The organism is Pseudomonas sp. FG6 (assembly GCF_057809015.1).
Map to the genome: position 1 here is coordinate 1 of NZ_JBMDJD010000013.1, position 111,185 is coordinate 111,185.

Sequence of the window (111,185 nt, forward strand, 5' to 3'; positions counted from 1 at the left end):
GCCGAGCTGGTCCAGGTTTCCGGGAAGTACATCGTTCACCGTTTCCTTGACCCGCTGTGTCTTTCCTTCCGGCCAGAAGCCTGGGCGCGCGATGTCCGGGTCTTGCTGGTAAACCGCCCAATCCTGCAGGTGCATGTACAGGCTGTAGACGGTCAAGCTGGGTGGGGTGTCCGGGCTGCCTTCGATCTTCGGCGGCTGCAATCGATGGCGCACGAGCACAAAGTTGCGGGAGAAGGGTTTGTTCACACGCAGCTTGTTGATCTGATAGGCCGTGGTAGGTGCGTGTCGGTCGATGCGGTAGGCGACCACCTCGCCGTCGGCCAGACAATGCACGCTGGACTGATCCAGTACCCCGGCGGTGCCCATGTCGAAATGCACGCCGCCATGCCAGAGGCCGTTACGCCCCAACGGGTAATAACCTGCTACTGCGTTGGAGAGTTGAGTCAGTTGCAGCAGTGGATGACTCGTGTCCTTGAAGGGGTGGCTCCAGTTTCTCACCGGGGGCAATGCGCCGCGCTCGGGGTCGAGGGGCGAAGAGCGGTGGAGGGGCCTGGTATCGGGCGTCGGCCAGATCGGGGCGTCAGCCTCAGGTTGTGCATCCCGGTGATTGTCGCGACGTTCAAAAAGCCGAAGAAGTGAATTGAGCATGACGTGATTGGCCTTTGGTTTCGGAAAGGAATCAGCCGGAGAAGTCCGTAAACCCTGAGGACTTGAGGTCATTCTAGGTCCGTGACTTGCGCCATCGCGCACGTGATCGGCTCTTCCAAAGGCAGCCAGCGTGAATTAATTCAAAGAGTCATTCCATCCTGCTACGGACACTTTCAGTCCAACCGGAGAAATTTGGGAAGCGTCTTACAGATATCTTTCAGAATCCGCTAAGAACATCTCACATAGACGAGATGTTCTCCTATGAAAAATGAGTGCAAGGAAACAATGCGCGTTTATATCGGGCAGGCGCCGGCTAAAACTTGCACACGCAAAAAAGGCCGTCGAGACGGCCAAAACCCTTTGGTGCACAGTAAATTTGCCCCCTGTGGGAGCGAGCTTGATCGCGATAGCGGCGGATCAGCGGATATTGAAGTCGACTGACACACCGCTATCGCGAGCAGGCTCGCTCCCACAGGTCCAGGCTCAGGTCTTGCGTCAGCGATTGGGCTGCGGCGTCAGGCGCAGGTACGGTTTCACCGCGCGGTAGCCCTTGGGAAAACGCTGCTTGAGTTCTGCTTCATCCTTGAGCGACGGCACGATCACCACGTCCTCACCGTCCTGCCAGTTGGCCGGGGTGGCGACTTTGTAGTTGTCGGTCAGTTGCAAGGAATCGATCACCCGCAGGATCTCGTGGAAATTGCGCCCCGTGCTGGCCGGGTAGGTAATGGTCAGGCGAACCTTCTTGTTCGGGTCGATCACGAACAGTGAGCGCACGGTCAAGGTATCGCTGGCATTGGGGTGGATCAGGTCGTACAGGTCGGACACCTTGCGGTCGGCGTCGGCCAGGATCGGAAAATTGACCACGGTGTCCTGGGTCTCGTTGATGTCCTCGATCCATTTGTGGTGCGAGTCCACCGGGTCTACCGAGAGGGCAATGGCCTTGACCCCACGCTTGGCGAATTCATCCTTGAGCTTGGCGGTGAAACCCAGCTCGGTGGTGCACACGGGGGTGAAATCCGCCGGATGGGAAAACAGCACGCCCCAGCTGTCGCCGAGCCATTCATGGAAGCGAATCTTGCCGGCGCTGGAATCCTGTTCGAAATCGGGGGCGATGTCGCCAAGTCTGAGGCTCATGGTGCGGCTCCTGGATGAGGTTGTTGTGAGCCCAACTGTGCACCGCTTTCGATTGCTTTAAAAAGAATATATATCCATTTATTTAGATCATTAGTGAATATAAAAAACTGTTCACTGGCACCCTTTCGCATACCGGCACACCATCGCCGGCGAGGTTCGAGAAGGCCTCGAGTTGCTGCAAGAGGAGAAACTTCGGGAAGGGCTACAGGGGTGGGCCTGACTCGAAAACGCAAAAGCCCCGCCCGGCGCAATGCCGGGCGGGGCTTTTTTTGTTTTGTATTCGCACTACGAAATTATTGAGGTGATTTCAGGCCAAGCGGCTAGGATAGGCAGCATGAACACTCAAGCTTTGTTGGCCCATCTGCAAAACCATCTCCCTGGACTGCTGGCCGTTTACCTGTTCGGTAGTCATGCCCAGGGCACCGCCGGACCTGACAGTGATGTCGATATGGCGGTGCTCGTACCCGGCCAGGTCGACCCGGTGTCGTTATGGCAGCTTTCAGGTGATTTGGCGGATATCGCTGGCAGTCCGGTGGATCTGATCGACCTCCGCGCAGCAACGACCGTCATGCAATATCAAGTCGTGACTCGAGGCCAGAGGCTCTGGGCCCGCGACGTACAAGCGGGGTTGTTCGAAAGCTTTATCCTCAGCGAAAAAACCGCCTTCGACGAAGCTCGGGCAGGCTTGCTCAAGGACATTCAAGAAAAAGGCTTCGTGTATGGCCGATGACATACTGATCAACAAAGCAGCCAGTATCGAGCGTTGCGTCGCCAGGGTGCGGGAAGAGTACGAGAAGGATCCCGCTACCTTCGCCACCGACTTCACCCGCCAGGATTCAGCCATCCTGAATATCCAGCGTGCCTGTGAAGCGGCACTGGACATGGGGCAGCATTTGATTCGCCGTGAACGACTGGGAGTTCCCCAAAGTGCCCGGGATGTGTTCGAGGTGCTTTTTCAAAGTGGCTGGGTGACGCAAGACCTGGTGAAAAACCTGAAGAACATGGTGGGTTTCAGGAATATCGCCGTGCATGACTACCAAGCCCTGCAACTGCCGATCATGGTCGCCATCATCACCCGGCACCTGGGCGATTTTCTGGCGTTCAGCGCGTTCATCCTGCGTAGGGACGCGACGCACTCCACGCCACAGCGCTGAATTGACTGACAAAAAAAGCCCCGCCCGGCGCAATGCCGGGCGGGGCTTTTTTACGCGACTACGTCTTACATGAAGTTGTAAGTGTAGTTGAAGATCAGGCGGGTCTGATCCTGGCTGTCGCCAGCACCGCTGCTGCGGTAGGTACCCTGACGCAGGGTGGTGCCGAAGCCTTTCAAAGCACCTTGCTGGATCACGTAATCCACGCGCATGTCGCGTTCCCACTCGGAGTAATCGCTTGCGCCGTTGGTGGTCTTGACGTCATCACCACGCAGGTAGGCAACCGAGGCCTTCAGGCCTGGAACGCCCAGGGACGCGAAGTCGTAGGAGTACTGACCGAAGGTGGTGTTTTCACCGGCACGGACAAAGCCGTTGATCATGCTGTCGGTGAACAGGTAGAAGCTCGAACCGCCCGCGCCTTCGTTACGACCGTTGTCATTCACCAGGCTGCCCTGGTTCAGGTAGACAAAGCCGCCATCGTCGCCAACTTGTTGGTGACCCAACAGGAATGCGCTGCCGCCCAGGGTGTACGTGAACATGGCGCTCCAGGTCTTGTTATCGACCTCGCCCGGGTTCTTGGCATAGCCACCGTTGTTGTTGAAACGATAGCCGGCATCGCCGTTACGGCCATCCGAGCTGCTGTCGAAGTAGCGCAGGTCGGTCTTGAACGACTGGCCTTCGCTGATCGGGAAAACGTGTACCGCGCCCAGGAAGTGCTGCTTGTAATAATCTTGCAGGTTGGCGTAGTAGTACTGCAGGGTCAGGTCCTTGGTGACTTTCCAGTCAGCACCGCCGTAACGGAACTGGTTGCTGTCTTCAGAACCACCGTTGACGCCCAGGCCAGTGCTGTTGCTCGACGCACGGCCTGTGGCGTGTTCCAGCTGACCAGCGTTGAAAGTGACGTTATCGATTTCCTTGGAAGTGACGGTGCCACCTTCAAAGGTTTGCGGCAGCAGACGGCCATCACTGGCGACCAGGATCGGCAAGTTAGGCGCCAGGGCACCACCCAAGTGGGCTTCGGTCTTGGAGAAAAGCGCCTTCACGTTGCCAGACAGGCGGCTCCAGTTATGCACGGCCGAACCGTCTGTGTCGCTTGGAACGAAGGAGTTGCTATCCGGGTGGTGGCCTTTACCGCCATCCAGGTGAATACCCACCAGCGCCTGGGCATCGATACCAAAACCAACGACGCCTTGGGTGAAGCCGGACTTGTAGTCGAACTTCAAGCCAGTAGCCGTTTCGCGCTGGTCCGATTTACCGGTTTCACGGTTATCGTTATCGAAATAAAGGGTACGGGAACTGACAGACGCCTTGCTGTCTTCGATAAAACCGGCGGCGCCTGCTTGCTGCGCCAAAACCCCAACGGCCACAGCAATGGCCAAGGTGGACTTCTTCATGCTTAGCTCCTCTCGTTTTCTAATTCTTGTGTGTCTCTGGTTCCAGATCGAACGCCCGGAATCCGCGGATGCGCGATTAGCGCCAGACCGTGACTGACAAGTCAATCGTAACCATTTATGACTACGACGAAGGTCTAACCCCTCTACACCGCACCGGAGAATAATCGATTCTTTTTAATTCGAAAAAGAATTGTTTCATCGCTTTTCAGCTGTTTCGGACATATGGCGGCTATCACGGTGGCATCATCCCGCGAAAAGGCATATCGGCCAACCTCGGGATTTAATGAATATGGATTGCTCAATCCTTTCCGAGCAGTCGCCAGATGGCAGCGAACTGCGCCAATTTGTCGCGATTAACAACAGAACCGCCGACACGTGCTGCGATCTTGATTGATTGCGAGACAAGGGCTCATTGTCTGAAATCAAGAAGGCTTCAGCCGGTCGGCTTGTTCCGATAGACGGCGCCCCTCAGCGTGGGGCCTACAGGGCTTTCTCGAAAATCTTCGAATTGCGCTGATAGTTGTAAAGCGACGCCCGTGCCGCTGGCAGACGCTCCACGCTGCTTGGCTCAAAGCCCCGCTCGCGGAACCAGTGAGCGGTGCGCGTGGTGAGCACGAACAGGGTTTTGAGCCCTTGGGCTCGGGCGCGGGTTTCAATCCGCTCCAGCAGCTCATCGCCGCGTCCACCGTGACGGTATTCCGGGTTAACCGCCAGGCAGGCCAGTTCACCAGCGTCCGAATCGGCGATCTGGTAGAGGGCGGCACAGGCGATGATCATCCCTTCGCGCTCGACCACACTGAACTGTTCGATCTCGCGCTCCAGCACTTCGCGCGAACGTCGTACCAGGATCCCCTGCTCCTCCAACGGACTGATCAGGTCCAACAGGCCGCCCACGTCCTCGATGGCCGCTTCGCGCACCACTTCGAATTGCTCCTGGGCCACCAGCGTGCCGTTGCCATCGCGGGTGAACAACTCGGCCAGCAACGCACCGTCTTCGACATAGCTGACGATATGGCTGCGGGCCACGCCGCCGCGACAGGCCTGCGCCGCTGCATCCAGCAGCTCGGCCTGGTAGTCGCTGCCCAGGCGTTGCATGTGGGCGGGAACCTGTTGCGGGCGCAACTCGCGCACCAGGCGCCCGTCTTCACCGATCAACCCGGGTTCGGCACCGAACAGCAGCAATTTGTCGGCCGCCAGGTCGATGGCCGCGCGGGTGGCGACGTCTTCGCAGGCGAGGTTGAAGATTTCCCCGGTGGGCGAATAGCCCAACGGCGACAACAGCACGATGGAGCGCTCGTCCAGCAGGCGATTGATACCCTTGCGATCGACCCGGCGAACTTCACCGGTGTGGTGGTAATCCACGCCTTCGAGCACGCCGATGGGGCGTGCGGTGACCAGGTTGCCGCTGGCGACCCGCAGCCGCGAGCCCTGCATGGGCGACGATGCCATGTCCATGGACAGACGCGCCTCAATGGCGATGCGCAACTGGCCGACCGCGTCGATCACGCATTCCAGCGTCGCGGCATCGGTGATGCGCATGCCACGGTGGTAATGAGGCGTCAGGCCCCGCGCTGCGAGGCGGGTCTCGATCTGCGGGCGCGAACCGTGGACCAGCACCAGGCGCACGCCGAGGCTGTGCAAAAGCACAAGGTCATGGACGATGTTGCCGAAATTGGGGTGTTCCACCCCGTCGCCAGGCAGCATGACGATGAAAGTGCAATCGCGGTGGGCGTTGATGTAGGGCGAAGCGTGACGAAGCCAATTGACGTATTCGGGCATGAACCTGGGCCTGTAATAAATAGCAGCCGAAAAAAGACGAGACAGAACGCACAGCTGGCTGGTGGTTATCGTCGGAACAGGCTTGGCGACACGCGTGCTCTCCTCATGGATACGGGCCCGGATGGGCGCAATTTAACCGGCCGTGGCCGGGGCCAGGCAGTAATGGCCGATCAACTGCCGCAGCAGTTGCACGGTAGGCTGCAAACGTGACATTTCAAGGTATTCCCCCGGTTGGTGCGCGCAGGCGATGTCGCCGGGGCCCAGCACCAGGGTTTCGCAACCAAGGCGCTGAAGATAAGGCGCTTCGGTGCCGAACGCCACTGCTTCGGCACGATAACCGGTCAGTCGTTCGGCCACTCGGACCAGTTCGGCGTCCTCGGCCTGCTCAAACGGCGGCACTTCGGGGAACAGCGGCGCATAGTCGATCTTGACCTGGTGCCGCTCGGCGATGGGCGCAAGCTTCTGCCGGATCGCCGCCCGCAGCACCTGCGGGTCCATGCCCGGCAAGGGCCGCAGGTCGAACTCCATGGAGCACTGGCCGCAGATCCGGTTGGGGTTGTCACCGCCATGGATACAGCCGAAGTTCAGGGTCGGTTGCGGCACAGTGAACTGCGGGTTACGGAATTCACGCTGCCATTGCAGGCGCAGGCCGCGCAGCTCGCCCATGGCGTCATGCATGGCTTCGAGGGCGCTGTGGCCCAGGCTCGGGTCGGAGGAATGACCGCTGCGCCCGAGGATGTCGATGCGCTCCATCATCACCCCTTTGTGCAAGCGAATCGGCCGCAGGCCGGTCGGCTCGCCGATCACCGCGGCACGCCCCAGGGGGCGCCCCGCCTCCGCCAGCGCCCGGGCACCGGACATCGAGCTTTCTTCGTCGCAGGTGGCGAGGATCAGCAACGGTTGCTTGAACGGTTGGTCCAGCAACGGCTTGACCGCTTCGATGGCCAGGGCGAAAAACCCTTTCATGTCACAGCTGCCCAGGCCGACCCAGCGGCCGTCGACCTCGGTGAGCTTCAGTGGATCGGTCTGCCACAACGCGCCGTCGAACGGCACCGTGTCGCTGTGCCCGGCCAGCACCAGGCCGCCGGGGCCACTGCCGAAGCTGGCCAGCAGATTGAATTTGCCTGGGCTCACCGGCTGGATATCGCAAGAGAACCCCAGCTCAGAGAGCCAGCCGGCCAACAGCTCGATCACGGCGCTGTTGGACTGGTCCAGCCCGGGCTGGGTGCAACTGACCGAAGGGGCGGCGATCAGGGCAGCGAATTGGTCTTTCATGGACGGCAAAGGCATCGCTGACTCCGGCTTACAGATTGGTACTCATCATAGAACCATCCGCAGGAAGGAATAAACCGTTGCGGCGCGCGTCCTGTACACTGCACGGCCTTGGCAGCCCCACCTCCCCCCGGCTGCGCACCCGATCCCTGGATTTTCCGGCCATGCAGAAAGAAACCGAAATCAAACTCCGCGTCAGCCGCGAGACCCTGGCAGCCTTGCGCGAGCATCCGCTGCTGAAAAAACGCCTCAAGGGCGGCTGGGAACGTCGTGAACTGATGAACCAGTACTTCGACACCCCCGAGCGGGACCTGGCCCGGGCCAAGGTCGCCCTGCGCCTGCGCCGCGACGGCGAAGAAGTGATCCAGACCCTCAAGACCCGCGGCCAGAGCATCGCCGGCCTGTCCGAGCGCAACGAATACGATTGGCACCTGCCCAAGGCCAAGCTCGATGTGAAGAAGCTCGACGGCGAATGCTGGCCCGAGACACTGGCCGAACTGGACAAGAAAACCCTCAAGGCCATCTTCACCACCGATTTCGTCCGCGAGCGCGCTGAAATCGCTTGGGGCCGCGGCAAAGCCAAGGTGGTCATCGAAGCCGCTCTGGACCTGGGCCACGTCGTCGTGGGCAAGCAGAAGGAAGAGATCTGCGAGCTGGAGCTGGAGTTGCGCGAAGGCGAACCCGCCGCCTTGCTGGAACTGGCCGCCGAACTGGCCGAAACCCTGCCCCTGATGCCCTGCGACATCAGCAAGGCCGAGCGCGGCTATCGCCTGCATGACGCCGCCAGCTATGCCCTGAGCCTGCCAGCCCCGCAGCTGAACGCCGAAATGCCGCTGGACGAAGCCTTCGCCGCACTGGGCTGGCACTTGCTCGGCAGCAGCCAGCGCCTGGCCGAGCAATACCGCTTCAACGGCCACTGGCGCCTGTTGCAGGACTGGGTGGAGAGCCTCGTCGAACTGCGCGCCCTGCTGAGCAGCCTCGGCCAGGCCGCACCGCGTCAATCGACCCATGACCTGCGGGTGGCCCTCGACGCGTTGCTGGAAGATTGGCGCCCGCTGGTCCAGGCCGGCCTGGACGACGAAGACGTGCGCAAGGCAGCACCGGAGCAATTCCTCGAAGAGCTGCAGGACCCGCGCTGGGGCCAGTTCTCCCTGAGTGCCTCCCGCTGGCTGCTGGCTCGCAGCTGGGCCGTCGACCGCAACACCCGCGGCAATCGCCAGGGCGCGGCACAACTGGGCAACTGGCTGCCCCACCTGCTCAGCGAGGAAGCCTCGTCCCTGCAACTGCAACGCTACCAGCAGCAACCGGAAGACCTGGCCGAACAACTGCCCCGCATCGAACGGATCCAGGCCTGGATGCACCACGCCCGCCAAGTGCTGGACATCCCGGAAATGGACCGCCTGTACGGTGAGTTGAACAAACTGGCGCAACTGGCCAACCAACCGATCACCGACGAAGCCCTGGAGGCGCGCAAGCAACAGGCGATCGCGGTGTACCAGAATCGGGCCTGGAAGATCTTGTTGCGTCTGTAATACCGCCATCGCGAGCAGGCTCGCTCCCACAGGTGATCTTCAGCGGACACAACATCTGTGTACAACGCTGAACCCATGTGGGAGCGAGCCTGCTCCGGGCGGCGATCCGACGATGAGGCCAGCCAAAACGCCGCAAAAACAAGCTTCAGCGCACCACCGGCAAACTCGTCGTCGACTTGATCTCCGACAACGCCACGATCGAGTTCACTTCCTGGATCCCCGGCACCATCGACAGCTTTTCGAAAAAGAATCGCTCATACGCCTCGATGTCCGCCGTGACGATGCGCAACAGAAAATCCACCGCCCCCATCAGCACATAGCATTCCAGCACCTCGGGAAAGCCACGGATCGCCTCGGTGAACTCGGTGAAGTTCGAGCGCCCGTGGGCGTTGAGCTTGATCTCGGCAAAAATCTGCGTGTTGAGGCCAATCTTCTTGCGATCCAGCAGGGTCACCTGGCCACGGATGATCCCCTCCTCCTTCATCCGCTGGATCCGCCGCCAGCACGGCGACTGGGACAAACCCACCTGTTCGGCGATCTGCGCACTGGACAGCGAAGCATCCTCTTGGAGCAGGGCCAGTATCTTGCGGTCGTAGCCATCCAACTCAGCGTGCATAAATAAACCCATTTTTAGCTAATACAAGAATCATACGATGCGCACATTTCTTGAAAGCACTCATCTTAGATAAGAAATACCCCGCACCCCATGTAAATATTTCTCCCGTGTCCAAGGAGATCCAACATGCCCCCACTTGAAGCCGTCGCACCCGCGCCCCGCGCCGATGTCTGGCACCTGCACAATGTTCATTGCCGCGCGTACTACCAACTTTTGGCCGAAGCCGAGCCGGACCTGCTGTGCCGGGCGCTGAACCTGTTTGCCTTGCAGGGCCTGACACCGCGGCAGGTCCAGGTCGAACGCCGCGACGATCTGCTGTCGATGACGGTGCTCATGGAGGGGCTGAGCTGGCACCGTGCCCAGGTCATTGCGGAAAAACTTCGTAACCTGATCAGCGTGCATTCGGTGGACCTGCAGGACGCTGATTGCCCGCAGGCCGAGCCAGTCCAAGCGATGGGCTGAGCCGTGAGCGCAAGAATTCGAAACGCATTGGTCGGGTAGTGGCCCAACGGTCCACGAGGTCGGGGCTATCCTTTTGCAGACGAGCAGGACGCCGAAGCGTCTGTATCGCGGCTTTGCTGCAATTGCCCAATAGGAAGACCCGCATGTCCACCAAACACGCCACTCAGGATCGCTGGCTGGACCTCAATGATCTGCTGCGCCAACTGGTCGCCCAAGGCTTCATCTGCCAGGACTCCGCCGAGACCGCGCTCAATGCCCGCCGGCGCCACAGTGCCAGCGCCCAGTTGCATCCGCTGGAGTTCATCGCCAACCAGCATCTGGATGATCTGAGCCGTCCCGGCAAGCACCTCGACCTGGAAAGCCTGACCCTGTGGCTGTCCCACCAGGCCGGCCAGTCCTACATGCGCATCGACCCGCTGAAGATCAACGTGGCGGCCGTCACGCCCTTGATGTCCTATGCCTTCGCCCAGCGCCACAAGATCCTCGCCGTGGCGGTCGATCGTGACGCCGTCACCGTGGCCAGCGCCCAGCCTTATGTCAGCAGTTGGGAAGAGGACCTGACCCACGTGCTCAAGCTCCCGGTCCGGCGCGTGGTCGCCAATCCGGTGGATATCCAGCGCCTGAGCGTGGAGTTCTATCGCCTGGCCAAATCGGTCAGCGGCGCCACGGTGAGCGACCAGCCGTCGAGCAACCTGGGCAACTTCGAGCAACTGCTCAACCTGGGTGCCAGCGACCAGGAGCCGGACGCCAACGACGCGCACATCGTCAATATCGTCGACTGGCTGTTCCAGTACGCGTTCCAGCAGCGCGCCAGCGATATCCACATCGAGCCACGCCGCGACCAGGGCACCGTACGGTTTCGCATCGACGGGGTGCTGCACACCGTCTATCAGTTCCCGCCGCAGGTGACGATGGCGATCATCAGCCGCCTCAAGACCCTGGGCCGAATGAACGTCGCGGAAAAACGCAAACCCCAGGATGGCCGGGTCAAGACCAAGACCCCGGACGGCGGGGAAGTGGAATTGCGCCTGTCGACCTTGCCGACGGCGTTCGGCGAAAAGATGGTGATGCGGATCTTCGACCCGGAAGTGCTGCTCAAGGATTTCGACCAGCTCGGCTTCTCCGCCGACGACCTGCGCCGCTGGCAGGACATGACGCGCCAGCCCAACGGCATCATCCTGGTGACCGGGCCCACCGGTTCGGGCAAGACCACCACCCTCTACACCACCCTCAAGAAGCTGGCGACGCCGGAGGTCAACCTCTGCACCATCGAAGACCCGATTGAAATGGTCGAGGCGTCCTTCAACCAGATGCAGGTCCAGCACAACATCGAACTGAACTTCGCCGCCGGTGTGCGGGCCCTGATGCGACAAGACCCGGACATCATCATGATCGGCGAGATCCGCGACCTGGAAACCGCTGAAATGGCGATCCAGGCCGCGCTCACCGGGCACCTCGTGCTCTCGACGCTGCACACCAACGATGCGCCGAGCGCCATCAGCCGCCTGCTGGAACTCGGCGTGCCCCATTACCTGATCAAGGCCACGGTATTGGGCGTCATGGCACAGCGTCTGGTGCGCACGCTGTGTCCTCATTGCAAGACGCCGCTGCCCTTGGACGAGGACGACTGGCAAACCCTGACACGTCCCTGGCAGGCCCCGCTGCCGGGCAATGCCCAACAGGCGGTCGGTTGCCTGGAATGCCGCGACACCGGTTATCGCGGCCGCGCCGGGGTTTACGAAATCATGCAACTGACCGACGGCGTCAAGGCGCTGATACATCCTGACACCGACCTGTTGGCGGTGCGTCGTCAGGCCTTCAAGGAAGGCATGCGCAGCCTGCGATTGTCCGGCGCGCAAAAAGTGGCAGCAGGCCTGACGACTGTCGAGGAGGTGCTGCGGGTAACCCCCCAAAGCGAACAAAAATGAGGCAGGCGACGCATGACCGGACCGTCACGGAACTGAATCGGGACGCAGGTAATCCAAACTGATAGTTAACCCAGTGGAGTCACCTATCATGCGTCTCAAACTTGCTGTCGCGACCCTAGCCCTGCTTTCTTTGCCTGTGGGCTCGGCCATGGCCGACACGTTTTGGCGTAACGTCATCTCTTCCGGTGCAACCACCGGCTCTACCTACCTGACCTTCAAGGACCACAAGCTGATCGTCGCCGCCCAGGACGACGCCGGCAGCTTCGTCGCCAGTGACGGCACTATCCGTGGCCCCTATCTGGAGGCCGCGATGCAGAAAGTCCGCGCCGACAACCCAGGCCTGCAGGCCACCGACATGGAACTGGCCAACGCGATCCTGGCAAAAAACGCCGTCGCCCAGGACTGATTCCCGGCCCATGAAAAATGCCGCTCGATTGAGCGGCATTTTTTTGCCCGGCGATTTGCAACCCTTCACTCACTTTGTGGGAGCGGCTGGTATTTACTCGCCAATAGCCTCTGCGTAGCCCGCTGCATCCAGCAGCTTGGCCAGGTCCGCATCGGCATTGGCAGGCTTGACCTTGAAGATCCACGCTTCGTAAGGTTCGTTGTTCAGCGCTTCCGGCTCGGAGGCCAGGTCTTCGTTGACTTCGACCACTTCACCCGCCACTGGCGAGTAAATGTCCGATGCCGCCTTCACCGACTCAACCACACCCGCTGTATCACCGGCCGCAAAAACCTTGCCGATTTCCGGCAGCTCGACAAACACCACGTCACCCAGTGCTTCCTGGGCATGGTCGGAGATCCCCACCACGATCAAACCGCCTTCCTTTCGCGCCCATTCATGGCTTTCGGCAAAACGCAACTCGACAGGGATGTTGCTCATATTCTGTGTCCTCAAATGAAAGTTTCAGCAGCCAGCGGCCTGCCGCAAAGAGTTAGATCAGGGTTTTGCCATGGCGGACGAAGGTCGGCTTGACCACCCGTACCGGGTACCACTTGCCACGAATTTCTACCTCGGCACGGTCGGCGGTGGCCATCGGAACACGTGCCAGGGCGATCGACTTGCTAAGCGTAGGAGAAAAACTACCACTGGTGATCTCCCCTTCGCCAACATCGGCGATACGGACCACCTGATGGGCGCGCAGAACGCCACGCTCCTCCAGCACCAGCCCGACCAGTTTGTATTGCACGCCCTTCGCCAACTCGGCTTCCAGCGCGCTGCGCCCGATGAACTGGCGGCTCGCCGGTTCCCAGGCGATGCTCCAGGCCATGTTCGAGGCCAGCGGCGAAACATCCTGGTGAATATCGCGGCCGTAGAGGTTCATGCCGGCCTCCAGGCGCAAGGTGTCGCGGGCGCCGAGGCCGATGGGAGAAATGCCGGCGCCCACCAGGTCGTTGAAGAAACTCGGGGCTTCGTGGGCAGGCAGGACAATCTCCAATCCATCCTCACCGGTGTAGCCAGTGCGGGCGATGAACCAGTCGCCGTCGGCACGACCTTCGAAAGGCTTGAGTTGCTGGATCAACTGGCTGCGCGATTGCGTCACCAGCTCGGCAATCTTGTGGCGGGCATGGGGCCCCTGGATCGCCAGCATCGCCAGTTCGGAACGCTCATGCAGTTGCACGTCGTACCCGGCGAGCTGGGCTTGCATCCAGGCCAGGTCCTGATCGCGGGTCGAAGCATTGAAGACCAGTCGGTAGCCGTCCTCGACGCGGTAGACGATCATGTCGTCGACGATGCCGCCGCGCTCGTTGAGCATGGCGCTGTACAGGGCGCGCCCTGCGTCTTGCAAGCGATCGACGTCATTGGCCAGCAGGCGTTGCAGCCAGGCCTTGGCCTGGGAACCGGCGATATCGATCACGGTCATGTGGGATACGTCGAACACGCCGCAGTCGCGCCGCACCTGATGGTGTTCTTCGACTTGCGAGCCGTAATGCAAAGGCATATCCCAACCGCCAAAATCGACCATCTTCGCGCCGAGGGCGAGATGAAGGTCATACAGAGGCGTGCGCTGTCCCATGGGTTTCTCCTTCCGGGCTTGGCGAAGGTGCTCAGGGCATCGCACAGCAATGACACCTGTCGCACAGATGGTTTTTCAGCTGCTCTCGACTGCCCGGTCCTACAATCGGACCGCACCGAATGCCGCGCATTGTAGCCGCATGATGTAGGACTGACACCTAGCTGTTTCGATGGGCCGAGCGTCGTATCAATCCGATGACCGGCAACAACCCTACCAGCACCAGGGTCAACGCCGGCAGGGCGGCGCGGGCCCATTCGCCTTCGCTGGTCATCTCGAAAATCCGCACCGCCAGCGTGTCCCAGCCGAACGGACGCATCAGCAAGGTCGCGGGCATTTCCTTGAGGACATCGACGAACACCAGCAGTGCCGCGCTCAAGGTGCCGGGCAGCAGCAACGGCAGATACACTTTGAAAAAAAGTCGCGGCCCACTGACCCCGAGACTGCGCGCAGCTTCGGGCAGCGACGGGCGAATCCGCCCCAGGCTGCTTTCCAACGGGCCGTAGGCCACGGCCAGGAAACGCACCAGATAGGCCAGCAACAGCGCCGACAGGCTGCCCAGCAACAACGGCTTGCCGGCGCCGCCCAGCCAGGTCGACAGCGGGATGACCAGTTCGCGATCCAGGTAACTGAATGCAAGCATGATCGACACCGCCAGCACCGAGCCGGGCAGGGCATAGCCCAGGTTAGCCAGGCCGACGCCGGCCCGGATCGGGCGGGTCGGCGCCAATCGCCGGGCGAACGCCAGCAGCAAGGCGACGCACACCGTGACCAACGCCGCCAGGCCACCCAGGTACAGGGTGTGAAGGATCAATCCGGCATAACGCTCGTCCAGGTCGAAACGACCGCGCTGCCAGAACCACACCACCAGTTGCAAGACCGGAATGACGAACGCGCAGGCAAACACCAGGAAACACCAGCTACTGGCCGCCATGGCCTTGAAGCCACGCAAGGTGTACAGCGCCTTGACCCGGGGTCGCTCGTTACTGGCCCGATGGGCACCGCGGGCGCGGCGCTCGCCGTAGAGCACCAGCATGACCGCCAGCAACAACAGGCTGGCCAGTTGGGCAGCGCTGGAGAGACTGAAGAAGCCGTACCAGGTCTTGTAGATGGCGGTGGTGAAGGTGTCGAAGTTGAACACCGACACCGCGCCGAAATCCGCCAGGGTTTCCATCAGCGCCAGCGCCACACCCGCACCGATGGCCGGCCGGGCCATCGGCAGCGCCACGCGCCAGAACGCCTGCCACGGCGATTGCCCGAGCACCCGGGCCGCTTCCATCAGGCCTTTGCCCTGGGCCAGGAACGCACTGCGCGCCAGCAGATAGACATAGGGGTAGAAAACCAGCACCAGCACCAGGATCACGCCACCGGTGGAACGGACCCGCGGCAGCCGCAGGCCCGTGCCCAACCACTCGCGCAGCAGCGTCTGCACGGGGCCGGCAAAATCCAGCAGGCCAACGAAGACAAACGCCAGCACGTAGGCTGGGATCGCAAACGGCAGCATCAACGCCCAGTCGAGCCAACGGCGCCCGGGAAACTCGCACAAGCTGGTCAGCCAGGCGAGGCTCACGCCCAGCAGCGTCACCCCAACCCCAACCCCCAGGATCAGCGTCAGGGTGTTGCCCAACAGACGCGGCATCTGGGTGTCCCACAGGTGGGACCAGATCTGCTGGTCGATCGTCTGCCAGGACAGCAGCAGGACACTCAGGGGCAGCAACACCAGCGCGGCGATGGCGAAGACCAAGGGGTACCAGCGGCGTTGGACGGGGTGGGCCAAGGGAAGCTCTCGTTTGAAGGGGTGTGCCCAGGCTATGAGTGCACAAATGTCATGGCTGGCAAAACTGCTTCTGTGGCGAGGGAGCTTGCTCCCGCTGGGCTACGAAGTAGCCCCAAAATTCGGGATCATTACTCATCAGGTCGATTCCGGCAGGTCTTCCGGGAGGGCTTCGCCCTCCAGCGGGAGCAAGCTCCCTCGCCACAAGTCATCAGTGCACTGAGGGATTTATCTCAATTCCAGCCCGCGCGGTCCATCATGCGAATGGCTTCGGCCTGGCGTTTGCCGGCAACTTCCACCGGCAAGGTATCGGCCTTGAACTTGCCCCAGGCCGCCACTTCCTTGGACGGTTCCACTTTAGGGTTGGCCGGGAATTCCTGGTTCACGTCGGCGAAGATGCTTTGCGCCTCCGGCGTGGTCATCCACTCCACCAGTTTCTTCGCGGCTTCCGGGTGCGGTGCATGTTTGGTCAAGCCGATGCCCGAAAGGTTGATGTGCACGCCACGGTCAGCCTGGTTCGGCCAGAACAGCTTCACCTTCAGGTCCGGCTTCTGCTGGTGCAGGCGTCCATAGTAGTAGGTATTGACGATACCGACGTCGCATTGCCCGGCGTTGATCGCCTCAAGCAGGGCGGTGTCGTCGGAGAACACGTCGGTGGACAGGTTCCTGACCCAGCCCTTGAGGATCTCCTCGGTTTTTTCCGCGCCGTGGGTCTCGATCAAGGTGGCGGTCAGCGACTGGTTGTAGACCTTCTTCGAGGTCCGCAGGCACAGGCGGCCTTCCCATTGCTCGCCCGCCAACGCTTCGTAGGTGCTCAGTTCGTCGGGTTTGACCCGGTCGGTGGAATAGGCAATGGTCCGCGCCCGCAGGCTCAGGCCGGTCCAGGCGTGGGAAGATGCGCGGTATTGCGAAGGAATGTTGGCGTCGATTACCGGCGAGGTGAACGGCTGGAGGATGCCCATCTGCTCGGCCTGCCAGAGGTTGCCGGCATCGACGGTGAGCAGCAGGTCGGCGGTGGCGTTCTCGCCTTCGGCCTTGATCCGCTGCATCAACGGCGCTTCCTTGTCGGTGATGAACTTCACCGGGACGCCCGTCTTCCGGGTGTAGACATCGAAGACCGGTTTGATCAACTCGTCGATCCGCGAGGAGTAGACCACCACCTCATCGGCAGCCTGGGCGGCAGTGGCGCCGATCAGGGTCAGGGCGAGGGCGGACAGGAGGCGCTTGGGTGCCGACATGGGAGCGTTCTCTCGGAAATGAAGTGCGCAAATGATAAGGACTCACATTTGGCATCTCAATCGAACAGTGGATGGACACATTTCCAAATGTTGCGACCTTGAAATGTGCAGCGCTTTTGCGTCCGCTATCGCGGGCAAGCCTTGCTCCCACAAAAGCCAGCCCAACATTCATCTGTGGGAGCAAGGCTTGCCCGCGATGAGGCCTGTGTTCCATAAGACCCGCCCAGGAAAAAACCTAGGCCTTGGCCAAATCCGGCAAATCCCCAATCAACCCCAGCGCCTCGCGCACGAACAGCGCCTTGGCCTCGGGCATGTGGTCCACCAGTTTCAACCCGGTGTTGCGCAACCAGCGCACCGGCAAGGGATCGGCCTGGAACAGCCGCTCGAAACCTTCCATCGCCGCCATCAGCGCCAGGTTGTGAGGCATTCGCCGCCGCTCGTAGCGACTCAGCACCTTGACGTCCGCCAGCCGCTCGCCACGTCCGGCCGCCCGCAACAACACTTCGGCCAGCACGGCGGCGTCAAGAAAGCCCAGGTTCACCCCCTGCCCGGCCAATGGGTGGATGGTATGGGCCGCATCGCCGATGAGCGCCAGCCCTTCGGCCACGTAGCGCTTGGCATGACGCTGGCGCAACGGCACGCACAGGCGCGGGTCGGCACTCAGCACCGTGCCGAGCCGGCCTTCGAAGGCCCGCTCCAGCTCACTGCAGAATTGAACGTCATCGAGCGCCATCAAGCGCTGCGCTTCGCCGGGTGTGGTCGACCAGACGATCGAGCACCAGTCGTGCTCGCCGTCTCGCTCCAAGGGCAAGAAGGCCAGCGGGCCGTTGTCGGTAAAACGCTGCCAAGCCGTCATCCGATGCGGCAGAGCACCGCGCACGCTGGTGACGATGGCGTGGTGCAGGTAATCCCATTCGCGAGTGGCGACACCGGTCAGGCGGCGCACGGCCGAGTTCGCACCGTCGGCGGCGATCACCAGCGGTGCACGCAGGGTGCGGCCATCGGCCAGGGTCAGCAGCCAGTCGTCACCGGAGCGGCGCATCTGTTCCAACCGGGCATTGGCCAGCAGGCCCAGGTCGCAGTCGTGCAGCCGATCCAGCAAAGCATCCTGCACGACCCGGTTTTCGACGATATGCCCCAACACTTCGGCATGCAGGCTGGCGGCGGAGAAATGGATCTGCCCGGTACCGCTGCCGTCCCAGACGTGCATGTCGGTGTACGGGCTGGCGCGCCGGGCGGTGATGCCGTCCCAGACGCCCAGGCGCTCGAGAATCCGCTGGCTCGCCGCCGACAAGGCACTGACCCGAGGCTCGAACGCCGCCTGGGGGTCGAAGGGTTTGACGCTCATCGGGCTGCCATCGAGCAGCAGCACTTGCAAGCCGCTGCCCTGCAAGGCCAGCGCCAGGGCGCTGCCAACCATACCGGCGCCGACAATCAGCAGATCTGCACGCAATTCCATGCTTCAAGCCTGTTTTGCGGGCGACATGAGCCGCCCATGAAAAGAATGATTAGTCCCACACATCGGGCCGAGTCCCCAGGCCCATGGCCTGACGGGCGAACCAGCGCTTGGCCGGCGGCAACAGGTCCAGGCCCAGCAGGCCGAGGTTACGGCCCACGGACACCAATGGCAGGCTGCTGCTGAACAGGCGCGTGACCTGATCGGAGAAACCCACGGTCAGGGTCTGGTCCAGGCGCTGGCGCTCACGATAGGCCTGCAACACCGCAAAGTCGCCCGGCGCGGTGTCGCTGTCGAGCAAGGCATCGGCCAAGGCCTGGGCGTCGCGCAGCGACAGGTTGAACCCCTGCCCGGCAATCGGGTGCAGGCTATGAGCGGCGTTGCCCAGGATGGCCAGGTGTGGCCGCACCTGTTCTTCGGCCTCCACCAACGCCAACGGGTAAAGGTGTCGCGCACCCACTTGCTTCAGGGTGCCCAGGCGATAGCCGAACACGCCCTGCAGTTCGCTGAGGAAGCTGCGCTCGTCGAGGGCCGCCAGCCGTTGCGCGTCCATGCCCTGACGGGTCCAGACCAGTGCACAGCGATTTTCCGGCAGCGGCAGCAAGGCCATCGGACCGTCATCGGTGAAGCGCTCGAAGGCCATGCCGTTGTGGGCTTCGCTGGGGGTGATATTGGCGATCAGGGCGCTCTGGTCATAAGGGCGGTTGCGCACACCGACGCCCAACTGCTCGCGCAAGTTGGAACGGCCGCCGTCGGCCAGCACGGCGAGGTCGCACGCAACAGTGGTCTCGTCGTCAAGGGTCAGGCGATAGCCGTCGACCAGGGGCTCCATCCGGGTGACTTGCGCCGGGCAGTGCCAACTCACCACGTCTTTGTCGAGACCTTGCCACAGGCACTGGCCGAGCCAGGCGTTCTCCACCACGTAGCCCAAGGCCGGCACACCTTCTTCCATGGCCGACAACCGCGCCGTGGAAAACCGCCCGCGATCGGACACGTGGATCTGCTTGATCGGTTCGGCGCGCGGGGAAATCGCCTGCCAGAGCTCCAGGCGCTGATAGATCTGCCGGGCCCCATAGGACAATGCCGAGGAGCGGGCATCGTAGCTTGGCTGCCAGGCATCGCCGGGGGCGAAGGGTTCGATCAGCAGAATCTTCCAGCCACGGGCCTTGGCGCCGGCCTGCAGGGCCAGGGCCAGACTCGCGCCCACCAGGCCACCGCCGACGATCGCCACATTGACCCGGCTCATGCTGCGCTAGCCCGTGCGGCGGCCATCAGGGCCTCGATTTCGGCGACCGTTTTCGGCACGCCGCGGGTCAGGATTTCACAACCGGTCTTGGTTACTACCACGTCATCCTCGATGCGCACGCCAATGCCGCGCCATTTCTTCGCCACGTTGCGATTGTTCGGGCTGATGTAGATGCCCGGTTCCACCGTCAGCGTCATGCCCACTTCGAGCACTCGCCATTCGCCACCGACCCGGTACTCGCCCACATCGTGCACGTCCAGGCCCAGCCAGTGGCCGGCGCGGTGCATATAGAACGCCCGGTGGGCCTCACTGGCGATCAACTCGTCCACCTCGCCTTCGAGCAAGCCCAGGCGCACCAGCCCCTCGGTGATGACCCGGACCGTCGCTTCATGCGCCTGGTTCCAGTGTTTGTTCGGCGCAATCTCCGCGAATGCCGCTTCCTGGGCCGCCAGCACCACTTCATAGATCGCCTTCTGCTCGGGCGAAAACTTGCCGTTGACCGGCCAGGTACGCGTGATATCGCTGGCGTAACAGTCGATTTCACAACCGGCGTCGATCAGCACCAGGTCACCGTCCTTGAGCAGCGCGTCGTTCTGTTGATAGTGCAGGATGCAGCTGTTGTTCCCTGCCGCGACGATCGAGCCATAGGCCGGCATCTTCGCCCCGCCCTTGCGGAACTCATAATCCAGCTCGGCTTCCAGGCTGTATTCGTACAGCCCGGGGCGCGCCGCCTGCATCGCCCGGATATGCGCCTGGGCCGAAATCCGCGCCGCTTCGCGCATCACCTTCACTTCCGCGGCTGATTTATACAGGCGCATGTCGTGCAGCAGGTGATCCAGGGCAACGAATTCGTTCGGCGGCTGGGCGCCGAGGTGGGCCTTGGAGCGAATCACATTGATCCACTCCATCAGGTGTCGGTCAAATTCCGGGTTGCTGCCCATGGCCGAATACACCCGGTCGCGGCCTTCGATCAGACCCGGCAGGATGTCGTCGATGTCGGTGATGGGAAACGCGTCGTCGGCGCCGTAGTCACCGATCGCCCCTTCCTGGCCGGCCCGCAGGCCGTCCCACAACTCCCGTTCGGCGTTGCGCTCGCGGCAGAAGAGGATGTATTGGCCATGGGCGCGGCCCGGCATGAGCACCAGCACGGCTTGCGGTTCGGGAAAACCGCTGAGGTACTGGAAGTCACTGTCCTGGCGATAGACGTGCTCGACGTCGCGGTTGCGGATCGCAACGGCGGCGGCGGGCAGGATTGCAATGCTGTTGGGTTCCATCTGCGCCATCAAGGCCTTGCGGCGACGACTGTATTCCGATTTCGGGATATGAATCATGGGCAGACGGTGTTCCCTCTAGAATTAATGCAAAGACGGCTTGGCAGCCGCAGCATCGGTTTTCTTGGTCTCGGAGAACAACAGCAACGGCGCGACGCGCAGGTATTCCATCACCTCCATGTAGTCGCTTTCACCGTCTTCGGATTCTTCCAGGGCATCCTGGACCTGGGAGATCGCCGCCAGGTCCTGCAACACTTCGTTGGCCTCGGCGCTCAGCGCATAGGCGCGGCGGGTCAGGCCGAAGCCGGCGAGGAAGCCCTGGCACCACTGGCCCAGCGCAACGGCGCGTTCGGCCAAGGGGGCATCGTCGGTGGGCAGCAGCAGGACGACGGTCATGTCGTCGCTGGTCAGCTCGCCCTTGACCATTTCCTGCAGGCCGATGAGGGCATTGCGGACGTTGTCCGCCGGTTCGCCTTCCAGCAGCTCGGCGGCGTCGGCCAGCCAACCGTCGGCATCGAAGCCGGCACCGGCGCAACTGCGGCCGAGCAGCAAGCCATGCAATTCGGCAGGCGAGACGGGGTGGCCGCTGGTGCTCAGCAGGGTGGCGAAGGCTTGGTACGGGGAATTCTGAATGGGCATGGGCAGCTAGGCGCCAGACGGCGCTATGTCTAGAATGGAGGCCTTGTATCCTACATCGACAGACTCGCCAAGACCATAAAGGCCGTGCGACCCACATCCCTCCATCAGACACAATCTTCAGTGGACACAATGGAAGACACCGACCTGCAAGCGCTGATGGCCAGACTCGAATTGCTAATTGACCGGGTCGAGCAACTTAAGAGCCAAAACAGACTCCTATTAGCTCAGGAAAAAACCTGGCGCGAGGAACGCGCGCACCTCATTGAAAAAAACGAAATCGCCCGGCGTAAGGTCGAATCGATGATTTCGCGCCTCAAGGCCCTGGAGCAAGACTCATGAGTTCAAGCAATAGCGTTACCGTGCAGATCCTCGACAAAGAGTATTCGATCATCTGTCCCCAGGAAGAGCGCAGCAACCTGGTGAGTGCCGCCCGCTACCTGGATGGCAAGATGCGCGAGATCCGCAGCAGCGGCAAGGTCATCGGCGCCGACCGGATCGCCGTCATGGCCGCCTTGAACATTACCCACGACCTGCTGCATCGCCAGGATACGCCGGACCTGCAGGTCAGCGGTTCGACCCGTGAACAGGTGCGCGACCTGCTGGAACGGGTGGATTTGGTGCTGGCCACCGATCCGGACGTCAGCAAGGGCTGATTCGCGAGACAGCCTGGGGTATACTGGCGCCACTCCCTGGGGTGCTTGCCAGTTGGTGATGTCCCTGAGCCGATACGCACAACCACGGGGGTTGCACGTTGGGGCCGGTGTGCATGTCCACTTGACGGAAAGCCTTAACGCCCCCTGCAACTTCCACCTTGAACTCTCGGGTTCAAGGGCTAAGCCGACAGCGGTTCATCCGGGGAGCCTGGATTTTCAGACAATGCCAGTCATCTAGACTGGCATTGTTGTGTCTGGCCCAGGCATTTTCCGGCCAGGCCATTTGCGGTTACGCTGTAAAGCCATAGGCCACTTCGAAGCCCGGACATGAGCGACCCTGCGCTGCTGCCCCGCCCGCAACTGCGACGCCTGCTGCGCCAGGCCCGTCGCGCCCTCACACCCGCCCAGCAACGCGATGCCGCCCGCGGGCTCTATCGGCAACTGGCCCAGCACCCATTGTTTCGCCGGGCACGCCACATCGCCCTGTACCTGCCCAACGATGGCGAGATCGACCCGCGCCTGTTGCTGCGCGCCGCCCAGCGTCGGGGCAAGGCCACCTATCTGCCGGTGCTCAGTCCCTGGCCGCAGACCAAGATGGTTTTCCAGCGCATCCGCCCCGGCGAAAAACTGCAGCCCAATCGGTTTCGCATCCTCGAACCCCGGATGAACATCGCCCGCCAACGCAAGGTCTGGACGCTGGACCTGGTGTTGTTGCCACTGGTAGGTTTTGACGATGTCGGCGGCCGACTGGGCATGGGCGGCGGCTTCTATGATCGAAGCCTGGCGTACCTGGCGCGACGCAAGCAGTGGCGCAAGCCAACATTGCTGGGCCTGGCGCATGAGTGTCAGAAGGTCGAGCGCTTGGCGCAAGCAAGCTGGGACGTGCCACTGCAAGGAACGGTCAGTGACCGGCAATGGTACATCGCGCAATAGCGCCGCTCGGCAACTTTTCGTACAAACCCTAGGCGGCAGCTGGAAGACGGTTCAGCGTTTAAGCGACGGCGCGGGTTGGGTGACGTCCACAGGTGTTTCGGTCTTGCTGGCCCATAAGCTCTGGGCGTAACCCGTGGTCACGACACCCAGGCCAAACAGAATGACCAAGATCCACAACAAATCCGGTTTGCGTTTCATCGATTGCCCCCCTCAAGGCATATCCCACACGATGACAGCAGCGGTTTTCTTATTTGGCCGTGCAGCAGCGTCAAGCTTGGAAGGCCGGCATTTTGCGGCAACCTGAACCGACACGCAAACGCTGGCGTCAACCGACTGTCGGTTTGTCATAAAATCGCTGAACTTTTTTTTCGGCATCGCCCTGGAGTAGAAAACATGGCCTATTGGCTGATGAAATCCGAGCCCGACGAGCTGTCCATCCAAGCCCTGGAAAAACTCGGCCAGGCTCGCTGGGATGGAGTGCGCAACTACCAGGCGCGCAATTTCCTGCGGACCATGGCGGTGGGTGATTCATTTTTCTTCTACCACTCCAGTTGCCCGGAGCCGGGCATCGCCGGCATCGGCAACATCATCCAGGCGGCGTATCCCGATCCCACGGCCCTAGACCCGGACAGCCATTATTTCGACCCCAAGGCCAGCCCGGACAAAAACCCCTGGACCGCGATCGACGTGGCCCATGTCGAGACCTTTGCCCGCGTACTGAAGCTCGACTTTCTCAAGCAACAGAGCGCCCTGGCCGAGATGCCGCTGGTGCAGAAAGGCTCGCGGCTGTCGGTGATGCCAGTGACGCCAGCACAATGGGCAACGGTGATTGCATTGCGCTGATCGTTCAAGAGTTGATGGACATCAAGCCGGGTCTATCAGCGATCCTGCAGACTCCCACGCTACCGCAGCAGGATGCCGTACATGTCCACGAACCCGCGTACTTCTCGTTTCTTTGCCTTTGCGTTGCTGACCGTGCTGCTGGCCGCCGGCGGCTTCGGCTACTGGAAATCCCGGCATGATCGCCTGCCGGAAGGCCTGAGCATGGGCAATGGCCGCCTGGAGGCGACCGAAGTCCAGATCGCCAGCAAGACACCAGGGCGCCTGGCCGAAGTCCAGGTTCACGAGGGCGACACGGTCACCAAAGGCCAATTACTGGCGCGCATGGACACCCGCACACTGGAGGCCCAACGCAGCCAGGCGCAAGCCGAAGTGATCCGGGCCCGGGAGAACCTCGCCGCCAACGAGGCCAACGTGCAGCTGCGCCAGAGCGAACAACTGCTCGCCCACCAGGAACTCAAGCGAACCCAGGAGCTGTTCAAGCGTGGCTATGCCAGCGGCCAGGCCATCGACCAGCAACAAGCTCGCATGGACACCGCGAATGCGGCGCTCAATGCCGCCCGGGCCCAGGTGTCGGCCGCAACCGCCGCGATCGGCGCGACCCAGGCCCAGGTCGCACAACTGACCAGCGAAATAGACGACAGCAGTTTGCGTGCCCCCATCGACGGAGTGATCCAACTGCGCCTGGCCGAACCGGGAGAAGTGCTGGGCGCGGGCGGCCGGGTGCTGTTGATGATCGACCCGAACGACCAATACATGAACCTGTACCTGCCGGCATCCGTGGTCGGGAAACTGGCCGTGGGCGACGAAGCGCGCCTACTGCTCGACGCCTTGCCCGAACGACCGTTGCCGGCAAGGGTCAGTTTTGTCGCCGCCAAGTCCCAGTTCACCCCCAAGGAAGTCGAAACCCGCGATGAGCGCCAGAAGCTGGTGTTTCGGGTCAAGCTCCACCTGACCCGCCCCGGCGAAGTCCCGCAGGCAAAACCCGGCATGCCCGGCGCCGGCTATGTCCGCACCGCCCCCGTCGACTGGCCGGCCAATCTGCAATGAGCTCGCTCAGCGAACCAGCGCTGCAAGCCTCGGGACTGAAGCACCGCTACGGCGCCTACAGCGCCTTGAGCGATATCAGCTTCAACCTGCCCGCCGGTACACGCTGCGGCCTGATCGGTCCCGATGGAGCAGGCAAATCGAGCCTGCTGGGGCTGATCGCCGGGGTCAAGAAACTCCAGGGAGGCCAACTGCAGGTGCTGGGTGCGTCGATCGAGAACCGACGGCATCGCAAAACCCTCTATCGACGCATTGCGTTCATGCCCCAAGGACTGGGCGGCAATCTTTATCCTGATTTGTCGATACGCGAGAACATCGGTTTTTTCGGCACGCTGTTCGGGCTATCGAAGAAAGAGTGCGAGCAGCGCATGGGCCAATTGTTGCTGGCCACCGACCTGCAGCGCTTTGCCGATCGTCCGGCCGGCAAGCTGTCCGGGGGCATGAAGCAGAAACTCGGCCTGTGTTGCGCGTTGATCCACGAGCCGGACCTGCTGATCCTCGACGAGCCCACCACGGGTGTCGACCCGTTGTCCCGCCGACGCTTTTGGGAGCTGATCGAAGACGTCCGCCGCCAACGTCCGCAACTGACCTTGCTGGTTGCCACCGCGTACATGGAAGAGGCCGAGCAGTTCGAGCATTGCTTGATGCTCGACGGGGGTCGCTTGATTGCCCAGGGGCTGAGCACCGAGCTGGCGGCCGTCACGCCCGACGGCAAGCTCGACTCGGCCTTCACTCACTTCCAGGGCGGCAACGCTCGCGACACCGGGCCACTGGTCATTCCTCCCAGGGCCGACGACAACACCGAAGTGGCTATCCAGGCCCGGGACCTCACCTTGCGGTTCGGTGATTTCACGGCGGTCGACAAGGTCAGTTTCGCCATCGGTCGCGGCGAGATCTTCGGCTTCCTGGGCTCCAACGGTTGCGGCAAGACCACCACCATGAAAGTGCTGACCGGGCTGATACCCGCCAGCGAAGGCGACGCCCGGCTGTTGGGCAACCCGGTCGACGCCAAGGACCTTGCCACCCGCAAACGGGTGGGCTTCATGTCCCAGAGTTTTTCACTGTACGGCGAATTGAGCGTGCGCCAGAACCTGGACCTGCACGCCCGGCTGTTCGACCTGCCGCCGGCCGACAGCCGCCCACGTATCGAGGAGTTGATCCAGCGCTTCAACCTCCAGGCGCTGGCCGACCAACCTTCCGGTGCACTGCCCCTGGGCCTGCGCCAGCGTCTGTCCCTGGCGGTGGCGGTGCTGCATCGTCCGGAAGTGCTGATCCTCGATGAGCCGACCTCCGGCGTCGACCCGGCGGCGCGCGACGACTTCTGGCGACTGCTGATCGAGTTGTCCCGCGAACAGGGCGTGACCATTTTCCTTTCCACCCATTTCATGAACGAAGCCCAGCGTTGCGACCGGATTTCGCTGATGCACGCCGGCAAAGTCCTGGCCTGCGACACGCCGGCGGCCTTGCAGGCCCGGTTCAATGGCCAGACCCTGGAAGCCGCGTTCGTCACGTGCCTGGAACAAGCCCAGGGCGAGACACAACAAGACACCGCCCCCGTGACCCTGGACAGCGCCACCGCCCTGCAAGACCGCTCGGGCCTGCGTCTTGGCCGGTTGCTGGCGGTCGCGAGCCGGGAAGGCAAGGAACTGTTGCGCGACAAGGTGCGGCTGGGGTTCGCCTTGCTCGGCGCCTTGTTCATGATGATCATTTTTGGCTACGGCATTTCACTGGACGTGGAAAAACTGGCGTTTGCCGTGTTTGACCAGGATCAGAGCCCGCAAAGCCGTGCCTATCTGGAAGCGTTTCGCGGCTCGCGTTATTTCGAAGAGCAACCAACTATTCGCAATGCCGGCGAACTGCACCGACGCCTGCAACGTTCGGAAATCAAATTGGCGCTGGAGATCCCGCCCGGTTTCGGCCGTGACCTGTTTGCCGGTCGACAACCCACGGTCGGCGCCTGGCTGGACGGCGGCATGCCGTTTCGCGCCGAGACCAGTCGCAATTACGTCGAGGCGGTACACCAGGCCAACCTCGAACAACTGGCCGAACAGAGCAGTACGGCGCAAAACCCACCCGCCTCGGCCAAGCTGGAAACCCGATTCCGCTACAACCAGGATGTAGTCAGCGTCAACGCCATCGGCCCGGGGGTGATGGCCCTGATCCTCGCGTTCATCCCGGCCATGTTGACGGCCCTGGGCATCGTGCGGGAAAAGGAGCTGGGCTCCATCACCAACTTCTACGCCACGCCCCTGACTCGCCTGGAATTCCTGCTCGGCAAGCAAGTGCCCTACCTGGCGGTCAGCCTGATCAACCTCGCGCTGTTGACGGCGATGAACCGCTGGCTGTTCGGCGTGCCGTTCAAGGGCAGCGGTCTCACGCTGGCATTCGGCGGCCTGCTCTACGTACTGGCGACCACCAGCATGGGCCTGTTGATCTCGGCGTTCACCCGCACCCAGATCGCCGCGATCCTCGGCACGATGATCCTGACCAGCCTGCCGACCATCCAGTTCTCCGGGCTGATCGTGCCCCGCTCCTCCCTGGGCGGTGCGGCGTCGGTGATGGGCCAGTTGTTTCCCGCCGGGTACTTTCTGGACATCGCCGTCGGAACCTTCACCAAGGCCCTCGACCTGCGCCAGCTGTGGCCGCAATGCCTGGCGTTGTCGGGCTTTTTCCTCGGGTTCACCGGGCTCAGCCTGCTCATGCTCAAGAAACAGGAGGCCTGATGCACGCGCTCTCACATATCTGGCGCCTTGGCCTCAAGGAACTGACCAGCCTGCGGTACGACTCGGTGCTGCTGCTGTTCCTGTGCTACGCGTTCACAGTGGCGATCTACATGCCGGCGGCCGGTTCGGTGATCGGTGTCCACAACGCCAGCGTGGCGATGGTGGATGAAGACCACAGCCACCTCTCGCGCCAACTGGCGCAGTCCCTGCTGCCGCCCGAATTCCAGCCGCCCATGGCGCTGCCCTATGGCGAGCTGGACAAGGTCATGGACAGTGGGCGCTACACCTTTGTCATCAACGTGCCCGCCAACTTCCAGGCCGACCTGCTGGCCGGGCGCGAGCCGGCGCTGCAACTGAACGTCGATGCCACGGCCATGAGCCAGGCGTTCATGGGCGCCGGCTACATCGGGCGGATTTTCCAACGGGAGCTGATGGCCTACGGCGGCCAGGCCGGGGCCGTCGACAAAACGCCCATACAGTTGAGCACCCGCGCGCTGTTCAATACCAACCTGGAGGGCGGCTGGTTCCTGGCCGTGATCCAGATCGTCAATAACATCACCATCCTGGCGATTATCCTGACGGGCACCGCGCTGCTGCGCGAGCGCGAGCATGGCACCCTCGATCACTTGCTGGTGTTGCCACTGACGGCGCTGGAAATCATGTTGGCGAAAATCTGGAGCAACATGCTGGTGGTGGTGTTGTGCACCTGGATGTCGCTGCAAATCATCGTCAAGGCAGCCCTGGGTGTGCCGCTCGCAGGTTCCATGGTGCTGTTTCTGCTGGTGACGGCACTCTATCTGTTCGCCAGCACCGCACTGGGAATATTCCTGGCGACGCTCGCCCGCTCGACGCCACAATTCGGCTTGCTGGCGATCCCGGTGATCATCCCGATGCTGTTACTGTCGGGCGGCAGTACACCGCTGGACAGCATGCCGCAATGGCTGCAATGGGTGATGCAGGGGTCGCCGTCGACCCACTTCGTCAGCCTCAGCGCGGCCATCCTGTTCCGTGACGCAGGCGTGGGCGTGGTATGGCCGGACCTGCTGGCGCTGGCCGCGATCGGGTTGGTGTTCTTCGCCATCGCCCTGGGGCGATTTCGCAAAAGCCTGGCGTCTTGACCCCACGAGCAACAGTCCCGGGCCGTTGCCGCTGGCCGGCACTGCCCGGGACTGTGGTCCAACCGGGTTATTGAATGATCAGGTTGTTGAACAACAGATCATCCACCATTGGTTTGCCGGTCTCGTCATTCATCACCTGCTGAGTCTGCTTCAACGCTTCCTGGCGCAGCTTTTCCTTGGCTTCCAGATTGTTCATCGTCTCGGTGGTCTGCTGGGTGAACAGCGCCACCAGCTGGTTGCGGATCAAGGGTTCATTGGCCTTCACCGCCGCCGCCGCGGCATCGCCAGTGACGCGCAGGGCCACGTCGGCCTTGAAGACCTTCAGCTTCGCCGTGCCATCGAGGCCATAATTGCCGACGAACGGCGGGCTGAGGGTGATGTAACTGACCTTCGGCGCCTCACCTTCCTTCGCTTCCTTGGTCTCTTGGGCCATCGCTGCCACGGGCAACGACAGGGCCAGCATCAACATGATCCACGCTTTCACATTCCACTCCTCATCCGGTTTGCGGCCCAGCATACCGTCCCGCCGCTCCAGCACAAGCTTATGGCCGGCTATCAGGGCGGGGCATGCTCGTTGACCCGTTGACTCTCACACCTACACTTATCGGCCATCCCTCCCAAAGGAATAGCCCAGATGAAAGCCGTGCTGTGCAAAGAATTCGGCCCTGCCGAATCGCTGGTGCTGGAAGACGTCGCCAGCCCCATCGTAAAAAAGAACGAAGTGCTGCTGGACGTGCACGCCGCCGGGGTGAATTTCCCTGACACGCTGATCATCGAGGGCAAATATCAATTCAAGCCGCCCTTCCCGTTTTCCCCGGGTGGCGAGGCGGCCGGGGTCGTCAGTGCGGTGGGAGAAAAGGTCGGTCATCTCAAGGTCGGTGACCGAGTCATGGCGCTGACCGGCTGGGGCAGCTTCGCCGAACAGGTGGCGGTGCCAGGCTACAACGTGCTGCCCATCCCCTCCTCGATGGACTTCGACACTGCCGCAGCCTTCAGCATGACCTACGGCACCTCGATGCACGCGCTCAAGCAAAGGGCCCAACTGCAACCTGGCGAAACGTTGCTGGTACTCGGCGCATCCGGTGGCGTCGGCCTGGCGGCGGTGGAGATCGGCAAGGCCATGGGGGCCCGGGTGATCGCTGCCGCCAGCAGCGCAGAAAAACTCGCCGTGGCGAAGGCGGCCGGTGCCGACGAACTGATCAACTACCACGAAACCAGCCTCAAGGACGAAATCAAACGCCTCACCGACGGCCAAGGCGCCGACGTGATCTACGATCCGGTGGGCGGCGACCTGTTCGACCAGGCCATCCGCGCCATCGCCTGGAACGGCCGGCTGCTGGTGGTCGGCTTTGCCAGCGGGCGCATCCCCGAACTGCCGGTGAACCTGGCCCTGCTCAAGGGCGCCGCCGTGGTCGGCGTATTCTGGGGTTCGTTCGCCCAACGCCAACCGCAGGACAATGCCGCCAACTTCCAGCAGCTGTTCGGCTGGTTCGCCGAAGGCAAGCTCAAGCCGCTGGTATCGCAGACCTACCCACTGAGCAACGCCGCCCAGGCGATCAATGATCTGGGCCAGCGCAAGGCGGTGGGGAAAGTGGTGGTAAAGGTGCGTTAAGGCTTCAGGACAGTCCGGTTGCCCGAGGCACCGGACCGCCTAGAGCAACTCACGAACCTCCCGCGGCAGCATCCGTACATACCGCGACGCCGGAAAACTCCCGCAACGCTGCACGATCCACGGCAGCTCCCGGTTGAAACGAGCGATCAAGGCCAGCCGTTCGGCATCCGGCAATTGCCGGGCGAAAAACACGTTGGACAGGTAGCTGCGGGTGTAGTCGAACGGAAACAGATCCTGCAGCCAGAGCTGGTTCCTCGCATGCGCGTTGATGTCCGAGCATTTCCAGGTCTTGATCCATTTATTGGCATCGAGCGGCGTGGTATCCAGGCGGAACTCGAACGGTGCCACCGCATGCGCCTGAGCCGGGTGCTCGTCGTCCACCGTCCATGGCCTGAAGCGCCACCGGCTCACGGCCTCACGCGCGGATTCGGCTAGCCCGGGATGGTCACTCTGCATGATCACGACCTCATCGACCCGACCGTCGGCATGCACCGTGAAGCCCACCCTTACCACACCCATGACCCCCGTTCGGTACAGGGCCGTCGGGTATTGCGGCTTGGGGTTGTTCTCAGGCACCAACAACACATCCGTCGCCCAGCTCGCCCCGGACAAACCCAACAACAGCATCACGACGCACCGCCTCATACCCACCCCCTTCTCCTGAAAACCCGACCTGACAGAAGCGTGAAGCGTAGAGGTCAGGCCCCATGGGATAAATGGCGAGGCTTCCCATTTACGTGAAGGACGTTTCCCACTGTTGAGCGGCATAACGGTAGGCGGCAAGTGCGAAAAGACCTGGCAAGACGATTCCTACAACGTCCTCGGCGCATATCTGAGGGAAGCGTTCACTTGAGAACATTTTTGTCGGTGATTTTTCTCTTTTTGGCGTGAATTTAACGATGCTATTTTCGGTAACGAAACTGTAACATTCGCATTTGCAGTCATAACAAGAACCTGGAGCCCTTGAATGTTTGCTTTCTTTCGTCCTGCCGCCCATCAGGCGTCCCTGCCTGAAGAAAAAATAGACAGCACCTACCGACGCCTGCGCTGGCAGATCTTCGCCGGGATTTTCTTTGGCTACGCCGGCTATTACCTGCTGCGCAAGAACTTCTCCCTGGCCATGCCGTACCTCATCGACGAGGGCTACACCCGGGGTCAGCTGGGCCTGGCCATGTCGGCCATCGCCATCGCCTACGGGCTCTCGAAGTTCCTGATGGGCCTGGTGTCCGATCGCTCCAATCCACGCTACTTCCTGCCCTTCGGCTTGCTGGTATCGGCAGGCGTGATGTTCATTTTCGGTTTCGCACCTTGGGCAACGTCCAGCGTCACCATGATGTTCATCCTGCTGTTCATCAACGGTTGGGCCCAAGGCATGGGCTGGCCGCCAAGTGGACGGACCATGGTGCACTGGTGGTCGCAGAAGGAGCGTGGCGGCGTGGTGTCGGTGTGGAACGTGGCGCACAACGTCGGTGGCGGCCTGATTGGCCCGCTGTTCCTGTTGGGCATGGGGTGGTTCAACGATTGGCACGCGGCGTTCTATGTCCCGGCCGCCGTGGCCTTGCTGGTCGCACTGTTTGCCTTCGCGACCATGCGCGACACGCCGCAATCGGTGGGCCTGCCGCCCATCGAGAAATACAAGAATGACTACCCCGATGGCTACGACGCCAGCCACGAGGAGGAATTCAGCACCCGGGAAATCTTCGTCAAATACGTGCTGCGCAACAAAATGCTCTGGTACATCGCCATGGCCAACGTGTTCGTCTATCTGCTGCGCTACGGCGTGCTGGACTGGGCACCGACCTACCTCAAGGAGGCCAAGGGCTTCACGGTGGACAAAAGCTCCTGGGCGTACTTCTTCTACGAGTGGGCCGGCATTCCCGGCACGCTGCTGTGCGGCTGGATGTCGGACAAGATCTTCCGTGGCAACCGTGGCCTGACGGGCATGGTGTTCATGGCGCTGGTGACCGTCGCGACGCTGGTGTACTGGCTCAATCCGGCCGGCAATCCGACGGTCGACATGATCGCCCTGGTGTCCATCGGCTTCCTGATCTACGGCCCGGTGATGCTGATCGGCCTGCAAGCGCTGGAGCTGGCGCCGAAGAAAGCCGCCGGCACCGCAGCAGGCTTCACCGGCCTGTTCGGTTACCTCGGCGGCTCGGTCGCGGCCAGTGCCGCCATGGGCTACACCGTTGACCATTTTGGCTGGGACGGGGGTTTTGTGTTGCTGGTGGGTGCCTGCCTGCTGGCGATGGCGTGCCTCGCGCCCACCCTATGGCACAAGCAAGCAGCCAGTCAGGGCCGCGAGGCGATGGCCTGATCCAGGGTTGATTTGCAGCGCTTGAACCGCGCCTCCAGATTACGGTCTGGCATGGCGTGGTTGCGCAGGGCGTGGATGGTCTGCTCGACGTAGTCGCGAGTAGTGCCATAGCGCCCACAGGCACTTTCGAGCACTTGGCTCAGCACATGGTCCGGCAAGTTGCCGGCGTAGCTGGGCAGGTGCCGCTCCAATACGAAACCCAGGGCTTGTACGCGGCTGCCGTCCTCGAGACGACAGCTGAGCCAGTGCGGGCGGTAGGACGGCACCGGCATTTCGCGCTGCCACAGGGCCAACAGCGAGCCCTCGAGATTCTCTTGCGGCAATCGATAAGCGAAACCGCTGCACGAACCGCCGCGATCCAGTCCGAACACCAACCCCGGCAGCTCCGGAGTACCGCGGTGCTCGTGTGACCACAGGTACAAGCCGCGGTGGTAACCATGGACCCGTCCCCGTACCCGCTCCACTGCGGTGCATTCGGGTCGCCAGATCAATGAGCCGTAGGCGAACAACCAGACCGGGCCGCCCTGGTGGAGGCTCATGGTCAATTGCATCGAGGCGAGCAACTGCTCACGGCTCAGTGGCGCCCCCAGTTCGAGGCGTGGCGGGTACAGGGCACAGGTCAGGGCGGTTTCGATAGCGGTCATGGCCGGTAGCGGTTGGCTCCTCGCGGGTCAACGGTAAGGGATCGTCATGGGGTTGACGTTCGTGGGATCAAGGCAAGTTAAATGCCATCACGCACCTATATACGTTATCGGTATCTCGCCTCGGGGCTAAATATCGAAACGAAATATATGAAGTTATATCGATGGGAAAGGTGGCCTCTATCTTGTGGCGAGGGGATTTATCCCCTCGCCACAAGAGCGCGGCTCAAGAGCGCGGCGCGTACGCAAACACGTCGGCGCGCATTTGGTGGGCGTCCATCCCGGCCTCCACCAAGGCATCGAGCGTGGCGTAGATCATGGCCGGTGAGCCGCTGGCGTAGACGTGCACGCCAGACAGATCGCGGATGTCCTCGCACACCGCCTCGTGGAGCATCCCGCAGCGCCCTTCCCAGCCACGCAGGTCGCTGACGACTTTGTGCAAGGACAGGTTCGGCAGCTTCTTCCACTCATCCCAGTGTTCGATTTCATAGAAGTCTTCCGGCCGCCGCACGCCCCAATACAGGTGGACCGGGTGCTTGAAACCCTCCGCGCGGCAATGCTCGATCAGGCTGTGCATTTGCGCCATGCCCGTCCCGGCCGCGATCAGCACCAGCGGACCGTCCGGCAACTCGGACAGGTGCGTGTCGCCAAACGGCATCTCGATGCGCGCATGGGGGTTGCGCCGCAGTTGCTCCAGCAGCTTCTGCGCACTGTTTTCGCGCGCCAGCACATGCAGTTGCAGATCGCGCCCGGAATGTGGCGCCGAAGCCAGGGAGAATGCCGATTTATCGCCATTCTCACGCTCGATCATCAGGTACTGTCCGGCGTGATAGCGCGGCGGCTTGCCCGCCGGCGCACGCAGGCGCACCCGCCAGACATCGCCACCCACTTCGACGCACTCGGTCACCTGGCAGGCCAGGCTACGCACCGGCAACTCGCCCGGCGACAGCACGCCATCCCACAACACCACGCAGTCCTCCAACGGCTCGGCGATGCAGGTGAAGATCTCGCCGTGATCGCGCACCTCGCCAGCCTGCTTCACGCGGCCTTCCACCAGCAACGCGCCACAGACATGGCAGTTGCCGTTGCGGCAGCTTTGCGGGCATTCATAGCCCAGGCGCCGCGCGCCATCGAGAATCCGCTCGGCGGGCTGTATGTCCAGCACCGCCCCGGAAGGCTGCAGGGTTACACGCATCAATCTATTCCTAATTGATTCCAGATAGCATCGATCCGTTGGGTAACGGCCTCATCCTTGACGATAACCCGGCCCCACTCGCGGCTGGTTTCACCGGGCCATTTATGCGTGGCATCGAGCCCCATCTTCGACCCCAGGCCGGACACCGGCGAGGCGAAGTCGAGGTAATCGATCGGCGTGTTGTCGATCATCACCGTGTCGCGCTTGGGGTCCATGCGCGTGGTGATGGCCCAGATCACATCGTTCCAGTCCCGCGCATTGATATCGTCGTCAGTGACGATAACGAACTTGGTGTACATGAACTGTCGCAAAAACGACCAGACACCGAGCATCACCCGCTTGGCATGCCCCGGATACGACTTCTTCATGGTTACCACGGCCATGCGATACGAACAGCCTTCCGGCGGCAGGTAGAAGTCGGTGATCTCGGGAAACTGTTTTTGCAGGATTGGCACGAACACTTCGTTCAGCGCCACACCCAGGATGGCCGGCTCATCCGGTGGACGACCGGTGTAGGTGCTGTGGTAGATCGGCTTGACCCGATGGGTGATGCGCTCGACGGTGAACACCGGGAAACTGTCGACTTCGTTGTAATAGCCGGTGTGATCGCCGTACGGACCTTCATCGGCCATTTCGCCTGGATGAATCACGCCTTCGAGGATGATCTCGGCGGTGGCCGGCACTTGCAGGTCGTTGCCGCGGCACTTCACCAGTTCGGTGCGGTTGCCCCGCAGCAAGCCGGCGAAGGCGTACTCGGACAGGCTGTCCGGTACCGGCGTGACGGCACCGAGGATGGTGGCCGGGTCCGCGCCCAGGGCCACGGACACCGGGAACGGTTTGCCGGGATGTTTTTCACACCACTCGCGGTAATCCAGCGCGCCGCCGCGATGACTCAGCCAACGCATGATGACTTTGTTGCGACCGATCACCTGCTGGCGGTAGATGCCCAGGTTCTGGCGGTCCTTGTTCGGGCCTTTGGTGACGGTCAGGCCCCAAGTGATCAGCGGCCCCACGTCGCCCGGCCAGCAGGTCTGCACCGGAAGCATCGCCAGATCGACATCGTCGCCCTCGATCACCACTTCCTGGCAGACCGCATCCTTGACGACCTTGGGCGCCATGGCAATGATCTTGCGGAAGATCGGCAGCTTGGACCACGCGTCCTTCAGGCCTTTCGGCGGCTCGGGCTCCTTGAGAAACGCCAGCAGCTTGCCGATCTCGCGCAGTTCGCTGACCGCCTCGGCGCCCATACCCAAGGCCACGCGCTCCGGCGTGCCGAACAGGTTGCCGAGCACCGGAATGTCATAACCCGTCGGGTTTTCGAACAACAGCGCCGGGCCTTTGGCCCGCAGGGTACGGTCGCAGACCTCGGTCATTTCCAGTACGGGAGACACCGCCACCTGGATGCGCTTGAGTTCGCCGCGCTGTTCCAGACCGCTGATAAAGTCGCGCAAATCGCGATACTGCATGCAAAAGCCTCATGGTGGCCGTGGCGTTCGGGGGCCCGAGTTTAACGCCGCCCGTCCAGAATAGTGAATGCACAGATAGCAAAAAGCCGGGTTTCCCCGGCTATTGCTGGCCTGTCCTGGTCGATTTACTTGCGCTTCATCGACAGGAAGAACTCATCGTTGGTCTTGGTCGTCTTCAGTTTGTCGACCAGGAACTCGATGGCTGCCACTTCATCCATCGGATGCAGCAGCTTGCGCAGGATCCACATGCGCTGCAACTCGTCGTCGGCGGTCAGCAACTCTTCGCGGCGGGTGCCGGAACGGTTGATGTTGATGGCCGGGAATACACGCTTCTCGGCGATGCGGCGGTCCAGCGGCAGTTCCATGTTGCCGGTGCCCTTGAACTCTTCGTAGATCACTTCATCCATCTTCGAGCCGGTTTCAACCAGCGCGGTGGCGATGATGGTCAGCGAGCCGCCTTCTTCGATGTTGCGCGCAGCACCGAAGAAGCGCTTGGGTTTTTCCAGCGCGTGGGCATCGACACCACCGGTCAGTACCTTGCCGGAGCTCGGGATCACGGTGTTGTAGGCACGAGCCAGACGGGTGATGGAGTCCAGCAGGATCACCACGTCTTTCTTGTGCTCGACCAGGCGCTTGGCCTTCTCGATCACCATTTCGGCGACCTGTACGTGACGGGTCGGCGGCTCGTCGAACGTCGAGGCGACCACTTCGCCGCGCACGGTGCGCTGCATCTCGGTCACTTCTTCCGGACGCTCGTCGATCAGCAGCACGATCAGGTGAACTTCAGGGTTGTTACGGGCGATGTTGGCCGCGATGTTCTGCAGCATGATCGTCTTGCCCGCTTTCGGCGGCGCCACGATCAGGCCACGCTGACCCTTGCCGATCGGTGCGCACAGGTCGATGACACGACCGGTGAGGTCTTCGGTGGAACCGTTGCCGGCTTCCATCTTCATGCGCACGGTCGGGAACAGCGGGGTCAGGTTTTCGAAAAGAATCTTGTTCTTCGCGTTTTCCGGACGATCGAAGTTGATCGTATCGACCTTGAGCAGCGCGAAGTAACGCTCGCCTTCCTTCGGAGGACGGATCTTGCCCACGATGGTGTCACCGGTGCGCAAGTTGAAACGACGGATCTGGCTCGGCGAGACGTAGATATCGTCTGGGCCGGCGAGATAGGAAGCGTCTGCGGAGCGAAGAAAGCCGAAGCCGTCCTGGAGAATCTCCAGCACGCCATCACCGGAGATTTCCTCGCCGCTTTTCGCGTGCTTCTTGAGCAGAGAGAAAATCACGTCCTGCTTGCGCGAACGGGCCATATTTTCTATGCCCATCTGTTCGGCCAATTCGAGCAGTTCGGTAATCGGCTTTTGCTTGAGTTCAGTCAGATTCATATAGGAATGACGTAATCATTTATGGAGGGGGGGAAATTAAGCTTTTGGCTTAATGAGGCCGCGCCGCGGAGAAGGCGACAGGATCGCGTACTTGTTCGAAAGGAGTGCGTCGGCGACGGCTTGCAGGGGGCAATGGAGAAACCAGTGCGGGGCCGAATGTAACACCTGGGTTTGCGAGCGTCTAGCCCCGAATAACGAAAAAGCCCCGCGATTTGCGGGGCTTTTTCAGCAGCATTCGGCGCTTAGATGTTGGCGTCGAGGAAAGCCGCCAGTTGCGACTTCGACAGCGCGCCAACCTTGGTGGCCTCGATGTTGCCGTTCTTGAACAGCATCAGGGTCGGGATACCACGCACGCCGTGCTTGGCCGGAGTCTCCTGGTTTTCGTCGATGTTCAGCTTGGCAATGGTCAGCTTGCCTTTGTAAGTCTCGGCAATCTCGTCCAGGACCGGAGCGATCATTTTGCAAGGACCGCACCACTCAGCCCAGTAGTCGACCAGCACTGCGCCTTCGGCCTTGAGTACGTCAGTTTCGAAGCTAGCGTCGCTAACGTGTTTGATCAGATCGCTGCTCATGGAAATCTCCGGGTTTGTCAGCAAAAAAACGTGGCCCATCATAGCTGCCCTTCCCCGCTTCAGGAAGCCGCAGTTGATTGAGTCTCGCTATGACGCTGCTTGTATTTGGGTATGGCCAGCCTCAAGCAGCAGCAGGGGCAACGAAGGAAATCCCGGTACGCAACGCGGCGTTACGTACATGTTCCTGCATGGCTTTTTGTGCGGCGCCCGAGGCGCGACGGGCCAGGGCACGGAGGATTTTGCGGTGCTCGTGCCAGGTTTCCATCGCCCGCTCCGCCCTGATGAACGGTAGCTTCTGGCTTTCCAGGAAGAGGTCGGCGCTGGCGGTGAGGATGCTCAGCATGGCCTGGTTGCCGCTGGCCAGCAGGATGCGCCGGTGGAAATCGAAATCCAGCCGCGCCGCCGCGTCGAAATCCCCGGCCTTCAACTCCCGGCGCATGGCCTCGACGTTATCTTGCAGGGTGTCGAGCTCGTCGGCACTCAAGGTGACCGCCGCCAACCCCGCCGCGAACCCCTCCAGGGCGTAGCGCAACTGGAAGATGTCTTCGGGCGAGGCCTGGGCGGCGAACGGCCAGGCCGGTGCCGCCTCGCGGTGCGGCGCCGGCGTCGACGATTGCACGAAGACACCCTTGCCCGGCTGCACGCTGATCATGCCCAAGGCGCTCAGCGATGAAAGCGCCTCGCGCAACGACGCCCGGCTCACACCCAACTGCAACGCCAGGTCCCGTTGCGACGGCAGCGCATCCCCCGGCCCGAAGCCTTCGTCGGCGATCAGTTTGCGGATGGCTTGCAACGCCACTTCGGGAACGGCACGAGCGATGGAATTCATGGTTTTTCAGAGGAACCGAGCCAGTGAGCGGCTAGTTGTAAAGCTATTCGCCGCGCCGGGCAAGTCGTGCCCCAGCAGGGCCCGGCGCACATTCTCGACGCCCGATAACGGTGCGAAACGAGATGCAACTGTTCAGACCAGTAAGACCTCGCCTCGCCAGTAAAACCGTGGCCTTGGCTCGGGTAAAACCGCTTTGGCATGGCCTGTGCTCTGTCCGAACGCAGAAATCACATCACCGATTGCGGAGATTCGCCATGATCCAGCGTTGCAGCGCCCTGCTCACTGCCTTGTTCGCCAGCCTGATGCTCTGTCAACTGCCCGCCCACGCCGATGGCCTGGACGACGTGGTCAAGCGTGGCACCCTCAAGGTCGCGGTGCCCCAGGACTTCCCACCGTTCGGCTCGGTAGGCCCGGACATGAAACCCCGTGGCCTGGACATCGACACGGCAAAACTTTTGGCCGACCAGCTCAAGGTCAAGCTCGAACTGACGCCCGTCAACAGCACCAACCGCATTCCGTTCCTGACCACCGGCAAGGTCGACCTGGTGATTTCCAGCCTGGGCAAGAACCCGGAGCGCGAAAAAGTCATCGACTTCTCCAGCGCCTACGCGCCGTTCTACCTGGCCGTATTCGGCCCGCCTGAAGCGCCCATCAACGGCCTGAATGACCTCAAGGGCAAGACCATCAGCGTCACCCGTGGCGCCATCGAAGACATCGAGCTGACCAAGGTCGCCCCCGAAGGCACCACCATCAAGCGCTTCGAAGACAACAACTCGACCATCGCCGCCTACCTGGCCGGCCAGGTGGACCTGATCGCCAGCGGCAACGTGGTCATGGTCGCCATCAGCGAACGCAACCCCAAGCGTGTCCCGGCCCTGAAAGTGAAACTCAAGGACTCTCCGGTGTACGTGGGCGTGAACAAGAACGAGCCGGCGCTGCTGGACAAGGTCAACCAGATCCTGGCCACCGCCAAGACCGATGGCAGCTTGGAGAAAAATAGCCAGACCTGGCTCAAGCAGCCGCTGCCGGCCGATCTTTGACCGTCGCTTGAGAGGCTGAGCATGGCTTATCAGTTCGATTTCCTGCCGGTGGTGCAAAACACCGAGCTGCTGGTGCGCGGCGCGCTGTTTACCCTGGAACTGACGGCCATCGGCGCGTTGTTCGGGGTCGGCCTGGGCATCGTCGGCGCCGTGGTGCGGGCGTGGAACATCCGCCCGTTCGCGGCGATCTTCGGTGTCTATGTGGAGTTGATCCGCAACACGCCGTTCCTGGTGCAACTGTTCTTCATCTTTTTCGGCCTGCCGTCCCTGGGCGTGCAGATTTCCGAATGGCAGGCGGCCGTCCTGGCGATGGTGATCAATCTGGGGGCTTATTCCACCGAGATTATCCGCGCCGGCATCCAGGCCATCCCGCGGGGCCAACTGGAAGCGGCTGCCGCCCTGGCGATGAGCCGCTTCGAAGCCTTCCGCCACGTGGTGTTGCTGCCCGCACTGGGCAAGGTCTGGCCGGCCCTGAGCAGCCAGATCATCATTGTCATGCTCGGCTCGGCGGTCTGCTCGCAGATCGCCACCGAAGAGCTGAGCTTCGCCGCCAACTTCATTCAGTCGCGCAACTTCCGAGCCTTTGAAACCTATGCGCTGACCACGTTGATCTACCTGTGCATGGCGCTGTTGATCCGTCAGTTCCTGAACTGGATGGGCCGACGGTGCCTGTATCGGAGCAGCAGGAGCCACCCATGAGCGACTTCACTTTCTGGGACGTGGTGCGCAACCTGCTCACCGGCCTGCAATGGACGCTGGCGTTGTCGCTGGTGGCCTTTATCGGCGGCGGCTTGATCGGCCTGCTGGTGCTGGTGCTGCGCATCTCCAGAAACGCCCTGCCCCAACACATCGCACGCACCTACATCGAGTTGTTCCAGGGCACGCCGCTGTTGATGCAGCTGTTCCTGGTGTTTTTTGGCGTGGCCCTGGCCGGCGTGGAGATTTCGCCGTGGATGGCTGCGGCGATTGCCCTGATCCTGTTTACCAGCGCCTACCTGGCGGAGATCTGGCGCGGTTGCGTCGAAGCGATCCCCAACGGCCAGTGGGAAGCCAGCGCCAGCCTGGCGCTCAACCCACTGGAACAGCTGCGCTACGTGATCCTGCCCCAGGCCCTGCGCATCGCCGTGGCGCCGACCGTGGGCTTTTCGGTGCAAGTGGTCAAGGGCACCGCCGTGACCTCGATCATCGGCTTTACCGAACTGACCAAGACCGGCGGCATGCTCGCCAACGCCACGTTCGAGCCGTTCATGGTGTACGGCCTGGTGGCCCTCGGCTATTTCCTCCTTTGTTACCCCTTGTCCCTCAGCGCGCGCTACCTGGAAAGGAGACTGCATGCCTCTGCTTAGAATTTCCGCCCTGCATAAATACTATGGCGATCACCACGTGCTCAAAGGCATCGACCTGAGCATCGAAGAGGGCCAGGTGGTGGCGATCATCGGCCGCAGCGGTTCGGGCAAGTCCACCTTGCTGCGCACCCTCAACGGCCTGGAGTCGATCAACGATGGCGTGATCGAAGTGGACGGCGAATACCTCGACGCTGCCCGCGCCGACCTGCGCAGCCTGCGCCAGAAAGTCGGGATGGTGTTCCAGCAGTTCAATCTGTTCCCGCACCTGACCGTTGGCGAAAACGTGATGCTCGCGCCACAAGTCGTACAGAAAGTGCCCAAGGCCAAGGCGGCCGAACGGGCGCGCCAAATGCTGGAACGGGTCGGGCTGGGCGAGAAATTCGATGCGTTCCCGGACCGTCTGTCCGGTGGCCAGCAGCAGCGAGTGGCGATTGCCCGCGCCCTGGCGATGTCGCCAAAAGTGCTGTTGTGCGACGAAATCACCTCGGCCCTGGACCCGGAACTGGTCAACGAAGTGCTCAGCGTGGTGCGGCAACTGGCTAAAGAAGGCATGACGCTGATTATGGTCACCCACGAAATGCGGTTCGCCCGGGAAGTGGGCGACAAACTGGTGTTCATGCACCAGGGCAAGGTGCACGAGGTGGGAGATCCCAAGGTGTTGTTCGCCAATCCGCAGACCGCGGAACTGGCGAATTTTATCGGGACGGTCGAGCCCGCCTGACTGTCAGTGAACACTTCTGTGGAAAACCAAGCCGACATTGCTCTGGCTCAAGGGTTTGGTTCAGGCGCGTTGGCGTATGCGGTTGATCGTGGCAGGATGGCAAGGTTATCGACCGAGACTTTTTGACCATGCCGCTATCTCAAGCCAAGAATCTGTCCCTGATCGCTGCCATAGACCTGGGCTCCAACAGCTTCCACATGGTCGTCGCCAAAGCCCAGAACGGGGAGATCCGCATTCTTGAGCGGCTCGGTGAAAAGGTCCAGTTGGCCGCCGGCATCGACGAAGCCCGCCAGCTGAGCGAGGAATCCATCCAGCGCGGGCTCGACTGCCTCAAGCGCTTCGCCCAACTGATCAACGGCATGCCCCTGGGCGCGGTGCGGATCGTCGGCACCAACGCCCTGCGCGAGGCGCGCAACCGTGGCGAGTTCATCCACCGCGCCGAGGAGATCCTTGGCCATCCGGTGGAAGTCATCTCCGGCCGTGAAGAAGCCCGCCTGATCTACCTGGGCGTCTCCCATACCCTGGCCGACACCCCGGGCAAGCGCCTGGTGGCGGACATCGGCGGGGGCAGCACCGAATTCATCATCGGCCAACGCTTCGAACCGCTGCTGCGCGAAAGCCTGCAAATGGGCTGCGTCAGCTACACCCAACGCTATTTCCGCGACGGCAAGATCACCCCGGCCCGCTACGCCCAGGCGTACACGGCGGCGCGCCTGGAAATCATGAGCATCGAACACGCCCTGCACCGCCTGACCTGGGACGAAGCCATCGGCTCCTCGGGCACCATCCGTGCCATCGGCCTGGCCCTCAAGGCCGGCGGCCATGGCAACGGCGAGGTCAACGCCGAAGGCCTGGCGTGGCTCAAGCGCCGGGTGTTCAAGTTGGGCGACGCGGACAAGATCGATTTCGAAGGCATCAAACCCGACCGCCGGGCGATTTTCCCGGCGGGCCTGGCGATCCTCGAAGCGATTTTCGATGCCTTGGAACTGCAACGCATGGACCACTGCGAGGGTGCCCTGCGCGAAGGCGTGCTCTACGACCTGCTGGGACGCCATCATCACGAAGACGTGCGCGAGCGCACCCTGGGCTCACTCATGGAGCGTTACCACGTCGACCAGGAGCAGGCCGTGCGCGTCGAGCGCAAGGCGCTGCATGCCTTCGACCAGGTGGCCGACGATTGGGACCTCAATGACGGCGTCTGGCGCGAACTGCTCAGTTGGGCCGCCAAGGTGCATGAAGTGGGCCTGGACATCGCCCACTATCACTACCACAAGCACGGTGCCTATCTGATCGAGCACTCCGACCTGGCGGGCTTCTCCCGGGAAGACCAGCAGATGCTCGCACTGTTGGTGCGTGGGCACCGACGCAACATTCCCAAGGATAAATTTGCCGAATTCGGCGATGACGGCATCAAGCTGATTCGCCTGTGCGTGCTACTGCGCTTTGCGATCCTGTTCCACCACATCCGCGGCACCCAGCAAATGCCGCAAGTGGCCCTGCACGCCAACGGCGACCAACTGGATGTGATATTCCCCGAGGACTGGCTGGAAGAGAACCAGCTGACCCAGGCCGACTTCGCCCAGGAAGCGGAATGGCTGACCCGGGTCGGGATCGTGCTGAACATTCACTGATTGCTACTGCAATCCCTTGTGGCGAGGGAGCTTGCTCCCGCTGGAGGGCGAAGCCCTCCCAAGATTTTGGGCCGCTGCGCGACCCAGCGGGAGCAAGCTCCCTCGCCACAAAAGCGAAGCCTGCCCCCTACCCTTCAAGCGTTTAGTTAACTGCCAACACCGGACTGCTCAAGCGCTCCAGCAAGGCCGCCTGGGCGCTGCGCGGGTTCTGGTTGCCGGTCGGGGTGTTACGGATATAGCGACCGTCCGATTGCAGGGTCCAGCTGTGGGTGTTGTCGGTCAGGTAGCTTTCCAGCTCCTTCTTGACCCGCAGGATCAGCTTCTTGCCTTCCACCGGGAAACAGGTCTCGACACGCTTGTCGAGGTTGCGCTCCATCCAGTCGGCGCTGGACAGGAACATCTGCTCCTCGCCGCCGTTGAGGAAGTAGAACACCCGCGTATGCTCCAGGAAGCGCCCGATGATCGAGCGCACGTGGATGTTGTGGGACACCCCCGCGATGCCCGGCCGCAGGCAGCACATGCCGCGCACCACCAGGTCGATGCGCACGCCCGACTGGCTGGCCTTGTACAGCGCGCGGATGATCTTCGGGTCGGTCAGCGAGTTGAACTTGGCAATGATGTGCGCCGGCTTGCCGTCCAGGGCGAACTGCGTTTCCCGGGCGATCATGTCGAGCATGCCCTTTTTCAGGGTGAACGGCGCGTGCAGCAGCTTCTTCATGCGCAGGGTCTTGCCCATGCCGATCAACTGGCTGAACAGCTTGCCCACGTCTTCGCACAACGCGTCGTCGGAGGTCAGCAGGCTGTAGTCGGTGTACAAGCGGGCGTTGGCGGCGTGGTAGTTACCCGTGCCCAAGTGGGCATAGCGCACAATCTCCCCGGCTTCGCGCCGTAGGATCAGCATCATCTTGGCGTGGGTCTTGAAGCCGACCACGCCGTAGATCACCACCGCACCGGCCGCTTGCAGGCGACTGGCCAGTTGCAGGTTGGATTCCTCGTCGAAGCGCGCGCGCAATTCGATCACCGCGGTGACTTCCTTGCCGTTGCGCGCCGCATCCACCAAGGCGTCGACGATTTCCGAGTTGGCGCCACTGCGGTACAGGGTCTGGCGCACCGCCAGAACGTGAGGGTCCTTGGCGGCCTGGCGCAACAGGTCGACCACGGGGGTGAACGACTCGAACGGGTGCAACAACAGGATGTCCTGCTTGCTCACCACGTTGAAAATGTTCTCGCTGTTCTGCAGCAGCTTGGGGATCTGCGGGGTGAACGGCGAATATTGCAGCTCCGGGTGACTGTCCAGGCCGGTGATGCTGAACAACCGGGTCAGGTTGACCGGACCATTGACCTGATACAGCTCGGTCTCGTGCAGGTTGAACTGCTTGAGCAGGTAGTCGGACAAGTGCTTCGGACAGGTGTCGGCCACTTCCAGGCGCACCGCATCGCCGTAGCGACGGGAGAACAGCTCGCCGCGCAAGGCACGGGCCAGGTCCTCGACGTCCTCGGTGTCCACCGACAGGTCGGCGTTGCGGGTCAGGCGGAACTGATAGCAGCCCTTCACCTTCATGCCCTGGAACAGATCATCGGCGTGGGCGTGGATCATCGACGACAGGAACACATAGTTGTCGCCTGGGCCGCCGACATCTTCCGGCACGCGGATGACCCGTGGCAGCAGGCGTGGTGCCGGAATGATCGCCAAGCCGGAGTCGCGGCCGAACGCATCGATACCTTCGAGCTCGACGATGAAGTTCAGGCTTTTGTTGACCAGCAGCGGGAACGGGTGCGTCGGGTCGAGGCCGATCGGGGTGATGATCGGGGCGATTTCGTCGCGGAAGTAACGGCGCACCCAGGTCTTGATCTTGGTGTTCCAGTTGCGGCGACGGATGAAGCGGACCTGGTGCTTCTCCAGCTCCGGCAACAGGATGTCGTTGAGGATGGCGTACTGGCGATCCACCTGGCCGTGGACCAGCTCGCTGATACGCGCCAGGGCCTGGTGCGGTTGCAGACCGTCAGCGCCGGCCTGTTCACGGGCGAAGGTGATTTGCTTCTTCAGGCCGGCGACGCGGATCTCGAAGAACTCGTCCAGGTTGCTGGAAAAGATCAGCAGGAACTTCAGGCGTTCGAGCAGCGGGTAGGACTCGTCCAGCGCCTGCTCCAATACGCGGATATTGAACTGCAGTTGCGACAGCTCACGATGGATATACAGGCTGCTGTCATCCAGGCTGGGGATGACGATCGCCGGGACCGGGGCGGGCTCGACGGCCACCGCCGGGGCGGGCGCCAGTTCCGGCGGCGTCTCGGCGATCTGCTCGACCACGGGTTGGGCGTCTTTTACAGCAACTTCAGAAAGTCCTTCGGTATTCATCGCAAGTTCCTGGCAGGCTATTTCTGCTCGCGTAACAATTGGGCGGCGCGCACGGCAAAGTATGTCAGGATGCCATCAGCTCCTGCGCGTTTGAAAGCGGTCAATGATTCGAGAATGACGCCTTCGCCCAACCAGCCGTTCTGGATCGCCGCCATGTGCATGGCGTACTCACCGCTGACCTGGTAAACGAAGGTCGGCACCTTGAATGCGTCTTTGACCCGGTAAAGGATGTCGAGGTAAGGCATGCCCGGCTTGACCATGACCATGTCTGCCCCTTCTGACAGATCAGCCGCCACTTCGTGCAGGGCTTCGTGGCCGTTGGCCGGGTCCATCTGATAGGAGGCCTTGTTGGCCTTGCCCAGGTTCAGGGCCGAACCGACCGCATCGCGGAACGGGCCGTAGTAGGCGCTGGCGTACTTGGCCGAATAGGCCATGATCCGCACGTTGACGTGACCGGCCACCTCGAGGGCTTCGCGAATCGCCTGGATACGTCCGTCCATCATGTCCGACGGTGCCACCACCTGGGCCCCGGCCTCGGCGTGGGACAACGCCTGGCGTACCAGCGCATCGACGGTGATGTCGTTCTGCACATAGCCGTCCTCGTCGAGGATGCCATCCTGGCCATGGGTCGTGAACGGGTCCAGGGCAACATCGGTGATCACCCCCAGCTCCGGAAAGCGGGCGCGCAGGGCGCGGGTGGCGCGCTGAGCGATGCCTTCCGGGTTCCAGGCTTCGGCGGCGTCCAGGGACTTGAGGGCCAGCGGTGTGACGGGAAACAGCGCAAGCGCCGGGATCCCCAACTCGACCCACTTGGCGGCTTCCTCCAGCAACAGGTCGATGGTCAGGCGCTCTACCCCAGGCATCGAGGCCACGGCCTCGCGACGGTTCTCCCCGTCCAGCACGAACACCGGCAGGATCAGATCGCTGGTGGTCAGCACGTTTTCACGCACCAGCCGACGCGAGAACTCATCGCGGCGATTGCGACGCAGGCGAGTGGCAGGGAACAGACGATTGGCGGGGGTAAAGCTCACGGCAGACTCCTGAGCCCGCGCGGACGGGCGAGCGTGACAGTTATAAGCGGTCATTATGACCAAAGCATTACAGAAGTGTTGCGCCGGGGTCGCAATGTTCGGCTGCACCCTGTGACTTGTCGTCGCAGTTATTGTCGTTGCAGGGGTTGTTCACGTCGAGACACATTTCGATACTTTCCTGAATGTGCCTGAAGGGTTAGGCTGCGCGTTCATTTCGCCAGCACCCAGACAATGCTCCAACAATTTCTAAATGACTTCGGCTACCTGGCCCTGTTCATCGGCACGTTCTTCGAAGGCGAAACCATCCTCGTGCTCGCAGGCTTCCTGGCGTTCCGTGGCTACATGGACATCAACCTGGTGGTGGTCGTGGCGTTCTGCGGCAGCTACGCGGGGGACCAGCTGTGGTACTTCCTGGGCCGCAAGCACGGGCGCAAGCTGCTGGCGCGCAGGCCGCGCTGGCAACTGATGGGTGATCGCGCCCTGGAACACATTCGCAAGCATCCGGACATCTGGGTCCTGAGCTTTCGCTTCGTCTACGGCCTGCGCACGGTGATGCCGGTGGCGATCGGCCTTTCCGGCTATCCGCCGGGCCGCTACCTCTTGCTCAACGGCCTCGGCGCGGCCGTCTGGGCGACGGCGCTGGCTGCCGCCGCCTATCATTTCGGCGCCGCGCTCGAAACCATCCTGCCCAGCATCAAGAAGTATGAATTGTGGGTGCTCGGCAGCCTGCTGGTACTGGGTTTTGGCCTCTGGCTGCGCCGCCGCCTCAAGAACGCGCGGCTGGCCAGGAAAGTCCTCGAAGCCGAGCGCCTGGAACAAACCCGGTCAGGCGAACCTACGGCGCCAACCGAGTAAACCCGCTGCCGCTGAACGGGCGGTAGCCGACAATCCGGCCCTGGCTACGGGGCCGGCCCGCCACGTCCAATCCACGGCTCGTTGACGTTCGCTTCCTGGAACGCACCGGACAGCCGCTCCCAAAGAATGAACACCCCGCCCCGGTTGCGATCCATCTAGAAAGCGTTGCGCTCCATGCGAAGAGGGTTTTGCGCAGGGGTGGGCACGATGATGGGAGATCGGGTGCAACCGCCCGCCAGCCCTATGGCAACGAATGACAAATTAGTGGACATTTAACGCCATGAATCTGGAGAAAAGCCCATGAGCAAAAAAATTGCAGTGATCCTTTCCGGCTGTGGCGTATACGACGGCGCGGAGATCCACGAAAGCGTGATCACCTTGCTGCGCCTGGACCAACGCGGAGCGCAGGTCCAATGCTTTGCGCCGGACATTGCCCAGATGCACGTGATCAATCACCTGACTGGCGAACCCATGCCCGAGAGCCGCAACGTGTTAGTGGAGTCGGCACGGATCGCCCGGGGCAACGTGAAGGACTTGCGCGACGCCAGGGCCGAGGATTTCGACGCATTGATCATCCCGGGTGGTTTCGGCTCGGCGAAAAACCTGTCCAACTTTGCCGTCGAAGGGGCTGGCTGCAGCGTCCAGCCAGAAGTCCTGGCGCTGGCCGAAGCCTTTGCCGAGGCGGGCAAACCGGTGGGCCTGATCTGCATTTCACCGGCCCTGGCGGCGAAAATCTATGGTCCCGGGGTCATCTGCACCATCGGCCACGATGCCGACACGGCGGCGGCGGTGACCAAAATGGGGGGTACCCACGAAGATTGCGCCGTCACCGACATCGTCGAAGACACCGCGCGCAAACTGGTCAGCACTCCGGCCTACATGTTGGCGCAGAACATCAGCGAAGCGGCCTCGGGCATCAACAAGTTGGTGGACCGGGTCTTGGAGCTGACACACGAGAACGACGCCTGACGCCCTTTGCTCCCACAGAGAGTGATCACTGTGGGAGCAAAACTTGCCCGCGAAGATGAGCGCAGCGAAGGCCGCGCTTCAGGACACCTGGACCCGACGCTTCTCCGCCACCCAACTGCGCCCGTACAGCACCACGATCGCCAGGATCGCCAGCACTTGAGCGGTCAACGAATAGGCATCGGCATGGATGCCCAGCCAGTCGAAATCAAAGAACGCCACCGGACGAGTGCCGAAGATCCCGGCTTCCTGCAACGCCTTCACGCCATGACCGGCGAAGACCACCGACAGCGCACACAGCAACGCAGCGTTGATGCTGAAGAACAGCGCCAGCGGTAGCTTCGCCGAGCCGCGCAGGATCACCCAGGCCAACCCCACCAGCAACACCAGCGCCGACGCGCCGCCCGCCAGCACGGCGTTGTGTCCGGCTGGGCCTGCCTGCAACCACAGGGTCTCGTAGAACAGGATCACTTCGAACAATTCACGGTAAACCGAGAAAAACGCCAAGATCGCGAAACCAAAACGACCACCGCCACCCACCAGGCTGCTCTTGATGTAGTCCTGCCAGGCCGCCGCGTGGCGCCGGTCATGCATCCAGACGCCCAGCCACAGCACCATCACACTGGCAAACAACGCGGTCGCGCCTTCCAGCAGCTCACGCTGGGCGCCGCTGACATCGATCACGTAGGCCGCCAGCCCCCACGTTGCCAGGCCGGCCAACAGCGCCAGGCCCCAACCGACGTTGACGCTGCGCGCCGCCGACTGCTGGCCGGTGTTACGCAGGAAAGCCAGGATCGCCGCCAGCACCAGAATCGCTTCCAGCCCTTCACGCAACAGGATCAGCAGGCCAGAGATGTAGCTCAGCGACCAACTCAAGCCGTCACCGCCCAGCAGGCCGGCAGACGCCTTCAACTTGGCCTTGGCCGCGTCCAGGCGTTGCTCGGCCTGCTCCACCGGCAAGCCGTCCTGCAAGGACTGACGGTAGGCCATCAGGGCCTTCTCGGTGTCCTTGCGTACATTGGCGTCGACGTTATCCAGCGAACTTTCCACCAGCTCGAAGCCTTCCAGGTACGCGGCGACCGACAGGTCATAGGCTTGGTCGTGGTCACCGGCACGGTACGCCGCGATGCTCTTGTCCAGGGTTGCCGCGGTGTAGTCGAGCAATTGCCCCGGGCCGCGCTGCACTTGTGGCGGCTGGGCACGCTGGGCGCGGAAGGTCGCCGCCGCTGCGGGCCCTTGCGCGGCCAGGACCTCGGCCGGTGTCTGGCGAGCCAGGTCGGCCAGGTTGAACACCTGCTCACTCTTGGCGGCGGCCGGGTCGGCGCTGAAGCTGGCAATGTAGGTCGCCAGGTCCCAGCGTTGACGGTCGTCGAGCTGGTCGGCGAAGGCCGGCATGTCGGTGCCTTCAATGCCCATGCCCAGGGTGTTGTAGATCGCGTAGAGGCTCAGGCGATCGACACGCTGGCCGTCCCGCAGGTTGGCGGGCGGTGGCTCCAGGCCGACACCGGCCGGACCATCGCCGGCACCGGTGGCGCCGTGGCAAACCGAGCAATTCTGGGCATACAGCGGTGCACCACGAGTAGGGTCCGGGGTGATGACCGGCGCCTGGCTGACCTCATAGGCCACCGCCAACTTGGCCCCCAGTTGGCGAGCCAGACGGGAAACATCGCCGCCCTCCTGGCGCTGGGTGATGGCACTGCGCAAGGTCGCGATGCCTTGAACCAGCTCGGCCTTCTCTGGCTTGGCCGGCAGCTCGGCGATCAGGCCTTCCAACACCTGGGTGAATTCCAACTGCTCGCGGTATTCAGAGTCGTCGATGACCTTGCCCGCCTCGACCGTTGGCGGGTAGTCCGCCCCGATGTAATCCAACATGTGCAGCGCTTGGGGAGCGCCCTGAACGGTGTCGGCCAGCAACGGCGTACTGCACAGCGCGAACAGCGGCAGTGCAAGCCAGGCCAGGAAACGAAACGGGGCAGTCATGAATGACTCTCAATTGGTAATAAGAAGTAACACATTGTTCACTCCCAATGAGTTTGGCTCAAGAGCCGATGTGCATTAACAACGTTTTTTCATCGGATTTTCACGCTTTGGAGGTGATGTCACAAAAAAGGCATTTGGCGATTAAAAAGCCATTACATAGCCAACGGCCATGTTTATAATCGCGCCGCCTTCTTATTATCCAATGGCATAAAAGCTCCTCCGGTTATGAGGAACTGACAGCGTTGCGGCGCTTGTCCGTGGGATCGCTCCAGCCCGACCCGCACACCCAGGCTGCTATCAGGGAAGAAATGTTCATGGCATCCCGCGCCGTTTTCTCGGTCGCCCTCGGGGCGATCACCTTGCTGTCCGGCTGTTCGGTATTTCGCAATTACGACAGCGAACTGGCCCAGACCAACCAGCAACTGGCCTCCGGCAACGTCGATGCGGCATTGACCCTGTTGGAAAAGAACAATTCCAGCCAAGACAAAGACCTGCTCTATTTCTTCGAGAAAGGTGAGTTGTTGCGCGCCAAGGGCGATCTGTCCGGCAGCCAGGCAGCCTGGACCAGCGCCGACCAGCAAGTGGCCCGCTGGGAAGACACCGTCAAGCTCGACACCGCCAAGTACCTCGCCCAATTCGGCAGCTTCCTGGTCAATGACAAAGTCCGGCGCTATGAAGGCTACGACTACGAGAAGGTCATGCTGACCACGCAGATGGCCTTGAACCTGCTGGCGGTGAACGACTTCGACGGCGCGCGGACGCAGATCAAGAAGACTCACGAGCGCGAAGCGGTGATTGCCGACCTGCGAGACAAGGAATACCTCAAGCGCGAGGAGGAAGCCGAGAAACAAGGCATCCAGACGCAGTACAAGGACCTCAAGGGCTACCCGGTGGCCAGCCTCGACGCGCCGGAAGTGGTCAGCCTCAAAAACGGTTACCAGAGCGCGTTCAGCCATTACCTGGCCGGCTTCGTCTATGAAGCCCTGGGCGAAAAAGACCTCGCTGCGCCGGGTTATCGCAAGGCCGCCGAACTGCGCCCCAACACCCCACTGCTGGAACAGGCCCTGCTCAACCTCGACAAGCCTGCTGCCAAAGACGACGACAGCGACATCCTGATCGTGGTGCAGAGCGGCCTGGCTCCTTCCCGGGACTCGATCCGCATTCCGCTGCCCTTGCCCATCAGCGGCAACCTGGTGATCACGCCTCTGTCGTTCCCGGTGATCAAGCCTGACACCTCCACCGTTGCCTTCGCCCAGATCGGCGTCGACGGTCGCCAACTGGACCTCACGGCGCTCAACAGCACCACCGCCATGTCCCGCCGCGCCCTGCGCGACGATATGCCGGGCATCATCCTGCGCACGACCGTGCGCGCCATCACCCGTGGCGTGGCACAAAAGCAGATCAACGACACCAACCCCCTGGCCGGCCTGGCCGTGGGCATTACCTCGGCCGTGCTCGAAGGCGCCGACACCCGGACCTGGCGCACCCTGCCGGATTACACCCAAGTGGTACGCCTGCGCCTGAAGAAAGGCGAACACCAGGTAACGCTGCCAAACGCGGTAGGCGGCTCAGTGGTCAAGGTCAACGTCGACCAGCGTTACCAGGTCATCAGCCTGCGGGCCGTGGGCAACCAGGTCTTCGCCAGTGGCGTGGCCGCCCATGTGATCCCAAGCGCCAACCCAACCGCTGTCGCCAGCCTCAAGCAACCTTAAGAACGGAGTCTTTGTTCGTATGCGTTTAAAACTGATCGCCGTCGGCGCCCTGGCCTTGCTGGCCGGTTGCGCCACCCCGCCACCTCCGGAGCCGGGCAGCGCCGCCAGCAAAGTCGTGGCGATGGGCAAGACAAAGAACATCGTGGTCGGCGCCATGCGCGTGGCCCGGGAAAACGGCTACATGACCGTCAATGTGCAGTTGAGCAATACCAGCTTCAACAACAAGACCATGTATTACCGCTTCGCCTGGCTGGGGCCGGAAGGCTTCCCGATCGCCGAGCCGGAAACCTGGAAAAGCCTGACGCTGTATGGCGAACAGACCAGCTTCCTGCCCGCCATCGCACCGACGCCCAAGGCCGTGGATTTCCGTTTGGAAATCAATACGCCCTGAGCCTGATCCCGATCAGCAAGCCTTTGGCCTGAAGCCTGTGGTGAGTCGTGGGAGCAAAGCTTGCTCCCACACTCCCTCACACCACCCTTTATGCAGCAATTTGAGAGCACCCGCATGTTCCTACGCATTTCCTCCCTCGCCCTCGCCGCCCTGCTGGTCAGCGGCTGCGCCAACAACTCCCCGGTGCTGGGCAACAAGAACATTAGCTACGGCGACACCAAGGCCGTGGAAACCGTGACCAACGAGTTCGGCTCCACCGACCTGCAAATGATCGCCGAGTCCATGACCCGCTCCCTGGCCCAGTCCGGCATCCTGCAAGGCCGCCCGGTGGTCCAGGTCTACGACGTGAAGAACAAGACCAGCGAATACATCGACACCCGCGAGATCACCACCAGCATCAAGACCCAGCTGATGAAGACCGGCGCGGCCCGCTTCGCCAGCGACAACACCGCCATGGACAGCCAGGTCGACCAGCTCAAGCTGCAGAACCAGAGCGGCCTGTACAAGAAAAGCACCGTGGCCAAGACCGGCAACATGATCGCCGCCAAGTACCGCCTCGAGGGCTCCATCAGCTCGATCGTCAAGCGCAGCAGCGACTACAAGGACGTCTTCTACAAATTCAGCCTGCAATTGATCGACGTTGAAAGCGGCCTGGCCGAGTGGATGGACGAAAAAGAAATCCGCAAGACCACGGAGCGTTAAGCCATGCGCACATGGATAGGCATCATGGCCCTGGCCTGCGCGTTCGGCGCGCAGGCGGCCCCGAAAGTCGCCGTCACTGACTTGGCGTACCAACAGCAGGTGGAGGAATACATCCACACCGTTTCGGCCCAGAACAACTTCCAGGCGAACGGCTACAGTGCCAGCGCCTCGTCGAGCTACGATGAGATGGAAGCCACCAACAGCTACATCGAGCAGGGCGAGCTGCGCAAGTTCACCGGCGACATCAAGGGTGAGATCCTGCGCAGCGGGATGTTCCAGCTGGTGCAGGGCACGCCCTACACCGCGTCCTCCAAGGGTGACGTATACGATGTGATCAAACGCATCAAGGCCGGGAACTTCAAGGGTGCCGACTACGTGCTGTTCGGCACCGTGTCGGACATCGACTTCACCCGCGACATCAACGAGTTGTCCAACACCGACAGCTACTCGGCGGTGCTGGCGCTGACCCTGGTGGCGGATTTCAGCCTGATCAACACCAAGACGTTTGAAGTCACCTCAGCCTTCACCGCCATGGGCGAAGGCCAGGACACCAAGCTGATGAACCACCGGGACGTGCACATCAGCCTCAACCGCCCACGGGTGGTGCGTGAAGTGTCCAAGGCCTTGGGCGAAGACGTGGCGCGACAACTGAGCGAACAGCTCGGCGGCCCGAGCTACGAACAACCTCGTGAACCCGTGCAACGCAACAACCTGCCACGGGACACGGCGCCGGTGATCTTGCGTTGATCCACTGAGCGAATGCGCTGCGGCCAGGAGATCCTGTGGGAGCAAGGCTTGCCCGCGATATAGGCGACTCGATTTCTGAGAGACCCCATCGCCTTCATCGCGGGCAAGCCTTGCTCCCACAAGTGCCCCACCACAAGTGGTTTGCCTAGACGGCTGCCCTGCGGATCGTCGCGAGCAAACCCGCCGCCCCCATGAACAACCCGGCAAAGGTGCGGTTCATCCGCCGCTGCTGTTTCGGGGTGCGCAACAGGCGCAGCACTTTCGACGCCAATCCGGTGTAGCCGGCCATGACGATCAGGTCGACGCAGATCATGGTCGCGCCCAGGATCAGGTACTGCTTGATCAACGGAGCATGGGGGTCGATGAACTGCGGCAGCACCGCCAGCATGAACACCAGCGCCTTGGGGTTGCTGATGTTGACCAGGAAGCCGCGAAATATCAGCGCCAGGGGCTTGCCGATCGGCCGCACGGTCGCGTCATCGCTGAGCTCACCGGGGATGGCTTGCCACTGCTTGATGCCCAGGTAGACCAGGTAGGCCACGCCGAACCACTTGATCGCATAGAACGCGGTGGCCGAGGCCGCGAGGATCGCCCCCACACCAGCGGCAACAATCACGATTTGCAGCACCAGGCCCAACTGCAGGCCCAAGGCATTCCAGTAGCCGCGCCAGAAACCATATCGCAGACCGCTGGACATCGATGCGATGGCACCGGCACCCGGCGAAAGGCTGATCACCCAGCACGCAGCGAAAAACGCCAGCCACGTCTCCAGCAACATCGCACACCTCGGCTCAGATTCGTCGAAACGACTAAGCTAATGTGCCGCCAGGCCGTTGACCAACGTTTTTTTGCACAAACACTTGAGCCCGTATGAACACCGTGGCGAGGGAGCTTGCTCCCGCTGGGCTGCGTAGCAGTCCTTTATTCGACGAAACCGCCCACCGGAAAGGTCTCGCTGCCGCGCCAGCGCCGAACCGAGCGCTGGAAGAACAGGCTGTTGGGCACTTGCACCATCGAACTGCCGGTGCCGAGCTCCTCGGGTTCGATCAGCGTGGTGTAGAGCAGGTTGATCGCGACCACTTTTCCCTTGATGCCGGGCTTGTCGGTGGCTTCCACCAACTCGACCACATCACCCAGGCGAAACGGCCCGACGGTATAAATCAGAACGGCGCACAGCAGGTTGGAGAGCACGCTCCAGATGGCGAAGAACGCCACCGCAGCCACTGCGACGAACCCCGAGACAGCGGTCCACAGCACCGTGGCCGAGACACCCAGGCGTTCGAGCACCACCAGCACCGCACTGCCCATGATCAGCCAGCGCAATACGCCACGCAGGATGATCACCAGTTGCGGTGGGAACGGGTAACGCTCGCCCAGGCCCGTGAGGGCCCGCGCCACGAAACGCTGCGCGAAATAGCCGATCAGCAGGATCAGCAGCACTTGCACGCCGAGCCAGATCGGCTCGATCCACAGGATCGGTACCGGCAACGTCAACGCCTCCATCAGGACAGCGCCTCCAGCTCCGCTTGCAGGGTTTCCAGCAATTCCAGGGCTTGCATCCACGCCTCCTCGAGCTCCGCTTCCCGAACCTTGAGCCTGGCCTGCTCGGCCAGCAGATCGCGCAACTCATCCTTGCGCGCTGCCTCGTAGAGACCACTGTCGCCCAGGCTGGTTTCGATTTTCTGCAACTTTTCGTGCAGCTTGCTCAGTTCGGCTTCGAGTTTATCGGCCTCGCGCTTATGCGGTGCCAACTGCTGACGCAGGGCCGCGGCGGCCTGGCGCTGGGCTTTCTTGTCGGTCTTGTCCGGATTGACCGGGGTGCTGCTGACAGGCGCATTGCGCTGGCGATATTCCACCAGCCAACGGGCGTAGTCTTCCAGATCACCGTCGAACTCCTCGACCTTGCCGTCGGCCACCAGGAAGAAGTTATCCGTGGTGCTCTTGAGCAGATGCCGATCGTGGGAGACCACCAGCACCGCGCCACTGAATTCCTGCAAGGCCATGGTCAGGGCCAGGCGCATTTCCAGGTCCAGGTGGTTGGTCGGTTCGTCGAGCAGCAGCAGGTTCGGCCGGCCCCAGGCGATCAGCGCCAGCGCCAGGCGCGCCTTCTCGCCACCGGAGAAATTCAGCACCGGCTCGTCGATGCGCGCCCCACGGAAATCGAAACCACCGAGGAAATCGCGCAGGGTCTGCTCGCGCTCGGTCGGGGCCAGGCGTTGCAGGTGCAGCAACGGGCTGGCCTTGGAATCCAGCGAATCGAGCTGATGCTGGGCGAAGTAACCGACGACCGTGTTTTCGCCGCGGGTCAGACGACCGGCCAACGGTTGCAGCTCGCCGGAAAGGTTCTTGATCAGGGTCGACTTGCCTGCGCCGTTGGGACCCAGCAGGCCGATCCGTGCGCCAGGCGTCAGTTGCAGCTTCACCTTTTCCAGCACGGCCTTTTCGCCGTAGCCCAGGCGCGCGTCGGACAGGTCGATCAGCGGGCTGGAGATCTTGGTGGATTCGCGAAAGACAAAATCAAACGGCGAATCGACGTGGGCCGCGGACAGCTCTTCCATCCGCTCCAGCGCCTTGATCCGGCTCTGGGCCTGGCGCGCCTTGGTGGCCTGGGCCTTGAAGCGGGCGATGTAGCTTTCCATGTGCGCACGCTGCGCCTGCTGCTTCTCGTAGGCCTGCTGTTGCTGGGCCAGGCGTTCGGCGCGGGCACGCTCGAAGGCGCTGTAGCCGCCGCGGTACAAGGTGAGCTTGCGCTGGTCGACATGGGCGACGTGGTCCACCACGGCGTCGAGGAAATCCCGGTCGTGGGAAATCAGCAGCAGCGTGCCCGGATAACTCTTGAGCCAGTCTTCAAGCCAGATGATGGCGTCGAGGTCCAAGTGGTTGGTCGGTTCGTCGAGCAGCAACAGGTCCGAAGGGCACATCAAGGCCTGCGCCAGGTTCAGGCGCATCCGCCAGCCACCGGAAAAATCGCCGACCTGGCGGTCCATCTGTTCATTGGTGAAGCCCAGGCCGGCGAGCAATTTGCGCGCCCGCGCATCGGCGGTGTAGCCATCGGCACTGTCGAGCTCGGCGTGCAGACGCGCCTGGGCTGCGCCGTCATGGGCCGCCTCGGCCGCCGCCAGGTCGCGCTGGACCTGGCGCAGGCGCAAGTCGCCATCGAGCACATAGTCCACCGCCAGGCGCTCAAGCGTGTCGACCTCCTGGCGCATGTGGGCGATGCGCCAGTCGGCCGGCAGCGAGCAATCGCCCGAGTCCGGGTGCAGCTCACCGCGCAGCAAGGCGAACAGGCTGGATTTGCCGGCACCGTTGGCACCGATGAGGCCAGCTTTGTGGCCGGCGTGCAGGGTCAGCTCGGCGTCTTCTAGCAGACGTTGCGGGCCACGCTGTAAAGTCAGGTTCTGAAGTCGGATCATAATGGCGGCGGAGTCTACCAGCTTCGCTCGCAACTGGCGCGAGTAGCACGATGGCCCCTGACCTGTGGAGTTTTTCCCTTGAGCTCTATGCCAAACCTGGCGTGGAACCGGCCTGCCTGGCCTTGCAGGCGACTGGCGAGAGTATCTGCCTGTTACTTTGCGGCCTGTGGCTGGAGCAACGCGGCGTGGCCTGCAATGAACACCGGATGAAACAGCTTAGACAAGTGGCCAAACCCTGGGATTCAGAGGTCGTCCAGCCATTGCGCAGGCTGCGCAACCAATGGAAAACCCGCGCCCTTGACGACGCGCCACTCAAGCATCTGCGCGAGCAGGTCAAGCAACTGGAGCTGGAGGCCGAACGGCAATTGCTGGAACGTTTGGAGGCTGCGGCAAAGGACTGGCCTGGCGGGCAAAAGAAAACAGCGCAATGGCTGTCGGGGCTGGCGGAGAATGCCGGCCCGGCGAACCACGACGCGCTGCTTCAGCTGCGCGTCGCGGTGTCCAGCACTTAAGAGGCGCTGGTTGGGGTGCTGCTTGGCGCAACGGAGGCGGACGGGCTGGATGCCGACGCCGGCGTGCTGGCCGCTGGAGCAGGCGCTGCCGTCGCTGCCGGGGCCGATGCAGCAGGCTTGGCTGCCGATGCCGTTGCAGGTTTGGCGGCTGGCTTTTTCACCGCAGGCTTGGTCGCGGGCTTGGCAGCCGTCGACTTCGCGGCAGCTGGCTTGGCCGCAGCAGGTTTGGCGGCGGGTTTCGCAGCGACCTTGGCAGTGGCTGGCTTGGCGGCGGCTTTCACGGCAGGTTTGGCTGCTGCAGCTTTGGTCGCGGCAGGTTTTGCAGCGGACTTGGCAGCCGGTTTGACCGCAGCGGTCTTCGTTGCAGCGGGTTTTGCGGCGGCGGTTTTGGCCGCAGGCTTGGCCACCGCTTTTGCAGCAGGCTTGGCAGCAGCCGGTTTAGCGGCCGGCGTTTTTGCCACTGGCTTGGCGGCCGCTTTGACAGCCGGTTTTTTGGCCGCAGGTTTTGCAGCGCTGGCCGCGACCGGTTTGGCAGCAGGTTTGCTCGGTGCCTTAGTCACTGGCTTGGCAGCTACTTTGGCCGGTGTTTTTGCAGCAGCAGGTTTAGCCGCAGGTTTCTTGGCCGATACAGCGGCAGGCTTGGCAGCACGAAGACTCAAGGCCTTGCCCGCAGCTTCTTGAACGCGACCTACGCCTTGAGCCAGCTTCAGGCTTTCCTGGGCATCGCGCTTGAGTTGCAGGATGTAGGCGCGGGTTTCGGATTGACGATCCTTCAAGGCATCGAGCAGCTCTTCGAGCTCCTTCACGACGTCCTTGGCCTTGGCTTGTGCCTTGGCTTTGCCAGCGGTGGCTGCGTCTTGCAGTTTGGTGCGTGACTTGTGCAGTTTTTCTTGCGCTTTGCCGCGTTGTTTTTCCAGTTTGGCGAGCAGTTTTTCAGCATCAGCCAGGGCTTGCGCGCAGGCATTTTCCAGATGCTCGAGCAGGCTGCTCGAGAGTTGTTGGAGCAAGTGCAACGGAGTGTTTACAGGCTTCTTGGTGGCCGACATGGGTTACCTCCTGACTGACGTGAGTGCGGCTCATACTAGACCTCTGCTGCAACCGCCGCTAGGGCATGTTGACAGTACACAAGACGTTGCGTTGCAAGGGACAAAAAATCTTCTGCGCCAGCGCCAGGGCAATCCACCTTTATGGATATCGGCACTGGCATAATTCCTCGATTCGAGGCCGGAGACCACACATGTCGCGTCAGCTTTTTTTATGCCTGTGCATGGTTTGCTCCATGACCCAGGCGGTTGAAAAAACCAGCGCAAGCGATGCCCACGACCTGGCCTACAGCTTGGGCGCAAGCCTGGGTGAACGCTTGCGCCAGGACGTTCCAAACCTCCAGATCCAGGCACTGGTCGAGGGTCTGCAACAGGCGTATCAAGGCAAGCCACTGGCCCTCAGGGACGAGCGCATCGAACAGATCCTCGCCGAGCATCAAGCGCAACTGACAGCGCAATCGACGACACCCCAGGTCGACGCCGCGCTGCAAACAGAGCAGAAATTTCTCAACGAAGAAAAGAGCCGTCCCGGCGTCCAGCAACTGGCGGATGGGATCCTGCTGACCGAACTCAAGCCTGGCAAAGGTGCCAAGGCTGGCCCTCACGGCAAGGTCCAGGTGCTGTACGTCGGTCGACTGCCGGATGGCACCGTATTCGATTCCAACGGCCAGGCGCAGTGGTTCAACCTGGACAGCGTGATCGATGGCTGGCGCAGCGCATTGCCGCAAATGCCGGTAGGCGCGAAGTGGCGCCTGGTGATTCCTTCGAGTCAGGCCTACGGTGCCGAAGGGGCCGCCGATGTGATCCCGCCGTTCACGCCGCTGGTGTTCGAGATCGAGTTGCTGGGCGCCACAACCTGACGCCGGTCAAACGAAAAACGGTGCGCAATGCGCACCGTTTTTTTGCCGCGGCCCCAAGACCATTCAGGCTCAGGCCTGTACCGCCGCTTCTTCCTTATGGGCGTTGTGCAGCACTTCGATCAGGCAGTCTTCCAGTTCGAAACGCTCGTGCAACAAGCCACCCAGTTCCTTGAATTTTTCCGCAACGCACTTGCCTTCATCGCACAGGTCATTGAAGGCCAGCAGCTTCTCGGTGATGACATCGATACGCGGGTAGATCTGCTCGGCGAGTTCCAGGCCACGCTTGTCGTTGAAGGCCTTGGCTTCGCCCGTCAGCTGTTCGTAGATCTCGAAATGACCGGCAGACACATAGTCGACCAGCACACCGCAAAACTCCTGCAACGGCTTGCGGCTCTCGCTCAGTGCTTCAGGCTTGTCGCCAAGCGCATCATAGGCCCGAACCAGTTCGTGACGCTCCTGCAACCAGCGGTCGATCAGCAGATGCACTCCGCCCCATCGTTCCTGAGCATTCTGACAACTTTCGAGCATGGCGATTTCTTCCCTTGTGAGTCATGCCCCTCGCAGCCTGCCCACGCCCCCGATGACAAGGGGCAAACCAGGCACAACGTGATCGAGCGACATAATTCCAAAACACGTGCGGGCCAGATTATGCCCGCACGACAGCCGCTTCAAGGTACGCAGGAGATAAAGTTCATACAAGTGTTTAATCCATGATCCGCACCCACTGCGACGTTCCGCCGCCGAGCGGTCGAACCAGAGCGCTCCAGACAAGGCGCAGTAGCAGGTAGGTGGTGACAATGGACACGGCGATAAAAAACAGCAGGCTCCATTCGGGGATGCTCAGGTCAAACAACGTCCAGGTGATGCTCGCGCAGTCGACCGCGCCGTCGAGGACACGATGCACGGCACACCACCAGGTGTCCGCTCGCCGCAAGTGGGACACGCAGTCGGGCAAGTGTTCGATCGACATGCTTTGCACCAGGACCTGGCGCCAGGCCAGGACCATGCCCCCCGACGCAAAAACGAACCCCGTCGCCCCATAGAAAATACTGCCTTTGCGACCCGGTCCGTGCACGCACGCAACGAGGCAATTGACCAGGAACAAGGTCAGGCACAAGCGCTGCAAGACACACAAGCTGCAGGGGGTCAGGCCAACCGAATACTCCAGGTAACTGGCGATACCCAAGACCAGGGCGGCAGCGATGGAAGCCATGAAAAAAAAGAAGCGTGAGCTGGCCAAAGACATGGCGGTTCCGTAACAGAAGAGACAAGCAGTTACGGTAGAGGAAAGCCCTCGCGCCTTTCAAGGCACGCTCGTGCAGACACTTCACCGCAGGTGTAGGGAATTCCCGACAGGGACAAGACGATTGTGCGCAGTGGGCTGTAGGACTTTGCTGAGGGAGTGATCACAGCCCGAAAACCGGGCTGATATTCACAATCGTTCACCCAAGGACAACTTCTGCCTGGAATGGGGACAGGGTAAGTTTGTGGCGAGGGGATTTATCCCCGCTGGGCTGCGCAGCGGCCCCTTGACGGTTGGACTCAGTGCAACTGACCCGCCGAGGTGCCGGGTCTTAGGGCTGCTCCGCAGCCCAGCGGGGATAAATCCCCTCGCCACAGCAAGCTCCCTCGTCACAGAGGTCTCATTCCAATTTTCAGGGATGAGTCACGTCCCTCTCAGGTCGGCAAAACCTGCGCCGGAACCGGCAGTGGCGCCGCCAGCAAACGCTCATCCAACAGCCCCAAGCCTTCCTGGAACAGCTGGTTGCTGCGCTCGGCATCCCCCAGTTGCGCCAGCAATCGCGCCAGCTCGGCGCAGGCTTCTGGATGGCGTTGGATCCGCAGGCTGCTTTCCAGGTAATCCCGCGCCTTGCCCCACAAGCTGTTCTGCAAACTCAAACGCCCCAGCGTCAGCAACAGGCCTGGATCCGCCGGCTGCTCCTTGAGCCAACCTTCGGCCGTTTGCAGTTGGCGAATCGGATCACTGCCCCGGACCAACCCATACAGCCGTGCCAGGTGACTGTCGTAGTGACGCTTGAGTGCTACTCGCAATGCCTCTTCGGCCTCGACCTGGGCACCCAGTTGCCGCAGCTGCTCGGCATAGGCCAGCACCAGGGCCGGCTCCTGGCGTTGCGCGGCGGTCAATTGCTGCCAGGCTCGATTGAGCGATTGCAGGCCAACGCTGGCGTCCTCCTCACGGTGAGCCGCCAGGGAAAGGTTCTCGCCCCACGCCCGCTGCTCCAACTCAGCCAGTTCGTTGGGCCGAAGGACTTTGTCCTTGCGCAGCTCCGGCAACAGCCGGATCACCGCAGACCAATCGCCGCGCTGCTGGTGAAGGCGCTGGAGCTGACGCAGGACCTGGACATTATGGGGATGGCGTTCGTGCATCGCCTGCAGCGTGTCCAGGGCACCGTCGGTGTCGCCTCGGTCCGTCTGCAATTGGGCGTGTGTCAACGCGATGGCCAGTTCGGCCTGGGGCTGACGCTCCAGGGCGCGCTCCAGCAAGCTGTCGCTTTGCTCGTAAAGACCTTGCTCGTTGGCCGCCCGGGCGGCACCCATGTAATACAACAATGGCTGGCGCTCGGCCTCTGCAGCACGGTGCAGGTGTCGTTGGGCGCTGGCCCAGCGGCCTTCGGCCAGGTCCAGTTGGCCGTGCTCGATCGCCACCTGCACCCGGCGGCTGCGATTGCGTCCCGACCATGGATTGACCACGCCGGAGGACGTCGTCACCAGCCCGACCAGGGCGCTGACACCTCGCCACAACAGCCAGAGCACCGCCACCAGAAGCAGGGTTACCCACAGACCGGCTTCATAACGCAAGCTCTTGTACGCCACCAGCACGTAACCCGAATGCTCGGCAATCGCCATGCCCAGCAAACCGGCGGCGGCGATGACCAAAAACAGAATCACGTAGAGACGCTTCATGGCGTGGTCTCCTGCTCGGCACGCTTGGGCAGCGGCTTGACGGAGTCTTCGGCGTTCAGGTTACGGCGCTCAAGATAGGCCTGGACGCTGCTCAGCGTGCCCGTCAGGTCCGGGGTGATCACCGTCACCGGTTGTTTGCCCAGCTCGACCACGCGCTCGAGCATGACTTTGCTCTGCGGATTGTCCTGGTTGAAATTGTTCTTGAGCACATCCCGCGCCTCAGTCAGCGCCTGGGTGTAGACCGCGGCCTGGCCGTTGAGGGCCGCCCATTGCGCCTGCTCCAGCGCCAGGCTCAAGGCCAGGCGTACCTGCATCAGGCTCTGCCCGGCCAACAGTGGACGGACATTCTCATCGGCGTTGAAGTCGATGCGGATGTAGCGCGAGATTTCATTCCACCACTGGGACCAGCGACTGGCACCGTCGCCATCGGCGGTCAGGCCCAACAGGGATTCACCGCGGTCCTTGTATTCGGGCGCCAGTTCGGTGAGCTGCAACACCTGGTCGCGCAGGGCGCCCAGTTGCAGGAACAGGCCGGTGCGATCCGGCTGCTCGGTGCTGCGCAGGGCCGCGAGGGTCTTGGCCAATTGCTCGCGGGCGGCGAACGAACCGGGGTCATCCTGCTCGCGGAGGATTTCGTCGGCGCCCTGGACCAGGGCCTGGGCACTGTTGATGTCTTGCAGCGCCGAAAGGCGCAGGCTGGCCAGGCGCAACAGATGCTCGGCCTCCGCCAGGCGCCAGTCTTTGCGGCTGGCCCCGAGCACGGTTTCCAGCCGCTGGCTGAGGCGCTGCTGATCGCCCTGCAGTTGGGCAACCAGGTGTCGCCGCTCCTCCAGTTCTTCGGCAGCAGGCAATTGCGCCAGCCGTTCGCTCAGACGTTGCTCGTTGAGCTTGAGGGTCTGGGCCTGATCGTCCAGCGCCTGGACCTCAGCGGACTGTTGCTGGTTATTGGCTTGCAGGTGACGCACCTGCCACACGCTCCAACCACCGACCGCCACGCCAGCGGCGCCAAGCAGCAACGCCACAAACGCCAGTCCGGTGCCACGACGGGGCGCCGTCGGAGCCGGTTTTTCAACCGGCGCGCCGATCGCTGGCTGGTCTTGTTCTTCTTTTGGCAAGGCTGTTTCGCTCACGTATCCATCCTTTGCATTAGAAAACGGCACGGACTGTTCCCGTAACGCCGCCAGCAAAGCCGCGGCATTGGCGCCACGGCAATCCACAACTGTTCGGGCCCCGGCGGCAAGCGCCATCTCGGCGACCCTTGGGCTTGGAACAAACAACGGTAGCCGCACCAGGTCGGGCCAGGCATCACCGGCCAGCCGCTGCAGATGCTCGAAGCTCTGCCCACTGCTGACCACCAGTGCGTTCAAGCGTTCCGCTTCGACCCTGGCCGGCAACTCACCTTCCGGGTAATACGGCAGGCCGCGTCGGTACAACTCCAGATAGTCGACACTAGCACCTTGCTCGCGCAAACGCTCCGCCAGCAAACCGCGCCCGCCCTCGCCACGCACGATCAAGACCCGTGCACCGGGCCGATCGACCGCCTGTTGCAGTTGGGGGAGTTCGAGCAAGGCTTCGCTGTCGTCGCCGCTGTCCGGATAAAACACGTTGAGGCCGGCATCGGCAAGAATCTGTCCGGTGGCGGCGCCGACGCTGAACCACGGCTGGTCGGGAGGACTGGGCCAATATTGACGCAGGCCTCCCACACACAGGCGCGCCGCCGGCTTGCTCACCACGATCACCGCGCAGTATTGGTCCAGCGTCTGGAGGATCGTGCGCCCGGCATCGGACAAGGGAATCGGCACGATGTCCAGCAACGGCAAGCTGCTGCTGAAGATGCCCGCGTCGGCCAGGACAGCCGCCAGGGCCGCCGACTCATCGGCCGGCCGGGTCAGCAGCAGCCGCCAGTCCGTCACGCGTGACCCGCCTCGCCGTAGACTTTCTTGAGGATCTCGTCGGCGCCTTGACGCAGCAGATCTTCAGCCACCTGCACACCCAACGCCTCGGCGTCATGGCGCGGCGCCCGGGCCTGGGAACTGAGCAAACGGCTGCCATCCGGATCACCCACCAGGCCGCGCAACCAGACCTGATCGCCTTCCAGCACGGCATAACAGGCAATCGGCACCTGGCAACCACCGTTGAGGTGTTTATTGAGGGCGCGCTCGGCGACGACCCGCGTGGCGGTGTCTTCATGGTGCAGCGGCACCAGCAGCGCATGGATTTCACTGTCGGCGCTGCGGCACTCGATGCCTACGGCGCCTTGCCCACCGGCAGGCAGGCTGTCATCGACGCTGATGGTCGACGTGATGCGATCCTCGAAGCCCAGGCGGATCAGCCCGGCTGCGGCGAGGATGATGGCGTCGTACTCGCCGGCGTCAAGCTTGGCCAGGCGCGTATTGACGTTGCCGCGCAGGAAGCGGATCTGCAGGTCTGGACGGCGGGTCAGCAACTGGGCCTGGCGACGCAGGCTGGAGGTGCCCACCACGCTGCCGGCCGGAAGCGCTTCAAGACTGGGGAACGTGTTGGACACGAACGCATCGCGCGGGTCTTCCCGCTCGCAGATGCAAAACAGGCCCAGGCCTTCTGGGAAGTCCATGGGCACGTCCTTCATCGAGTGCACGGCGATGTCGGCTTCGTTGTCCAGCAGCGCGGTTTCCAGCTCCTTGACGAACAGGCCCTTGCCGCCGATCTTCGACAGAGGGGAGTCCAGCAGCTTGTCGCCGCGACTGACCATGGGCACCAGGGTCACGATCAGGCCGGGGTGAGCGGCTTCCAGGCGGGCTTTGACGTGCTCGGCCTGCCACAGGGCCAGGGCACTCTTACGGGTGGCAATGCGGATCTCGCGAGGGGACATGGATCAATCCGTACTTAAAAGATACGGCAGATAATAACAGCTCAGTCAAAACCGCTTTGACTTGAATCACGACCCCAAGGCCTCCCTGGCCGCCAAATACCCTGTCGAGGTAACGCGCACGCCCTGGAACCGTGACCTAAAGCTGCTGCATCATCTTGCGCACACCGGCCACATGGCGCCGGCTGACGATCAGCGCATCGCCGTTGAGACCCTTGAGGAACAACTGGAAATGCCCCAGGGGCGTGCGCTGCAGACGCTCGATACGCTCGCGCGCCACGAGCGCGTTGCGATGGATGCGGACAAAGCGCTCGCCGAACTCGTCTTCCAAGGCCTTGAGTGGCTCGTCGAGCAACACCTCGCCACTTTCGTGGCGCAAGGTCACGTATTTATGGTCGGCAATGAAATAGACGACCTGGTTCAAGGGGATCAGCTCGATACCTTTGCGGGTACGGGCACTGATGTGGCTGCGTGGGCCACTGCCGCTTTCGGCCGCCGGACGGGTCAGCGCCGCCAGTTGTACGCGATTGGGTCGCTCGGCCTTGCGCAAGGCGTCGAGCAAGGCGTCGCTCGCCACCGGCTTGACCAGGTAGCCGACCGCACCCGCCTGCAACACCTCGGGCGGGAAATCGTCCCGTGTGGTGCAGAACACCACTGCGGGCGGCGACTCGCGTTCGCACAACTTCGCCGCGACCTGCAAACCATCCAGGCCAGGCATGCGAATGTCGAGCAGCACGATATCCGGCTTGTGGCTGTCGATAAGGGCCAACGCCTCTTCGCCATTGGTGGCGCTGGGCTCCAGGACACTGTAGCCCTCGAGCTCGCCAACCATACGGCTCAGGCGCTCACGGGCCAGTGGTTCGTCATCAACGATCAGGACATTCATATTGCGCTGGATTCCTGCGTGAGTCTCGCACAAGGATAGCGTAGACAGGGAAAGTGACATCCGTCACCGCGATCCACGCTAAGACTCGTCCGAGGGCCAAAAAGTGCCGCGAGGCGGGCGCCTATCTTTACCAGTGCCTGTCGACCGATGCCCGAGGCCTGATGTCGCACGGCTTCGCCGTAGGGGCCGTAGGGATAGTTATCATTCGATCTGATCAATGAGCTCCCCCTTCTTTTTATCCGTTCGCGGCGCCATGGATGAAAAAAGCAAAAGTCCTACAGTCCACTGTAGACGGTTGCCACGACGATATTGCTCAATCGAAAAATATCGTTGTGCGAAACACGGTTGGATCCCAGTTCGATCGAAAAAAACCTGCCGACCAGTGCCAGCGCCAGTCCCGGCAACCCTGCTATCATCCGCCGCAGCCTTTAACCGCTATTTTCTCCACAGCCGATCACGAGCGAATTCATGAGCACTGACAAGACCAATCAGTCCTGGGGCGGCCGCTTCAGTGAACCCGTCGACGCCTTCGTCGCCCGCTTCACCGCCTCCGTCAATTTTGACCAGCGCCTGTATCGCCACGACATCATGGGTTCGATCGCCCACGCCACCATGCTGGCCAAGGTCGGCGTGCTGACCGATGCCGAGCGCGACAGCATCATCGATGGCCTGAAGACCATCCAGGGTGAAATCGAGGCCGGCCAATTCGACTGGCGCGTCGACCTCGAAGACGTGCACATGAACATCGAAGCACGCCTGACCGACCGCATCGGCGTGACCGGCAAGAAACTGCACACCGGCCGCAGCCGCAACGACCAGGTGGCCACCGACATCCGCCTGTGGCTGCGCGATGAAATCGACCTGATCCTGGCCGAAATCACCCGCCTGCAAAAAGGCCTGCTGGAACAGGCCGAGCGCGAAGCCGAGAGCATCATGCCGGGCTTCACCCACTTGCAGACCGCCCAACCTGTCACGTTTGGGCATCACATGCTGGCCTGGTTCGAAATGCTCAGCCGCGATCATGAGCGCCTGTTGGACTGCCGCAAGCGCACCAACCGCATGCCCCTGGGCAGCGCCGCGCTGGCCGGCACCACGTACCCGATCGATCGTGAATACACCGCGCAGCTGCTGGGCTTCGACGCCGTGGGCGGCAACTCGCTGGATAATGTTTCGGACCGCGATTTCGCCATCGAATTCTGCGCCGCCGCCAGCATCGCGATGATGCACCTGTCGCGCTTCTCCGAAGAACTGGTGCTGTGGACCAGCGCACAATTCCAGTTCATCGATCTGCCGGACCGCTTCTGCACCGGCAGCTCGATCATGCCGCAAAAGAAAAACCCCGACGTGCCGGAGCTGGTACGGGGCAAGAGCGGCCGGGTGTTCGGCGCACTGATGGGCCTGCTGACCCTGATGAAAGGCCAACCGCTGGCCTACAACAAGGACAACCAGGAAGACAAGGAACCGCTGTTCGACGCCGCCGACACCTTGCGCGATTCGCTGCGGGCCTTCGCCGACATGATCCCGGCTATCAAGCCCAAGCACGCGGTGATGCGCGAAGCGGCCCTGCGCGGCTTCTCCACCGCCACCGACCTGGCCGACTACCTGGTGCGCCGTGGCCTGCCGTTCCGCGACTGCCACGAAATCGTCGGCCATGCCGTGAAATATGGCGTGGACAGCGGCAAGGACCTGGCTGAGATGAGCCTGGACGAGCTGCGCCAGTTCAGCGACCAGATCAAGCAGGACGTGTTTGCCGTGTTGACGCTCGAAGGCTCGGTCAATGCCCGCGACCACATCGGCGGCACCGCGCCGGCGCAGGTCAAAGCGGCCGTGGCGCGCGGCCAGGCGTTGCTCGCCAGCCGCTAAAAGCAAAAGCCAAAAGCTTCGTCGGATCGCCGCCCGGAGCAAGCCCGCTCCCACAATGGATCTCCATGTACACAATATCTGTGTTCAGTGAAGACCTGATGTGGGAGCGGGCTTGCTCGCGAAGGCATCCGTCAAGACACCAAAAAACTCACTTCTTGGCAGCGATCATCTCCAAAAACCCCGGCATCGCCGCTTCCCGGTCCGCCGCAATCCGCTGCACGTGCGGATTCTGCTCCAGGCGCTCCAGCAATGCCTTGGCCGCCGGCATGTCTGCCATCAGGTCGATGTCGAACAGCTTTTTGCCTACCTGCAAGGCCGGCGAAGCGCTGTAGAGGAAATACAGGTCGGCAATGCTCAAGCGGTCGCCTGCCACGAAGGGCGAGAACTTGCCGTGTCGACCTAGCGTGGCAAACCCCAGCAGCAATTCGGCCTTGGACTTTTCCTTGATGGCGTCGGGCACCGACATGCCAAAGAACGCCTCGCCAAAACAGGCTCGCGCCGGCAACTCGATGTACAGCTCAATCTCCCGGCACAGGGTCAACACCTGGGCACGCTCGAACGGATCGCGGGGCAACAGGGCCTGGCCTGGCTGGGTCTGTTCCAGGTATTCGAGGATCACGCTGGTCTCGTTGATGAACCCTTGCCCTGTCTTCAGCACCGGCACCTTGCCGCGCGGGCTGATGGCCAGCGTTTCGGGCGTCTGGCCAGGGTAAAAGGTGACTTCCTCGAAAGGCAGCCCTTTCTCCAGCAGCGCCAACTTGACCATGTTGTAGTAATTACTGACAGAGAAACCATAAAGCTTGAGCATTCCAGATGCCTCCAGGCCGTGTGGGGTTGGCAGCCTTGGGTTATAGACCGCCGAGGCGTTTATTGCCAGACGCATCACGCCGCTGAATGCAGGTAAACTGGCGATCTTTCTCCCAGGAGCCGGCCATGAGCGAGCCAAACGATATCGACAATGACGAAGAAGAGTTCGTCGAGAACACGCTGATCCAGGCCATCGAGAACCAGATCGAAAGCGACAACCCGCCAGCGGCCAGGGCTGCCTTCAACAAGCTGACCCTGGTGAACTACGAGCGCGAGGACATTCTCAACCTCATGGCTCACGTGCTGGCGTACGAGATTGACGCCATGCTCGATGAGGACCGGCCTTTCGACACCGAATGGTACGAAACGGCCCTGCGCAAGCTGCCTGAATTGCCACCAGAAAAGAACTGAAGACAGCACCCTTGTGGCAAGCCCCCTGTTGTAGGAGCAAGGCTTGCCCGCGATGCAGGCACCTCGTTCTCCTGCCAGACCGCGTTATCTTCATCGCGGGCAAGCCTTGCTCCCACAAACTTGCTCCCACAAATAAGTCCCCTCGCCACAGGGTGTGTTTGCCTGACAGAACACTGGCACCCCGCCCCCAAAACAAAAAAAGCATGACGCAGGCACTGGACAGCTCAACCGAGTGCGCTCACCTTAGTGACGCTGTCGATCAAATTCCTAGAAAGTCTGGAGTCCTTATGTCGCTTACCCCTGAGCTGGTTGCCGAACTGGAAATCCTCGCACTCTTCAACCTGGACAGTTCCCAGGAAGGCTTGAAAATTCATCAGACCGCTGCCCCTAAAGCCATCGCTGCCGCCCAACGCTTGTTCGAAAAAGAACTGATCACCCAGCCCGACGGTGGCTACCTGACCAGCCTGGGTCGGGACGCCGCGCAAAATGTTCAAACTGTCCTGACGATACTGAGCGTTCAAGAAGCCGCCTGACTGGCCCTGTCGCCCACGGAAATCACCTTCATGGGGATTTCCGCAGGCGCATCGATGACCCGGTAAAAAATCCGACACCTGGATCATCTTCCCACTTAAGAATTCGCAAACCCGGGCGCTAACCTGCCATCACCTGTGATCTCCCACGTTCGAGACCGCGAGCCGGTTTGAGCTGACATGACCCGCAACCACGAAATACGCCCCGATCTGGACGAGGGAATCGATCGCAAGGTCCTGAGCCAGTTGCGCGCGCGTTTTCTCAAGCTCAACGGCGTGCGGATGGAGCGCGCCCTGGAGGGCCTGTCACCCCGCCAACAAAGTGTGCTGACGCTGCTGCCGCTGTTCTTTCACGTCAACCATCCGCTGTTGCCAGGCTATGTCTCGGGGAGCACACCCGCCGGCTTGTCGAACTACGAGCCCGACGCCAGCATCCTCGCCGAGGCCCAGCGGCTGACCCGTTCGTTTTCCTACAAGGCGCGGCACGGCAGCCATCCACCGCGTCCGATTCTCGGCCTGTTCCTGATGGGCAGCCTCGGCACCCTGGCCCAGGCTGATCAGAGCGACATGGATGTGTGGGTCTGCCATGGGCCGGACCTGAGCGACGACGAACTGGCCGAGCTGCGCAAGAAATGCCAATTGCTCGAAGCCTGGGCCGCGACCCAGGGGGCCGAAGCGCATTTTTTCCTGATCGACCCGGCGCGTTTCGTGCGGGGCGAGCGAGACAACCAGCTCAGTTCCGAAGATTGCGGCACCACCCAGCATTACCTGCTGCTGGACGAGTTCTACCGTACCGCGATCTGGCTGGCCGGCCGCACACCGATCTGGTGGCTGGTGCCGGTCTACGAAGAAGACAACTATGAGCAATACACCCATACGCTGATCTCCAAGCGCTTCATTCGCGCGGATGAAACCCTGGACCTGGGACACTTGGCCTATATCCCGCCGGGGGAGTTCATCGGCGCGGGGCTCTGGCAGTTGTTCAAGGGCATCGAGTCACCCTACAAATCGGTGCTCAAGCTGTTGCTGACCGAGGTCTACGCCAGCGAACACCCGAACGTGCGCTGCCTGAGCCTGCGTTTCAAACAGGCCGTGTTCGCCAATCGCCTGGACCTGGAAGAACTGGATCCCTACATGGTGATCTACCGCCGCATCGAGGAATACCTCAACGTCCGCGGCGAGCCCGAACGCCTTGAGTTGATCCGCCGGGCGCTGTACCTGAAGGTCAATCGCAAGCTCACCGGCCAGGGGCGTGGCGGCGGCTGGCAACGGGCTCTGCTCGAACGCCTGGCCCGGGAATGGGGCTGGGACCAGCGCCAGCTGGCGCTGCTCGACAGCCGCAGCCAGTGGAAAGTCCGCCAGGCCAGTCAGGAGCGGCGTGCGTTGGTCAACGAACTCACCCACAGCTATCGCTTCCTGACCCAGTTCGCCCGCACCGAGCAAACCGTCAGCCCGCTCAACAAGCGCGACCTCAATGTCCTCGGCCGACGGCTGTATGCCGCCTTCGAACGCAAGGCCGACAAGATCGAATTCATCAACCCCGGCATCGCCCCGGACCTGGCCGAGGACACCCTGACACTGGTCCAGTCGCCCAATCGCAAAGAGCCGGGGCAGAATCAATGGGGCCTGTACAACGGCAGTCTCAATGCCTTGGAATGGGAAAATTTCGCGCCGATCAAGCGCAGCCGTGAATTGCTCGAACTGCTCACCTGGTGCCATCGCAACGGCGTGATCGACAGCAGCACGCGCCTGGCGCTGCACCCCGGCGCCAGCGACCTGAGCGAATTCGAGCTGTTCAACCTGCTGGGTAGCCTGCAACAGTCCATCGCGTTGCCCCTGGGCAGCGTCGATGAAGAACAGTTGCTGCATGCCAGCGTACCCAGCGAAGTGCTGGTCCTGGTCAACGTCGGCGTCGATCCGCTCAAGCATCATCGTGATCTGAACATCCTGATGACCACCGAGCGTACCGACTCGCTGAGTTACGCAGGGGTGCGGGAAAACCTGGTGCTGACCCTCGACCAAGTCACGCTCAACAGCTGGAACGAAGTGCTGGTCAACCGTTTCGACGGCGAACACGCCCTGCTCGACTGCCTGCGCGACTACCTCAACGACTTGCCCACCACGCAGCGCCAGCCGCGCTTGCGGGTGCGTTGCTTCTGTCACAACCGTGCGCAGTTCATTGCCAGACGGGTCGAAGAAGTCATCGAGACGGCGCAGACCTTGCTGTTGAGCCGACTCAATTACCGCTATCTGCTTCAGGTCCAACAGCATTATCACGTGCTGGAACTGGTACCGGGCCAGGTCAACCACGTAGCGCTGGACAGCCTGTCGGCGCTGATCGACTACCTGGGCGAGGAACTGACGGCCTACAGCCCGCTGCAACTGGACCCGATGGCCCTGGAGGAACATGACCTGGCACTGATCCTGCCGATGGGCCAGCCCGAATGCATCCAGGTGTTCTACCGGGTCAACGAAGAGACCGCCACGCTGTACGTGCTCGACGAGTTCAACGCGCTCTGGCACCAGACAGTGCCTTATCACGACGAACAGAGCCTGCTGGTACCGCTGCAGCGCTTCCTGCAATCGGTGCTGTACCGCCGCGACGCCTTGTTGCCTTTGGAGGCAACCCAGCCGGTGTCTCTGGAAACCCTGTATTACCAGCTCCTGCCCTCGGGCAACGGTCGGGCACGGCGGGTCGAGGCGCGGCAAGCGCCGCAGACGCCGGTGAACAAACCGTTCTATGACGTACAGGCGATCATCGGCAAGGCAGCACATGGCCAGGTGCATGTCACCCTGTATTGCGACCAGCAGGAGTTTTCCGAACTCGAGCATGGCGACCAGCTGTTTCGCGTCGTCGCCCGGGAAATCGTCAACCAGCGCCGCGAGGCCCAGCGCTACCGCTGTTACATCACCGACCTGGACCTTTCGGGCCTGGTGGGTGACAACAGTTGTTCGAGCAATTTGTACCTGCGCTACAAGGCCGACCTGGAACGCGCCCTGAACGAGGCGCTGGCCCTGGCCTGAAGCGTTTCAGAGAGAGAAATCGCCGCCCGCTTCGGGTTGGTATTCCACGTTCAGCAACGTCAGTTTCAAGGTCTTGCCACCGGGGGCCGGCCAATCGATGTGCTGGCCAACCTTCAGGCCCAGCAATGCACTGCCGACCGGAGCGAGGATAGAAACCCGGCCTTCATCGGCATTGGCGTCCTGTGGATAAACCAGGGTCAGGTGATAGTCCTTGCCGCTGCTTTCCTCACGGCAATGCACGCGCGAATTCATGGTCACGACATCGGCAGGCACTTCATCGTGGCCCACCAGGGTCTCGGCGCGATCGAGCTCGGTTTGCAACGCGATCACGCCCGGCAGGTTTTCATCCAGGCTGTCGATCAAACGCTCCAGACGTTGCACGTCCAGACGGGTAAGGGTGATGGAAGGTGCGGTCATGATCCTGGCAGACTCCTTTCTTCTGCACGAAAAAAGCAAAACCCCGCCACAAGAAGACGGGGTTTTCATGGGCCTCGATGGGGTGAGGCGTAGCCGGACACTAACACAGCTCAATAAATAAACAAGTCAGGTGGGATTTGCCCGGCCAATGGACAGTGCCGCCCCCTTGTGGCGAGGGGATCTAGCGAAACGTCGCACCATCCTACTGTGGGAGCAAGGCTTGCCCGCGATGAGGGCGCCTCGTTTTCCTGCCTGACCGTGTCCCCTTCATCGCGCGCAAGCCTTGCTCCCACAGATAAATCCCCTCGCCACAAATCACACCAGCGACTTGCGTGTGGCTGCCTCGGCACAGATGACCCGCCGGCGCTCATCATCCGCCGAGCGCCATTGGCGGATGTCTTCCACGTGCCGGAAACAGCCAAGGCAGACCTTGTGTTCGTCGAGCTTGCACACGCTGGTGCACGGCGACGGCACGGCGGGGCTGACGTTGCTGTAGAGCGGCTTGGGTGGCCGTGCCGGAGCGCTCGAGGTCACAGGATCAAAGACCTTCGAATTCGAGTTCTACGCCGGCTTGAGTCTTGACGATGCGCTCAAGCATCTCGCCCAACTGCTCTTCGCTCTTGTCGCACATCCAGCGCTCGCTTTCCTCGTCGTAATCGAAGTGGAAACCACCCGACACGGCCGCCAGCCACAACTGCCGCAACGGTTCCTGGCGACTGAAGATCAACTGGGTGCCGTTTTCGAACTTGACGGTCAGCACACCGGCGGAGCTTTCCAGGTCGATGTCCAGCTCGCTCTCGTCAAACACATCCTCCAGCATCTGCTGGGTGGTATCGACCAGATCGTGGAAACGGGCTTCAGTCAAACTCATTGCGGCAACCTCGAAAATGTCTGCTCATGCTCAAGCGCCGCAAGATACGGGCGCTTCCCGGCGATTGCAAAGGATATACCGGCGCGCGCGCCTCGGCGCTACGAAAAGCCCTGGCGGCCTGCAGGAATTAACCACACAGGCCGCTAGCCCCGCCGGACGGGCGCCCCGTTGCATAGGCAAGCTGCCGGGTGGCCGGTATACTCCGGCGCAATTAACGCATTTTCAAGGATTTCGCCATGAAGCGCCTGATCTCTTCCCTTGCTGCGCTCGTCGCGGTTGCCTGCCTTGTCACAGCCTGTGGTCAAAAAGGTCCGCTGTACCTGCCTGACGACAGCAAGTCCCCAGAAGAGCAGGCCAAGTCGTCGCAGTCCAAATCCCATACGCACGACACCCACACCACTACTTACTAAGGGAACGCCATGGACGCTTTTAACTACCGTGGCGGGGAGCTGTTCGCGGAAGGGGTTGCCTTGTCCGCGATCGCCGAGCGTTTCGGCACGCCGACCTACGTCTACTCCCGTGCCCACATCGAAGCCCAATACCGCACCTTCGCCGATGCCCTCGACGGCATGCCGCACCTGGTGTGTTTCGCTGTAAAGGCCAACTCCAACCTGGGCGTGCTCAACGTCCTGGCACGCCTGGGTGCCGGTTTCGACATCGTTTCCGGCGGTGAACTCGAACGCGTCCTGGCCGCTGGCGGCAGCGCCGACAAGATCGTCTTCTCCGGCGTCGGCAAGACCCGCGAAGACATGCGCCGCGCCCTGGAAGTCGGCGTGCACTGCTTCAACATCGAATCCACCGATGAGCTGGAACGCCTGCAAGTCGTCGCCGCCGAGCTGGGCGTGCGTGCACCGATCTCCCTGCGCGTGAACCCGGACGTCGACGCCGGCACCCACCCGTACATTTCCACCGGCCTGAAGGAAAACAAGTTCGGCATCGCCATTGCCGACGCCGAAGACGTGTACGTGCGCGCCGCCCAACTGCCGAACCTGGAAGTGCTGGGCGTCGATTGCCACATCGGCTCGCAACTGACCACCCTGGAACCCTTCATCGATGCCCTCGACCGCCTGCTGGCGCTGATCGATCGTCTCGGCGACTGCGGCATCTACCTGCGCCACATCGACTTGGGTGGTGGCGTCGGCGTGCGTTATCGCGATGAGGAGCCGCCGTTGGTGGCCGACTACATCAAGACCGTGCGCGAACGCCTTGCCGGTCGCGACCTGGCGCTGATGTTCGAGCCGGGCCGGTACATCGTCGCCAACGCCGGCGTGCTGCTGACCCAGGTCGAGTACCTCAAGCACACCGAACACAAGGATTTCGCCATCGTCGACGCGGCCATGAACGACCTGATCCGCCCGGCCCTGTACCAGGCCTGGATGGACGTCAGCGCCGTGCGCCCGCGCGAAAGCGCCGCACGCGCCTACGATATCGTCGGGCCGATCTGCGAAACCGGTGACTTCCTGGCCAAGGCCCGGGAGCTGGCGCTGGAAGAAGGCGATCTGCTGGCCGTGCATTCGGCCGGTGCCTACGGGTTTGTCATGAGTTCCAACTACAACACCCGCGGCCGCTGCGCCGAGGTGCTGGTGGACGGTGATCAGGCATTCGAAGTCCGTCGCCGCGAGACGGTAGCCGAGTTGTTTGCCGGCGAAAGCCTGCTGCCGGAGTAAAACCATGCTGCTGCGCTTTACCAAGATGCACGGCCTGGGCAATGACTTCATGGTCCTCGACCTCGTCAGCCAGCACGCGCACATCCTGCCCAAGCACGCCAAGCAATGGGGTGACCGGCACACCGGCATCGGTTTCGATCAGTTGCTGATCGTCGAGGCGCCTACCAACCCGGACGTGGATTTCCGCTATCGGATCTTCAATGCCGACGGTTCGGAAGTGGAGCAATGCGGCAACGGCGCGCGCTGCTTCGCCCGCTTCGTGCTCGACAAGCGCCTGACCGCCAAGCGGCAGATCCGCGTCGAGACCAAGAGCGGCATCATCGAACTGGATGTGCGCAGCGACGGCCAGATCGGCGTCAACATGGGTGCACCGCGCCTGGTACCGGTGGACATTCCCTTCGACGCGCCGGCCCAGGCCTTGAGCTACCAGGTCGATGTCGACGGCACCGTCGTGGAACTGGCGGCCGTGTCCATGGGCAACCCCCATGCCGTGCTGCGCGTCGACGACATCAACAGCGCCCCGGTGCACGAGCTGGGGCCGAAGATCGAACACCATCGGCGCTTCCCGGCGCGGGTGAATGTCGGTTTCCTGCACGTCATCGACCGGCACCGGGCGCAATTGCGCGTCTGGGAGCGCGGCGCAGGAGAAACCCAGGCCTGCGGCACCGGCGCTTGCGCCGCCGCAGTCGCCGCGATCAGCCAGGGGTGGATGGATTCGCCTTTGTTGATCGACCTGCCTGGCGGGCGCTTGTCCATCGAATGGGCGGGCCCTGGCCAACCGGTAATGATGACCGGCCCGGCAGTGCGCGTATACGAAGGACAAGTTCGTCTTTGAGTGAGTCGACCCCATGACCGACAAGCCACAGGTTCCAGCCCCGCCGCCCGAGGATTCCCCGGGCCAGCCTCCACAAGCCGCGGCCGTCGTCGCTTACCTGGAGGCTCATCCGGATTTCTTCGTCGAGCACGAGGATTTGCTGGCGACGCTGCGCATTCCCCATCGGCGCGGCGATACCGTGTCGCTGGTGGAACACCAGATGAAGATCCTGCGCGAGCGCAACATCGAAATGCGCCATCGCCTGTCGCACCTGATGGACGTCGCCCGGGACAACGACCGACTCTTCGACAAGACCCGCCGCCTGATCCTCGCGCTGATGGACGCCAACACGCTCGAAGACGTGGTGATGAGTGTCGAGGACAGCCTGCGCCAGGACTTCCAGGTGCCCTTCGTCAGCCTGATCCTGTTTGGCGACAACGCCATGCCGGTGGGCCGCTGGGTGACCCACGCCGAAGCACAGACCGCGATCGGCGGCCTGCTCACGGAAAACAAAAGCGTCAGCGGCAGCCTGCGCGAACATGAGCTGGACTTCCTGTTCGGCGAAGAACAGCGCCAGCAGATCGGTTCCACCGCCGTCGTCGCCATCGCCCACCAGGGCGTGCATGGCGTGCTGGCCATCGCCAGCCGCGACCCGCAGCACTACAAGAGCTCGGTGGGCACGCTGTTCTTGAGCTACATCGCCGAAGTCACCGGTCGCGTGCTGCCACGGGTGGCGGGTTCGCTGCGCTCGGTACGCTGATGATGGAACGGCAGCTGGAGGCCTACTGCGAACACCTGCGCAGTGAGCGCCAGGTGTCGCCCCACACGTTGGCGGCCTATCGCCGGGATCTGGAAAAGGTCCTGGCGTGGTGCCAGAAACAGAACATCGACAGTTGGGCCGCCCTGGACATCCAGCGCTTGCGCAGCCTGGTCGCCCGCCTGCACCAACAGGGGCAATCCTCCCGCAGCCTGGCGCGACTGTTGTCGGCGGTGCGTGGCTTGTACCACTACCTCAACCGCGAAGGGCTGTGCGATCACGACCCGGCGACCGGCCTCGCGCCGCCCAAGGGTGAGCGTCGCCTGCCCAAGACCCTCGACACCGACCGAACCCTGCAACTGCTCGAAGGCGCGGTGGAGGATGATTTCCTGGCGCGACGGGACCAGGCGATCCTCGAACTGTTCTATTCCTCCGGCCTGCGTCTTTCGGAGCTGGCGGGGCTGAACCTGGACCAGTTGGACCTGGCCGATGGCATGGTCCAGGTGCACGGCAAGGGCAGCAAGACACGCGTGCTGCCCATTGGCCGTAAGGCACGTGAAGCGCTGGAACAGTGGCTGGCGCTGCGAACCCTGAGCAATCCTGCCGACGATGCGGTGTTCGTCAGCCAACAGGGGCGACGCCTGGGTCCACGGGCGATCCAGCTGCGGGTCAAGGCGGCCGGCGAGCGCGAGCTGGGGCAGAACCTGCATCCGCACATGCTCAGGCATTCCTTCGCCAGCCATCTGCTGGAGTCTTCCCAGGACCTGCGCGCCGTGCAGGAGCTGCTCGGCCACTCGGACATCAAGACCACACAGATCTATACCCACCTGGATTTCCAGCACCTGGCGACGGTCTATGACAGTGCCCATCCCAGGGCCAAACGCATCAAGGGCGACGAATCATGACCATCGAGCTCATCACTTTCGACCTGGACGACACGTTGTGGGACACCGCCCCGGTGATCGCCAGCGCCGAGGCCGTACTCCGCCAGTGGCTGACCGACAATGCCCCGAACCTGGGCGGCCTGCCGGTGGAGCATCTGTTTGCGATTCGTGAGCAAGTGCTGCGCGAGGAGCCCAGCCTGAAGCATCGCATCAGTGCGTTGCGCCGACGGGTGCTGTTCCGTGCCCTGCAAGAGGCCGGTTACGAGCAGTGGCAAGCGTCGGAAATGGCGGACGAGGCGTTCGAGACCTTCCTGCACGCCCGTCACCAACTGGACATCTTTCCCGAGGTGCAGCCCACCCTGGAAATCCTGGCCAATCACTTCGCCCTGGGCGTGGTCACCAACGGCAACGCCGATGTACGGCGCCTGGGGCTGGCGGACTATTTCAAGTTCGCCTTGTGCGCCGAGGACATCGGCATCGCCAAACCGGACGCCCGGCTGTTCCACGAAGCCCTGCAACGTGGCGGCGCCACGGCGCAGACCGCCGTGCACATTGGCGATCACCCGGGCGACGACATCGCCGGCGCCCAACAAGCCGGCCTGCGCGCAATCTGGTTCAACCCGGCGGGCAAGGCCTGGGATGCCGAGCATGTGCCGGACGCGGAAATCCACAGCCTGAGCGAGCTGCCGGGGCTTCTGGCAGCGTGGCATAGCCAACCCTAAGCCCTGTGGAAAAAGCCTTCCACATGGCCTGAAAACTGCGCCCATGAAAAAGCCCGCAGCGACGGCGGGCTTTTTCAGCAAACAGTGAGCAGAGACTCAGATCGGGCGGCTGCCGTACTTGTTGTCAGGCTTCTTGGGTGGATCAGCGACCACGTTGGCCTCCACTTCCTGCACCTTACCGCCCCTGGCCAGGAATTCTTCCATGGCCTTGGCGAGCGCATCACGCTCCTTGTTCTTGGCCTCTACGCTCGGCAGTTCGTCGACCGATACGGCCGCCTTGGCCTTGCCTTTGGCGGTAGGCGCCGGAACATCGGCACCATCGTCGTCGGCAACGTCTTCAGCCGCCGCTTCCAGGCCTTCTTCGGCCTCGTCTTCGTCGCCTACTTCGAGGTCGTCGTTTTCCAGATCATCGTCGCTCATGTTCTACCTCATGACTTGCGAAAAGCAGATTAGTTATAGACCAGCTTCGCCATCTGTTCGAAGGCTGCCAGAAAAAATTCAAATATCCGCCGACAGTCAGCGGTTATGCCCCTTCACCGTACAAGGTGGCGAGGACTTTACGAGCACCGCCATGATCACGGTGCTCGCCCAGATAAACACCTTGCCAGGTCCCCAACGCCAGCCGTCCCGCCGTAACCGGCAGACTGAGCTGGCAACCAAGCACGCTGGCCTTGAAGTGTGCCGGGAGGTCGTCCAGGCCTTCGTCGTTGTGCTCATAGTCGGCGGGTCCTTGTGGGATTAGCCGATTGAAAAATCGTTCGAAGTCTCGACGTACCGCCGGATCGGCATTCTCGTTGATGGTCAACGAAGCCGAGGTATGCTGCAGCCACAGATGCAACAGACCGACACGACATGCCCGGAGTTCAGGCAGGCCGGCAAGCAGCTCCTCCGTCACCAGATGAAAGCCCCGGGGCCGTGCCCGCAGGGTTATCAGCGTCTGTTGCCACATACAGATCTCCGCGCGTTCGGGGCGCATTCTAGCGCGCTCTGAAAAAAAACAAAGAGCCTAATATTCCACCTTTGGTGTAAGCCTTTAGCGGTAGAAAGCCCATGTCGCATCGACGACAAAAGACCTGCGCAAAACCGACGCGTCCTGGCACCCATGACAAATCCCAGGCAAAAAAATGCCCGGCAAGCCGGGCACTTTTTTTCGCGTGTACTTACAGGTTGTAGCCGCGCTCGTTGTGTTGGGCCAAGTCCAGGCCGACCGCTTCTTCTTCCTCGGAAACACGCAGGCCCATGACCGCGTCCAGCACCTTGAGGATGATGAAGGTGACGATCGCGGTGTAGATCACCGTGAAGCCCACCCCTTTGAATTGAATCCATACTTGCGCGCCGATGTCGGTCACGGTGCCGAAACCGCCCAGGGCCGGAGCTGCAAACACACCGGTCAGGATCGCGCCGAGGATACCGCCGATACCGTGCACGCCGAAGGCATCCAGGGAGTCGTCATAACCGAGCTTGCGCTTGAGGGTAGTAGCGCAGAAGAAGCACACCACACCTGCCGCCAAACCGATGACCAGGGCGCCCATCGGACCCACGGTACCGGCAGCCGGCGTAATCGCCACCAGGCCAGCGACCACGCCCGAGGCAATGCCCAGTGCGCTTGGCTTGCCGTGGGTGATCCACTCGGCAAACATCCAGCCCAGTGCCGCCGCAGCGGTCGCGATCTGGGTCACCAGCATCGCCATGCCGGCGGTGCCGTTGGCGGCGACGGCGGAACCGGCGTTGAAGCCGAACCAGCCGACCCACAGCATCGCAGCACCCATCAGGGTGTAACCCAGGTTATGGGGCGCCATCGGCGTGGTCGGGAAGCCTTTGCGCTTGCCCAGCACCAGGCACGCCACCAGGCCGGCGACACCGGCGTTGATGTGCACCACGGTGCCGCCGGCGAAATCCAGCACGCCCCAGTCCCACAGCAGGCCGCCGTTACCGGACCAGACCATGTGCGCGATCGGCGCATACACCAGCGTGAACCACACGCCCATGAACACCAGCATGGCGGAGAATTTCATCCGCTCGGCAAAGGCGCCGACGATCAGGGCCGGGGTGATGATGGCGAAGGTCATCTGGAACGTGACGAACACCGCCTCAGGGAACAGCGCGGCAGGGCCGGTAATGCTGGCCGGAGTGACACCCGCCAGGAACGCTTTGCCCAGGCCGCCGATGAAGGAGTTGAAGTTGACGACGCCCTGCTCCATGCCCGTGGTGTCGAACGCGATGCTGTAGCCGTAGATGACCCACAGGACGCTGATCAAACCGGTAATGGCAAAGCACTGCATCATCACGGAAAGAAGGTTTTTCGAACGAACCATGCCGCCGTAGAACAGCGCCAGGCCAGGAATGGTCATGAACAATACAAGAATCGTGGAAGTCAGCATCCAGGCAGTGTCGCCGGAATTCAGGACAGGGGCTGCCGCTTCTTCCGCCATGGCCAGGCCAGGCATTATCAAGGACAACAGGGCTCCTAGCCCTGCGAATTTACGCAGAGTCATTTTGTTTTCTCCTGGGGCGTTGGGTTTGGGCGGCTTAGATGGCGTCGGTATCGGTTTCGCCGGTACGGATGCGGATAGCCTGTTCCAGATTGACCACGAAGATCTTTCCGTCACCGATCTTGCCGGTGTTGGCGGCCTTGGTAATCGCCTCGATCACCCGGTCCAGGTCCTTGTCGTCAATGGCGACATCGATCTTGACCTTGGGCAGGAAATCGACCACGTATTCCGCGCCACGGTACAGCTCGGTGTGACCTTTTTGCCGCCCGAAGCCTTTGACTTCAGTAACGGTAATGCCCTGCACGCCGATCTCGGACAGCGACTCGCGCACGTCGTCCAATTTGAACGGCTTGATGATGGCAGTGACTAGCTTCATGAAACTTTCTCCCGAATTGGTGGACTTGCCCCAGGAAAACAAACCCGACTCAAGTCTAAGCGCAGTGCCTGGCTTTGTAACGCGTCGTCGGCCCAAGTTGCCCGACCAGCGCCAGTTAACCGCTCCTGGCGAAGCTCCCCGCTTCGCCTGGCTGCACTGCATTCGTCACAGCGACTGCATCAGTGCATGGGTCATCAGCCTCTAAGCAGAAACCTTGCCACCTGCGCCAAACCTCCCTGTTTTCAGTCGTTTACCCGCTTGACCCGCCTGCGGTGCGCCGCGAACCGCAGCGATACGCACAACAACAGTGCGACGGCGCCCGGCCCTGTGCGCAAAAAGCGTGCACCCTTGCCTGCAAATTTGACTATAGACACTGCGTGATACACTGCCGCCATCGTTTTTCAGGATTGCTGCCATGCTCGCGCCCAAAGACCTCCTCGACGCCCTCAGCGGCCACGCCTCCCGCCTCTTGAGCGGCGACACCCCGCTGCCCAAAAGCGAAATCGAAAGCCAGTTCAAGGCCTTGCTGCAAAGTGGCTTCAGCAAGCTGGACCTGGTGAGCCGGGAAGAATTCGACAGCCAGATGGTCGTACTGGCCCGCACCCGGGCACGGTTGGAGAGCCTGGAGGCGAAGGTGGCGGAGTTGGAGGCACGACTGACGCCCGCAGCGCAATAAGCCGCCCTCCGCTGCTGGTCGATACGCCTGGCCTTCGGGTATTCAACCGAGAGCTCAGAGACGGAAACGACCGACCAGCGCATTGAATGACAGGGCCAGGTTCGACAGTTCCTGGCTAGAAGCATTGGTCTGGTGCGCGCCAGCCGCCGTCTGGGTCGAGAGATCCTGAATATTGACCAGGTTACGGTCGACCTCGCGGGCCACGTGGGCCTGCTCTTCGGACGCCGTGGCAATCACCAGGTTACGGTCATTGATCTGCGAGATGCCGTCGGCGATCAGCTCCAAGGCCTCGCCGGTGGCGCGGGCCAGACTTTGGGTCTCGGTCACCAGCGCCTGGCTCCTGCCCATGGCATCGACCGCACCGTCTGCGCGGTTCTGCACCGCATGGATCATGCCCTCGATTTCCCCCGTGGACGCCTGGGTGCGGGCCGCCAGGGCGCGAACTTCATCGGCGACCACCGCAAAACCACGCCCCTGCTCCCCCGCCCGGGCGGCCTCGATGGCGGCATTGAGCGCCAACAGATTGGTTTGCTCGGCAATCCCGCGAATCACATCCAGCACCTTGCCAATATCACGGACCTGCACGGCCAGATCCCTGACCAGGCCGGTGGAGGACGTGATTTCCTGGGTGGCATGATCGATCGCCTGCACCGCGCTGCGGGCTTGATCGCGCCCATCGCTGGCTCGGGAACTGGTCGATTGCGAAGCCTGCGAGGTGGAAACCGCGTTGCGAGCCACTTCCTCGACCGCTGATGTCATCTCGGTCACTGCCGTGGCCGCCTGCTGGATTTCGTCGTTCTGCCGCGTCAGGGCTCGACTGCCATCGTCGGTCACCGCCGTCAGCTCCTCGGCCGCGGAAGCCAATTGGTCCGAAGCACTGGCGATCTGCTGAAGGGTGTTTTTCAAGCTGCCCTGCATGTCACCCAAGGCCTTGAGCAATTGACCCGCTTCGTCGCGACGGCTGCTGGTGATGTGCTGGGTCAGGTCGCCTTGGGCAATGCGCTGCGCGCAGGCGAGCGCCGTGGCAATGGGTCGACTGATCAAGCGGCTGATAAACAGGCCAAGAGCCAGAGCCGCGATAAACGCAATGACGATACCGCTGTACAACACCGTCCTGGCCGATGCTTCCTGCTGTACGGCGGCCTTGGCGCCTTCGCTGATCTGACGGTCATTGGAGTCGATCATGATGGTCAACTGGTCCATGACCTTGCGATAGGTTTTCTGCAAGTCACCCAGCAGCAGAATGCGGCCATTTTCCAGGTCCCCCGCCGCCATCAGCGCCAGGTATTGCTGCACCATGGCCTGGTAGACCGGCCAATCACGCGCCACCTGGTCACCGGCCATGCGCTCATCTTCGGCCAACGGCCCTTTGCGATACTCGGCAAAAGCCTGCTCGCTGGCCAACTGGTTGGCTTTCATCGAGGCAAGGAATTCATCCTTCACGCTTTGCGGAGCATTACCGGCGGTGGCGACGTAGAGCCGATACATGTCTCGCGTCTGACCGACCGCCTTGGTTTTGGTCTGCGCCGTATTGGCCACCGAGACCAGGTTGTTGTTGAACACCATCTGCAAGCGCGCCGACAGCACGGAAACCCCGCTGATGCCCAGCATGCCCACGGCGAGCGTGATCAGGGAGCAAAGGAAAAACGAGGAGATCAGTTTGGTGGAAAAATTTGCATCGTTGAGCCAGTTCATCAGCGGACCTTCGCGAAACAATGGCCCTTTGCCACGTTTATCAAGGAATGCTAATCACGGGAAATAGTGACCACCATGCAGGCAATCGCATGACCTCTTGGATTATTCAACGAAAATGCGTCGAAATCCTTGCCCGCAGCCTGCTCAATGCCCCATGGCCCGCAGGGCTTGCTCCTGATGCAATTCAATCGGCAGCTCGAGGGCAAATAACGCCCCCCGTCCCGGCCCCGCGCTCTGTACCGTGAGCTCGCCACCCATTTCGTGGGCGGCCAGAATACAGCTGTGCAGGCCAAAGCCATGGCCATCAGGGCGAGTGGTGAAACCGTGCTCGAACACCCGTACAAGGTTGTCCGGGGTGATCCCCTCACCATTGTCCTCGACCTCGATCCGCACCCGTTCATCGTCAGTGGATTTCAGGCGCAAGGTAATCCGCGCCGGCTTCCCGGCCCCGGACTCCAGTGCCTGCCGGGCGTTGTTGATCAGATTGACCAGAATCTGCAGCACCTTGTGCTTGTCCAATGGGATCGTCGGGACGGCGCTGAACTCCTTGACCAGCGTCACCTGCTGTCGGGCCAGGGACGTATCGCAAATGCGCACGACGTCCTCCAGCAGGTCCGGTAGCGAACCCGGTTCCAGCACGCTGGAGTTGCCGGCATAGGATTGCTGGGTCGCGACGATCTCCTTGATATGGTCGATCCGGCGGGTCAACTGCGCCAGCTCGGCGATCATGCCCTGCTGCTCGATCGCCAGCGCCTCGGCCAGTTTGTCGAGATAGTCCGGTAATGCACGACCTCTTGGATCACTGCTGATGAAGTCGCCGAGATCATCGGGGTGCGCCTTCATCAACTGGACAGCCTTGGCGACTCCCGGTCCCTTGGATGTGTGTATTTTTTCAGTCAGGACCTGGGCGGAGACATTGACGCTATTGAGCACATTGCCCACGTTGTGCAGCACGTTGGTGGCGATTTCCGCCATGCCCGCCCGGCGCGCCGTGGTGACCAACTCGGCCTGCGCCTCGCGCAACTCGTCGTTGACCCGGGCCATTTGCTGCGGACTCGGGATCTTCAACGCCGCAGGCACCAGCCGGATCAGGAGGATGGCGGTAACGACCGAAGCCATCGCCGTGATCACCTTGACCAGCGCCGACAGCCAGTAATATGGCTGCCAGATCGTCAGGATCTCCATCACATGGCTGGTGCCGCAGGCCAGGATGAAGACGCCGAAGGCCGCCAGCATCCAGTCGAACGGCACGTCCTTGCGCTTGTGGATAAAGTACAGGAGCGTAAACGGAATGGAGACGTAGCTCAGGGCAATCAAGCCATCCGCGATCACATTGGTCCACAGCAGATCCGGCCGCCACATGAAGCAGTGCCCGTGGGGCATGAAGCGGTTGTCGGTTAACAGAGCCAGCAGATCGCTCATGGCCACTTCCTCGCTGTGCCGTGGCGCCCGCCCAGCATCGACGGGACAGATTCCAGCTTAGCAGAGGGTTGGGTGGCACCCTTTCGACCCGCCGGAAGGCCAATCACCGGCCTGCCCCGCCACGGTGGCAACATCCTGCGAAGATTTGCCCCGTCGATGAAGCCGCCGGGACACCGCACCCCGACTACCCTTCAAGGGCCGCAGGACGCGGCACCCTCATTCAGCCAAGGAACGCTCCATGTCGCTCGCCATCGTCCACAGCCGCGCCCAAGTCGGGGTCGAGGCGCCTGCCGTGACCGTTGAAGTCCACCTGGCCAATGGCTTGCCGTCACTGACGATGGTGGGTTTGCCGGAGGCGGCGGTAAAGGAAAGCAAGGACCGGGTGCGCAGCGCGATCATCAATTCGGGGCTGCAGTTTCCGGCGCGGCGGATCACCTTGAACCTGGCCCCGGCGGACCTGCCCAAGGACGGCGGGCGCTTCGATCTGGCGATTGCCTTGGGGATTCTCTCGGCCAGTGTGCAGGTGCCGACCTTGACCCTGGATGACGTGGAATGCCTGGGTGAGCTGGCACTGTCCGGCGCCGTGCGACCGGTACGCGGGGTATTGCCGGCGGCGCTGGCGGCCCGAAAGGCCGGGCGCACGCTGGTGGTGCCGCGGGCGAATGCCGAGGAGGCGTGCCTGGCGTCGGGATTGAAGGTGATCGCGGTGGATCATTTGCTGCAAGCGGTGGCGCACTTCAACGGCCATACGCCGGTTGAACCCTACATTTCCGACGGCCTGATTCATGCGGCCAAGCCCTATCCGGACCTCAACGAAGTACAGGGCCAATCGGCGGCCAAGCGCGCATTGCTCATTGCCGCGGCGGGGGCGCACAACCTGTTGTTCAGCGGACCACCGGGCACCGGCAAGACCTTGCTGGCGAGTCGCCTGCCGGGTCTGCTGCCACCGCTGGCGGAGAGCGAGGCCCTGGAGGTCGCGGCTATTCAATCCGTCGCCAGCTGCATGCCGTTGAGCCACTGGCCGCAGCGTCCGTTTCGCCAGCCCCACCATTCGGCCTCCGGCCCGGCGCTGGTGGGCGGCGGGTCAAAACCGCAGCCGGGGGAGATCACCCTCGCCCACCACGGGGTGCTGTTTCTGGACGAACTGCCGGAGTTCGACCGCAAGGTGCTGGAAGTGCTGAGGGAACCGCTGGAGTCTGGACACATCGTGGTTTCCCGCGCCCGCGACCGGGTACGCTTCCCGGCGCGCTTCCAGTTGGTGGCGGCGATGAATCCTTGCCCTTGTGGTTACCTGGGCGACCCCAGCGGTCGTTGTTCCTGCACGCCGGACATGGTGCAGCGCTACCGCAACAAACTCTCCGGCCCGCTGCTGGACCGCATCGACCTGCACCTGACCGTCGCCCGGGAAGCCACGGCGTTGAACCCCAAAGGCCACACCGGGGACGATACCGCCACGGTCGCCGGGCAGGTGGCCGAGGCACGGGAACGCCAGCACAAACGCCAGCGATGTGCCAACGCCTTCCTCGATCTGCCGGGGTTGCGTCAACACTGCAAGTTATCCACAACCGACGAAGCCTGGCTGGAAACTGCCTGCGAACGATTGACCCTGTCGCTGCGCGCCGCCCATCGCTTGCTCAAGGTCGCCAGGACGCTTGCGGACCTTGAGCAAGCGGGGCCGATCCGGCGCGAACACCTGGCCGAAGCCTTGCAGTATCGGCCTGCTACACCGTGAGGCGCCTCAAGGCTTGGTCAGGTCCACCAACGGTGTTTCACGCACCTCGGTTTTTTGCCCGTTCTGGATGGCATCGATGCGCTTGAGTGCGTTATCCACAGCGCCCTTGTCCGCCAGCAGGCTGTAGTGGATCAAGAACTGCTTGTGCTCTTTCGGCGCGATGGTCGGCACCAGGCCCAGCGGCCGTTGGTAGTGACGGTTGTAGGAAAAACTGGTGCCCGGTTCCAGCCCGGTCACGTAGCCCTGGCCTTGGGTGTCGGTGTTTTTCCACAGGGAGAACACAGGCAGCGTGCGAGTGTTGAAGCCCACCGACACACCGAGGCTACCAGCCTTGTTGTGCAGCACCGTCAGTGTGTCGCCCTTGGCATCGGCGTACGGCACGACGTTATAGACGGTCTCGTCGTAATCCTTGGTGGGGGCCCGGTAGGTCTGCCAATCGTGCAGATCACCCTTGGCCTTGTCGTTGAACGGCGAGACCTGCTTGACCGGCGCGGCGAAGCGAGCGCCTTGCTCCAGGAATGGCGTGCTGAAGTTGCTGTGGTAGAGCGCCTGGTATTCCTTCGGATAGTCGCCGTTGTTGGTCAGCGTATCGTTGAGCGCGAAGGTCACGCTGCCGGGCTCGGTGACCAGCTCGGTCTGTACCGAGAAGTCGACCTTCTTGAAGGCCTGCTCCTTCAGTTCGCCCCGCAGGGTAATGGCGTACGGCGGCTTTTCATCGATGTGCAGGGTGACCTTGTTGGCCGGGATGTTGGCCGCGCGACCATGCAAGGTCAGCAGCTCGCCGTTGTCCATGCCGGGATGACCAACCCATTCGTAACCGCAGCGGGTCACCAGTTCGTTGAACCCTTCAAGCCAGCCCAGGCCACCACGACCGTTGAGCTCGATGAACGCCGGATTGACCACTTCCTTGACCGGAGAATCCCAGCCCATGCGCACGTTCCCGACCGACGCCTGCAATACGTTCATCCCACGGGTGGGCACGACGGAAAGCTTCAGGGTGCCGTTGTCGATGTCGACGATGCTGACGCCCTCCTGTCGCCCACCATGCAGCGTGCGCATCGTCACGGAAAAGGGCTTGTCGGTTTTCACGCCGAGTTGCTGGCTGGTGATTTGCCAGGGTTGCGCGGCTTTATCGGTGTCGAGCAGAACGTAGTCCCACGCCAAGGCATGGGAGGCAGCGCCCAGGGCGCCAAGGGTAACGAGGAGTTTGAGAGGAGTCATGGAGGCGACCTTTCTTGGAGTTGTGCGGGTTTTATAGACTTGAAGAAACGTTTCAGCAAGCCTAAAAACTGCAAATTCCTAAAAAGGAATGAACACGCGGTCGGGATTTTTTTGAGAGCACAGTCCCCTGTGGCGAGGGAGCTTGCTCCCGCTGGCCTGCGAAGCAGGCCCCTGCATTGTTTCAGGTAAACCGCACTGCCTGGTTTCGCGACGGCTGCGCCCAAGGCGTCGGACCGGCCGAGCGAGAGCAAGCTCGCCCCCACAGGAGACTGGGAAGCGAGCAGGCGGCAGCGATGCAAGACGCCTCAGCGGAACCGGTCAACCTCTTGGCGCAGGTCCTGGGCGAGTTTTTCCAGTTCCTTGGCGGTGATCGCCAGGTTCGAGACCACTTCGCGTTGTTCGCTGTTGGCCATGGCAATGCTTTGCAGGTTGCTGCTGAGCAATGTCGCGGTGCTGCTTTGTTCCTGGGTGGCGGTGGTGATCGCCGCGAATTGATGCCCGGCCGAGCGGCTTTGTTCGTCGATACGCGCCAGGGCCGAGGCCACGTTGGCGTTGCGCGACAGGCCTTCCTGCATCAACAGGTTGCCCTGTTCCATGGTGCTGATGGCATTGCCGGTTTCCTGCTGGATGCTGTTGATCATGCCGGAAATTTCATCAGTGGCCTGACGGGTACGCGATGCCAGGCTACGAACTTCATCGGCGACCACGGCAAACCCACGGCCCTGCTCGCCCGCGCGGGCGGCTTCGATGGCCGCGTTCAGGGCCAGCAGGTTGGTTTGCTCGGCGATGGAGGTGATGACGCCGACAATGCCACCGATTTCCTGGGAACGTTGGCCCAAGGTGTTGATGACCTTGGCGGTGCTGTTCAGCGAGCCGGCAATCTGCTCCAGAGATGCCGAAGCTTCACCCATCGAGGTACGACCGATCTGGGTTTGCTGGGCGTTTTCCTGGGCCAGGCGCTGGGTGTTGCCCATGTTGTCGGCAATGTCCAACGAGGTGGCACTGAACTCTTCCACCGCGCCGGCCATGCTGGTGATTTCGCCGGACTGCTGCTCCATGCCTTCATAGGCGCCGCTGGACAACCCGGACAGGGCCTGGGCACGGCTGCTGACTTCCTGGGACGCCTTGCGGATGTGCTCGACCATGGTCGACAGGGCCTGGCTCATCTGGTTGAAAGCCCGGGCCAGTTGGCCGATCTCGTCATGACTCGACACATCCAGGCGCACGCTCAAGTCGCCGGCACCCAGCGCTTCGGCCTGGCGCACCAGGTCTCCCAGCGGTGCCAGTTTGCTGCGCAACAGCCACATCGCGGCCCCCACCGCCAGCAGCATCGCCAACAGACTGCCGATAGCCAATTGAGTGCCCACGCTCCAGGTCACCGCGCTGATCTCGGCCCTCGGCATGCTCGCCACCACCGCCCACGGCCCGCCTTCGAACGGCACGGCAACGCTGTAGAAGTCTTCGGCGGTGTCGCTCCAGAACGCACCCTTGCCTGGCTTCCTGGCCAAGTCGACGATGGTCTTGCTCGCTTGGTCCAGGGCCTGGACACCCGCCGGCGGCACCAGCCATTTGTTCTGCTCATCCAGCAAGGCCAGCGAACCAGTCTGGCCAATGCGGAAGCGCTTGAGGTTCTCGAACTGCGCATTCTGCGCATCGGTGTAATCGAATCCTACGTACAACACGGCAATGACCTTACCGCCGCTGTCGCGTACCGGCGTGTACTGCGACATGTAGTAACGCCCAAAGAGCAAGGCGCGACCGATGTAGCTCTGGCCGGACATCACCGGCGCATAAGCAGGCCCAGCCCGATCGAGCAAGGTGCCGATGGCTCGCGTACCGTCCTGCTTGGTCAAGGACGTGCTGACGCGGATGAAGTCATCGCCGCTGCGCACGAACACCGTCGCCACACCCGCCGTCATTTGCCTGAACTCGTCCACTTCGTCGAAGTTGTTGTTCAGCACTTCGCTGCCCAGGGTCAGGCTCGGGGCCTGCACGCCCGCCACCGCGATCGGTTGATCGGCATGCACTTGCAAGCCTGCGCTGAAGCGTTTCTCAAACAGGCCGCTCAAGCGCTGGGTGCTTTCACGCAGGGTGCCGTGGAAGGTATTGAGCTGATCGGCCATCAGGCGCGCTTCGCTGGCCAGATGTTCTTCACGGGTGGCAAGGTTGGCAGCGTCCAGCGAGCGCAAGGCGAAGACGGTACTGCCGGTGATGACGACCGCCAGAATCACGGCGAGGGCAAGGCCTAGCTGTGAGGCGATCCGGGCACGGGGTTGAGACATGACGGCTCCTGGCCGAGAGACCGGATCATTCTGATCACGTCGCACGCTCGGCATTGTATTCGGTGAGGTGTGATAAGCCCTTTCTGAACGAGGGTTCCATCTCACCGATTCGGCGGCAAAGTCGAATACTTGAGCATTCTGGAAGGAATAATATCAAGTGGCTATCACGCAAGCTTCAACGATTCAGCCAAGACGCTCCACGGCAGGCAGTTGCATGGCCTTGACCTCGCTTTGGAGGAAGTCGCTCAGACGACGCAAACGTTCACCTCCAGGACGGGTTTTCGGCCAGACCAGATAATAGTGCTCGCCGCTGGCAACGGCCGTCGGCCATGGCAGGCTCAGGCGGTCCTGGGCCACGTCTTCAGCCACCATCAGCAGGTCGCCCATGGACACGCCATAGCCCCGCGCCGCCGCGATCATGCCCAACTCCAGCGTGTCGAACACCTGCCCGCCCTTGAGCGAGACCTGGTCGGCCAACCCCATGCACTCCAACCACTTGCGCCAGTCCCGGCGGTCCGGCGTGGGGTGCAACAGCTCGGTGCTGGCCAACCGCTCAACGTCCCAGGGCGGTTCGCTCAACAGGCTTGGCGCACCGACCGGGATCAGTTCCTCGGAAAACAGCAAGCTGGCCTCCCAATCGGCTGGGAAATGCCCGTTGCTCAGCAGTACCGCGCAATCGAAAGGCTCGGTATTGAAATCCACCGAGTCGACGTCCATCCAGGCGCTGGTCAGTTGCACCTCATTGCCCGGCTGTAGATGCCGGAAGCGACTGAGCCGCGCCAGCAACCAGCGCATGGTCAGGGTCGAGGGGGCTTTCATGCGCAGGATGCCATCCTCGCCATGCAAGGTATGGCAGGCCCGCTCCAGCGCCATGAAGCCTTCGCGCACACCCGGCAGCAGTAACCGCGCCGCCTCGGTCAACTGCAAATGACGCCCGCTGCGCTGGAACAACCGACAAGCGAAGTGCTCTTCCAGCGTGCGAATGTGCCGGCTGACTGCGCTCTGGGTAATCGACAGTTCTTCGGCCGCCCGGGTGAACGAGCTGTACCGTGCCGCCGCTTCGAACGCCCGCAACGCATAAAGAGGAGGAAGACGACGCGACATGGGCAAAGCTCCTATGACCTGTTGGCAAACCCTACCAGAAACTGCCCTTGCATGAGTTTTAATCATGCCAGGGATCTTTTTTATCCTTTTGTGCAAACCGCGAGGGACGCCGAGAATCGTTGCTTTACTGCCTTGTTCGAACTTGGAGCGTGATGATCATGCGGCATCCGGTGCGTATTGAACTCTGGGCCATCCTGCGGCTGGCGGGACCGCTGATCGCTTCGCAGTTGGCGCACATGCTGATGGTGTTGACCGACACCGTGATGATGGCTCGTCTGAGTCCCGAAGCCCTGGCGGGCGGCGGGCTGGGGGCGGCCAGCTACTCGTTCGTCTCGATCTTCTGCATCGGCGTCATCGCAGCGGTGGGTACCCTGGTGGCGATCCGTCATGGTGCGGGCGACACCGAGGGCGCCACCCGGCTGACCCAGGCCGGGTTGTGGCTGGCCTGGTTGATGGCGCTGATGGCCGGGTTGCTGCTGTGGAACCTCAAGCCGGTGCTGCTGATGTTCGGCCAGACCGAGAGCAACGTGCTGTCCGCCGGACAGTTCCTGCTGGCGCTGCCGTTCGCCCTGCCCGGCTACCTGAGCTTCATGGCCCTGCGCGGTTTTACCAGCGCCATCGGCCGGGCCACACCGGTCATGGTGATCAGCCTCGGCGGCACGGTGGCCAACTTCCTGCTCAACTATGCGCTCATCACCGGTCTGTTCGGCCTGCCGAAACTGGGCTTGATGGGGATCGGCCTGGTCACGGCCATCGTCGCCAACTGCATGGCCCTGGCGCTGGCCTGGCACATTCACCGGCACCCGGTCTACAAGGCTTATCCATTGCTGGCCGGCCTGTTGCAGCCCAATCGCCAATACCTCCAGGAACTGTGGCGCCTGGGCCTGCCGATCGGCGGCACCTATGCCGTGGAAGTCGGCTTGTTCGCGTTCGCCGCGCTGTGCATGGGCACCATGGGCAGCACACCGTTGGCGGCCCACCAGATCGCCCTGCAGATTGTCTCGGTGGCGTTCATGGTGCCGGCGGGGATGTCCTACGCCATCACCATGCGCATCGGCCAGCACTACGGTGCCGGACAATTGCAGATGGCACGACTGGCCGGGCGCGTCGGCATCGGTTTTGGTGCAGCCGCGATGCTGACGTTCGCCATGGTCTTCTGGCTGCTGCCGCATGCCTTGGTCGGTCTGTTCCTGGACCACAACGACCCGGCGTTCAGGGAAGTGATCAACCTGGCCGTGAGCCTGCTGGCCGTGGCGGCCTGGTTCGAGCTGTTCGACGGCACGCAAACCATCGCCATGGGCTGCATCCGCGGGCTCAAGGATGCCAAGACCACCTTCCTGGTGGGCCTGGGCTGCTATTGGCTGATTGGCGCGCCCTCCGCGTGGTGGATGGCTTTTCACCTCCACTGGGGGCCGACCGGCGTCTGGTGGGGCCTGGCCCTGGGGCTGGCCTGCGCGGCAGTGAGCCTGACGCTGGCGTTTGAATGGAAAATGAAGCGGATGATCCGCAGCGAACCGGGGCAGTCGAGTTTCGAGGCTGTCCAGGCCAAGTGATCCCCCTGTGGGAGCAAAGAGTCTGTGGGAGCAAACTCCCACAGGGCTCACTTCCCACAAGGTTTCTGTCAGGCCACGATTTCGCGCATGGATTGCTGATCACCTTCGAACGTCAGGTACTCAACCAACTCCGGCAACGGCAACGGTTTGCTGATCAAGAAGCCCTGCACCTGGTCGCAGCCGAAGCCGCGCAGCAAATCCAGTTGTTCGTGGGTTTCCACGCCTTCGGCCACCACTTCCAGGTTGAGGTTATGGGCCAGGTTGATCATGGCGTGCACCAACTGGCGGTTCTCTTCGCGCAGCTCCATGCCGCCGACGAAGCTTTTGTCGATCTTGAGCAAAGCAATCGGCAGGCTGTTGAGGTGCACGAACGACGAGAACCCGGTGCCGAAGTCATCCAGGGAAAAGCGCACGCCCAGGCGCCCCAGGGCGTCCATGGTCTGCTTGACCAGTTCGCTGCGGCGCATGACGGCGGTTTCGGTGAGTTCGAATTCCAGCCACTGGGCCTCGACACCCCGCTCGGCGATCAGCCGGCTCAGGGTCGGCAGTAACTGGCTGTCCTGGAACTGCCGGAACGACAGGTTGACCGCCATGTGCAGCGGCGCCAGCCCCCGCTCACGCAAGGCTTGCATGTCCCGCAGCGCCCGGGAAATCACCCAGTAGCCCAGCGGCACGATCAGGCCGCTCTGTTCGGCCAGCGGTACGAATTCGCTGGGCGGCAGCAAGCCACGTTCACCGTGACGCCAGCGCACCAGGGCTTCGAGGCCGACGATGCGGGCGCCATCGAGGCTCAGCCGGGGCTGGTAATGCAATTCCAGTTCGTCACGGCGCAGCGCCCGGCGCAACTCGCTTTCCAGGTCGGCGAGGCTACGGGCATTGCGGTTGATCCGCTCGTTGAAGATGTGAAAGGTACAGCCTTGTGTGCTCTTGGCCTGCTGCATGGCGATGTGGGCGTGCCACATCAGCGGGTCGGCGCCGGCCTGGGCACGTGCATGGGCGACGCCCAGGCTGCAACCGATCAGCAGGCTTTCACCGTCCACCCAATAAGGTTCGGCCATGGCCTCGATGATACGCTCGGCCATCCACTCGGCCCGCTGCGGCGCGCGGCGGGTGTCGATCAGCAAGGCGAATTCGTCGCTGCCCAATCGCGCCAGTTGATCCCCGGCTTCGAGCGCCCCCTTGAGCCGTGACACCACTTGCAGGATCAAGCGGTCGCCGGCCTGGTGACCGAGGGCGTCATTGGCGTGCCGGAAGTTGTCCAGGTCCAGGTGCCCGAGCGCTATGCCACGGCCGTCGTTTTCCGCCAGGCGCGCCGTCAGCAGCGTCTGGAAACCCTGGCGATTGGCGATGCCGGTCAGCGGATCCTGCTCGGCGAGACGCTGCAAGGTGTTCTCCAGTACACCGCGCTCGCGCACATGGCGCAGGCAACGACGCAGGGTCGCACTGTCGAGCAGGTCACGCACCAGCCAGTCGCTGACGCCGTCGGGAGCGACCGCAGGCTCGTGCTCAAGCAACAGGATAGTCGGCAGGGAGCATCGGCCCGGTGCCGGTTGCAGGGCCATGACGGTCAGTAGTACTGCGTTGCGGTTATCCTCGAACAGGCTGCTGACCGACTCCCAGCTCGGAGCACTGATCAACACGACTGCAGGCCCCAAGGGCGCCAGGCACTCGCGCAAGATGGCCGACCACTCTGGCTCTTCGGCCAATAACAGCAAACGCAAGGGTTCGACAGGCGTAGACAAGCTGACTCCCTAGACTCTGCAAGGTGGTTGGGCGCGCGGCATTATGACCTGCCGACGAGCAATGACCAATGCCAATGGTTCTCAAGCACTTGCCAACGGCGGTTCTATTTTCGGTTGAAGTCGTACGTTAGACGCAGATTCGCTGCCATATCCTGCGTGAAACCGGCACGGGCGGCAAATGACAATGCTTGTGCTACGTCACAAGTCGGACAGCGCAGCACAATTCTCTGAGCCTGTTAAAATGCCGGCCCATTTCGCAGACGACTCCCTGACCCTGTCATGTCCCGACTCAATCCCCGGCAGCAAGAAGCCGTGAACTATGTCGGCGGCCCACTTTTGGTGCTCGCCGGCGCAGGCTCCGGCAAGACCAGCGTGATCACCCGCAAGATCGCGCACCTGATCCAGAACTGTGGCATCCGCGCCCAATACATTGTGGCCATGACCTTCACCAACAAGGCCGCCCGGGAAATGAAGGAACGGGTCGGCGGCCTGCTGCGCGCCGGTGAGGGTCGCGGCCTGACGGTCTGCACCTTCCACAACCTGGGCCTGAACATCATCCGCAAGGAACATGCGCGGCTGGGCTACAAGCCGGGCTTCTCGATCTTCGACGAGACCGACGTCAAGGCCCTGATGACCGACATCATGCAGAAGGAATACGCGGGCGATGACGGCGTCGACGAGATCAAGAACATGATCGGCGCCTGGAAAAACGACCTGGTGCTGCCCGCCGAGGCCCTGGAGAACGCCCGCAACCCCAAGGAACAGACCGCCGCCATTGTCTACACCCACTACCAGCGCACGCTCAAGGCGTTCAACGCGGTGGACTTCGACGATCTGATCCTGCTGCCGGTCAAGCTGTTCCAGGAACACGCCGACATTCTGGAAAAATGGCAGAACAAGGTTCGTTACCTGCTGGTGGACGAATATCAGGACACCAACGCCAGCCAGTATCTGCTGGTGAAACTGCTGATCGGCAAACGCAACCAGTTCACCGTAGTGGGCGACGACGACCAGTCGATCTACGCCTGGCGCGGCGCGCGGCCGGAAAACCTGATGTTGCTCAAGGAAGACTACCCGTCGCTCAAAGTGGTGATGCTGGAGCAAAACTATCGCTCCACCAGCCGCATCCTGCGCTGCGCCAACGTGCTGATTTCCAACAACCCCCACGAGTTCGAAAAACAACTGTGGAGCGAGATGGGCCACGGCGACGAGATCCGGGTGATCCGCTGCCGCAACGAAGACGCCGAAGCCGAGCGCGTGGCCATGGAAATCCTCAGCCTGCACCTGCGCACCGACCGGCCGTACAGCGACTTTGCGATCCTGTACCGCGGCAACTACCAGGCCAAGCTGATCGAGCTGAAATTGCAGCACCACCAGGTTCCCTATCGCCTGTCGGGGGGCAACAGCTTTTTCGGCCGTCAGGAAGTGAAGGACCTGATGGCCTATTTCCGCCTGATCGTGAACCCGGACGACGACAACGCCTTCCTGCGGGTGATCAACGTCCCACGCCGGGAAATCGGCTCGACCACCCTGGAAAAACTCGGCAACTACGCCACCGAGCGCAAGATTTCGATGTACGCCGCCACCGACGAGATCGGCCTGGGCGAGCACCTGGACAGCCGTTTCACCGACCGCCTGGCACGCTTCAAGCGTTTCATGGACAAGGTTCGTGAACAGTGCGCCGGGGAAGACCCGATCTCGGCACTGCGCAGCATGGTCATGGACATCGACTACGAAAATTGGCTGCGCACCAACAGCTCCAGCGACAAGGCCGCCGATTACCGCATGAGTAACGTCTGGTTCCTGATCGAGGCGCTGAAGAACACCCTGGAAAAAGACGAGGACGGCGACATGACCGTCGAGGATGCCATCGGCAAACTCGTGCTGCGGGACATGCTCGAACGCCAGCAGGAAGAGGAAGACGGCGCCGAAGGCGTGCAGATGATGACCCTCCACGCGTCCAAGGGCCTGGAATTTCCCTACGTGTTCATCATGGGCATGGAGGAAGAAATCCTCCCGCACCGCTCCAGTATCGAGGCCGACACCATCGAAGAGGAACGGCGCCTGGCTTATGTCGGCATCACCCGGGCCCGCCAGACGCTGGCCTTCACGTTCGCCGCCAAGCGCAAGCAATACGGCGAGGTGATCGACTGCGCACCCAGCCGTTTTCTCGATGAGCTGCCGCCCGACGACCTCGCCTGGGAAGGCAACGACGACACACCGACCGAGGTCAAGGCCGTTCGCGGCAACAGTGCCCTGGCCGATATACGTGCGATGCTCAAGCGTTAGAATCGACTACTTTTATCGACCTTAGGCGCTGTCGGCGCCATTGGAGGAGGCTTCATGGAAGCCCTGCACCAGAAAATCCGTGAGCTAGGCATCGTACTGTCCGACCAGGTCCTCAAGGTCGACGCTTTTCTCAATCACCAGATCGACCCGCAGTTGATGAAGCAGATCGGCGACGAATTCGCCGCGCTGTTCAAGGATTCGGGCATCACCAAGATCGTCACCATCGAAGCTTCGGGCATCGCGCCGGCGATCATGACCGGCCTGAACCTTGGCGTACCGGTCATTTTCGCCCGCAAGCAGCAGTCCCTGACCCTGACGGAAAACCTGCTGTCGGCCACCGTGTATTCGTTCACCAAAAAGACCGAGAGCACCGTCGCCATCAGCCCGCGCCACCTGACCAGCAGTGATCGGGTGCTGATCATCGATGACTTCCTGGCCAACGGCAAAGCCTCCCAGGCGCTGATCTCCATCATCAAGCAGGCTGGCGCCACCGTGGCCGGGCTGGGGATCGTGATTGAGAAGTCCTTCCAGGGCGGTCGCGCGGAGCTGGATGCCCAGGGGTATCGCGTCGAGTCGCTGGCCCGGGTGAAGTCCCTGGCGGGTGGGGTTGTGACCTTTATCGACTGATCACCACCAATCTTCTCCTTGTGGAAGCGAGCCCGCTCCCACAAGGGTTGTGTGTCAGATCATTGGATCGCAGTCGCCTGAAGCCCCGCCAGCAACAGCCGCTGGAACAACTCCTCCTTCAACCCTTCAGGGCTGGCCAACTGCATCCGCTCCAGGTGCGCGGCGAACGCCGCAGGTTCCGGTGCATCGAGCGCGGCCTTGCCCAATTCCAGGATCTCGGTGAGCTTGAACTTGCTCTTGAGCCAGTTCAGCGCCCGCAACAAGTCCCGCTCTACTCCATCGAAATCGCAGCCCAGCGGGTATTCGGGAAACAGGTTCGGATGCCGCGCCTGGATCGCCTGCAAACGCTCCGATGTGTTATCGGCGAAGCGCGGATCCAGGCAGAAATCCCGAGGCAACTTGCCGGCACTTTTCGCCTGCTCGATCAAGCCTGGCTGGAAGCGCGAGTCACTGATGTTCAGCAACGCCTCGATCACCGCCGCATCGGTCTTGCCGCGCAGGTCGGCGATGCCGTATTCGGTCACCACGATGTCGCGCAGGTGTCGGGGAATCGTGCAATGGCCATACTCCCAGACGATGTTCGAACTGATTTCGCCCCCCGCCTCACGCCAGCTGCGCAACAGCAGGATCGACCGCCCGCCCTCCAGCGCATGGCCCTGGGCAACGAAGTTGTACTGCCCGCCCACGCCGCTGAGCACCCGCCCGTCTTCCAGCTGATCCGCCACCCCGGCGCCCAGCAGGGTCATGGTGAACACCGTGTTGACGAACCGCGCATCGAGCCGTTGCAGGCGCTTGAGGCGTTCCTGGCCATACAGTTCGTTGATATAGCTGATGCGGGTCATGTTGAATTCCAGCAGCCGGTCCTGCGGCAACTCGCGCAGGCGCTGGTAGAAACTGCGCGGCCCGAGAAAAAAACCGCCATGCACGCAAATGCCGTCCGCTTGCGCCGCTTCGTCGAGGGTGCCGGCATTCGCCTGCGCCTGGGTCGGCTCGTCGGGGTAGACCTTGCGCCGGACGATGCCGGCCTCCGCTAGCACTAGCAAACCGTTGACGAACATTTCACTGCAACCGTACAGCCCTTTGGCAAACGGCTCGACCCCGCCCTCGCGCTCGATCAGTTGCGCCCACTGGCTGAGGTTCAAGTCCGCCAGCAGCGCCTGGTAACCGGCATTGTCGGCCTGGCGCGCCAACAGCGCCGCCGTCAACGCATCGCCCATGGCGCCGATGCCGATCTGCAACGTGCCGCCGTCGCGCACCAGGGTGCTGGCGTGCAGGCCGATCAGGTGGTCCTGGAAACCCACCGGCATGTTCGGCGTGGAGAACAAGGTGTGGCTGTCTTTCTCGTCGATCAACAGGTCAAAACCGTCGATGCCGATCTCCGCGTCGCCGGGCATGTAGGGCAAGTCGTTGTGCACCTGGCCGACCAAGAGAATGGTCTCCCCCTCCGCCCGCCGCTTGGCGATCATCGGGAGCAGGTCCAGGGTGATGTCCGGGTTGCAGCTCAGGCTCAGGCGGTCCGGGTGCCGTGGGTCGCTCGCCACCAGTTGGGCAATGAGGTTCAGCCCTGCGGCGTTGATGTCCCGAGCCGCATGACTGTAATTGCTGCTGACATAGTTCTGCTGGGCCGACGCACTGTGCAGCAGGCTGCCAGGCTGCATGAAGAACTGCTCGACCCGGATGTTGGCCGGCAGGCTGTCGTGCTGCAGGTCGGCCAGGTAATCCAGCTCAGGGTAGTCGCCGAAAACCCGCTCGATAAACGGTTCAAGAAAGCGCTTCTGCAAGCCATCGCCCAAGTTTGGCCGGCCAAGGCTCAGGGCGGTGTAGATCGTCAACTGCCGCTCGGGCAGTTGTGCGATGCGTCGATACAGCGCGTTGGCAAACAGATTGGGTTTGCCCAACCCCAGGGGCATGCCCAGGTGAATGTGCGCGGGCAGGCGCTCGAGCACCTCATCCACCGCCTGTTCGATTGAGCACAACTGCACCATCCGACCCTCCGGCATATTCCGTGAATGTGGGTAGGACCGAACTTGCCGAGACTTGGTTGCGGTGAACAGCCCTGGAAAAAGCGTAGGCGCAAAAAAGCCGCTCGTAAGCGGCTTTTTCGGGAAACGTTGGCGTATTACAGGCCAGACATCTCTTTGATAGCGCCCTTGAGCTCGTCATCCGAGCAATCGGCGCAGGTGCCTTTAGGCGGCATGGAGTTGATACCGGTAATGGCCTTGGCCAGGATACCGTCGAGGCCGCCTTGGTGGTCGGCGCGATCTTTCCAGGCTGCCTTGTCACCAATTTTTGGTGCGCCCAGCAGGCCAGTACCGTGGCAAGCGTTGCAATGCTTTGCAATAACTTCTTTCGGTGCCTTGGCGCCGCCAGCACCGCCCGCCGCTGCAGCTACTTCCATGCCCTTGCATTCTTTACCCTGAACACAAACCTGGCCGACAGGTTCAAGACGCTTGGCGATTTCGTCGGTCGGCGCCGCTTGAGCGCTGGCTGCCCAAAGGGCCAATACGGTTGCTGGTGCAGCCAGCATTTTCATAATTAGGTTCACGCGTACACCCTCAATGGTGGCTAGTCACGCCTGCGGCCACGGTTTGCAGGCGGGCGCAAGTATAGCGGTAAGCCCGTCACACTGAAACAACCCCAAAGTCGTAAGGGTCTTGTTTGCAGCGACAGTTGATTGCCCGGGCGCCTTTGCCAAACGGGGCGGCGCCGCTTTTTCTAGAAATTGGCCGGCGTGGCTGCGCTGATCAGTCGCGCCGGCGCATCGAACGGATTACGGAAGCGATGTGGCTTGGTGCTTTCGAAATAGTAGCTGTCACCTGCTTCGAGCACGAAGGTCTCGGCCCCCACCACCAGTTCCAGTCGCCCTTCCACCAGGATCCCGGTCTCTTCACCCTCATGGGTGAGCATCTCCTCGCCGGTGTCGGCGCCTGGGGGGTAGATTTCGTTCAGGAACGCGATCGCCCGGCTCGGATGAGCCCTGCCTACCAGTTTCATGGTCACGGCGCCGTCGGAGATGTCGATCAGTTCATTGGCTTTGTAGACGATCTGGGTCGGTTTTTCCTGGAGGATTTCCTCCGAGAAGAACTCGACCATGGACATGGGAATCCCGCCAAGGACCTTGCGCAGCGAGCTGATCGAGGGGCTCACGCTGTTCTTCTCGATCATCGAAATGGTGCTGTTGGTGACGCCCGCGCGCTTGGCGAGTTCACGCTGGGACAGGCCTTTGAGTTTACGAATGGCTTGCAGTCGTTCACCGACGTCCAATGCTGGAGCCTCCAGGGGATCAAGTTGTGTGGAAAGTGAGCGTTATCATGGCGACAGCGTTCAGTATTTACAACACTTTGACCCGCATCCTGTGCGGTGGAACGACTTTCGGTCGGCTGCGTGTCGCCTCAGGCCCCAGCGTAGAGCCGTGGCACCCGGCGCAGGTTGCAGAAAATCTGGTAGGGAATCGTGTCGGCGGATTTCGCCACGTCGCTGGCCAGGACATTCTTGCCCCATAGCTCCACGGTCGAACCGAGTCCGGCCTGGGGGATATTCGTCAAGTCGACACACAGCATGTCCATCGATACCCGCCCGACCAGTTGGCTGGGCTGGCCGTCCACCCGCACGGGCGTGCCGGTCGGTGCCTGGCGTGGGTAACCGTCGGCATACCCCATGGCGACCACCCCGACCCGGGTCGGTTGCGAGGTCACGAAGCGGGCGCCATAGCCTACCGGCTCGCCAGCCGGCAACTCACGCACGCAGATGATCTTCGACTCCAGGGTCATCACCGGTTGCAGGCGCGAGGCCAAGGCGTTGGGCTCGTCGAAAGGCGTGGCACCGTACAGCATGATGCCCGGCCGCACCCAATCGCTCGGTATCTGTGGCCAGCCCAGGACCGCCGGGGAGTTGCGCAGGCTGATTTGCGCCGCCAGGCCTTGGCGGGCCGCTTCGAACACGGCCAGTTGCTGGTTGCTGCTGGGATCGTGCAGTTCATCGGCCCGGGCAAAATGGCTCATCAGGACAATTTTCGCCACCTTGCCACTCGCCAGCAGGCGACGGTAGGCCGCCTGGTAGTCCGCGGGATGCAGCCCGACGCGATGCATCCCCGAATCGAGCTTGAGCCAGACGTTGATCGGCTTGCTCAGCGTCGCCCGCTCGATGGCTTCGAGCTGCCACAACGAATGCACCACGCACCAGAAATCATGCTCGACGATCAGCGCCAGCTCGTTGGCTTCGAAGAAACCTTCCAGCAACAGCACCGGCCCGCGAATGCCGGCGGCCCGCAGCTCCAGGGCTTCTTCGATGCACGCAACGGCAAAGCCGTCCGCCGTGTCCTGCAAAGCCTCGGCGCAACGCACCGCGCCGTGTCCATAGGCGTCGGCCTTGATCACCGCAAGGGCCTTGGCCCCCGTGACTTCACGGGCCAATTGGTAGTTGTGACGCAGGGCTTGAAGATCGATCAGGGCACGGGCGGGACGCATGGCGGCAGGCTTCTAGGCGGTCAATGATAAAAAAACCGGTGCTGACTGACGGCTTGCACCACCAACAGCACCGGGAGAGGGATCTTTTTCAAAGCATCAAAGCATCAAAGCATCAAGGCAACGCGGCCACGACGGACAGCTCTATCAGAATGTCCGGTTCGCACAGTTTGGCCTGCACGGTGGCGCGGGCCGGGGCGACGCCTTTGGGCAACCACTTGTCCCAGACCGCGTTCATGCCCTCGAAATGGGCCTCGATGTCCTTCAGGTAGATCGTGACCGACAACAGGCGATTCTTGTCGGTACCGGCCAGGTCGAGCAGGCGTTCGATGTTGGCCAGGGTTTCGCGGGTCTGCTGTTCGATACCGGCGCTCATGTCGTCGCCGACCTGTCCAGCCAGATAGACGGTGCCGTTGTGCACGACCACCTGGCTCATGCGGTCATTGGTGAGCTGGCGCTGGATTGACATGTTTCGCAGACTCCTGGTGTTTGCTGCCATAACGGGAAATATCGAGGCCTTCGGCGCTGATCTGCGGCTTTTTCTTCGCCATCAGATCCGCCAGCAAGCGACCGGAACCACACGCCATGGTCCAACCGAGCGTGCCGTGGCCGGTGTTCAAGAACAGGTTCTTGAACGGCGTGGCCCCCACGATCGGCGTACCGTCCGGGGTGGTCGGGCGCAAGCCGGTCCAGAAACTGGCCTGGGCCAGATCACCGCCCCGAGGATAAAGGTCGTTGACGATCATCTCCAGGGTTTCACGCCGACGCGGGTTAAGGGACAGGTCAAAACCGGCGATTTCGGCCATGCCCCCCACGCGAATGCGGTTGTCGAAGCGAGTGATCGCCACCTTGTAGGTTTCATCGAGGATAGTCGAGGTAGGCGCCATGGCCGGGTCGGTGATCGGCACGGTCAGGGAATAGCCTTTGAGCGGATAGACCGGCGCACGGATCCCGAGGGGCTTGAGCAGTTGCGGCGAATAGCTGCCCAGCGCAAGGACGTAGCGGTCGGCGGTTTCCAGCTTGCCATCGATCCACACGCCGTTGACGCGATCACCGGCAAAATCCAGGCGCTCGATATTCTGGTCGAAGCGGAACTGCACACCGAGCTTGGTGGCCATTTCTGCCAGGCGCGTGGTGAACATCTGGCAGTCACCCGTCTGGTCGTTGGGCAGGCGCAAGGCACCGGCCAGGATGCCCGTCACGCTGGCCAGGGCCGGTTCGACCCGAGCGATGCCTTCGCGATCGAGCACTTCGAACGGCACACCCGACTCTTTCAGCACCGCGATGTCTTTTGCCGCGCCGTCGAGTTGCGCCTGGGTGCGGAACAACTGTGTGGTCCCCAGGCTGCGGCCTTCGTAGGCGATACCGGTTTCGGCACGCAACTCGTCGAGGCAGTCACGGCTGTATTCGGACAAGCGCACCATGCGTTCCTTGTTGACGGCATAGCGACTGGCCGTGCAATTGCGCAGCATCTGCGCCATCCACAAGTACTGATCGATGTTGGCGGTGGCCTTGATGGCCAATGGCGCGTGACGCTGCAACAACCACTTGATGGCTTTGAGCGGTACGCCCGGCGCAGCCCAAGGCGAGGCATACCCCGGCGAAACCTGCCCGGCGTTGGCGAAACTGGTTTCCATGGCAGGTGCCGGCTGACGATCGACCACCACCACCTCAAACCCGGCCCTGGCCAGGTAATAAGCACTGACGGTACCGATGACGCCGCTACCCAAGACCAGAACACGCATGTTGTTGCCCTCACCGCGGCGAACCGCTGACGTTTGTTGTACAAAACCGTAATGAGCGCAGTGTAAAAAAGATTAGCCAGTGCTTTTCACTATATAAGTGCTTATATTTGGCGAGAATTCTCGGCGAAAACCCTTTTCATGGAGGCGCATCACCTGTGCGTACCAACACCCAGACCAAACGCGAACTGGACAAGATCGACCGCAACATCCTGCGCATCCTCCAGGCGGACGGGCGGATTTCCTTCACGGAGCTGGGGGAAAAGGTCGGTCTCTCGACCACGCCTTGCACCGAGCGGGTACGCCGCCTGGAGCGCGAGGGGATCATCATGGGCTATAACGCCCGACTCAACCCGCAGCATTTGAAGGGAAGTCTGCTGGTATTTGTCGAGATCAGCCTCGATTACAAGTCCGGCGACACGTTCGAGGAATTTCGCCGCGCCGTGCTGAAATTGCCCCATGTGCTGGAATGCCACCTGGTGTCGGGGGACTTCGATTACCTGGTGAAGGCGCGGATTTCCGAGATGGCGTCGTACCGCAAGCTGTTGGGGGACATCCTGCTCAAGCTGCCCCATGTGCGCGAATCCAAGAGCTACATCGTGATGGAGGAAGTGAAGGAGAGCCTGAACCTGCCGATTCCGGATTGAGCCGGGCTTCAGGTGGTGGTCGTCTGGCAAGCCGCTTTCGCGAGCAGGCTCGCTCCCACAAGGGATCTGTGCTGCTCACAAAAAACTGCCACTGGCCTGTGTGGGAGTGGGCTTGCTCGCGAAGGCCGCGACTCAGTCCCCGCCGCTGTCAGACCAGGACTTGGCGATTGGCGGCCATGTATTCATGAATCTGCTTCTCGACCCGCGGATGGATCAGTTCCACCGGCCGCCGTCCATTGGGACAGGGCAAGGTCGCCGTGGTGCCGAACAGCCGACAGATCAGCGGTCGCTCGTCGTAGACCGTGCAACCGTTCGGCCCCAGGTGAACGCAGTCGAGCGCGTCCATGGCCGCGTCTTGCTCGGCGCGGGTCTTGCGGGGCAAGCGGGCCATTTCCTCGGGTGAAGTGGTCACCGGCCCACAGCAGTCATGGCAGCCGGGGACGCACTCGAACGAGGGAATCTGTTGGCGCAGCGTGCGGATTTTCTGACTGTTGCAACTCATCGGGGCGGTTTACCAAAGCAGGATTGCCGGGAGTTTGCCTCAAAAGCCTTACGCCAGACAGGGCCAACCGACCGCTGTTGCCCATGGATGAATCGCCAGCTTATTCTCGTAAAATTTCTCAAACACAATAATCAGGATTACGCACATGAACGCCCGTGTTCAGCAACCTGTCTCCAGCCACGCGCATGCAGCCTCCTATTACGCCGCTAGCAGCCTGCCGCAACCGGACCATCCGGTGCTGGATGGCGAGCAGGTGGCGGATGTCTGCGTGGTGGGCGGTGGCTTCTCCGGGCTGAACACGGCGATCGAGCTGGCCGAGCGTGGCATGAGTGTGGTGCTGCTCGAAGCCCACAAGATCGGCTGGGGCGCCAGCGGGCGTAACGGCGGCCAATTGATTCGCGGCGTCGGCCATGGCCTCGAGCAGTTCGCGCCGATCATCGGCAACGAAGGCGTGCGGCAGATGAAACTCATGGGGCTGGAGGCCGTGGAAATCGTCCGCCAGCGCGTCGAACGCTTCCAGATCCCGTGCGACCTCACCTGGGGCTACTGCGACCTCGCCAACAAGCCCAGCGACCTGGAAGGCTTCGCCGAAGATGCCGAAGAGCTGCGCAGCCTCGGTTATCGTCACCAGACGCGGTTACTGCAAGCCCATGAAGTGCACAGCGTCGTAGGATCGGACCGTTACGTCGGTGGGTTGATCGACATGGGCTCGGGGCATTTGCACCCGCTCAACCTGGCCCTGGGCGAAGCTGCCGCCGCACAGCAACTGGGGGTCCGGCTGTTCGAGCGATCAGCGGTGACGCGCATCGACTACGGCCCGCAAGTCACGGTGCACACCCAACAGGGCTCGGTACGGGCCAAGACCCTGGTCCTGGGCTGCAACGCCTACCTCAATGGGCTCAACCCGCAACTCGGCGGAAAAGTGCTGCCGGCGGGCAGCTATATCATCGCCACCGAGCCCTTGAGCCAGGCTCAGGCCCAGGCTTTGCTGCCGCAGAACATGGCGGTCTGCGACCAACGGGTGGCACTGGATTACTACCGGCTTTCGGCGGATCGACGCTTGCTGTTCGGCGGAGCTTGCCACTATTCGGGCCGCGATCCGCAGGACATTGGCGCCTACATGCGTCCGAAAATGCTCAAGGTCTTCCCGCAACTGGCGGAGGTGAAAATCGATTATCAGTGGGGCGGGATGATTGGCATCGGCGCCAACCGCCTGCCCCAGATCGGTCGGCTCCAGGACCAACCCAATGTGTATTACGCCCAAGCCTATTCCGGGCATGGCGTGAACGCTACGCACCTGGCTGGCAAGCTGCTGGCCGAGGCCATCAGCGGCCAGCACAGTGGCGGCTTCGATCTGTTCGCCCAGGTTCCGCACATGACCTTTCCTGGCGGTAAGCACCTGCGTTCGCCGCTGTTGGCGCTGGGGATGTTGTGGCATCGGTTCAAAGAGTTGATTTAAAGAGCCTCATCGCCCCTGACAACGCTATCGCGGGCAAGCCTTGCTCCCACAGGCCGCTTTCAGTCTGTGGGAACAAGGCTTGCCCGCGACAGCGGTCTCAGGGCCTCCATCGTTTCAAAGCCGCCAGAACGGCCTGAGCCCCTCCTCCAATGCCTCCTTGCGACTCAGCCCGATGTCGCGCAACTGTTCGGGTGTAAGCTCCAACAAGGCCTGGCGTGTATGCAGACGGTGCCAGAACAGGCCCCAGCGTCCCAGACAGGTTGGAGCATTGCGTGGCTTCACGCCCCGCAGCGCTTTTTCCTGTCCTGCCGCCAGTTCCTGACTGTGTAACGTCAGCCGCACATCGCTCAAGCCGTTCATTTTGATCGCTCCTGTTTACTTGGGTAGCCAGAGGTTTCATGATGCGCGGACGGCCAAAAGCGATACAGATTCAACACACCTATTTTATAAGCATACAGACTGGGCTTTTTCAGCACTGAATTGTCTTTTTGCTGCCCATCTGTATCGGTTGCCTTCGTCTACCTCACCGGGAGCGCACCATGACCCTCTACGTGAACCTCGCCGAATTGCTCGGCACCCGCATAGAGCAGGGCTTCTATCGCCCGGGCGACCGGCTGCCGTCAGTGCGTGCATTGAGCACGGAACACGGCGTCAGCCTGAGCACGGTGCAGCAGGCCTATCGCGTGCTGGAGGACAGCGGGCTGGCGATGCCAAAACCCAAATCCGGTTATTTTGTCCCGGCCAGCCGCGAGCTGCCGGACCTGCCGGCGGTGGGCCGTCCGGCCCAGCGCCCCGTGGACATTTCCCAGTGGGACCAGGTGCTGGAGCTGATACGCGCGGTGCCGCGCAAGGACGTGGTGCAACTGGGACGCGGCATGCCAGACATCAATTCGCCGACCATGAAGCCATTGCTGCGCAGCCTGGCGCAGATCAGCCGCCGGCAAGACATGCCCGGCCTGTATTACGACAACATCTACGGCAACCTCGCGTTGCGGGAACAGATCGCCCGCCTGTCGCTGGACTCCGGCTGCCAACTGGGCCCGGGCGACCTGATCATCACCACGGGTTGCCACGAGGCGCTGTCGGTGAGCATTCGCGCCACCTGCGAACAAGGCGATATCGTCGCGGTGGATTCGCCCAGCTTCCACGGTGCCATGCAAACCCTCAAGGGGCTTGGTATGAAGGCGTTGGAGATCCCCACCGACCCGCTGACCGGCATCAGCCTGGAGGCACTGGAACTGGCCCTGGAGCAATGGCCGATCAAGGCCATACAGTTGACGCCAAGCTGCAATAACCCGCTGGGCTACATCATGCCGGAGGCGAACAAGCGCGCCTTGTTGACCCTGGCACAGCGCTTCGACGTGGCAATTATCGAAGACGATGTGTATGGCGAACTGGCCTACACCTATCCACGACCGCGCACGATCAAGTCCTTTGATGATGACGGCCGCGTACTGCTCTGCAGTTCTTTTTCCAAGACCCTGGCACCCGGCCTTCGGATTGGCTGGGTCGCCCCGGGCCGGTACCTGGAACGGGTGCTGCACATGAAATACATCAGCACCGGCTCCACCGCGCCACAACCGCAGCTCGCCATCGCGGAATTCCTCAAAGGCGGGCATTTCGAGCCCCATTTGCGGCGGATGCGCACGCAATACCAGCGCAATCGCGACCTGATGATCGATTGGGTCACCCGCTATTTTCCCCATGGCACCCGGGCCAGTCGTCCCCGGGGCAGCTTCATGCTCTGGGTCGAACTGCCCGACGGCTTCGATACGCTCAAGCTCAATCGGCGCCTGCACGATCAAGGTGTACAGGTGGCCGTCGGCAGCATCTTCTCCGCGTCGGGCAAATACCGTAACTGCCTGCGGATGAACTACGCTGCCAAGCCAACGGCGCAAATTGAAGAAGCCGTACGCAGGGTCGGCGCCGCCGCCATCGCACTGTTGAACGAAACCCAGCACGACACCGTCTGAAGCTTTACGCAGGGAAGCGCACCCGACAGCCGATCCACGCCAACAAGCGGAACGATCCTACGTGAGATCCAGACCGATCCTGCCTGCGTTGCTGCTAGTCGCCTCGTTGCTGGGCGGCTGCGCCAGTCTTGATGTCACGCGCGAGCCCTCGCAGGCGCTGCCGGCCGCCGAATCCTCGTTCGGCCGTTCGGTCCAGGCCCAGGCAGCCCCGCACGAGGGCCGCTCCGGGTTTCGCCTGCTCTCGGACAGCACCGATGCCTTCACCGCCCGGGCCGAGCTGATTCGCAACGCCCAGGGCAGCCTGGACCTGCAGTACTACATCGTTCACGACGGCATCAGCACGCGCATGCTGGTGGATGAACTGCTCAAGGCGGCCGACCGGGGCGTGCGGGTGCGCATCCTGCTGGACGACACCACCAGCGACGGTCAGGACGAAATCATCGCCACCCTCGCCGCGCACCCGCACATCCAGATCCGCCTGTTCAACCCGTTGCACCTGGGACGCGCCACCGGCGTCACCCGCGGCCTTGGGCGCCTGTTCAACCTGTCACTGCAACACCGTCGGATGCACAACAAGCTATGGCTGGCAGATAACAGCATGGCCATCGTCGGAGGTCGCAATCTGGGGGACGAGTACTTCGACGCCGAACCCAACCTGAATTTCACCGACATCGACCTGCTCGGCGTCGGGCCGGTGGCCGAGCAGTTGGGGCACAGCTTCGACCAGTACTGGAACAGCGCCCTGAGCAAACCCATCGAACAATTCCTGTCCCATCGCCCGAGCGCCAAGGCCCTGGAAAACAGCCGCCTGCGCCTGCAAGAGTCGCTGGAGCAGACGCGAAAAGAAAACCACGCGCTCTACCAACAGTTGACCCTCTACAAGACCCAACCGCGCCTGGACATCTGGCGCAGTCAGTTGATCTGGGCCTGGAACCAGGCGATGTGGGATGCGCCCAGCAAGGTCCTGGCCAAGGACGAGCCGGATCCCCAGCTGTTGCTGACCACTCAACTGGCTCCGGAACTGACCGCTGTGAACAGTGAGCTGATCATGATTTCCGCCTACTTCGTCCCGGGCCAGCCAGGTTTGGTGTTCCTGACCAGCCGCGCCGACGCCGGCGTGTCGGTGAGTTTGTTGACCAACTCCCTGGAAGCCACCGATGTGCCCGCCGTACACGGCGGCTATGCGCCGTATCGCAAGGCGCTGCTGCAACACGGCGTGAATCTGTTCGAGCTTCGACGGCAACCGGGACAAAAAGACAGCGACCCACACCTGTTCTATAGCAAGTCCTATGGCGAGTCCGACTCGAGCCTGCACAGCAAGGCGATCATTTTCGACCGACAGAAATCATTCATCGGCTCGTTCAACTTCGACCCGCGCTCCGTGCTGTGGAACACCGAAGTCGGCGTGCTGGTGGACAGCCAGGCACTCGCCGAGCAGGTGCGCGGGCTCGCCTTGCAGGGCATGGCGCCGGCCCTGAGTTACCAGGCCCGACTGGAGGACGAGTCGCTCGTCTGGACCACCGAAGATAACGGCAAGCTGCACGACCTTGACCGCGAACCGGGCAGC

At 62.1% G+C, this 111,185-nt stretch carries 104 protein-coding genes, 1 other RNA gene and 4 pseudogenes (1 of these 109 running past the window's edge); 48 read left to right on the forward strand and 61 right to left on the reverse strand.

The genetic code is table 11. The features are described 5' to 3' along the window. Both ACODSJ_RS10540 and ACODSJ_RS10545 read right to left on the reverse strand, forming a co-directional pair. A pseudogene (locus ACODSJ_RS10540) lies at positions 1 to 648 on the reverse strand (hypothetical protein); the annotation flags it as partial. Positions 649 to 1,143: 495 nt separating this feature from the next. Then, positions 1,144 to 1,782, reverse strand: coding sequence for a peroxiredoxin (locus ACODSJ_RS10545; protein WP_489101673.1), 639 nt, complete (start codon positions 1,780 to 1,782; stop codon positions 1,144 to 1,146). Positions 1,783 to 2,116: 334 nt separating this feature from the next. Between ACODSJ_RS10545 and mntA the strand changes: the two genes are divergently transcribed. Next, a complete protein-coding gene (mntA, locus tag ACODSJ_RS10550) occupies positions 2,117 to 2,512 on the forward strand; it encodes a type VII toxin-antitoxin system MntA family adenylyltransferase antitoxin (RefSeq protein WP_489101674.1) in 396 nt (131 codons plus the stop codon). Beyond that, positions 2,502 to 2,936 (forward strand): type VII toxin-antitoxin system HepT family RNase toxin, encoded by a 435-nt coding sequence (gene hepT, locus ACODSJ_RS10555; RefSeq protein WP_489101675.1) that lies wholly within the window; start codon positions 2,502 to 2,504, stop codon positions 2,934 to 2,936. The genes mntA and hepT overlap by 11 nt, the downstream gene beginning before the upstream one ends. Before the next feature lie 65 nt (positions 2,937 to 3,001). Here hepT and ACODSJ_RS10560 read toward each other — a convergent pair whose 3' ends face one another. From ACODSJ_RS10560 to argE, 3 genes are all read right to left on the reverse strand, one after another. Further along, positions 3,002 to 4,327 carry an OprD family outer membrane porin gene (locus tag ACODSJ_RS10560; RefSeq protein WP_489101676.1) on the reverse strand — a complete coding sequence of 442 codons (1,326 nt, stop codon included), beginning with the start codon at positions 4,325 to 4,327 and terminating at the stop codon, positions 3,002 to 3,004. Positions 4,328 to 4,807: 480 nt separating this feature from the next. Continuing rightward, complete coding sequence (gene argA, locus ACODSJ_RS10565) at positions 4,808 to 6,106, reverse strand: amino-acid N-acetyltransferase (RefSeq protein ID WP_489101677.1); 1,299 nt, start codon at positions 6,104 to 6,106, stop codon at positions 4,808 to 4,810. Positions 6,107 to 6,238: 132 nt separating this feature from the next. Continuing rightward, on the reverse strand, positions 6,239 to 7,396 hold the full coding sequence (gene argE, locus ACODSJ_RS10570) for an acetylornithine deacetylase (RefSeq protein WP_489101678.1): 1,158 nt from the start codon (positions 7,394 to 7,396) through the stop codon (positions 6,239 to 6,241). 146 nt (positions 7,397 to 7,542) lie between these two features. On the opposite strand from argE, the gene ACODSJ_RS10575 reads away from it, so the two are divergent. Further along, positions 7,543 to 8,910 carry a CYTH domain-containing protein gene (locus ACODSJ_RS10575; protein WP_489101679.1) on the forward strand — a complete coding sequence of 456 codons (1,368 nt, stop codon included), beginning with the start codon at positions 7,543 to 7,545 and terminating at the stop codon, positions 8,908 to 8,910. Positions 8,911 to 9,055: 145 nt separating this feature from the next. On the opposite strand, the gene ACODSJ_RS10580 is transcribed toward ACODSJ_RS10575, so the two are convergent. After that, on the reverse strand, positions 9,056 to 9,526 hold the full coding sequence (locus ACODSJ_RS10580) for an Lrp/AsnC family transcriptional regulator (RefSeq protein WP_489101680.1): 471 nt from the start codon (positions 9,524 to 9,526) through the stop codon (positions 9,056 to 9,058). Between the two features lie 126 nt (positions 9,527 to 9,652). Between ACODSJ_RS10580 and ACODSJ_RS10585 the strand changes: the two genes are divergently transcribed. The 3 genes from ACODSJ_RS10585 to ACODSJ_RS10595 all read left to right on the forward strand — a co-directional run bounded on the left by ACODSJ_RS10585 (position 9,653) and on the right by ACODSJ_RS10595 (position 12,322). Next, the gene (locus tag ACODSJ_RS10585; RefSeq protein WP_489101681.1) at positions 9,653 to 9,988 is read left to right on the forward strand and encodes a hypothetical protein; all 336 of its coding nucleotides are present in this window, start codon (positions 9,653 to 9,655) and stop codon (positions 9,986 to 9,988) included. A gap of 143 nt (positions 9,989 to 10,131) precedes the next feature. After that, the gene (gene tfpB / locus ACODSJ_RS10590; RefSeq protein ID WP_489101682.1) at positions 10,132 to 11,916 is read left to right on the forward strand and encodes a type IV pilus assembly ATPase TfpB; all 1,785 of its coding nucleotides are present in this window, start codon (positions 10,132 to 10,134) and stop codon (positions 11,914 to 11,916) included. 85 nt (positions 11,917 to 12,001) lie between these two features. Further along, positions 12,002 to 12,322, forward strand: coding sequence for a DUF2388 domain-containing protein (locus ACODSJ_RS10595; RefSeq protein ID WP_489101783.1), 321 nt, complete (start codon positions 12,002 to 12,004; stop codon positions 12,320 to 12,322). 93 nt (positions 12,323 to 12,415) lie between these two features. On the opposite strand, the gene gcvH is transcribed toward ACODSJ_RS10595, so the two are convergent. The 8 genes from gcvH to ACODSJ_RS10635 all read right to left on the reverse strand — a co-directional run bounded on the left by gcvH (position 12,416) and on the right by ACODSJ_RS10635 (position 21,555). Then, positions 12,416 to 12,799 (reverse strand): glycine cleavage system protein GcvH, encoded by a 384-nt coding sequence (gene gcvH / locus ACODSJ_RS10600; RefSeq protein ID WP_489101683.1) that lies wholly within the window; start codon positions 12,797 to 12,799, stop codon positions 12,416 to 12,418. 52 nt (positions 12,800 to 12,851) lie between these two features. Beyond that, positions 12,852 to 13,934, reverse strand: a complete 1,083-nt coding sequence (gcvT, locus tag ACODSJ_RS10605) for a glycine cleavage system aminomethyltransferase GcvT (protein ID WP_489101684.1) — start codon at positions 13,932 to 13,934, stop codon at positions 12,852 to 12,854. A 157-nt stretch (positions 13,935 to 14,091) separates the two neighbouring features. Then, positions 14,092 to 15,708 carry an ABC transporter permease gene (locus ACODSJ_RS10610; protein ID WP_489101685.1) on the reverse strand — a complete coding sequence of 539 codons (1,617 nt, stop codon included), beginning with the start codon at positions 15,706 to 15,708 and terminating at the stop codon, positions 14,092 to 14,094. A gap of 230 nt (positions 15,709 to 15,938) precedes the next feature. Next, on the reverse strand, positions 15,939 to 16,943 hold the full coding sequence (locus tag ACODSJ_RS10615) for an extracellular solute-binding protein (RefSeq protein ID WP_489101686.1): 1,005 nt from the start codon (positions 16,941 to 16,943) through the stop codon (positions 15,939 to 15,941). A gap of 235 nt (positions 16,944 to 17,178) precedes the next feature. Continuing rightward, the gene (locus ACODSJ_RS10620) at positions 17,179 to 18,396 is read right to left on the reverse strand and encodes a 2-octaprenyl-3-methyl-6-methoxy-1,4-benzoquinol hydroxylase (RefSeq protein WP_489101784.1); all 1,218 of its coding nucleotides are present in this window, start codon (positions 18,394 to 18,396) and stop codon (positions 17,179 to 17,181) included. A gap of 55 nt (positions 18,397 to 18,451) precedes the next feature. Beyond that, on the reverse strand, positions 18,452 to 19,645 hold the full coding sequence (gene ubiH / locus ACODSJ_RS10625; protein WP_489101687.1) for a 2-octaprenyl-6-methoxyphenyl hydroxylase: 1,194 nt from the start codon (positions 19,643 to 19,645) through the stop codon (positions 18,452 to 18,454). Further along, the gene (pepP, locus tag ACODSJ_RS10630) at positions 19,642 to 20,976 is read right to left on the reverse strand and encodes a Xaa-Pro aminopeptidase (protein ID WP_489101688.1); all 1,335 of its coding nucleotides are present in this window, start codon (positions 20,974 to 20,976) and stop codon (positions 19,642 to 19,644) included. Before pepP ends, ubiH begins: the two co-directional genes overlap by 4 nt. 24 nt (positions 20,977 to 21,000) lie before the next feature. After that, a complete protein-coding gene (locus tag ACODSJ_RS10635) occupies positions 21,001 to 21,555 on the reverse strand; it encodes a YecA/YgfB family protein (protein ID WP_489101689.1) in 555 nt (184 codons plus the stop codon). A gap of 129 nt (positions 21,556 to 21,684) precedes the next feature. On the opposite strand from ACODSJ_RS10635, the gene ACODSJ_RS10640 reads away from it, so the two are divergent. The 4 genes from ACODSJ_RS10640 (at position 21,685) to ACODSJ_RS10655 (ending at position 23,141) form a co-directional block, all read left to right on the forward strand. Then, positions 21,685 to 21,894 carry a TIGR02449 family protein gene (locus tag ACODSJ_RS10640; RefSeq protein ID WP_489101690.1) on the forward strand — a complete coding sequence of 70 codons (210 nt, stop codon included), beginning with the start codon at positions 21,685 to 21,687 and terminating at the stop codon, positions 21,892 to 21,894. Next, positions 21,891 to 22,208 carry a cell division protein ZapA gene (locus ACODSJ_RS10645; protein WP_030138126.1) on the forward strand — a complete coding sequence of 106 codons (318 nt, stop codon included), beginning with the start codon at positions 21,891 to 21,893 and terminating at the stop codon, positions 22,206 to 22,208. Before ACODSJ_RS10640 ends, ACODSJ_RS10645 begins: the two co-directional genes overlap by 4 nt. 30 nt (positions 22,209 to 22,238) lie before the next feature. Then, positions 22,239 to 22,418: non-coding RNA, 6S RNA (gene ssrS / locus ACODSJ_RS10650), on the forward strand. 117 nt (positions 22,419 to 22,535) lie between these two features. Then, positions 22,536 to 23,141 (forward strand): 5-formyltetrahydrofolate cyclo-ligase, encoded by a 606-nt coding sequence (locus ACODSJ_RS10655; RefSeq protein ID WP_489101691.1) that lies wholly within the window; start codon positions 22,536 to 22,538, stop codon positions 23,139 to 23,141. Between the two features lie 51 nt (positions 23,142 to 23,192). Here the strand turns inward: ACODSJ_RS10655 and ACODSJ_RS10660 are convergent, their stop codons facing one another. After that, entirely contained in the window at positions 23,193 to 23,339 is a 147-nt protein-coding gene (locus ACODSJ_RS10660) for a hypothetical protein (RefSeq protein ID WP_489101692.1), read from the reverse strand. 195 nt (positions 23,340 to 23,534) lie between these two features. On the opposite strand from ACODSJ_RS10660, the gene ACODSJ_RS10665 reads away from it, so the two are divergent. From ACODSJ_RS10665 to ACODSJ_RS10680, 4 genes are all read left to right on the forward strand, one after another. Then, the gene (locus ACODSJ_RS10665; protein ID WP_489101693.1) at positions 23,535 to 23,984 is read left to right on the forward strand and encodes an EVE domain-containing protein; all 450 of its coding nucleotides are present in this window, start codon (positions 23,535 to 23,537) and stop codon (positions 23,982 to 23,984) included. Positions 23,985 to 24,065: 81 nt separating this feature from the next. Continuing rightward, positions 24,066 to 25,031, forward strand: a complete 966-nt coding sequence (locus ACODSJ_RS10670) for an HlyD family secretion protein (protein WP_489101694.1) — start codon at positions 24,066 to 24,068, stop codon at positions 25,029 to 25,031. Beyond that, positions 25,028 to 27,751, forward strand: coding sequence for a ribosome-associated ATPase/putative transporter RbbA (gene rbbA / locus ACODSJ_RS10675; protein ID WP_489101695.1), 2,724 nt, complete (start codon positions 25,028 to 25,030; stop codon positions 27,749 to 27,751). Before ACODSJ_RS10670 ends, rbbA begins: the two co-directional genes overlap by 4 nt. Beyond that, on the forward strand, positions 27,751 to 28,869 hold the full coding sequence (locus ACODSJ_RS10680) for an ABC transporter permease (protein WP_489101696.1): 1,119 nt from the start codon (positions 27,751 to 27,753) through the stop codon (positions 28,867 to 28,869). Before rbbA ends, ACODSJ_RS10680 begins: the two co-directional genes overlap by 1 nt. Before the next feature lie 67 nt (positions 28,870 to 28,936). On the opposite strand, the gene ACODSJ_RS10685 is transcribed toward ACODSJ_RS10680, so the two are convergent. Further along, on the reverse strand, positions 28,937 to 29,353 hold the full coding sequence (locus ACODSJ_RS10685; protein WP_489101697.1) for a flagellar basal body-associated protein FliL: 417 nt from the start codon (positions 29,351 to 29,353) through the stop codon (positions 28,937 to 28,939). 150 nt (positions 29,354 to 29,503) lie between these two features. Here ACODSJ_RS10685 and ACODSJ_RS10690 point away from each other — a divergent pair, with 150 nt between their 5' ends. Beyond that, positions 29,504 to 30,481 carry an NADPH:quinone oxidoreductase family protein gene (locus ACODSJ_RS10690; RefSeq protein ID WP_489101698.1) on the forward strand — a complete coding sequence of 326 codons (978 nt, stop codon included), beginning with the start codon at positions 29,504 to 29,506 and terminating at the stop codon, positions 30,479 to 30,481. Positions 30,482 to 30,520: 39 nt separating this feature from the next. On the opposite strand, the gene ACODSJ_RS10695 is transcribed toward ACODSJ_RS10690, so the two are convergent. Next, complete coding sequence (locus tag ACODSJ_RS10695) at positions 30,521 to 31,108, reverse strand: energy transducer TonB (RefSeq protein ID WP_489101785.1); 588 nt, start codon at positions 31,106 to 31,108, stop codon at positions 30,521 to 30,523. A 340-nt stretch (positions 31,109 to 31,448) separates the two neighbouring features. Here ACODSJ_RS10695 and glpT point away from each other — a divergent pair, with 340 nt between their 5' ends. Beyond that, positions 31,449 to 32,798, forward strand: a complete 1,350-nt coding sequence (glpT, locus tag ACODSJ_RS10700) for a glycerol-3-phosphate transporter (protein ID WP_489101699.1) — start codon at positions 31,449 to 31,451, stop codon at positions 32,796 to 32,798. On the opposite strand, the gene ACODSJ_RS10705 is transcribed toward glpT, so the two are convergent. The 6 genes from ACODSJ_RS10705 to ACODSJ_RS10730 form a co-directional block, all read right to left on the reverse strand. Then, positions 32,774 to 33,442, reverse strand: a complete 669-nt coding sequence (locus tag ACODSJ_RS10705) for a gamma-glutamylcyclotransferase (RefSeq protein ID WP_489101700.1) — start codon at positions 33,440 to 33,442, stop codon at positions 32,774 to 32,776. The two genes, glpT and ACODSJ_RS10705, sit on opposite strands and share 25 nt — an antisense overlap. A 223-nt stretch (positions 33,443 to 33,665) precedes the next feature. Next, positions 33,666 to 34,634, reverse strand: coding sequence for a CDP-6-deoxy-delta-3,4-glucoseen reductase (locus ACODSJ_RS10710; RefSeq protein WP_489101701.1), 969 nt, complete (start codon positions 34,632 to 34,634; stop codon positions 33,666 to 33,668). Continuing rightward, positions 34,634 to 36,100: a 4-hydroxy-3-polyprenylbenzoate decarboxylase gene (gene ubiD / locus ACODSJ_RS10715; RefSeq protein WP_489101702.1), complete on the reverse strand. Its 1,467-nt coding sequence runs from the start codon at positions 36,098 to 36,100 to the stop codon at positions 34,634 to 34,636. Before ubiD ends, ACODSJ_RS10710 begins: the two co-directional genes overlap by 1 nt. 125 nt (positions 36,101 to 36,225) lie before the next feature. Continuing rightward, the gene (rho, locus tag ACODSJ_RS10720) at positions 36,226 to 37,485 is read right to left on the reverse strand and encodes a transcription termination factor Rho (RefSeq protein WP_003206716.1); all 1,260 of its coding nucleotides are present in this window, start codon (positions 37,483 to 37,485) and stop codon (positions 36,226 to 36,228) included. 242 nt (positions 37,486 to 37,727) lie between these two features. After that, complete coding sequence (trxA, locus tag ACODSJ_RS10725; protein ID WP_489101703.1) at positions 37,728 to 38,057, reverse strand: thioredoxin TrxA; 330 nt, start codon at positions 38,055 to 38,057, stop codon at positions 37,728 to 37,730. A gap of 121 nt (positions 38,058 to 38,178) precedes the next feature. After that, entirely contained in the window at positions 38,179 to 38,886 is a 708-nt protein-coding gene (locus tag ACODSJ_RS10730) for a FadR/GntR family transcriptional regulator (protein ID WP_489101704.1), read from the reverse strand. Between the two features lie 254 nt (positions 38,887 to 39,140). On the opposite strand from ACODSJ_RS10730, the gene ACODSJ_RS10735 reads away from it, so the two are divergent. From ACODSJ_RS10735 to ppx, 5 genes are all read left to right on the forward strand, one after another. After that, positions 39,141 to 39,926 carry a transporter substrate-binding domain-containing protein gene (locus ACODSJ_RS10735; protein ID WP_489101705.1) on the forward strand — a complete coding sequence of 262 codons (786 nt, stop codon included), beginning with the start codon at positions 39,141 to 39,143 and terminating at the stop codon, positions 39,924 to 39,926. Positions 39,927 to 39,947: 21 nt separating this feature from the next. Next, a complete protein-coding gene (locus tag ACODSJ_RS10740; protein WP_489101706.1) occupies positions 39,948 to 40,625 on the forward strand; it encodes an amino acid ABC transporter permease in 678 nt (225 codons plus the stop codon). Further along, positions 40,622 to 41,272 (forward strand): amino acid ABC transporter permease, encoded by a 651-nt coding sequence (locus ACODSJ_RS10745; protein WP_489101707.1) that lies wholly within the window; start codon positions 40,622 to 40,624, stop codon positions 41,270 to 41,272. The genes ACODSJ_RS10740 and ACODSJ_RS10745 overlap by 4 nt, the downstream gene beginning before the upstream one ends. Further along, positions 41,259 to 41,993, forward strand: coding sequence for an amino acid ABC transporter ATP-binding protein (locus ACODSJ_RS10750; protein ID WP_489101708.1), 735 nt, complete (start codon positions 41,259 to 41,261; stop codon positions 41,991 to 41,993). Before ACODSJ_RS10745 ends, ACODSJ_RS10750 begins: the two co-directional genes overlap by 14 nt. A 128-nt stretch (positions 41,994 to 42,121) precedes the next feature. Further along, positions 42,122 to 43,624 carry an exopolyphosphatase gene (ppx, locus tag ACODSJ_RS10755; RefSeq protein ID WP_489101709.1) on the forward strand — a complete coding sequence of 501 codons (1,503 nt, stop codon included), beginning with the start codon at positions 42,122 to 42,124 and terminating at the stop codon, positions 43,622 to 43,624. 142 nt (positions 43,625 to 43,766) lie between these two features. On the opposite strand, the gene ppk1 is transcribed toward ppx, so the two are convergent. Together ppk1 and hemB are read right to left on the reverse strand one after the other, a co-directional pair. Beyond that, positions 43,767 to 45,983, reverse strand: a complete 2,217-nt coding sequence (ppk1, locus tag ACODSJ_RS10760) for a polyphosphate kinase 1 (protein WP_489101710.1) — start codon at positions 45,981 to 45,983, stop codon at positions 43,767 to 43,769. Positions 45,984 to 46,000: 17 nt separating this feature from the next. Next, positions 46,001 to 47,014, reverse strand: a complete 1,014-nt coding sequence (hemB, locus tag ACODSJ_RS10765; protein WP_489101711.1) for a porphobilinogen synthase — start codon at positions 47,012 to 47,014, stop codon at positions 46,001 to 46,003. Positions 47,015 to 47,245: 231 nt separating this feature from the next. On the opposite strand from hemB, the gene ACODSJ_RS10770 reads away from it, so the two are divergent. Both ACODSJ_RS10770 and elbB read left to right on the forward strand, forming a co-directional pair. Beyond that, positions 47,246 to 47,869: a DedA family protein gene (locus ACODSJ_RS10770; protein WP_489101712.1), complete on the forward strand. Its 624-nt coding sequence runs from the start codon at positions 47,246 to 47,248 to the stop codon at positions 47,867 to 47,869. A gap of 300 nt (positions 47,870 to 48,169) precedes the next feature. Then, complete coding sequence (elbB, locus tag ACODSJ_RS10775; RefSeq protein WP_489101713.1) at positions 48,170 to 48,838, forward strand: isoprenoid biosynthesis glyoxalase ElbB; 669 nt, start codon at positions 48,170 to 48,172, stop codon at positions 48,836 to 48,838. A gap of 78 nt (positions 48,839 to 48,916) precedes the next feature. Here the strand turns inward: elbB and ACODSJ_RS10780 are convergent, their stop codons facing one another. Then, positions 48,917 to 50,815, reverse strand: a complete 1,899-nt coding sequence (locus ACODSJ_RS10780) for an FTR1 family protein (RefSeq protein WP_489101714.1) — start codon at positions 50,813 to 50,815, stop codon at positions 48,917 to 48,919. A gap of 314 nt (positions 50,816 to 51,129) precedes the next feature. Here ACODSJ_RS10780 and ACODSJ_RS10785 point away from each other — a divergent pair, with 314 nt between their 5' ends. The 4 genes from ACODSJ_RS10785 to ACODSJ_RS10800 all read left to right on the forward strand — a co-directional run bounded on the left by ACODSJ_RS10785 (position 51,130) and on the right by ACODSJ_RS10800 (position 54,367). After that, positions 51,130 to 52,527 carry a COG3014 family protein gene (locus ACODSJ_RS10785; RefSeq protein WP_489101715.1) on the forward strand — a complete coding sequence of 466 codons (1,398 nt, stop codon included), beginning with the start codon at positions 51,130 to 51,132 and terminating at the stop codon, positions 52,525 to 52,527. A 19-nt stretch (positions 52,528 to 52,546) separates the two neighbouring features. Beyond that, entirely contained in the window at positions 52,547 to 52,918 is a 372-nt protein-coding gene (locus ACODSJ_RS10790; RefSeq protein ID WP_489101716.1) for a YcfL family putative periplasmic lipoprotein, read from the forward strand. A gap of 114 nt (positions 52,919 to 53,032) precedes the next feature. Then, positions 53,033 to 53,620 (forward strand): penicillin-binding protein activator LpoB, encoded by a 588-nt coding sequence (gene lpoB, locus ACODSJ_RS10795; protein ID WP_489101717.1) that lies wholly within the window; start codon positions 53,033 to 53,035, stop codon positions 53,618 to 53,620. A gap of 3 nt (positions 53,621 to 53,623) precedes the next feature. Beyond that, on the forward strand, positions 53,624 to 54,367 hold the full coding sequence (locus ACODSJ_RS10800) for a penicillin-binding protein activator LpoB (protein ID WP_489101718.1): 744 nt from the start codon (positions 53,624 to 53,626) through the stop codon (positions 54,365 to 54,367). A 145-nt stretch (positions 54,368 to 54,512) separates the two neighbouring features. Here ACODSJ_RS10800 and ACODSJ_RS10805 read toward each other — a convergent pair whose 3' ends face one another. The 3 genes from ACODSJ_RS10805 to ACODSJ_RS10815 form a co-directional block, all read right to left on the reverse strand. Then, positions 54,513 to 55,145, reverse strand: a complete 633-nt coding sequence (locus tag ACODSJ_RS10805; protein WP_489101719.1) for a LysE family transporter — start codon at positions 55,143 to 55,145, stop codon at positions 54,513 to 54,515. A 143-nt stretch (positions 55,146 to 55,288) separates the two neighbouring features. Further along, entirely contained in the window at positions 55,289 to 55,870 is a 582-nt protein-coding gene (locus ACODSJ_RS10810) for a mechanosensitive ion channel domain-containing protein (protein WP_489101720.1), read from the reverse strand. Continuing rightward, positions 55,870 to 57,780 carry an ATP-binding cassette domain-containing protein gene (locus tag ACODSJ_RS10815; RefSeq protein ID WP_489101721.1) on the reverse strand — a complete coding sequence of 637 codons (1,911 nt, stop codon included), beginning with the start codon at positions 57,778 to 57,780 and terminating at the stop codon, positions 55,870 to 55,872. The genes ACODSJ_RS10810 and ACODSJ_RS10815 overlap by 1 nt, the downstream gene beginning before the upstream one ends. Before the next feature lie 50 nt (positions 57,781 to 57,830). On the opposite strand from ACODSJ_RS10815, the gene ACODSJ_RS10820 reads away from it, so the two are divergent. Further along, positions 57,831 to 58,292 (forward strand): TIGR02444 family protein, encoded by a 462-nt coding sequence (locus ACODSJ_RS10820; RefSeq protein WP_489101722.1) that lies wholly within the window; start codon positions 57,831 to 57,833, stop codon positions 58,290 to 58,292. Here ACODSJ_RS10820 and ACODSJ_RS10825 read toward each other — a convergent pair. Further along, entirely contained in the window at positions 58,289 to 59,338 is a 1,050-nt protein-coding gene (locus ACODSJ_RS10825) for an AlgP family protein (protein WP_489101723.1), read from the reverse strand. The genes ACODSJ_RS10820 and ACODSJ_RS10825 overlap by 4 nt on opposite strands. Before the next feature lie 191 nt (positions 59,339 to 59,529). On the opposite strand from ACODSJ_RS10825, the gene ACODSJ_RS10830 reads away from it, so the two are divergent. After that, positions 59,530 to 60,195 (forward strand): FKBP-type peptidyl-prolyl cis-trans isomerase, encoded by a 666-nt coding sequence (locus ACODSJ_RS10830; protein WP_489101724.1) that lies wholly within the window; start codon positions 59,530 to 59,532, stop codon positions 60,193 to 60,195. Positions 60,196 to 60,264: 69 nt separating this feature from the next. Here the strand turns inward: ACODSJ_RS10830 and ACODSJ_RS10835 are convergent, their stop codons facing one another. The 8 genes and pseudogenes from ACODSJ_RS10835 to ACODSJ_RS10870 all read right to left on the reverse strand — a co-directional run. Further along, entirely contained in the window at positions 60,265 to 60,723 is a 459-nt protein-coding gene (locus tag ACODSJ_RS10835) for an Rsd/AlgQ family anti-sigma factor (protein ID WP_003206770.1), read from the reverse strand. A 175-nt stretch (positions 60,724 to 60,898) separates the two neighbouring features. Then, on the reverse strand, positions 60,899 to 61,441 hold the full coding sequence (locus ACODSJ_RS10840; protein WP_489101725.1) for a disulfide bond formation protein B: 543 nt from the start codon (positions 61,439 to 61,441) through the stop codon (positions 60,899 to 60,901). A 431-nt stretch (positions 61,442 to 61,872) separates the two neighbouring features. Beyond that, on the reverse strand, positions 61,873 to 63,120 hold the full coding sequence (locus ACODSJ_RS10845; RefSeq protein ID WP_489101726.1) for a heme biosynthesis HemY N-terminal domain-containing protein: 1,248 nt from the start codon (positions 63,118 to 63,120) through the stop codon (positions 61,873 to 61,875). Beyond that, positions 63,117 to 64,250, reverse strand: coding sequence for a uroporphyrinogen-III C-methyltransferase (locus ACODSJ_RS10850; protein WP_489101786.1), 1,134 nt, complete (start codon positions 64,248 to 64,250; stop codon positions 63,117 to 63,119). The genes ACODSJ_RS10845 and ACODSJ_RS10850 overlap by 4 nt, the downstream gene beginning before the upstream one ends. Before the next feature lie 36 nt (positions 64,251 to 64,286). Then, positions 64,287 to 65,033, reverse strand: a pseudogene (locus tag ACODSJ_RS10855) (uroporphyrinogen-III synthase); the annotation flags it as partial. After that, positions 65,030 to 65,971 carry a hydroxymethylbilane synthase gene (gene hemC, locus ACODSJ_RS10860; RefSeq protein WP_489101727.1) on the reverse strand — a complete coding sequence of 314 codons (942 nt, stop codon included), beginning with the start codon at positions 65,969 to 65,971 and terminating at the stop codon, positions 65,030 to 65,032. The pseudogene ACODSJ_RS10855 and the gene hemC, both read right to left, overlap by 4 nt. 136 nt (positions 65,972 to 66,107) lie before the next feature. Beyond that, positions 66,108 to 66,854, reverse strand: coding sequence for a LytR/AlgR family response regulator transcription factor (locus ACODSJ_RS10865; protein WP_489101728.1), 747 nt, complete (start codon positions 66,852 to 66,854; stop codon positions 66,108 to 66,110). Further along, positions 66,851 to 67,190 (reverse strand): annotated as a pseudogene (locus ACODSJ_RS10870) (sensor histidine kinase); the annotation flags it as partial. The pseudogene ACODSJ_RS10870 and the gene ACODSJ_RS10865, both read right to left, overlap by 4 nt. A gap of 132 nt (positions 67,191 to 67,322) precedes the next feature. On the opposite strand from ACODSJ_RS10870, the gene argH reads away from it, so the two are divergent. After that, positions 67,323 to 68,717, forward strand: a complete 1,395-nt coding sequence (gene argH, locus ACODSJ_RS10875) for an argininosuccinate lyase (RefSeq protein WP_489101729.1) — start codon at positions 67,323 to 67,325, stop codon at positions 68,715 to 68,717. 148 nt (positions 68,718 to 68,865) lie between these two features. Here the strand turns inward: argH and ACODSJ_RS10880 are convergent, their stop codons facing one another. Continuing rightward, entirely contained in the window at positions 68,866 to 69,525 is a 660-nt protein-coding gene (locus tag ACODSJ_RS10880) for a glutathione S-transferase family protein (protein WP_489101730.1), read from the reverse strand. A gap of 125 nt (positions 69,526 to 69,650) precedes the next feature. On the opposite strand from ACODSJ_RS10880, the gene ACODSJ_RS10885 reads away from it, so the two are divergent. The 3 genes from ACODSJ_RS10885 (at position 69,651) to ACODSJ_RS10895 (ending at position 73,489) form a co-directional block, all read left to right on the forward strand. Beyond that, positions 69,651 to 69,935 carry a hypothetical protein gene (locus ACODSJ_RS10885; RefSeq protein ID WP_489101731.1) on the forward strand — a complete coding sequence of 95 codons (285 nt, stop codon included), beginning with the start codon at positions 69,651 to 69,653 and terminating at the stop codon, positions 69,933 to 69,935. Between the two features lie 287 nt (positions 69,936 to 70,222). Then, the gene (locus ACODSJ_RS10890) at positions 70,223 to 70,468 is read left to right on the forward strand and encodes a TIGR02647 family protein (protein ID WP_003206789.1); all 246 of its coding nucleotides are present in this window, start codon (positions 70,223 to 70,225) and stop codon (positions 70,466 to 70,468) included. A 177-nt stretch (positions 70,469 to 70,645) separates the two neighbouring features. Next, positions 70,646 to 73,489, forward strand: a complete 2,844-nt coding sequence (locus ACODSJ_RS10895) for a class I adenylate cyclase (RefSeq protein ID WP_489101732.1) — start codon at positions 70,646 to 70,648, stop codon at positions 73,487 to 73,489. A 6-nt stretch (positions 73,490 to 73,495) separates the two neighbouring features. On the opposite strand, the gene rnk is transcribed toward ACODSJ_RS10895, so the two are convergent. The 3 genes from rnk to cyaY all read right to left on the reverse strand — a co-directional run bounded on the left by rnk (position 73,496) and on the right by cyaY (position 74,777). Next, a complete protein-coding gene (gene rnk / locus ACODSJ_RS10900) occupies positions 73,496 to 73,906 on the reverse strand; it encodes a nucleoside diphosphate kinase regulator (RefSeq protein WP_489101733.1) in 411 nt (136 codons plus the stop codon). 315 nt (positions 73,907 to 74,221) lie between these two features. Then, positions 74,222 to 74,440, reverse strand: a complete 219-nt coding sequence (locus tag ACODSJ_RS10905; RefSeq protein ID WP_489101734.1) for a DUF1289 domain-containing protein — start codon at positions 74,438 to 74,440, stop codon at positions 74,222 to 74,224. Between the two features lie 4 nt (positions 74,441 to 74,444). Next, on the reverse strand, positions 74,445 to 74,777 hold the full coding sequence (gene cyaY, locus ACODSJ_RS10910) for an iron donor protein CyaY (protein WP_260957199.1): 333 nt from the start codon (positions 74,775 to 74,777) through the stop codon (positions 74,445 to 74,447). A 236-nt stretch (positions 74,778 to 75,013) separates the two neighbouring features. Between cyaY and lptM the strand changes: the two genes are divergently transcribed. Genes lptM through ACODSJ_RS10940 form a run of 6 tightly spaced genes read left to right on the forward strand, consistent with a single transcriptional unit; the run spans position 75,014 to position 79,621 of the window. After that, positions 75,014 to 75,187: an LPS translocon maturation chaperone LptM gene (lptM, locus tag ACODSJ_RS10915; protein WP_260957198.1), complete on the forward strand. Its 174-nt coding sequence runs from the start codon at positions 75,014 to 75,016 to the stop codon at positions 75,185 to 75,187. A 9-nt stretch (positions 75,188 to 75,196) separates the two neighbouring features. Continuing rightward, the gene (gene lysA, locus ACODSJ_RS10920) at positions 75,197 to 76,444 is read left to right on the forward strand and encodes a diaminopimelate decarboxylase (protein WP_489101735.1); all 1,248 of its coding nucleotides are present in this window, start codon (positions 75,197 to 75,199) and stop codon (positions 76,442 to 76,444) included. 4 nt (positions 76,445 to 76,448) lie between these two features. Beyond that, the gene (gene dapF / locus ACODSJ_RS10925) at positions 76,449 to 77,279 is read left to right on the forward strand and encodes a diaminopimelate epimerase (protein WP_489101736.1); all 831 of its coding nucleotides are present in this window, start codon (positions 76,449 to 76,451) and stop codon (positions 77,277 to 77,279) included. A 13-nt stretch (positions 77,280 to 77,292) separates the two neighbouring features. After that, complete coding sequence (locus ACODSJ_RS10930; RefSeq protein ID WP_489101737.1) at positions 77,293 to 78,018, forward strand: DUF484 family protein; 726 nt, start codon at positions 77,293 to 77,295, stop codon at positions 78,016 to 78,018. A 2-nt stretch (positions 78,019 to 78,020) separates the two neighbouring features. Continuing rightward, complete coding sequence (xerC, locus tag ACODSJ_RS10935; protein ID WP_489101787.1) at positions 78,021 to 78,920, forward strand: tyrosine recombinase XerC; 900 nt, start codon at positions 78,021 to 78,023, stop codon at positions 78,918 to 78,920. Continuing rightward, positions 78,917 to 79,621 (forward strand): HAD family hydrolase, encoded by a 705-nt coding sequence (locus ACODSJ_RS10940; RefSeq protein ID WP_489101738.1) that lies wholly within the window; start codon positions 78,917 to 78,919, stop codon positions 79,619 to 79,621. Before xerC ends, ACODSJ_RS10940 begins: the two co-directional genes overlap by 4 nt. A 96-nt stretch (positions 79,622 to 79,717) precedes the next feature. On the opposite strand, the gene sutA is transcribed toward ACODSJ_RS10940, so the two are convergent. From sutA to glnK, 4 genes are all read right to left on the reverse strand, one after another. Then, positions 79,718 to 80,041 carry a transcriptional regulator SutA gene (gene sutA, locus ACODSJ_RS10945; protein WP_092395066.1) on the reverse strand — a complete coding sequence of 108 codons (324 nt, stop codon included), beginning with the start codon at positions 80,039 to 80,041 and terminating at the stop codon, positions 79,718 to 79,720. Between the two features lie 103 nt (positions 80,042 to 80,144). After that, on the reverse strand, positions 80,145 to 80,570 hold the full coding sequence (locus ACODSJ_RS10950) for a secondary thiamine-phosphate synthase enzyme YjbQ (protein WP_489101739.1): 426 nt from the start codon (positions 80,568 to 80,570) through the stop codon (positions 80,145 to 80,147). A gap of 211 nt (positions 80,571 to 80,781) precedes the next feature. Further along, positions 80,782 to 82,116 (reverse strand): ammonium transporter, encoded by a 1,335-nt coding sequence (locus ACODSJ_RS10955; protein ID WP_489101740.1) that lies wholly within the window; start codon positions 82,114 to 82,116, stop codon positions 80,782 to 80,784. A gap of 34 nt (positions 82,117 to 82,150) precedes the next feature. Beyond that, positions 82,151 to 82,489: a P-II family nitrogen regulator gene (glnK, locus tag ACODSJ_RS10960; protein WP_002555808.1), complete on the reverse strand. Its 339-nt coding sequence runs from the start codon at positions 82,487 to 82,489 to the stop codon at positions 82,151 to 82,153. A 415-nt stretch (positions 82,490 to 82,904) separates the two neighbouring features. Here glnK and ACODSJ_RS10965 point away from each other — a divergent pair, with 415 nt between their 5' ends. Next, positions 82,905 to 83,165, forward strand: a complete 261-nt coding sequence (locus ACODSJ_RS10965; RefSeq protein ID WP_489101741.1) for an accessory factor UbiK family protein — start codon at positions 82,905 to 82,907, stop codon at positions 83,163 to 83,165. A gap of 54 nt (positions 83,166 to 83,219) precedes the next feature. Here the strand turns inward: ACODSJ_RS10965 and ACODSJ_RS10970 are convergent, their stop codons facing one another. From ACODSJ_RS10970 to ACODSJ_RS10980, 3 genes and pseudogenes are all read right to left on the reverse strand, one after another. Further along, on the reverse strand, positions 83,220 to 84,083 hold the full coding sequence (locus tag ACODSJ_RS10970; RefSeq protein WP_489101788.1) for a methyl-accepting chemotaxis protein: 864 nt from the start codon (positions 84,081 to 84,083) through the stop codon (positions 83,220 to 83,222). Further along, positions 84,078 to 84,860: pseudogene (locus ACODSJ_RS10975) on the reverse strand (MCP four helix bundle domain-containing protein); the annotation flags it as partial. The pseudogene ACODSJ_RS10975 and the gene ACODSJ_RS10970, both read right to left, overlap by 6 nt. Before the next feature lie 144 nt (positions 84,861 to 85,004). Continuing rightward, positions 85,005 to 86,282, reverse strand: a complete 1,278-nt coding sequence (locus ACODSJ_RS10980; RefSeq protein ID WP_489101742.1) for a sensor histidine kinase — start codon at positions 86,280 to 86,282, stop codon at positions 85,005 to 85,007. A 238-nt stretch (positions 86,283 to 86,520) separates the two neighbouring features. Here ACODSJ_RS10980 and ACODSJ_RS10985 point away from each other — a divergent pair, with 238 nt between their 5' ends. Beyond that, entirely contained in the window at positions 86,521 to 88,014 is a 1,494-nt protein-coding gene (locus ACODSJ_RS10985; protein WP_489101743.1) for a YifB family Mg chelatase-like AAA ATPase, read from the forward strand. Positions 88,015 to 88,020: 6 nt separating this feature from the next. On the opposite strand, the gene ACODSJ_RS10990 is transcribed toward ACODSJ_RS10985, so the two are convergent. From ACODSJ_RS10990 to ACODSJ_RS11000, 3 genes are all read right to left on the reverse strand, one after another. Continuing rightward, positions 88,021 to 89,235: an aldose 1-epimerase family protein gene (locus ACODSJ_RS10990; protein WP_489101744.1), complete on the reverse strand. Its 1,215-nt coding sequence runs from the start codon at positions 89,233 to 89,235 to the stop codon at positions 88,021 to 88,023. A 305-nt stretch (positions 89,236 to 89,540) separates the two neighbouring features. Next, complete coding sequence (locus ACODSJ_RS10995) at positions 89,541 to 91,517, reverse strand: methyl-accepting chemotaxis protein (protein ID WP_489101745.1); 1,977 nt, start codon at positions 91,515 to 91,517, stop codon at positions 89,541 to 89,543. Positions 91,518 to 91,700: 183 nt separating this feature from the next. Further along, a complete protein-coding gene (locus ACODSJ_RS11000) occupies positions 91,701 to 92,621 on the reverse strand; it encodes a LysR substrate-binding domain-containing protein (protein WP_489101746.1) in 921 nt (306 codons plus the stop codon). Between the two features lie 158 nt (positions 92,622 to 92,779). Between ACODSJ_RS11000 and ACODSJ_RS11005 the strand changes: the two genes are divergently transcribed. Beyond that, entirely contained in the window at positions 92,780 to 94,174 is a 1,395-nt protein-coding gene (locus ACODSJ_RS11005) for a NorM family multidrug efflux MATE transporter (protein WP_489101789.1), read from the forward strand. A gap of 68 nt (positions 94,175 to 94,242) precedes the next feature. Here ACODSJ_RS11005 and ACODSJ_RS11010 read toward each other — a convergent pair whose 3' ends face one another. Further along, on the reverse strand, positions 94,243 to 95,916 hold the full coding sequence (locus tag ACODSJ_RS11010; protein ID WP_489101747.1) for a putative bifunctional diguanylate cyclase/phosphodiesterase: 1,674 nt from the start codon (positions 95,914 to 95,916) through the stop codon (positions 94,243 to 94,245). A gap of 279 nt (positions 95,917 to 96,195) precedes the next feature. Here ACODSJ_RS11010 and rep point away from each other — a divergent pair, with 279 nt between their 5' ends. Together rep and ACODSJ_RS11020 are read left to right on the forward strand one after the other, a co-directional pair. Beyond that, a complete protein-coding gene (gene rep, locus ACODSJ_RS11015) occupies positions 96,196 to 98,205 on the forward strand; it encodes a DNA helicase Rep (protein WP_489101748.1) in 2,010 nt (669 codons plus the stop codon). A gap of 54 nt (positions 98,206 to 98,259) precedes the next feature. Next, a complete protein-coding gene (locus ACODSJ_RS11020) occupies positions 98,260 to 98,832 on the forward strand; it encodes a xanthine phosphoribosyltransferase (protein WP_489101749.1) in 573 nt (190 codons plus the stop codon). A 59-nt stretch (positions 98,833 to 98,891) separates the two neighbouring features. Here ACODSJ_RS11020 and ACODSJ_RS11025 read toward each other — a convergent pair whose 3' ends face one another. The 6 genes from ACODSJ_RS11025 to dadA all read right to left on the reverse strand — a co-directional run bounded on the left by ACODSJ_RS11025 (position 98,892) and on the right by dadA (position 105,040). Continuing rightward, positions 98,892 to 100,817 carry an acetyl-CoA hydrolase/transferase C-terminal domain-containing protein gene (locus ACODSJ_RS11025; RefSeq protein WP_489101750.1) on the reverse strand — a complete coding sequence of 642 codons (1,926 nt, stop codon included), beginning with the start codon at positions 100,815 to 100,817 and terminating at the stop codon, positions 98,892 to 98,894. Positions 100,818 to 100,951: 134 nt separating this feature from the next. Continuing rightward, positions 100,952 to 101,365 carry a c-type cytochrome gene (locus tag ACODSJ_RS11030; protein ID WP_489101790.1) on the reverse strand — a complete coding sequence of 138 codons (414 nt, stop codon included), beginning with the start codon at positions 101,363 to 101,365 and terminating at the stop codon, positions 100,952 to 100,954. A gap of 182 nt (positions 101,366 to 101,547) precedes the next feature. Then, the gene (locus ACODSJ_RS11035) at positions 101,548 to 102,096 is read right to left on the reverse strand and encodes a cupin domain-containing protein (protein ID WP_053148616.1); all 549 of its coding nucleotides are present in this window, start codon (positions 102,094 to 102,096) and stop codon (positions 101,548 to 101,550) included. Between the two features lie 128 nt (positions 102,097 to 102,224). Next, the gene (gene alr / locus ACODSJ_RS11040; protein ID WP_489101751.1) at positions 102,225 to 103,298 is read right to left on the reverse strand and encodes an alanine racemase; all 1,074 of its coding nucleotides are present in this window, start codon (positions 103,296 to 103,298) and stop codon (positions 102,225 to 102,227) included. A 112-nt stretch (positions 103,299 to 103,410) separates the two neighbouring features. Then, entirely contained in the window at positions 103,411 to 103,764 is a 354-nt protein-coding gene (locus ACODSJ_RS11045; protein ID WP_489101752.1) for a RidA family protein, read from the reverse strand. Beyond that, on the reverse strand, positions 103,736 to 105,040 hold the full coding sequence (gene dadA / locus ACODSJ_RS11050) for a D-amino acid dehydrogenase (protein WP_489101753.1): 1,305 nt from the start codon (positions 105,038 to 105,040) through the stop codon (positions 103,736 to 103,738). The genes ACODSJ_RS11045 and dadA overlap by 29 nt, the downstream gene beginning before the upstream one ends. 155 nt (positions 105,041 to 105,195) lie before the next feature. Here dadA and ACODSJ_RS11055 point away from each other — a divergent pair, with 155 nt between their 5' ends. Beyond that, positions 105,196 to 105,684: an Lrp/AsnC ligand binding domain-containing protein gene (locus ACODSJ_RS11055; protein WP_003206849.1), complete on the forward strand. Its 489-nt coding sequence runs from the start codon at positions 105,196 to 105,198 to the stop codon at positions 105,682 to 105,684. A 148-nt stretch (positions 105,685 to 105,832) separates the two neighbouring features. Here ACODSJ_RS11055 and ACODSJ_RS11060 read toward each other — a convergent pair whose 3' ends face one another. After that, the gene (locus ACODSJ_RS11060) at positions 105,833 to 106,186 is read right to left on the reverse strand and encodes a YkgJ family cysteine cluster protein (RefSeq protein WP_489101754.1); all 354 of its coding nucleotides are present in this window, start codon (positions 106,184 to 106,186) and stop codon (positions 105,833 to 105,835) included. A 145-nt stretch (positions 106,187 to 106,331) separates the two neighbouring features. Here ACODSJ_RS11060 and ACODSJ_RS11065 point away from each other — a divergent pair, with 145 nt between their 5' ends. Continuing rightward, the gene (locus ACODSJ_RS11065; protein WP_489101755.1) at positions 106,332 to 107,645 is read left to right on the forward strand and encodes an NAD(P)/FAD-dependent oxidoreductase; all 1,314 of its coding nucleotides are present in this window, start codon (positions 106,332 to 106,334) and stop codon (positions 107,643 to 107,645) included. A 114-nt stretch (positions 107,646 to 107,759) separates the two neighbouring features. Here ACODSJ_RS11065 and ACODSJ_RS11070 read toward each other — a convergent pair whose 3' ends face one another. Continuing rightward, positions 107,760 to 108,005 (reverse strand): DUF1127 domain-containing protein, encoded by a 246-nt coding sequence (locus ACODSJ_RS11070; protein ID WP_489101756.1) that lies wholly within the window; start codon positions 108,003 to 108,005, stop codon positions 107,760 to 107,762. 179 nt (positions 108,006 to 108,184) lie between these two features. Between ACODSJ_RS11070 and ACODSJ_RS11075 the strand changes: the two genes are divergently transcribed. Next, the gene (locus ACODSJ_RS11075) at positions 108,185 to 109,618 is read left to right on the forward strand and encodes an aminotransferase-like domain-containing protein (RefSeq protein ID WP_489101757.1); all 1,434 of its coding nucleotides are present in this window, start codon (positions 108,185 to 108,187) and stop codon (positions 109,616 to 109,618) included. A gap of 61 nt (positions 109,619 to 109,679) precedes the next feature. Further along, positions 109,680 to 111,185 carry the 5' portion of a phospholipase D family protein gene (locus tag ACODSJ_RS11080; RefSeq protein ID WP_489101758.1) on the forward strand. Its footprint extends 60 nt past the window's final position, so only the first 1,506 of its 1,566 coding nucleotides appear in the window; the start codon lies at positions 109,680 to 109,682; its stop codon lies off the right edge, out of view.

What these genes read in the sequence shown, in the direction of transcription:
- ACODSJ_RS10545 (WP_489101673.1), bottom strand. Translation starts at nt 1,782, where the DNA reads ATGAGCCTCAGACTTGGCGACATCGCCCCCGATTTCGAACAGGATTCC.
- mntA (WP_489101674.1), top strand. Translation starts at nt 2,117, where the DNA reads ATGAACACTCAAGCTTTGTTGGCCCATCTGCAAAACCATCTCCCTGGA.
- hepT (WP_489101675.1), top strand. Translation starts at nt 2,502, where the DNA reads ATGGCCGATGACATACTGATCAACAAAGCAGCCAGTATCGAGCGTTGC.
- ACODSJ_RS10560 (WP_489101676.1), bottom strand. Translation starts at nt 4,327, where the DNA reads ATGAAGAAGTCCACCTTGGCCATTGCTGTGGCCGTTGGGGTTTTGGCG.
- argA (WP_489101677.1), bottom strand. Translation starts at nt 6,106, where the DNA reads ATGCCCGAATACGTCAATTGGCTTCGTCACGCTTCGCCCTACATCAAC.
- argE (WP_489101678.1), bottom strand. Translation starts at nt 7,396, where the DNA reads ATGCCTTTGCCGTCCATGAAAGACCAATTCGCTGCCCTGATCGCCGCC.
- ACODSJ_RS10575 (WP_489101679.1), top strand. Translation starts at nt 7,543, where the DNA reads ATGCAGAAAGAAACCGAAATCAAACTCCGCGTCAGCCGCGAGACCCTG.
- ACODSJ_RS10580 (WP_489101680.1), bottom strand. Translation starts at nt 9,526, where the DNA reads ATGCACGCTGAGTTGGATGGCTACGACCGCAAGATACTGGCCCTGCTC.
- ACODSJ_RS10585 (WP_489101681.1), top strand. Translation starts at nt 9,653, where the DNA reads ATGCCCCCACTTGAAGCCGTCGCACCCGCGCCCCGCGCCGATGTCTGG.
- tfpB (WP_489101682.1), top strand. Translation starts at nt 10,132, where the DNA reads ATGTCCACCAAACACGCCACTCAGGATCGCTGGCTGGACCTCAATGAT.
- gcvH (WP_489101683.1), bottom strand. Translation starts at nt 12,799, where the DNA reads ATGAGCAACATCCCTGTCGAGTTGCGTTTTGCCGAAAGCCATGAATGG.
- gcvT (WP_489101684.1), bottom strand. Translation starts at nt 13,934, where the DNA reads ATGGGACAGCGCACGCCTCTGTATGACCTTCATCTCGCCCTCGGCGCG.
- ACODSJ_RS10615 (WP_489101686.1), bottom strand. Translation starts at nt 16,943, where the DNA reads ATGTCGGCACCCAAGCGCCTCCTGTCCGCCCTCGCCCTGACCCTGATC.
- ubiH (WP_489101687.1), bottom strand. Translation starts at nt 19,645, where the DNA reads ATGAGCCGGGTCAATGTGGCGATCGTCGGCGGTGGCCTGGTGGGCGCG.
- pepP (WP_489101688.1), bottom strand. Translation starts at nt 20,976, where the DNA reads ATGATTCATATCCCGAAATCGGAATACAGTCGTCGCCGCAAGGCCTTG.
- ACODSJ_RS10635 (WP_489101689.1), bottom strand. Translation starts at nt 21,555, where the DNA reads ATGCCCATTCAGAATTCCCCGTACCAAGCCTTCGCCACCCTGCTGAGC.
- ACODSJ_RS10640 (WP_489101690.1), top strand. Translation starts at nt 21,685, where the DNA reads ATGGAAGACACCGACCTGCAAGCGCTGATGGCCAGACTCGAATTGCTA.
- ACODSJ_RS10645 (WP_030138126.1), top strand. Translation starts at nt 21,891, where the DNA reads ATGAGTTCAAGCAATAGCGTTACCGTGCAGATCCTCGACAAAGAGTAT.
- ACODSJ_RS10655 (WP_489101691.1), top strand. Translation starts at nt 22,536, where the DNA reads ATGAGCGACCCTGCGCTGCTGCCCCGCCCGCAACTGCGACGCCTGCTG.
- ACODSJ_RS10660 (WP_489101692.1), bottom strand. Translation starts at nt 23,339, where the DNA reads ATGAAACGCAAACCGGATTTGTTGTGGATCTTGGTCATTCTGTTTGGC.
- ACODSJ_RS10665 (WP_489101693.1), top strand. Translation starts at nt 23,535, where the DNA reads ATGGCCTATTGGCTGATGAAATCCGAGCCCGACGAGCTGTCCATCCAA.
- ACODSJ_RS10670 (WP_489101694.1), top strand. Translation starts at nt 24,066, where the DNA reads ATGTCCACGAACCCGCGTACTTCTCGTTTCTTTGCCTTTGCGTTGCTG.
- rbbA (WP_489101695.1), top strand. Translation starts at nt 25,028, where the DNA reads ATGAGCTCGCTCAGCGAACCAGCGCTGCAAGCCTCGGGACTGAAGCAC.
- ACODSJ_RS10680 (WP_489101696.1), top strand. Translation starts at nt 27,751, where the DNA reads ATGCACGCGCTCTCACATATCTGGCGCCTTGGCCTCAAGGAACTGACC.
- ACODSJ_RS10690 (WP_489101698.1), top strand. Translation starts at nt 29,504, where the DNA reads ATGAAAGCCGTGCTGTGCAAAGAATTCGGCCCTGCCGAATCGCTGGTG.
- ACODSJ_RS10695 (WP_489101785.1), bottom strand. Translation starts at nt 31,108, where the DNA reads ATGCTGTTGTTGGGTTTGTCCGGGGCGAGCTGGGCGACGGATGTGTTG.
- glpT (WP_489101699.1), top strand. Translation starts at nt 31,449, where the DNA reads ATGTTTGCTTTCTTTCGTCCTGCCGCCCATCAGGCGTCCCTGCCTGAA.
- ACODSJ_RS10705 (WP_489101700.1), bottom strand. Translation starts at nt 33,442, where the DNA reads ATGACCGCTATCGAAACCGCCCTGACCTGTGCCCTGTACCCGCCACGC.
- ACODSJ_RS10710 (WP_489101701.1), bottom strand. Translation starts at nt 34,634, where the DNA reads ATGCGTGTAACCCTGCAGCCTTCCGGGGCGGTGCTGGACATACAGCCC.
- ubiD (WP_489101702.1), bottom strand. Translation starts at nt 36,100, where the DNA reads ATGCAGTATCGCGATTTGCGCGACTTTATCAGCGGTCTGGAACAGCGC.
- rho (WP_003206716.1), bottom strand. Translation starts at nt 37,485, where the DNA reads ATGAATCTGACTGAACTCAAGCAAAAGCCGATTACCGAACTGCTCGAA.
- trxA (WP_489101703.1), bottom strand. Translation starts at nt 38,057, where the DNA reads ATGAGCAGCGATCTGATCAAACACGTTAGCGACGCTAGCTTCGAAACT.
- ACODSJ_RS10730 (WP_489101704.1), bottom strand. Translation starts at nt 38,886, where the DNA reads ATGAATTCCATCGCTCGTGCCGTTCCCGAAGTGGCGTTGCAAGCCATC.
- ACODSJ_RS10735 (WP_489101705.1), top strand. Translation starts at nt 39,141, where the DNA reads ATGATCCAGCGTTGCAGCGCCCTGCTCACTGCCTTGTTCGCCAGCCTG.
- ACODSJ_RS10740 (WP_489101706.1), top strand. Translation starts at nt 39,948, where the DNA reads ATGGCTTATCAGTTCGATTTCCTGCCGGTGGTGCAAAACACCGAGCTG.
- ACODSJ_RS10745 (WP_489101707.1), top strand. Translation starts at nt 40,622, where the DNA reads ATGAGCGACTTCACTTTCTGGGACGTGGTGCGCAACCTGCTCACCGGC.
- ACODSJ_RS10750 (WP_489101708.1), top strand. Translation starts at nt 41,259, where the DNA reads ATGCCTCTGCTTAGAATTTCCGCCCTGCATAAATACTATGGCGATCAC.
- ppx (WP_489101709.1), top strand. Translation starts at nt 42,122, where the DNA reads ATGCCGCTATCTCAAGCCAAGAATCTGTCCCTGATCGCTGCCATAGAC.
- ppk1 (WP_489101710.1), bottom strand. Translation starts at nt 45,983, where the DNA reads ATGAATACCGAAGGACTTTCTGAAGTTGCTGTAAAAGACGCCCAACCC.
- ACODSJ_RS10770 (WP_489101712.1), top strand. Translation starts at nt 47,246, where the DNA reads ATGCTCCAACAATTTCTAAATGACTTCGGCTACCTGGCCCTGTTCATC.
- elbB (WP_489101713.1), top strand. Translation starts at nt 48,170, where the DNA reads ATGAGCAAAAAAATTGCAGTGATCCTTTCCGGCTGTGGCGTATACGAC.
- ACODSJ_RS10780 (WP_489101714.1), bottom strand. Translation starts at nt 50,815, where the DNA reads ATGACTGCCCCGTTTCGTTTCCTGGCCTGGCTTGCACTGCCGCTGTTC.
- ACODSJ_RS10785 (WP_489101715.1), top strand. Translation starts at nt 51,130, where the DNA reads ATGGCATCCCGCGCCGTTTTCTCGGTCGCCCTCGGGGCGATCACCTTG.
- ACODSJ_RS10790 (WP_489101716.1), top strand. Translation starts at nt 52,547, where the DNA reads ATGCGTTTAAAACTGATCGCCGTCGGCGCCCTGGCCTTGCTGGCCGGT.
- lpoB (WP_489101717.1), top strand. Translation starts at nt 53,033, where the DNA reads ATGTTCCTACGCATTTCCTCCCTCGCCCTCGCCGCCCTGCTGGTCAGC.
- ACODSJ_RS10800 (WP_489101718.1), top strand. Translation starts at nt 53,624, where the DNA reads ATGCGCACATGGATAGGCATCATGGCCCTGGCCTGCGCGTTCGGCGCG.
- ACODSJ_RS10805 (WP_489101719.1), bottom strand. Translation starts at nt 55,145, where the DNA reads ATGTTGCTGGAGACGTGGCTGGCGTTTTTCGCTGCGTGCTGGGTGATC.
- ACODSJ_RS10810 (WP_489101720.1), bottom strand. Translation starts at nt 55,870, where the DNA reads ATGGAGGCGTTGACGTTGCCGGTACCGATCCTGTGGATCGAGCCGATC.
- ACODSJ_RS10815 (WP_489101721.1), bottom strand. Translation starts at nt 57,780, where the DNA reads ATGATCCGACTTCAGAACCTGACTTTACAGCGTGGCCCGCAACGTCTG.
- ACODSJ_RS10820 (WP_489101722.1), top strand. Translation starts at nt 57,831, where the DNA reads ATGGCCCCTGACCTGTGGAGTTTTTCCCTTGAGCTCTATGCCAAACCT.
- ACODSJ_RS10825 (WP_489101723.1), bottom strand. Translation starts at nt 59,338, where the DNA reads ATGTCGGCCACCAAGAAGCCTGTAAACACTCCGTTGCACTTGCTCCAA.
- ACODSJ_RS10830 (WP_489101724.1), top strand. Translation starts at nt 59,530, where the DNA reads ATGTCGCGTCAGCTTTTTTTATGCCTGTGCATGGTTTGCTCCATGACC.
- ACODSJ_RS10835 (WP_003206770.1), bottom strand. Translation starts at nt 60,723, where the DNA reads ATGCTCGAAAGTTGTCAGAATGCTCAGGAACGATGGGGCGGAGTGCAT.
- ACODSJ_RS10840 (WP_489101725.1), bottom strand. Translation starts at nt 61,441, where the DNA reads ATGTCTTTGGCCAGCTCACGCTTCTTTTTTTTCATGGCTTCCATCGCT.
- ACODSJ_RS10845 (WP_489101726.1), bottom strand. Translation starts at nt 63,120, where the DNA reads ATGAAGCGTCTCTACGTGATTCTGTTTTTGGTCATCGCCGCCGCCGGT.
- hemC (WP_489101727.1), bottom strand. Translation starts at nt 65,971, where the DNA reads ATGTCCCCTCGCGAGATCCGCATTGCCACCCGTAAGAGTGCCCTGGCC.
- ACODSJ_RS10865 (WP_489101728.1), bottom strand. Translation starts at nt 66,854, where the DNA reads ATGAATGTCCTGATCGTTGATGACGAACCACTGGCCCGTGAGCGCCTG.
- argH (WP_489101729.1), top strand. Translation starts at nt 67,323, where the DNA reads ATGAGCACTGACAAGACCAATCAGTCCTGGGGCGGCCGCTTCAGTGAA.
- ACODSJ_RS10880 (WP_489101730.1), bottom strand. Translation starts at nt 69,525, where the DNA reads ATGCTCAAGCTTTATGGTTTCTCTGTCAGTAATTACTACAACATGGTC.
- ACODSJ_RS10885 (WP_489101731.1), top strand. Translation starts at nt 69,651, where the DNA reads ATGAGCGAGCCAAACGATATCGACAATGACGAAGAAGAGTTCGTCGAG.
- ACODSJ_RS10890 (WP_003206789.1), top strand. Translation starts at nt 70,223, where the DNA reads ATGTCGCTTACCCCTGAGCTGGTTGCCGAACTGGAAATCCTCGCACTC.
- ACODSJ_RS10895 (WP_489101732.1), top strand. Translation starts at nt 70,646, where the DNA reads ATGACCCGCAACCACGAAATACGCCCCGATCTGGACGAGGGAATCGAT.
- rnk (WP_489101733.1), bottom strand. Translation starts at nt 73,906, where the DNA reads ATGACCGCACCTTCCATCACCCTTACCCGTCTGGACGTGCAACGTCTG.
- cyaY (WP_260957199.1), bottom strand. Translation starts at nt 74,777, where the DNA reads ATGAGTTTGACTGAAGCCCGTTTCCACGATCTGGTCGATACCACCCAG.
- lptM (WP_260957198.1), top strand. Translation starts at nt 75,014, where the DNA reads ATGAAGCGCCTGATCTCTTCCCTTGCTGCGCTCGTCGCGGTTGCCTGC.
- lysA (WP_489101735.1), top strand. Translation starts at nt 75,197, where the DNA reads ATGGACGCTTTTAACTACCGTGGCGGGGAGCTGTTCGCGGAAGGGGTT.
- dapF (WP_489101736.1), top strand. Translation starts at nt 76,449, where the DNA reads ATGCTGCTGCGCTTTACCAAGATGCACGGCCTGGGCAATGACTTCATG.
- ACODSJ_RS10930 (WP_489101737.1), top strand. Translation starts at nt 77,293, where the DNA reads ATGACCGACAAGCCACAGGTTCCAGCCCCGCCGCCCGAGGATTCCCCG.
- xerC (WP_489101787.1), top strand. Translation starts at nt 78,021, where the DNA reads ATGGAACGGCAGCTGGAGGCCTACTGCGAACACCTGCGCAGTGAGCGC.
- ACODSJ_RS10940 (WP_489101738.1), top strand. Translation starts at nt 78,917, where the DNA reads ATGACCATCGAGCTCATCACTTTCGACCTGGACGACACGTTGTGGGAC.
- sutA (WP_092395066.1), bottom strand. Translation starts at nt 80,041, where the DNA reads ATGAGCGACGATGATCTGGAAAACGACGACCTCGAAGTAGGCGACGAA.
- ACODSJ_RS10950 (WP_489101739.1), bottom strand. Translation starts at nt 80,570, where the DNA reads ATGTGGCAACAGACGCTGATAACCCTGCGGGCACGGCCCCGGGGCTTT.
- ACODSJ_RS10955 (WP_489101740.1), bottom strand. Translation starts at nt 82,116, where the DNA reads ATGACTCTGCGTAAATTCGCAGGGCTAGGAGCCCTGTTGTCCTTGATA.
- glnK (WP_002555808.1), bottom strand. Translation starts at nt 82,489, where the DNA reads ATGAAGCTAGTCACTGCCATCATCAAGCCGTTCAAATTGGACGACGTG.
- ACODSJ_RS10965 (WP_489101741.1), top strand. Translation starts at nt 82,905, where the DNA reads ATGCTCGCGCCCAAAGACCTCCTCGACGCCCTCAGCGGCCACGCCTCC.
- ACODSJ_RS10970 (WP_489101788.1), bottom strand. Translation starts at nt 84,083, where the DNA reads ATGCAGGGCAGCTTGAAAAACACCCTTCAGCAGATCGCCAGTGCTTCG.
- ACODSJ_RS10980 (WP_489101742.1), bottom strand. Translation starts at nt 86,282, where the DNA reads ATGAGCGATCTGCTGGCTCTGTTAACCGACAACCGCTTCATGCCCCAC.
- ACODSJ_RS10985 (WP_489101743.1), top strand. Translation starts at nt 86,521, where the DNA reads ATGTCGCTCGCCATCGTCCACAGCCGCGCCCAAGTCGGGGTCGAGGCG.
- ACODSJ_RS10990 (WP_489101744.1), bottom strand. Translation starts at nt 89,235, where the DNA reads ATGACTCCTCTCAAACTCCTCGTTACCCTTGGCGCCCTGGGCGCTGCC.
- ACODSJ_RS10995 (WP_489101745.1), bottom strand. Translation starts at nt 91,517, where the DNA reads ATGTCTCAACCCCGTGCCCGGATCGCCTCACAGCTAGGCCTTGCCCTC.
- ACODSJ_RS11000 (WP_489101746.1), bottom strand. Translation starts at nt 92,621, where the DNA reads ATGTCGCGTCGTCTTCCTCCTCTTTATGCGTTGCGGGCGTTCGAAGCG.
- ACODSJ_RS11005 (WP_489101789.1), top strand. Translation starts at nt 92,780, where the DNA reads ATGCGGCATCCGGTGCGTATTGAACTCTGGGCCATCCTGCGGCTGGCG.
- rep (WP_489101748.1), top strand. Translation starts at nt 96,196, where the DNA reads ATGTCCCGACTCAATCCCCGGCAGCAAGAAGCCGTGAACTATGTCGGC.
- ACODSJ_RS11020 (WP_489101749.1), top strand. Translation starts at nt 98,260, where the DNA reads ATGGAAGCCCTGCACCAGAAAATCCGTGAGCTAGGCATCGTACTGTCC.
- ACODSJ_RS11025 (WP_489101750.1), bottom strand. Translation starts at nt 100,817, where the DNA reads ATGGTGCAGTTGTGCTCAATCGAACAGGCGGTGGATGAGGTGCTCGAG.
- ACODSJ_RS11030 (WP_489101790.1), bottom strand. Translation starts at nt 101,365, where the DNA reads ATGAAAATGCTGGCTGCACCAGCAACCGTATTGGCCCTTTGGGCAGCC.
- alr (WP_489101751.1), bottom strand. Translation starts at nt 103,298, where the DNA reads ATGCGTCCCGCCCGTGCCCTGATCGATCTTCAAGCCCTGCGTCACAAC.
- ACODSJ_RS11045 (WP_489101752.1), bottom strand. Translation starts at nt 103,764, where the DNA reads ATGTCAATCCAGCGCCAGCTCACCAATGACCGCATGAGCCAGGTGGTC.
- dadA (WP_489101753.1), bottom strand. Translation starts at nt 105,040, where the DNA reads ATGCGTGTTCTGGTCTTGGGTAGCGGCGTCATCGGTACCGTCAGTGCT.
- ACODSJ_RS11060 (WP_489101754.1), bottom strand. Translation starts at nt 106,186, where the DNA reads ATGAGTTGCAACAGTCAGAAAATCCGCACGCTGCGCCAACAGATTCCC.
- ACODSJ_RS11065 (WP_489101755.1), top strand. Translation starts at nt 106,332, where the DNA reads ATGAACGCCCGTGTTCAGCAACCTGTCTCCAGCCACGCGCATGCAGCC.
- ACODSJ_RS11070 (WP_489101756.1), bottom strand. Translation starts at nt 108,005, where the DNA reads ATGAACGGCTTGAGCGATGTGCGGCTGACGTTACACAGTCAGGAACTG.
- ACODSJ_RS11075 (WP_489101757.1), top strand. Translation starts at nt 108,185, where the DNA reads ATGACCCTCTACGTGAACCTCGCCGAATTGCTCGGCACCCGCATAGAG.